Origin of the sequence: Psychrobacter sp. DM8, assembly GCF_051307025.1 — a bacterium.
Lineage (GTDB): Bacteria > Pseudomonadota > Gammaproteobacteria > Pseudomonadales > Moraxellaceae > Psychrobacter.
In genome coordinates this window covers 519042-634384 of the sequence record NZ_CP195538.1, presented here as the reverse complement: position 1 = coordinate 634384, position 115343 = coordinate 519042, and the positions used below count along the sequence as shown (strand labels likewise).

The window sequence follows — 115343 nt, the reverse complement described above, 5'->3', positions numbered from 1 at the left end:
GCCGTGCAAGTGGAGTGCGCGGTATCAAGAGGCGTTATTAATACCGTTATAACTGCGCTAAGAGCTGCGTCAAAGTCGCTAGAGGGCATTACTGACGAATTAGATTATATGCTGACCACAGCAAAGCAGGAGGTAGCAGACCATGAGTGATAATACTAGAACCAATCCAAAGCCCCAGCACGGGGCACAGGCTGGCAAGCGTGGCTTACTGCTAAGGTTTACTATCTTTATGGCATGGGTGGCTGGCATTGGCTTACTACTGTCATTGGTGACTTGCAAGCCAGCCAGCGCAAAACAGATTGCAACCGATGATAACAGCGGTTACTATATAGACCTCTCGAAACTTATTAGCGGTCATGCCAGCCGTAATCCTTTGGCTTTTTTTGTGCCTGATAACAGCGTAGATTCTCAAGTCTATTCTAATTATTCAAGCGCAGTCCTAAAAGTGCAGTTAAGCACAACAAGGGCGCAATCCCTCATAACTTTGGTAACTCAATTACCAATCAATTATGACGAGTTGACACTGCAAAATAAAAGAGCCGAAAGGCGAATATGCAGGGCGGTTTCTAATAAGACCGAGAGTAAGACTTGTCTTACCCCTTTTTTATCAAAGGGAAAGACGCAACCTCAAAACTTATTAGGAGCTATCCATCATGGGTAATTCAATCCGCACGACCTCAAACACTCAAAACACCCCTACACTAGCCACATTCAAAGCTGGTGACAGTGTTCTATGCCCATCATTAAGCTTTACCTCGTTTGTACTAACAGCCGACCCATACGGCAAGCGTGACCTATTGGCACTTACTCACGATGGCAGCAACATCTACTACGATGATAAAGGTTACTTTGTGCCGTCATGCGACAAAGAAACAGGCGATTATCAGCCGTCATTATTCCAAGACACGCCAGCCAACCGCCAAGCAATAGCCATGCTATACAGTGGCAACCAAACCAATCACCGTACAGTGATAGACACCACCGAAGCAGACGACAAAATAGTCATCACTATGTCATCACATGGTTTATCACATATCGCTAGTGATATTCATGGTGCAAGCAATGCCCTACATGATGTTGGTTATCTGCTAGGACTTATTTACTACGGCAAGATAGAGGGGGAAGCCGTTAAGTCTATGGCACGTTTGGCACATGATGCTACTAACACATGGGAGGACATACTCCGCACTCAACTGGATATTATTAACGAACCCCTAGCAATGACTGGTTACAGCAAATTAGGGGCAGATAATGAGTAATTTAATCCGTTCAAATCGACCCTTAAATGCTCATTGTGAGCCGTCAAAAATTATTCCCTATGTCCCGTTACAGCCGAAAATAAATGAGTTTTTAGCTGGTTATTTTCACCCTTTGAAAAGCGTGTTTTTTAGGCTGGCAGGTACTACAAAACTTGCCATTATTTGCAGCATGTGGAGGGTTCAATTATGAAGCTTTACCCACAGCCAAAACAAAGCCGTAAGTATGCCAAGCGTAAGAGCTACTACAAGAAGTATAGAGAGCAGCGCAAGCCGAACCAGTCGCAAGCAAGGGGGAACAGATGACCACCACACCACAAACAGCCACCCATGAAAAAGCCCGTGCATTTAGCACAGGCTTTACAGTGGTAATGAATAGTTTTGATGCAGTCACACGGCAAGGACTGGTAAACGATAAGCTATTACTTAAACTATTTGACCTACTACCGCCTAATAGCTTGCTCAACGTCACTGATAATCTTACTACAAATGAAGGTAAAGTAGAACTAACCGCTGGCACGATAGCCCTACGATTGACCGATAAACAAAGCAATATTGTAGGCGCGGTATTCTATACGCCAAACAGCAAAGCAAAGCCCATTGTCATTGACCCTACAGGGTATGGCGCTATCGTCATTGGTGACACTAACAAAGGCAGTGAGGTGATAGCGTTTGATGACTTAGAAAACGGCATAGATGCTTATGCGTGCCTGATGGCAAGTGATAAGACTATTATTGTTAGCCCTCAAAAGACAAACCAGCACCTTAAAAAGATGGTGCAGCATTGGAGCAGCACCGCGCCCGTTACCGTACCTATGACACTTGATAACAAGGGCTTAATAAACTCATTGGCAGGTGTGAAAGCTCAAGCACTGGTTACCGTAGCTGATATGGTCACGATGCTACAAGATGACAGTTATGAGGCAATACTGGCAGCTGATGACACCCAGCTAATCAATTTACAAGATACTGCCTACTATCCCGAATGGCGCGATGACCCACAGCTTAACGCGCCTATGATGCATGATGACGGACGTTTTGAGCTATACCATGACGGACTGTTTTTTGTGAAGTATAACGATGACGACCCAGCAAACATAACCTTTAAGTTTAAGGCGTTTGTTTGTTCACCGATTGAGATTATCGCTAAGACTAGGGACACAAGCAGCGGTACATGGGGGCGGTTATTGCAATGGCGTGATGATGATAGCGTGCTACATACGTGGTCAATGCCTTTATCACTACTACAAGGTGATGCCCGTGAGTATCGTAGAGAGCTAGCCAGTCAAGGATTGAGCATTACCACCAATGGCAAACAGCGCAGCTACTTAGACACCTATATTCAAGACTACCCCATTCACAAACGGGCATTATGTGTTGATAAGCTAGGCTGGCATGGTGAGCAATATATATTACCTGATGGTGCAATAGGCAGCGATGGTAGGCAGTTAATCGTCTATCAGTCTGCCCATGCAATCAACAGCACCATAGCCCAGCAAGGCACACTAGAACAATGGCGTGATGAGCTATGCAAACCATTAGCCGAACAGAGCCGTTTTGTTTTCTCTATTGCTTGCGCGTTTGCTGGTCAATTACTGGAATTACTCGATGATGACGGTGGTGGTTTTCATATCGTAGGTTCATCAACTATGGGTAAATCATTATCACTAAAAGTAGCAGCTAGTGTATGGGGCAAGCCTGACAGCTATACTAAAACATGGCGCAGCACTGATAACGCCTTAGAGGGCACAGCAAGCGAGCATAACGATAGCTTTTTACCACTTGATGAAATCAGTGAGGGCGACCCTAAAGTAGTTGGTAAAGTCGTTTACATGCTGGCTAATGGCCAAGGAAAAGGGAGGAGTACCACCACGGGGCACAATCGCATAGCCAAAAAGTGGCGCATTATCTTCCTATCTAATGGCGAAAAAACCATACAGCAAGAAATGGCAGTAACAGGACAGAAAACCAATGCAGGTATAGAGGTTCGGATAGCACATATTGATGCTGATGCTGGGGCTGGTAATGACTTAAGGACGTTTGATAGTTTGGTACTGGCAGAAACAGGCGCAGCACAAGCCGATAAAATCAAAGACCTATATTATAGATACTACGGTGTGGCTGGCATGGCATGGTTAGAACATATCACTACTGACAAAGCCGCGACCACAGCAACAGCCAAGCAGCTTGTAAATGACTTTATGAGCAACTACAGCGACCTTGCCCCACAAGCGCATAGAGTGGCTAAAAGGTTCGCTATTGTGGCTGCTGCTGGTGAGATGGCAACACTGGCAGGTATTACAGGCTGGCAAGCAGGACAAGCAACCACCGCCGTTATGACATGCTTAGATAATTGGCTTGATAACTATGGACGTGATGGTGAGCATGAGCAGCGCCAAACCATAGACCATATCAAGGCGTTTATTGAACAGCATGGCAGTAGTCGCTTTCAACCTTGTTATAGAAACACGCGCTTAGACTTTGAGGAAAGAACTCCCAACCGTGTAGGCTATCGCAATATGGAAACAGGGGACTATTATTTTTCTAAAGAAACTTTTGACAAAGTATGTGCGCCCTTTAGCAAAAAGAAAGTCTTACAAGTATTAGAGGAAGCCGACTTGTTATTACTTAATCAAGGTGACCGTAAAACCTATAAAACACCTGATACTTTATTTAGTGGCAAGCAACGCCCATCTGTTTACGCGGTTACTGCTGATATACTTTGTTGTGAACCTACTAAAACGACTGGGACAGACGGGACGGACGGGACAGGCTATATGCAGCAAGGGATTGCGCTGTCCCATTGCTAAAAACCATAACGGGACGAACGGGACAGGATTTTGCATTTTAGCTTTTCTGTCCCGTCTGTCCCATTGCTAAAAACGATAACGGGACGGCTAAAAGCCATGCTACATAAGGGCTGTCCCGTCTGTCCCGCTTGTCCCATGCAAAAAACTAAGGTACAGCAAAAATAATCAAAGGTAGGCGTTTATCGTCTGCCTTTTTTGTTTTGACTAACTCTATATATGTGCCACATACAATCGTAACTTGTTATCTATTATCCAAAAGTTTACAATCAATTATAAGTTTTCTAATAATTTACCCCCATGATTGATATTAACCAAACCGAACAATTTAGACGCTGGCTTCATAAGCTCAAAGACCCATTGGGTAAAGTTGGCATATTGGCACGTATCAAGCGAGCACAAGGTGGCAATTTTGGTGACTATAAGCCCTTAGCCAACACAAACGGTATCTATGAGATGCGAATATTTAAGGGCAACGGTTACCGCGTTTATTATGCCAAGCAAGGCGATACCCTCTATCTATTATTGATAGGAGGCAGCAAAGACAGCCAAGCAAGCGACATTGATAAGGCTTGTACACTATGGCAACAAGTAAAGAATGAAACAGAGGAGTACCCCCATGACCGATACTAAAATCAGTCGTTTTGATGTAGCAGAGTACCTAACAGATGAAACCCTTGTTAATGCTTACTTGAATGAAGCATTGAGCGATGGCGCATCTAGTGACTTTATCCAAGCATTAAACGATGTTGCACGCGCAAAAGGCATGAATGAGTTGGCAGAAAAGACAGGCATAAGACGCGAAAGTCTTTATAAAACCTTGCAGTCCGAAAAGCCCCGTTTTGACACTATGATGAAAATCATTGACGGCATGGGCTTACAAGTCACTTTAACCCCTAAAACCGAACCTTTTGTAGAGGCTTAAGTGGTTAGAGGATAGCCAATGACAAACTTCACCAAACTAGACGACTACCTAGCAGCCATGCCAGCCGATAGACAGCAAGTCATCAATGACAAAGCTAGATGCTTAAGCCAGTCTATTGAGTTAGGCAGACTACAGCCGAGAGATAACACTGGGCAATCCGAGCTTGATAGGACACCCTCACCCAATGGGTGAACCTAAGCCAATACCAAAAGGTGTACGTCTAGCGTATGCCTTTTTTTGTACCTGATTAAAAGACGAAAGGCGCACATTAATACCACTCTCAAGGTGCGAATATTACGCACCAAGAGCGTTTAGCAAAACAACCCCATGAAAGAAAGTTGCAAGTCGATTTTAGTATCAGCAAATTGCAGTAATATACTTAAGAGGCTGGCTTGAGATAAACCCAAAATTGGTTCTATCTAGTTTTGCGAGTAAGTGCGAGCTGATGCAGTGGCTTTTGGTGCCAATAATTGCACTACTGGAGCAGACAAGATGCGCTATAAGCTGGCATGATTGCCAATGGCGCGAATGAAATAAACACCAACTGTGGGAATTAGATAAGACCCCATACGCAATAAAACGCACAAAACACGCATCATAAACGCAGCTATAAATTGCCTATATTTAGACAATCACAACCAATGATGCACGATGTATGCAAAGAAAGTGCAAGAGATACGCTTAAGATAAGCGCGACCTTTGCATAAGCGTTTACTCAGTAAGTGACGAGATACGCCCAAGATTGAGCGCATCTATTTAGCACACTCGCCAATGGTGGTTATCCTCAAATTGAGGGTATCTAAATGTGAGGTGATGCAAAGAAAACGCAATACATATGCGCGATATTTGCACCTATTTTGCACGGCTTAAAATGCTATTAATCACGCGCGTGCAGTCATTAGCAATTTAACCCCATGCAAACAAAGTGCAAGTATAAAAAAGTACGCCTAAGTTGCTAGCATGTTGATAATAATGATGACCCTAATAACCATAACCTATCGTCTGTTATCTTTACTTTTTACAGCCAAATGAGGGCTAAAAGCTAAGTGACTTTTGCATAATGCGGTATATTTTGCGGTATATTTTATTTCCATAAAACATAAATCCTTTAGTACCAATGCTTACAGCCAATACTTTACTTCCTGCCGTTCCGACCAAATATAGTAGTTAGACAGAAAAGCCAATCATTGTTTTAAATGATTGGCTTTTTTTGTGGGCAAAATTTTATTAGTTTATGGTTTCATAAGAAAAAAATAGTTTAAACTTAGTCAAAGGTAAAACCAATTGATTAAAAGGAATAATCATGCAAAATATCATGATGATTCATGACCACAAAGCTATTATCAAATATAACCCTGAGCTAGGTTTATTTCGAGGTGAATTTGTCGGACTTAATGGCGGTGCTGACTTTTATGGTGACAGTGTTCAGGCACTAGAAAACGAAGGCGAACAGTCTTTACAAACCTTTTTGAACGTCTGTCAAGAAAACGGTATTGAGCCTAAATCAGTGGATTACTGATACATTTGAAGGTCATTAGTAACAAAAGAATGCCGTAAGGACTATGCAAGACTTGGATTAACGACATCTATTCATACCCTGTCGCCGTCATTGCCTTGCGTCTATTTTGATTTGATGGTGTAGGAGTGTAAGTTGTGAGCAATACCGATATAGCGTTAAGCTTTGATACTGCAGAATATTATAGTTTGCATGAAGCTTGTGACTATTTAAATAGAAAGTTTGAAACCGATAACATAACGCCAAAAAAATTACTTAAAAGAATTTATGAGTTTGATTTAGACGCTTATATTTATGGTAGAGGGTTTTATTTGATGGGAAGTCACTATCTTGATGAAGACAAGTTAGACTTTTTAGATGAATTAGACAAAAACAGTGAAGATTATCAAACCTATACAACACAAATAGATCTATATTTATTTTTTTGCGATGTAAAGCCTTCGTTAACTTGCAAGGAATTAGGCGTTTTTATTCAGCTAAGCCACAGAATGATTAGTAACTTACTTCTATTGGGACGAACTGAAATTAGTGACGAATGGGCAGATATTGAGGGCTTGTTACCACACAATAGACTAAACGCTAACCCAAAAGATGTAGAAGAGTTTCTTTTGCCTAGTGACAGACCTAGTACATATCGAGGTGAAGACTACCAATTTGATAAAATAAAAGTGAGAGAAAGTAGTTATCAGCCGATACTACCTAAAGAGAGCATCGAAGAGTACGGACTTGAAAAAGCACTATCAAGAATTAATATGAAGGTATTAGATTACTACCATCTAGAAGATTATCAGATAGATTATTACGAAGGGGTTAATAGTACCTTTAACAACAAAGAAACGTATGCACTCAACCTAGAAGCAACGTCTGATGATGTTTTGATTTTGCACAAAGATTTAGAGCTATTGGAAAGTCTCATTATTGAAAACAAACCTGCAGTAGAAAAAACAGAAATATTATTCAAGAAAAAGGGAGTTAGCCCAAGGCTATTGAAAGCTAGAATGATTGCTGATGCACATGCACAGTATTTGTGGTCAAAAGACCATGATAAAAAAATAAGAATTGGTGAAATGTGTGAACTTGTTTGGAGTTATCTAATTGATACGGGACACGGTGAAATGCTTCCTGAAAGAAAATCTACTTTGAAGAACTGGCTTAGCTCTATACCCCAATATGCTAGTGAGGCTGGCAGACCACAATCATAATTTAAATATATCTCAACCTAAGTTAATCTATATAAACATAGGTTAAGAGAATTTTCTTAGACTACCCCACCACATACCATAGAACCATGTTGAAAGCCGTAGCACACCGTTACGGCTGACATGGAGATGTAAAAATGACAAAGCAAAAAAACCCTGTTATCGCTTTTATTGATAACACAAACCATCCAACCTCACCAACTAAAAAACCATTCGACAAACCACCAAAATGGTCATTTACCATATTAAAGTTTTTGCTAGTGATTCTAGTACCTTTGCTATCGAATTCGCCTGATATTCAGCTTAACTTTTACGTGATTAATATCATATTCTAAGTATAGAGAACCTAATAAGAAAGTCAGCTATAGATATCAGTGGCTGACTATTATTATGCTACAGTGTGATATAACTAGTCTGAGATTATAAAATGAACACTAATAATCAAAATACTATCAATTTAGACAATATCGACATTATTACTCACAAATTTACTGGTGATGAGCTTGGTGATTTATTGCTAGCCAGTGTGCAGCAAATGAAGGAAGGTGACAGTATTAAAACTCACGAAGTCACTGTTAGCAAGGCAAACGTCAACCTTCATGCTCAACCATAACTTTATTAAGCCTAAGATAGTATTTTTCCTCAAACACAAAAAAAGCCAGCCCTTAAGTCTAAGAGTGAACTGACCCCCATAAGTTGGACACCACTTATGGGGGTTATTTTATGCGTTACGATCTAGACTTTAAGATCAAAGTCATTGCATACTACAAACAAGGACATAGTAGCAGTGCGACAGGTGAAAAGTTTTCTGTAAATCCAAGGTTTGTCAGCAAATGGACTGAACAATATCAACATGGCGGTATAGACGCCATTAAACCTAAGACCAGTAAAACTAAATACAATAGTGAGTTTAAGTATAAAGTGCTCGCTGTAATGTTAGCAGAAGGACTAAGTCAATCTGAAACTGCCCTTAGGTTTACTATCAGCTCACCTGCACTTATTAGCCACTGGCATAAAGCCTACCGCCTCTACGGTATGTCTGGACTCATATCCAAATATAAAGGTAGTACTATGGCATCTCCTATCACAGACAAACCTGATAATGAAAAGACCTTAGCAGAGCTCAAGCGTGAGAATGAGTATTTACGAGCGGAGAACGCCTATCTAAAAAAGCTCGATGCCTTGCTCAAGGAAAGGAAACAAGCCGCGATAAAGCAAGGCTCATCGAAGGACTAAGGCAGCAATATGCGTTATCTGACTTACTGACCATAGCAAAGCTTGCAAGGAGTAGTTTCTACTATCATAGAGCACAGCTTTGGAGTGAAGATAAATACGCCGATCTCAAACAGCGTATCAGTGATATCTATCATCACCATAAAGGTCGGTATGGCTACCGTCGAATCACCCAAGCACTCAAGAATGAGGGTTTAATTCATAACCATAAACTGATTGCCAGGCTCATGGGACAGCTTAAGCTGACTGCCAGAATCAGAAGGCAAAAGTATCGATCCTACAAAGGACAGTGCGGCGTCATAGCTAAGAATAGAGTCAAGCGCAAGTTCAGGGCGAGTGCGCCTAATCGCAGATGGTTTACTGACATTACTGAGTTTAAAGTGGGCGGTGATAAGTTGTATCTGTCTCCTATACTAGATTGCTATAACAATGAGATCATCAGTTATACGCTCTCAAGACGACCGGTATATGACTTAGTGAAACAGATGCTAGATGGTGCGCTTAAAGGTATACCTAAAAAACGCAAGGAGGAGTTGACACTGCATTCAGATCAAGGCTGGCATTATCAGATGAAGCCGTTTGCAAAGTCGCTTAAAGCGAATCATATTAAGCAAAGTATGAGCAGTAAGGGCAATTGCTTGGACAATGCATTGATGGAAGGCTTCTTCGGTACGCTTAAGTGTGAGACGATTTATATTGAGAAACCAGAAACTATTGAAGCGTTAGAGAAACAGATTCATGAGTATATTCACTATTACAATCATGAGCGTATTCAGCTAAAACTAAAAGGACTAAGCCCTGTACAGTACAGAACTCAGTCCTTGTTATAAACTTAAACCGTCCAAGTTTCGGGGGTCAGTTCAGAGCTGGCTTTACTTATATAAATTAACTATCAAACAGAAGCCTTAGTAATAGCGCTCAACTCCTTATTGATAATAAAAGTCTTAGCCCGAATACCAGTAATCCCAAACGACTCTAAGCGCTCGGTATGCTTGGTAAGGTATCTATTAGCGTCCTCTAAATTATCAAACACATATATTCCGCCCGCCTCCTGCGTGTCTGCGTTTTCTGTCCACAGCTTATAGACCAGACCACTCTCGGTCGCGATATCGCTAGCCAAGTCCTTCATTTGCGTATAAAACTCGTCACCAAAAGGACCACTGTACGGAAAATCCATTTGTAAAAGGTATTGCATAATTCGCTCCATTACTTGTTGATGCTCAAGCTTATTACTCTATCATAAAGCATGCTAAACCATATAAAAGGACGATAGCGTTATAGCACTCTATTTAAATACTTGCGCGTAGTTTGCGAGTGAAAAGTCTGTATCAGCTTTGAAGTCCGTATCGGCTGTTTGGGCATGTAGATCGGATGAGCTATCCGGTAAATCCACCCAGTAGCTTTGCGGATGGTTAGCTTGCAAATAATTATATAAATACTGTCTGGTACTATCGACAATCTCATTATCTTTTGGATAGCTTGAGTCAGGCTGCCACTGATTATATATCAGCGCATGTAGGGTCAATGAGCGGCTTTTTATGGACTCAATGCTGAGTAACGTATGGTTAATACTGCCAAGTCTACCCGAGCTAACTAAGACAACAGGATAACCCTGCTCGGCGATATAATCTAGGGTTAGTAACGTATCGGTAATAGGCACCATAAGCCCGCCAGCACCCTCTAACAGTACGATATCATAATCCTTTAGCAGTGCATTGGTCGATGCTGTGATAAGCTTAGGTTCAATCACCCTATGCTCAAGCGCGGATGATAAGTGCGGCGAGGCAGGCTTGCTAAAGACGTAAGGACAACTCGTTCCCTCCTTATCTACTGACTGTAGAGAGATACCCATCATATCTCTATGAGCGACGATATCCTCTGCAATATCAGAGCATCCTGTTTGCACAAGCTTTTGCGTGATGACCTTGTGCCCTTGCTGATGCAGAGCTTTGGCCAACTGCCCTGTCGCTACTGTTTTGCCAATATCGGTATCTATACCACCGATGAATAGTACCGTCATAGTTATTAATCCTTATTTTAAAGCGTATAAAATTTTAGCGTTTTATTGATGACAATATACCGTTAGAATGACTAGCGGCATCATTGTAGTAGCCAAAATCTAGTGACTACTGATGCTAATACTAAAAGCATCAAATAACCTTTAAATTAATGTAGGATTGCTGTTATGACAGGACCCACGCGCGCCCGCGTCAACGATCATTTAGATATGCTCCGTGCTAACGATCAATATCGACAACTTCCTAACATTAAGCATCAAGATCAGTGCATCATCGCTGATAATCAATCCCTGCTAAATATCTCTAGCAATGATTACTTAGGTTTAGGCAATGACACTAGCTTGCAGAGCGAGTTTTTGGCTCAGCTGCAAGCGCTTCCTGCTTCACAGCTACCCAAAATGGGCTCGACCTCCTCACGTTTGCTGACGGGTAATCACGAGCAGTTGCCACTACTAGAAGCAGATTTATTAAACTGGTATCACCTTGCTTTATCAGATGATGAGCGTCAAACCTCAACAAAATCAGTTTTGGTGCTTAACAGTGGCTATCACGCCAATATTGGGATTCTGCCTGCGCTTGCCAAACTGCCCCTTGAGACTTGTATACTATCAGACGACTTGATACACGCAAGTATGATAGATGGTATCCGTCTTATCCGTAGCAAGCAGTGCACTTATAAGCGCTATCGTCACAATGATTTAGCGCATCTGAAAGCTATTATTGACAGCTTAGATAAGTCTGTTGAACGCATTATCATCGTCACCGAAAGTGTCTTTAGTATGGATGGCGATCGCGCGGACTTAAAGGCCTTGGTCAAACTCAAAGCGGGCGATCCCCGAATTGAACTCTATGTCGATGAAGCGCATGCCGTCGGCGTCTTAGGTCAAAATGGACTGGGTTTGAGCGAAGAGACGCAAACCTTAGAGGACATAGATTATCTCGTCGGCACTTTTGGCAAGGCCTTTGCTTCAATAGGCGCTTATATTATATGTGATGAAAAGGTGAGAGAGTGGTTAATCAACCAAATGCGCTCCTTTATCTTTAGCACCGCACTGCCCCCCATTATGCATAGTTGGACCCGCTTTATCGTAGAGAAGATGCCTTCGCTTCACCATTTGCGTACGCACCTAGCGCAGTTATCGACGCAAGTGCGAGACGCTATTGAGTCTACAAGTAGTAGCTCGATTAGCAGCTATCAATCGCCTATTATCCCTTATGTGCTTGGGAGCAACGAGAGTGCGATAAATAAGGCCAAGCAGTTGCGGGACGCTGGGTTCTATGTACTGCCAATCCGCCCACCTACCGTCCCTGTAGGCACAGCGCGCATTCGACTGGTTATGAATGCTAATCTCACAACAGAGGACTGTGACCATTTAATATCGCTCTTATAAAATACTGAAGTTGTTTTTTGCTGTGAACAAAAGATCCTAGTCACTACTTATAGATAAGTACTGGTTAATCACGGCTTTTAATCGATCACATAGTGTGGTGACTTCTGCTTGGGTCATGATGATCGGCGGCATGATATAAATCAGTTTGCCAAAGGGTCTGACCCAAATTCGATTCGTAATGAGCAGTTTTTGAAAAGTAGGCATGTCCACATTGTTATTAAGTTCAATCACGCCTATAGCGCCTAGGGTACGTACATCGGCTACTTGAGGATAGTCTTTGATTGCAGCGAGCTGCGCTTGTAGATATTCCTCTATTTCTCTAGCTCGAGCAGGATAGTCGTTCTCAATGACTAAATTTAGTGAGGCAATAGCTACTGAGCACGCTAGCGGATTGCCCATAAAGGTCGGACCATGCATCAAGGCTGCATAAGGACTACCCGCAATGGTATCAGCGACATCACGCTGGCATAGGGTCGCTGCAAACGTCATATAACCGCCGGTTAGGGCTTTGCCTATGGTCATAATATCTGGTGAGATATGCGCATGCTCACAGGCAAACATTTTACCCGTACGCCCAAACCCTGTGGCGATCTCATCAGCTATCATCAGCACATCGTAGTGACTGCACAACTGACGTATCAGTTGTAAATACTGCGGACTATAAAAACGCATGCCGCCAGCACCTTGCACGATAGGCTCAACGATAAAAGCGGCCATATGAGTATGATTCGTCTCAAAGAACTCAGTCAGCTGCGCGCGCGCACTCTCTGGTATCTCACTGTTAAAGCCATCAATAGGCTTGTCTGTGAATAACTGTACCGGTAGTTGATTGCCATAGATGCTGTGCATGCCGCCAACAGGATCGCAGATGCTCATGGCATGCCAAGTATCACCATAGTATCCAGAACGGGTGGTAGCGATTTTATTTTTCTCGGGTTTGTCCTTAGCGAGCTGATATTGCATGGCCATTTTTAATGACACTTCAACGGCGATGCTACCGCTGTCTGCATAAAAAATAGCATCAAGACCATTAGGGACGATAGAGAGCAGTTTTTTACCTAAATCGATAGCGGGCTGATGGGTAAGACCACCGAACATGACATGAGACATCTTTTGCAATTGCTCGCTGATGGCCTGATTGAGTGCAGGATGATTATAGCCATGAGTACAGGCCCACCACGATGACATACCATCTATGAGGGGTTCGCCCGACTTTGTATACAGATAGACCGCATCACAGCGCTCGATGACCAGATTGGGATAAGCAGGTGGCAGCGAGGTATAGGGGTGCCAAAGATGATGATGATCAAACGCGTCCGTATCCTCAGCATAAGTTGGCGTTTCATCTATAGTATGTAAATTATCGCTCATAAATCCATCAATCGCTTGTAAAAGGGTTATCACAATATAGCGGTAACTGCTTATAAAAGCTATACGCAGCCCCTTACTAAAACAGGGAATTGCTCTATAGACTTTTAGCCCCCAAGCCGTTAGGGTAAATAGCTTATCCTCTATTCCATTATTAGTCTTACTATGCCCGAAATTACCTCTGAGCTTTCTTGTCATTCAAGCTATGCCCCATGGGAAGCTTATCACCGTCCTTACGTACGCGATCTAGCGTTTGTACTCGCCTGCCCTAATGTGCTGACTCAATGGCTTGATTTTGCACCGCATCAAAGCACTCATGAAGTCGAAGTCCATCCCAGTGAGTTTTGGCTGGCGCAATTTGACGCTTATCGTCAGCGTTTGGATGAGCTTGATAGTACTCACGCCTATCAAGATTTGACCCGTTATCTACTTAGTCGGCCAAGTCCCAATCGTTTGGGCTTTCACTTTGAGGGTTTGTTATCATTTTGGTTAGAAGACGGCTTTGCGCGTGGATTGCATCCGTATGAGACACTCGCCAATAACGTGCAGCTATATAATGGCAAGCAGACCGTTGGTGAACTGGATTTAATTCTATATAACCATGAGAAGGGGTTAACTGAGCATTGGGAGCTGGCGATTAAGTTTTTTATGGGTGCGTCGCCGTTTACCCCTGAGCACTGGGTCGGTATCAACTCCAATGATAATCTACAGCGTAAGATGACTTATATGCAGACCAAACAGTTTAGAGTGGTTTTGGTCGATACCGAGGCGCATGGTCGCGTCAAAATCGATAAGCGTTATGGGGTGATTAAGGGGCGCTTTTTTTTGCCAATGGGCACGACTGGTTTTGTCTATCCAGACTGGTTAGAGCCTACCTTTCCTATGCATGAGTGGTGTGATATAAACGATGAGACTAGTCTTGCTAAGCTTAATACTAGCCGTTTGCGGCAAGCGCACTATATCGAATGGTTCACTAAACGCGACTTTTATGATGCTCGTCAACCTCTAGCCACTTGCCTAGAGAACAAAAAACCTAAAGCTGGGTTATATTTTGCCCAAGATTGTCCATTAGTGATTTATCCGCCTGTCATTATTAGCTAAACTAAATTAAGAGCCGTTACCAAGCGTAGCGACCATATAAGCTGATTTCACTACGCTTAGCTTTTTCAGAATCTAAGTCATCAGTCAGCACTTTTATACCGCCGTACTGACTGTCTAACGCCAGTCCCATAGCTTGCGTCTGCGGCTCAATTAATGCGGTAAGTATAAAGGGGGAGCGATTATTATTGAGCAGATAACTCGCTGAGAGTTGATATAAGTCTTGCACCTCATTGGCTTGTCCATGTGCGCCAAGCTGCCAATTATTATCTAGTTGATGCATAAGACTACCCTCAACCCGCCAAGGTAGCGTCTGCGTGACATCCTTCGTCTCAAGCTGACCTTCCAGACTATATAGCGGTCGTCCATTAACATCATAATCAAGCGCATAGCGAGTGCTCGGCATCTCCTTCCAGCGCATACGTCCAAGGACATCATATCCGCGAATATTTAACTGCGTCTTATCTGAGAGCTTACCGGTTAGATTCAAATCAATTGAGTAACCGTAACCTGAAGGATTATCAGGATTCCAGCCTAGATTCTCCTCCCCTAGCGCTGGCTCGTCGTAGTAGTAATAAAGATAAGCATCCGCTTTATCAATAGTATCTCGAATATTATTGAGCTCACTATCTGCTAAAACCCGATTGCTCAAACTCCCGGTAACCTTACCATCTAAAGCATGTAATCCTTGCCAAATATTAGCTTGAGTCGTTAAGTGCCAATCAGAAGCTATAGACTGGGTAAAACCAATATTGGCCCCTACTCTTTCGTTATGCTTAGCCTCCAAAAATAGCGGATAAGATTTACTTGCGGTTGGGTTTTGCTTGTTCTCGTACTGCCAGTAGACTTCTGCCGTCTCCTCACTAAACTCCATCAGATAATCATAGCGCCAAGCTAACCCATAGCTAATAGCGCTGTTGGCAGGTTGTACATTAAGCCCCATCCGTCCTTGTACATAAGCATGCTCACCTGACTCTAAAGGCGCATCCCAATCATCGATAAAAGCGGCGATAGGCTGAGCAGGGCTATCTGCTGTTGCCATAACCTCAAACTCTACTTTGGGTGTTTGCGTTGGTATTTGGCTAGCAAAAATATTGGCGGACAGAAAAGTTGGCGCTCTACTCTCTGAAAGACTAGATTCTTGCGCGATAGCAGATATAGATAAGCTCGACCCTAAGCATATCAATGTCATAGAAGTAATAGAACTATCGAGTCGATAACGAGTTAATGGTTGCCAAGTTGTACGTACAGCTATAAGTAGTCTTGAGGAGATCATGGACGTTCCATAGATGACAAGCGATAGAATTTGGAGAGCAAAAAAAAGAGACAGGCCTTACTGTCTCTTTTTATATCTTCAATCATTTTATAGATTTCAAAACCCTTGAGGGATCATGTTGAATCTATAATCTTATAAAACAATTAAGCTGTTATCGGTAAACTTAGCCGTAATCTTACCGTCATTGTCCATCAGATCACCCAAGTCTTTACCATTAACGATGATATCACCAAGCTTACCATTACTATCGGTAATAAAATCACTATCCTCATCGACATTTAGAGTGATAGAGGCATTATTTTGCTTAATGATAAACTGAGTGCTGACGACGTCGTAGTCATTGTTCAAAGTCGATTTTCCAGTAACAAATAGAGTCTTACCCTTCACGCTGGCAGTTAGGCCTTTAAGCTCAACAGCATTGCGAGCCGTACGCTCAAGCTGGGCTTGGAAGTCAAGTGGAATCGTTAATTTATCATTTTTGGTGACATCGCCTTTGATAGCTAGTAATACTTTCATACCTACAAAATTGCTAGCACTCTCTACAATATTACCCGTACTATCCACAGTGATAAACTTCTTGATATCATCGGCATCAGCAAGAGCATTCAGGGTAAGCGTTACATTAGTTGCTGGATTTTCCTTAATCATCTGACCAGTTAAATCGATCTTGTAAGGTATAGTGCGTACTGCTAAGGTACCGTCGGCAAGCTCTTTGCTAATGTCCATGACTTCAATAGCAAAGTTTCTCGCTTCGATCACGCTATCATTGGCTTCTAATTTTAGCTTACCTAAAGTAATGACGCCTTTTTCGAGAGTGACGCCTGCTGCATTGGCTTCATCAAAATCAAACTCGTCATTGAAAGTGACTTTTTCGCTGAACTGGCCATTGACTGTGGCGCCTTTGGTCGTTGAACTCAATAGTATAGCTTCTTTGCCAGTACCAATTTTAATACTATTAAAACCAAGACTACCCTTAAAATTGTCAGTATTAGTGTTTGAGCTCAAGGCATTTTGATAATCATCGAAACTTAGGTCAAAAGTATCCACGATTATAACTATTTCATCAAACTGACCCGTTTGCGAGTTGTAGTCATACTCATACTCTTCGAGCTCTACCTCAGTGGTTCCGGTTAGAGCAAACTGACCATCTGCATTTAAGGTCGCTAAAAAACCTGCTTTTGGCTCAAGAGAAATATTACCTAAAGCGACTTCAAACTCTTCATCATTAGCTAAAGCCATAATGTTTGCAGCCGTTAGTCTTGAGAGATTGTTCTCTTGCATATAATAAGAAAGATTGTTCGGCACCTCTAAAGCATAGCCAAGCCGATCGTCCTGCTGGTCAGTGATGATGGCACTGGCACCCTCATAAGCTTCAGTGACTGCTTGATTATCACTAACAAACAGCTTAGCGGTACGTATCATCTCTTTAGCTTGCTCAAGATCAGACAGACTATTATCAACAGGAGGCTGAGTGGGAACACCTGGTGTGCCTGAGCCGTTATTAGAAGAAGTATTGCTATCATTATCATCGCCACAAGCGCTCAATGCTAAAGTAGTGGCTAAGGCTAGTACCGAAAGTTTAAAAAATTTCATTGCAATATCCTTAATGTCAGACGCCTTTATCAAAGACTATTCTGATTCAAATTATTTTATATTCCGTATTATAAGTAACCTTAAAGATTTTTATAGAAACGAAACAAAGAAACTAAAGTTCGCTCATTTGTTGCCAGAATATTACAACTAACGGTGAGATTAGTCTACAAGTTTTTGAGAAAATATAATTTTTCTTTGCAATAGTCATCGGCTCATTTCAATCTGATAGTTAGTAGTTCTCAATCACCTGCATAATCTCATATCTGAGCATATCAGCGCTCGGCATACGCTCGGCGTGAAAACGTACGATAGCGATACCTGCACTAGCCAGCGCTTTGTCTTTTTTGTCATCGGCTTTTTGCCGCGATTTGCTGCTATGCGTCCAGTCATCGAGCTCAATAGCCACAAGCGTCGTCTGCATATCGATATCTGTAATGACATAGTCCACACTCTGACGACAAATGCGATTAAACCAAAAGCTACGCTCGCTGGTCTCCTCGCTATTGGCTTCGATAAGACGCGATAATTGCACCTGTACAAAAATATGATACTCAGGCAAGGCGTTTTTGAGCTTATTAAAGAAGATAACTTCGGTATCTGTCATGATGGGAATAGGTGCAAAGGGCCATATAGCCAAATCGTCACCGCGGACCGGCTGCAGTTCTGGATCTACTCTTTTTGCGGTTGACTGCTGTCTAATGACTATGATCAGTCCTAAAAACCCTACTGCTGCGAGCAAAAATATAACACCAAATGACATGGTTGTGCCTTATGAATAAAAAAAGACTAGGCGACCTTTATAGGCCGATAAGTCGTACAAAAACAAATAAAAAGGTGCGAGTAGAATATAGCTCATCGTATATAAATCACTCAAAATCAGCAATTCACAAAACAAAAAACACGACAATGAATGTCGTGTCTTAATATATGATCTTATGCAGTTATGCTTACCAATACAAAACCCAAGCACCAGTGGTGTCGACTTTAGGGTCGCTGTTGACCTTGTCTTTGAGTGCTAACGCGGCAATCTTACCGCGCTCAGGACCAACGACGACGCGTACGCCGCGACTGGTTGCACTGGTTTTGACTTGATAGCCTGCCGACTTGAATTTTTTGGCGACTTCATCCGCCTTGGCTTGATTGCCAGCTAGCGCCACTTGTACCCCAAAGCTGCCTTTGGCGTCTGTCTCTTTGACAGTTTGGCGCGCAGCGCTTAGCTTTTGTTGTGCGTCGCGTTTGGCCTCAGTCGATTTTTTGGCGAGTGCTTCTTCTTTTTGACGTTTCTCTTCGCGTGAGCGTTCGGCAGCGGCGGCTTCACGCTCCAAGCGCTCGATTTGCTTACGCGAGGGAATAGTCAGGGTTTGGCCCAATCGTAGGTCAGTTGAAGGCGCGATGTCGTTCGCTTGTGCTAAAGCGGCAACGGGGACATTGTATTGACGAGCCAGCTTAATCAGACCATCGCCGCGCTTAACCTTATAATCTGTAGGCGATGTCGGTGGCTCACTTTTAGCCTTTTCGGCAGCGGCCCTATCTTCTATTTGCTTTTGACGAGCAGCAGCTTGTTCTTGCTCTTTTTGTTTAGCTTTGGCGTCTGTTTGCGCCTGTTGTTGTGCTTTAGCCTGTTGTTGTGCTTGAGCAAGTCTGGCGGCTTCTTGCGCCTCGGCACGCTTAGCAGCTTCTTGCGCTTGTCGTTCTTGTTGCTGTTGCGCGGCGATAGCGACTTGATTATCAGTTGAAGCTACCTCGCTCGTTGCAGCTATTGTCTGCGGTTGCACAGTAGGCGTTACTAGCGTGGTTTCTTGTACAGGCTCTTGTTCTGGCCCATCATTCTCTGATTCAGCGATATTGTCTCTGTAGCGCTCATTTTCTGCGCGAGCTTTTGCCAGCGCTTGGCTCTCAGCCGTTTCTTGCTCGGCTAAGAACTGCTCAGCGCGCCTCTCTTGCTCAGCGACGCGAGCGGCGCGCTCTTTTTGCTTTTGTGCCAAGAGTCGTTTTTCAGTATCGATATCTGTGGTCAATGGCGCTACTGCTACGGTATCAGGGCTTGCGGTATCAACGATAGCGGTCGTTTGCTCAGGGTTATTGTCGCCGCCTACTTGCTGCACCATAGCGTATAGCATGACGCTACCGCCTACAATCATTCCAATGCCCAATAAGGCTTGTCTCGAAAAGTTCATTCGTTTACGTCTCTTAGTAGGTTTAAGTCCGATTCGTTAGCGTCGCTATTTGTCTGGCTATTCGTTAGCACAAATTTCGGTCACTGTTGACCTCAATCGTCACTGTTTTAACAACGCATACATTATATTAGCTATTTTTTGATTATAGAGTATATTTTTGATGCTGTCTGCTACTAGGCTATGCCAAACAAGAACTACCAAGCAAACTATTTGATGATTATGACCACTTATTCACTATCAGCTATTTAGAACAGCGAGCGACTCCCCTATCGTATGAAAAGAGCCGCAAACAACAATTAGGTCCTGCTCAGTACTCGCCTCAATAACCGCTTGCACAGCCTGTGCTAGGTTTGCAAACTCCTTTATACTATCTGTATCAGCATAAGCTGTCAAAACGCCCTTTAATTGCTCAGTACTGGCAGCACGAGGATAGTCAATCTCGGCGATAAACCACTCACTAATAGGTAAATCAGCTTGCGTCAACTGCTGTACCACGCCTTCAATATCTTTGTCCCCAAGCATAGAAAACAGCATTTTTATCGTGCCGGTTTGAGCACTAGACGTTTTCTGTGCTTGCTCTTGTAGATGCTGTTGCCAAAGCGGTAATAATTGCGCGAGCAAAAACGCAACGCCTTGCTCGTTATGCGCCACATCAAATAACCAATGGCGATTGTCAAGCGTACGATAATCAAAACGTCCTGCTAACTTTACAGTTTGTAGCGCTTGCTTGATAGCAGCACTATCGACTTTTAATGGACTGGCTAACACAGCAGACAACGCATTAGCAGTATTGGTAAGTGATAGCGCTGAGCGCGGTAGCTCGAGCGTGACAGCGGCATTACTGTACTGCCATCTTTGGATATCCAGATTGCGATAGCCAAAATCTTGCTCGGCTTGATAGCAAGTAATATCCTGCTCATCAATGAGCTTCCTGACGCTATTTGGCATCTCATATGCACCATATATTAAAGGGATGCCTTGACGTAAAATGCCTGCTTTTTCGCGGCCAATGTCCTCAGTATTGTCCCCTAGCCAATCGATATGATCGATACTGATGTTGGTAATAACCGCTAAGTCTGGGTCTATGATATTAACCACATCTAAGCGCCCACCGAGTCCGACCTCTAATACCCAAACATCGCAGTCCGCGTTCGCAAATATCAATAAGGCAGCCAAGGTCGTCATCTCAAAAAACGATAACGTCAGCTCACAAGCCAAGCGGGCGCGCTCAACACTATTAAAAGCGTCAATCAAAGTCTCATCGCTGACCATCTCGCCATTAATACGGACGCGCTCATTAAATACGCTCAGATGCGGCGACTGGTACAGCGCGGTTTTGTACCCTGCTGCCTGAGTCATCGCCGCGATAACTGCTGTCGTTGAGCCTTTGCCATTGGTGCCAGCGACAGTAAACACATAAGCGTCGTCTTTCGCCGATTGTACAACGCCTAAATACTGTGCCACAGGCAGTACCCGTGATAGCCCCATGTCTATGGCTGAGACATGAATATGCTGCATATAATTCAGCCACTCGGTGAGACTGGCGGTGCTATCTGGCGTGGCTGGACTGGGCTGGGATGCGCTAGAGACGGACATAGTAGAACCTACATTAACCTTTATAAGGTGACACAAAATTAGACAGCCGTAAATGACTTACGGTGATTTACAGCAACTGGCTAGGCAGTGTATAACATGGATACCAAAAACCAAACCTAAAAAAATAGCACTCATCGCCTATGCACGATAAATGCTATCTCTATATAAGTATAACCCAGCTGATATTTTAGCTTAAGCATCTACATTAGGCTTGTGACACATCTTTGCCAGCAAACGATAGATAGTATCTATCATCTGATGACGGTGCACGACCTCATCGACCACGCCATGCTCAAGTAAGAACTCAGCACGCTGGAATGGCTCCTCTAGCGTCTCGCGCACCGTCTGCTCAATGACGCGCTTACCTGCAAAGCCAATCATCGCTTTGGGTTCAGCCAGATGAATATCGCCTAGCATAGCAAGAGATGCAGTTACCCCGCCATAGACTGGATTGGTCAATACTACAATATAAGGAATGCCCGCGATTCTCAAGCGCTCAATCGCGGCTGCCGTACGTGCCATCTGCATGAGCGATAGCAAGCCCTCTTGCATACGTGCGCCGCCAGATGCGGCAAAACATACTAAAGATTTACGCTCTGCCAATGATTTTTCAGCCGCCTGTACAAAGCGATCGCCGACCACAGAGCCCATCGAGCCGCCCATAAAACGAAAGTCAAAAGCACAAGCCACCAGATCGATATTACGCAGTTTGCCATACATGACGATTAATGCTTCACTCTCCCCAGTCTTAGCTTGCGCTTCATCCATACGCTTAGGATAAGGCTTGCTATCGACGAAGCGTAAGGGGTCTTTTGCAGTAAATTCCTGCCCAAGCTCACCGTCTACTTGCTCCAAAAACCACTGCAAGCGCTCGCGTGCAGTCATCGTCAAATGATGCTCACAGTGCGGACAGACGTAGCAGTTGAATATCAGCGCGGTATTAGTAATTTTGGAGTGACAATTGCTGCATTGAGTTGACGGCTCTGTCTCTACCGCAGAAAGCGTTGGCGTCAATTGATGCTTGACCCCAGGTACCGGCCTGTCAAACCACGTACTAGGCTTGGTCATACCATCATTGGTAGCATCTGGTTTTTCTATCGTATCAGTCATAGTATTGGCCCTTATCCTAGGCTATTTGACAAGTCTACTCATAAACTTGCCGCTAATCGTTAAGTGTCGTTGCAATAATCCCTCATGTAGCATCATAACTTTGATAGTTATAGGCTTGACAATCATATATGCACAGGCTTAGTTTACACACGTAAACTAAATTTAGCAAAGCCAATCGGGTTTGCTGTTCTTTAGCCAAAATAACGTCGATGAGTCCGATTTATTGTTAATACGATTTAGCCGTTCATGCACTTAGACTGTCGAGTGCGGCGCGCAATTCATCCATCTTGGTCATAATACGCTGCTGTGCTGCTGCCACTGCCGTACTGTCGTTAGCATCTATATCGGCAAAGTTCTGTACTAGCGCACTACCGACAATAATACCATCAGCATGAGCACCAATCGCTTTGGCGGAAACGCCGTCACGGATACCAAAACCAACGCAGACAGGTAGATCGGTCTCTGCTTTGATCGCTTGTACTTGAGTGGCAACATCATCGGTATCAAGTGTGGCAGAGCCTGTCACCCCTTTGAGCGAGACATAGTAAATATAGCCGCCACAATGGGTCAGTACTTGCTCACGGCGCTCAGGCAAAGTGGTGGGCGATAGTAAAAAAATCTCGTTAATTGCATTATCCGTTAGATGCTGAGTAAAGCTACCCGCCTCCGCTGGTGGCAAGTCGACCATCAAGATACCATCAACGCCTGATTGCTCACAAAGCGCGACAAATTTGTCATAACCGATAATCTCAACAGGATTGAGATACCCCATTAAGATAATCGGCGTTTGCGTGTTTGTCTTACGAAACTCACCTACCATCTGTAGCGCTTCGCGAGTACTCGTGCCTGCCGCTAGTGCCCGCTCACCTGCCAAGGCAACCGTTGGGCCATCTGCCATCGGATCAGAGAACGGCAAACCCACTTCTATCATATCTGCGCCATGCTTGACGAGATCATGAAGCAAGCTGACAAAGTTGCTCGGATTAGGATCGCCTGCCATTACATAAGGGATGAGGGCTTTTTTGTTTTGTGATTTTAGGGTGTCAAAGGTGCTTTCAATTCGGGTCATAGGGGTCTCTAAATATAATCAGTGCGGCTTTAATCAAAGGGCCGCTATTAACAGCCCTTTTCTGATAGTTACTTGCTAATAGTTATTGAAGTATGGGACTAAAACTCAATCCCTTCTGCGCTCATTACCGAATGCAAATCCTTATCACCACGACCTGACATATTGACGACGATGGTTTGATCTGGGGTCATGGTTTTAGCAAGCTCTAGTGCATAGTAGCAAGCATGAGCGGTCTCAAGTGCTGGGATGATACCTTCTTTGCGCGTCACTTCATGAAAGCCCTTTAATGCCTCTTTGTCCGTACAGCCGACATATTCTACGCGGTGCATATCTTTTAAGAAGCTGTGCTCAGGGCCAACGCCTGGGTAGTCGAGACCTGCTGAGATAGAATGCGTTTCTTGGATTTGTCCATCGTCATCTGCCATAAGATACGTGCGGTTGCCGTGCAATACCCCAATACGACCTGCCGCAAGTGGCGCAGAATGGCGACCTGATTCAATACCATCACCTGTGGCCTCGACGCCGTACATTTTGACGTCAGTATCGTTGAGAAAGTCAAAGAACAAACCGATAGCGTTTGAACCGCCACCAACGCAAGCGACTAGAGCATCAGGTAACTTGCCCGTTTGTTGCAAATGCTGAACGCGCGTCTCTTTACCGATGATCGCCTGAAAATCACGTACCAAGAGCGGATAAGGATGCGGACCTGCGACCGTGCCAATGATGTAATAAGTGGTATCGACGTTGGTGACCCAATCGCGCATCGCCTCGTTCATCGCGTCTTTGAGCGTACGTGAGCCTGAGGTAACAGGGACAACAGTGGTGCCCAATAAACGCATACGATAGACGTTCATCTTTTGACGCTCAACGTCGTCTGCACCCATATAGACGATACATTCTAGTCCCAAACGCGCGGCGATCGTCGCTGTCGCGACCCCATGCTGACCTGCGCCTGTCTCAGCGATAATACGTTTTTTACCGCTCATCTTGGCAAGGAGTGCTTGCCCGATAGTGTTGTTTACTTTGTGTGCGCCAGTGTGATTTAAGTCTTCACGCTTAAAATAAATTTGCGCGCCGCCGATCTCATCGCTTAGACGCTTGGCGTGGTATAGCGGCGTAGGACGACCAACGTAATTGACTAGGTCGTTATGATACTCCTCCCAAAATGCGGGATCGGCTTTGACTCTAGTATATAGCGTCTCAAGCTCTTCAAGCGCCGCCATTAGCGTCTCAGAGACAAAGCGGCCGCCATGTACACCAAAATGTCCGCGAGCATCAGGGTATTGGTTAAAATCTTGTACGCCTTCTGGATTGGCAATCGTTTCTGCTAAATTAGTTGCGAGCTGACTCATGATATTTCCTACTTAATATGGGAGGTTTTAAAATAGATAGTGTTGCTAATAACTTGAAGTTCGCTTACAGCGTCTCGTTTTGCCATCGATCACGCTTGACCGCTTTTATAAATCCGCGCATTTTTGCTGTATTTTTTTTGCCTTTTGCAGACTCTATACCACCGCTGACATCAACTGCATAGATAGGTAGCTTATGAGTTGCGGTGACGTTTTTTTCATCTAGTCCACCTGCCAAAATAATGGGCAAGGCACTCTTGGGCGGTATTAAGTCCCAGTCAAAATGATCACCAGTACCGCCGTATTTTTGCGGATGATAGGCATCGAGCAAAATACTACTTGCGCCAGCATCAGCAAAAGCGTCAATCTGAGATTTTACGCTATCTTGTGTCTCTTGCTCAGCATTAATGCGTAAAGCTTTTATCCAGCGCTTGCTTACGCTAGCAGCGAGCGCCTGACACTGCTCGGCAGACTCGTCACCGTGAAACTGGATAATATCAAAGGATACTTGCCCCGCTAACTGCATAAGCTCATCCTTTGACATATTAACAACTAACGCCACTACGCTCACAAAGGCGGGAATAGCGCGAGTCAAGGTTTGCGCTTGCTCTATCGTTACCGCGCGCGGGCTTGGTGGATAAAACACCAGACCCACAGCATCCACTCCCAACTCTATTGCAGCATGAATATCATCAAGACGAGTAAACCCACAAAACTTAACGTGCATGAGATGACCTTTAAACACCAAAAAGGGTTAATTAGGAGGCGAAAACTAAACACTTATTGTCGAAGAAATTATCATCAGAAATGATGATGATTTGTTACCTGTTGGGCAAATCAATTGCATCCAAAAACTTATCCTAGCATACTTTTATGCATCGTTTTGTTTATGATTAGGATAAGGAAAGCTAAATGGCAAATAATGACAATAAGGCTGAAAAAGACAAGGGGCGCACGCCGCACTATTTGATGTGGTTTCGCCGTGATTTGCGTATACATGATAACACTGCATTAGCCGCACTTTGTGAGCAGGCTGACGATAATGACGCGTCAGTAACAGCCGTTTATTTTTATACCCCTGAGCAGTGGCACACTCATGATATGTCACTAGCGCAAGTGGATCATATCGCCCGCACTCTGCCTATTTTGGTGCATGACTTGCGCAAAGATTTTAATATCACGCTACAAGTCTATGCCTGCGCGCATTTCGATGACAGTATCGCAGCGCTCCTTGAGTTTTGTGAAAAAGAAAAAATCAGTTGCCTCATGGCCAACCATGAATACGAAGGGCGCGAGATCGCTCGGGATGAAGCATTAGCCAAGCAGCTCGCTGAGCTAGACATTGAGTTTATACGTCATCATGACCAGTGTATATTGCCGCCGCAAAGCATCACTACCAATGATAGTGACACGATGTACAAAGTGTTTACGCCGTTTTACAAAAAGTGGCGTCATACCTTAGAAGTCAGTCAGCTTGAGAGTCACAACGCGGTGGTGGTAAAGAGTAATAATGAGACGACTGATGCACTCATTAATCTTACGTCAGTAGATAGCAGCGCAAGCACACTCAAAGACATCGAAGAGCTAAGTGCTCAGATCGTACAAGACTATCAAGCGGCATTAGATAAAAACGCCGCTTATCAACATATCGACTATAGCGCGCAGTTAGAGCAAGCACGCGAGCACTACCCTGCTGGCGAGGCCGCAGCACGCGCGCGATTAGAGCAATTTACAAGCGATGATATCAATAATTACAACGTCAGCCGTGACAAGCCTATTTTGCAAGGCACTAGCCACATGTCAGCCTATCTCACCATCGGCAGCATTAGTCCTAGAGAGTGCTACCTACAGGCGGTAAAAGCGCAAGACAAATTACATGGCAATGATGGCGACAATGAAGACATCAATCGCTGGATTAGTGAGCTGGCATGGCGCGATTTTTATCGTCATGTATTAACTGTCAAACCTGAACTGATCCGCCACAAAGCCTACAAAGAAGAGACCGACGCCAAGATTAACTGGTCATACAACGAAGAGGACTTTGAGGCATGGTGCATGGGCAAGACAGGCGTACCCTTCGTTGATGCCGCGATGCGTAGCTTAAATGCCAATGGCTTTATGCACAACCGCTTGCGTATGGTCACGGCAATGTTTTTGACCAAGGATTTATTAATTGATTGGCGCTGGGGTGAGCGCTACTTTATGAGTCAACTTGTCGATGGTGACTTTGCCTCTAATAACGGCGGCTGGCAATGGAGCGCTTCAACGGGTACTGACTCTGCTCCTTACTTTCGTATTATGAATCCCTTTAGCCAAGGCAAAAGCCATGATCCTAAAGCGCTATTTAGCAAGACTTGGCTACCTGAGCTCAAAGACGTTCCTGCCAGCATATTGCATGATGAGAATAAACTTCGTAAAGCACTGACCAAAGGCGGCGACTTTGCCGATATTGACTACCCGGCTCCTATGGTCGATCATAAAGAAGCGAGGCAGTTGGCTATCGCAGAGTTTAAAAAAGAGTAAGAAAATTGACCTATGTCCTCAAGATAGAACACTATGAATTATAAAGGTTGACTGATGTCACTCTTAGGCATGTCATTTTTAACAGAAGATTCTATGATACGTGTTTTAATAGTATACAGAGCGTAAGCGAAAAAGATAAAACTGATAATAACTAATATCCAGTTCGATATCGAAAGCGACCCTGTCCACTTAGGGCGCTTGCTGAACTTACGTTTTGGGTTTACAGAAGATCGGTCATCAGGATTTGTCATATGCGTCACCTTTGTATCGTCTCGTATACCATTATAACAGTGTTGATATTTATAAGCTTATCATGAATAACAAATAAGCCTTACTTTTTAATATAATATAAGCCATACCTAATAAAAAGTATGAGTTATAGACCGATATATCTCTTGTGGTGAACTGACTATAAAATAAGCTTACGAAGACAATTTTTTTGAATAACGGTATGTTCTTTAGGCTGTAGACGCTGGCAGACGACATGCGCCCGCGCCTTGTGTGGTAACCGTCACAGTAGCGCCCGTTAGAGCAAAGAGCTGCTGCAATTGAGATTGGGCGTTATCAAGAGCGATGGTCATAACATCACCGCGGCAAGCCTTCTCTAACACTTCTGTCTTGCCCATCTTTTGCGCTTGCTCAAAAATTCTAGGATCAACCTGCGTCATACCAAAGACGCCAGCTTGCCAGTCATAGATTTCGATATCGTCTAAATATACTGAGAATATCTCAGACTGCGGCAAGGTGATATCAATCTTTGGCATCAATACGGCAGGATTACTACCTAAGTTTGCGTCATCTTCAGTAGCACTCTCAAACGCTGCAATGTCCTCGGCGCTAGGCTGGGTCACTCGTACCATATCAGGTGTCAAATTAGCCAGATCGACGCCTGCCTCAACGCGGCCACGAACGATAAATAGCCCCTTTTGCTCATCAGTCCAAAGCTTCTGCCAGCTACCCTCGCGCTGACTGGTGATGACCGTATCTACGCTAAAGCCAACCGTTTGCAAGCGATTGAGCTGCTGGATCTGCGTTACCACCCCTTCGCGTGTGATGGTCTCGATAGGCTCGTCTTCTACTTGATTTTGCACCATATAAAAAGCGGCGAGTAAAGCAAGCAGACCTATTATTAACAAAAGCCACGAGGTTTTAGCTATCTTGGTTTTAGGCTTGGTCGAGAGTCGATTGTCAGACGCTGGCATGGCGATATCCTTTTAGGGGTCATGGGCTTAAAGACGATTGAATCATAGATGATCAGCGCATAAGCGAAGACTGCGTTTGTGAATAGGAGATGGGATATAAATGATACCGTCAGAGCCGCACTTCAAGTTATGGCTACCAATTGCTACACATAAGCCTTGCTCAAGACGCCTTTTAGTACGGTAATTTAAGCCATATTTCAACTATCATTAGCCTTTTTTATCTCTATATTGAGCAAAAGCTAAAAAGTCATTGCGTCTAGCTCAAACTTTACCTAACATAGTCTGATTGTGCTGGTGAATACTATCCTGGCCTCTACTCCTATTTTGCGCTTGTAGTCCTTTACCCTGCACCGCGCTACTTATTTATTCTTTATAAAAGATAAGGTTTCGCTTTATTTATGAAAGCCAGTCAGTTTTTATTTGCCACCCTAAAAGAAACGCCAAGCGATGCTGACATCGCCTCAAGCCAGTTAATGGTTCGCGCCGGTCTTATTCGCAAAATCGCCTCTGGACTCTATATTTGGTTACCTATGGGTCTGCGTATCTTGCAAAAGGTCGAAAAAATCGTGCGCGAAGAGATGCAAAGTATCGGCGCGCAAGAAGTGCTTATGCCGATGACTCAACCTGCTGAGCTCTGGCAGATCACTGGGCGTTTTGAAGACTATGGCCCTGAGCTACTGCGCTTCAAAGATCGCCACGATCGTGATTTTGTCTTAGGGCCAACGCACGAAGAGGTCATCACCAATCTAGCTCAAGGCGAACTGCGTAGTTATAAGCAGCTGCCTATTAGCTTCTTTCAGATTCAAAATAAGTTTCGTGATGAGATACGTCCGCGCTTTGGCGTGATGCGTGCGCGCGAATTTACTATGAAAGATGCTTACTCTTTTCATATCGATCAGGCCTCACTAGCAAAAACCTACCATGATATGTATGACGCTTATACTCGTATCTTTACCCGTTTGGGTTTGGACTTTCGCGCAGTGCAAGCGGACACTGGCTCTATCGGCGGTTTTGCCTCGCATGAATTTCATGTCTTAGCTGATAGTGGGGAGGATGATATTGCCTTCTCTGATTCTTCTGATTACGCAGCTAACGTGGAGCTGGCCGAATCAGTCAGTACTGCTGAGCGCCGGCCACCGACACAGGCGCGTGAAGACGTACTAACAGAGAATATGACGACTTGTAAAATGGTCGCAGAGCATTTAGATATTGAGCTTGCCACTACCGTCAAAACCTTGATCGTTCATGGTCATAAAGAAGACGATACCCCGCAACTTATCGCTATTATCTTGCGCGGCGATCATCAATTAAATACCGTAAAAGCGGAGAAGATAGAAGAAGCGAATGTACCACTAACTTTGGCCTCTGATGAAGAGTTAAAAGCGGCAGGCCTTCACAAAGGCTATATCGGCGTTGATTTAGATATGCCAGTATTTGTCGATCGCGCGGCAGCTACTTTGTCAGATTTTGTCTCTGGTGCTAACGAGATTAATAAGCATACTATCGGTATGAACTGGGCGCGTGACGCTAGTATCACCCGCATCGTTGATGTGCGTAATGTCAAGGAAGGCGATCCATCACCCGATGGTAAAGGAGTGCTCAAGATCAAACGTGGTATCGAAGTCGGCCATATCTTCCAGCTGGGTGATAAATACTCGCAAGCCATGGGCTGCACGGTCTCTGGCGAAGATGGTAAGCCTGTCACCTTAATGATGGGCTGCTATGGTATTGGTGTCAGCCGCATTATTGCTGCCGCTATTGAGCAAAATAATGATGAAAACGGTATTATGTGGCCACAAACCCCAAGCGTGACTGATTCAATTGCGCCATTTGAAGTCGCTATCGTACCGATGAAGTCCAAAGAAGATACGGTGATGCAAACCGCGACAGCGCTCTATGAAGAGCTTAAAGCGCAAGGCGTCAATGTATTACTCGACGATCGAAACGAACGCCCAGGCGTTAAGTTTGCGGATTTGGAGCTGATCGGTATCCCGCATCGTATCGTCGTCTCCGATCGCAACTTGGCAGAGAATAAATTTGAGTACGTCAATCGCCGCGATAGCGAAAAGCAGATGCTAAGTCGTGACGAGGTATTGGCTAAAGTGATCAGCAAATAGGTCAAGCTCTAAAATTAAGCTTCAATATCGGTCAATAAAAAAGCGCCTATCTTACATTTTTGAATGTGTAAGATAGGCGCTTTTTTGTGGGTCATTTAAATCACAGAGCACCAATTTATCAACAACTTGTCTAAATAGACCCTACTCTTTACTGCCGAATCAGACGACTCGGTTTAGGTAATAAACTCATATCACTAACGCGGCAAGGATTGATATCGATACCGCCGCGGCGCGTGTACCAAGCTCGAACCATAAGCTGGCTTGGCTGATAGACTTCACTTAAATCTGCAAATATCTGCTCCACGCACTGCTCATGAAAGCCGTTGTGTTGCCTAAAGCTTAAAATATAACGTAGCATAGCCGCGTCATCTACCGCTAGATCACTGCTTATCTCAACCGCCAATGTGCCCCAATCGGGCTGATTGGTCACTGGACAATTACTGCGCAGTAGGTTGGAATAAAAGCTAACAGGCGCGCTACTATCACTGCTTGCTCTTTGCGCGTCACCTCGCAATAACGAAGCGTCAGGATGCAAGGTTAAAGCAACTTTTTCTGTGCTATCAGCCAAAGCCTTATCGATACAAATGCCCTTAGGTTGGCTAATCATGAGTTCTGACGGCTCACCGTCTAGAGCGAACAGCTCAACTTGTACGTCCGCTTGTACGCAGGCGGATAAGTCTTTGGCAATCAAAGTTTGCACCGCTTGCCAGCTAGCAAACTCAGTAAAATTAATACTGTTTAAATACAGCTTAAGTGACTTTGACTCAATGATATACGGTGAGCTTGCAGGAACACTAAAGCGCGCTATCGCCACTTGCGAGACACCTTGCACATTGAGCCATGACATCTCAAACGCCTGCCACCAGTCAACACCGACAGCAAGCTTATCATCCTGCCAGCCAATTGCCGCGCGCCCCATACTACGGGCGATGGGATATAGCGTCTGTGGACTATACTCAGTGGGATAATCAGTGGTCTGCTCGCCTAAAATACCGTGGATACTCATAAATGACCTTTAGCGCTTAATATTAAAACTACAAACCAATAAAACTACAACCGAATCCGTGAACCATCACTTAGTAAGCGATAAGAGATCACATAGAACACCACACAAAAGGCAAAAATCGCCGCCATCGAATAGAACACATTGACATCAGAGTAACCTAAAATACCATAGCGAAATGAGTTTACCATATACACAATTGGGTTGAGTAAGGAGACATTTTGCCAAAATTCTGATAAGTCTTCCATCGAATAAAACACCCCGCCCAAAAAGGTCAACGGCGTGAGAACGAAACTTGGCACAATAGAGATGTCATCAAAAGAGCGTGCAAACACCGCATTAATAAAACCGCCAAGCGAGAACAATATCGAAGTACCAAGCACGGTGAATATAGTGACAAATAAGTGCTCAACGCCCAAGTCCGTAAAGAACAGCGCGACGATAGAGACCACAATTGCAATGACTAATCCGCGAAAGATACCGCCACTGACATAACCTGCCAATATCGCATGTTTGGAGACTGGCGAGACGAGTAGCTCCTCAATACTGGCAGTAAATTTGGCACTAAAAAAGCTAGAAACCACGTTTGAGTAGCTGTTAGTAATTACTGCCATCATGATAAGGCCAGGTACAATAAACTGCATATAAGGCACGCCGCCCATCTCACCCACTCTATCGCCAATCATACGACCAAAGATAATAAAGTACAGTGTCATAGTAATAACTGGTGGCAACAGCGTTTGCGGCCAGATACGCAAAATCCGGCGTATCTCTTTAAGTAAAATAGTGCGAAAAGCAATCCACTTTTTGCCCCATGACATGGTCTCATTTGGGTCTACCGTTATTTTTTTATTCACAACCCTGACTCCTTCATGCTGTCTTTGCTATCGATATTTTGATCTACTAGGCGCATGAACAGCTCCTCTAAGCGGTTAGACTTATTACGCATGCTGGCGATAGTGATGCCCTGATCAGAGAGTTGAGTAAAGACGCCGTTTAGCGACTCGCCTTCTGTCAGCGTCACCTCAAGGGTTAAGCTATCAGGCTGTGCAACTTCGGTGACATCAGTAAGCTTTATAGGGTGATCGACAGGTACTGACAAATCAAAAACGAAAGTCTCAACAGACAACTGCGCAAGCAAGTCCTTCATCTCGGTATTAATACGAATCTCACCATGATCTAAGATAGCGATGCGCTTACACAGCTGCTCTGCTTCCTCCAAATAATGCGTCGTCAGAATAATCGTAGTGTTTTCTTCGACATTAATCTGCTGCATAAACTCCCACATAGAGCGGCGCAGCTCGATATCGACGCCAGCGGTTGGCTCATCGAGGATCAAAAGCTTAGGCTTATGAATCAGCGCGCGTGCAATCATCAATCGGCGCTTCATACCGCCAGATAGCTCACGTGACTTGCTGTCGCGCTTGTCCCATAATCCAAGAGCGGTCAATAGGCGCTTGGCTCGCGGCTTAGCTTCTTTAGCTGATATACCAAAGTAACCTGCTTGAGTAATCAAGATATCTTCAACTTTTTCAAACATATTGAAGTTAAATTCTTGCGGCACGACCCCTAAATACTGCTTGGCAACGGATGGATTCTCTAGCAAATCTGTACCAAAAATATGCACGCTGCCAGTAGTTGGCTTAAATAACGAGCTGATAATACCAATCATGGTCGATTTACCAGCACCATTAGGCCCAAGCAACGCAAAAAATCCACCTTGTGGTACGGTCAAGTCGATACCTTTTAAAGCTGAAAATCCATTATCGTAAGTCTTAGATAAATCTCGAACGGTGAGTGCTGGTACCTCTGACATGACAACCTCTTTAATAAATAGTAAAATTTATTATTATAATAAATAATGTAGCTCTTAAAGTGAGGCTGCCTGCAGTGTATTTCAAGCGCACATTATAGCAAGGACGATATTGATAATATCAATCAGCAAATAAGGACTACAAAAAAGCGCCTACCTCATTAATGAAATAGACGCTTTTAATTCTAAGATTAACTTTATAACTAGTGCTACCTAAGTGCTCACTATGATGTTTAGGAAAAATAAAACTATCTTAGCTGGCCTCAGCAATCATATAGTCGACCGCGTTTTGAACCTCTTCATCAGGAATATCAGCACCACCTTTAGCTGGCATGGCATTAAAACCTTGAATCGCATGGGTATATAGCGTATCTGCACCTTTCGCGATACGTGGACCCCAAGCGCCCGCATCCCCTAGCATTGGCGAGCCAAGTAGGCCTGAAGCGTGACAAGTCTGGCATACCGCATTGTATACTGCAGCACCATCGCGTGGACCACCATCAGCAGAAGCGCTAGCAGCTCTGACGGTTACATCACAGATCTCGCCTTCTTCAAAACAGACGCGCCCTACAGGCTGAATACGAGCAACCAGATTGGGGTAAAGCGCAACCAGCTTTTGAACTTGCGGGGTATCTTCTGGAATAGGCTCTTCTTCAGCAGGTGCCGCTTGCGCGGTTACCGCCTCGCCTGCTTCTGCGTCTTCATCCGCTACTACTGCCGTCTCATCAACAGGCGCAGCATCCGTCGTATCAGCAGCAGCTTGTACGTCATCACCGAGCACCTGCGGCGCGTTTTCAACGACTTCTTGGGCCTCTACTACCTCAGAGACCGTCGTTGTATCTACAACTTCTTCAGCTTGGCTCACCGCGATACTAGCAATCCCTAGAATGGCAGCTGCCGATAACATCACTACTTTTCTCATTCGTCACGTTCTCTTATTACATATACAAATGGCAAATAGGCAAAAAAATTATTTGATAGCCAGCGTACTGGTATCAAAAATAAATAATCTTTGCATGCTTTGACACAATTGTAATCGGTGAATATGGATCAAATTCGTTGTCCCTAACATTATAAGGGAAAAGGATGGTAGATTGCCATGCCTGTTTGTTGACTTGACTGTTTTTTCGTAAATAATGAGGATAGCCTGCATCGCTTATTGGTTTTAGCCGCTTTATTTGCTAGACTAAGCGGTCTTAAATTTATGTCGCCGTACGTAAATACTAAGCGCTCGTAGCTCAGTTGGATAGAGTATCGGCCTCCGAAGCCGAGGGTCGTGGGTTCGATTCCCGCCGAGCGCACCATTTATTGCATTACTCTCTCTTGCTCTGTACTACCCTCTCTTTGCATTACCTGCTACTCAAACCCTATTATGTTTTTAATACAATTTAGTAGTACCTATAGAACACTGCTAACAGCACTCTATCGAACCACTTCAAGCTTACGCAAAACTACTACTGTGCATCCTGTAAGTTAGCAGCTAGCTGATCGCGGCTTGGGACGCGGTGATAGTTAATCACTGGCACCTCGCCCAAACGGCGTTGACCCATAGCGAGTTTTTTATCAATAGTAATCATGGCAATTTTTTTATCTTGCTTACTCACGAGCAAATGATTGGCTTTTTGCTTAACCACATAATCTGGGAAGTACTGCTTTAATAATAAGGCGGTTTTTTGCAAGCTATCATTAATAGGTATCTTTTGTTTTTTTGCTTGCCCGCGAGCCGATTTTTGATAAAGCCCCTCGCTCTTTTTTGCGCCGCGCGACTTGGCAAACAGCCACAGCCCAATGGCTACGCTTAGCAATATGACAAGCCACCATATTCCGTCTATCATAAACACAGTCATCCATTATTGAGGGTTAGGTTATGGTAGCAGAATTATCAACGCAGTTAGTAGCCCAACAACAGCACGCGGTTAAATTATTAACATCAGCTAAGCGCATCTGTATCTTAACGGGCGCAGGTATCTCAGCTGAAAGCGGTATCCCCACCTTTCGAGATAAGCAGACAGGCTTGTGGGAGAATTATCGCGCTGAGGATTTGGCTAGCCCTATTGCCTTTGATCGTGATCCAAAAATGGTTTGGTCATGGTATCAATGGCGTCGACAACTGGTACAGGATAAAGCGCCTAATCCTGCGCATTTAGCCTTGGCGCAGTGGCAGCAAAGCATTAAACAAAGTCATCAGCACATTACAATCATCACTCAAAATGTTGATGATTTGCATGAACAAGCAGGCGCTCAGGTGACGCATTTGCACGGGCATCTATGGCGCAATCGCTGTCATCAGTGTGATAAACCTTATAAGATAGAAGGTATAAATAAAGAGAATCAATATGCTAACGATGAGCTAATCACCTGCCCGCACTGCGCAGGTTACATCAGACCTGATATTGTTTGGTTTGGTGAAGCCTTACCTGTAGAGGCGTGGCAAATAGCAGAACAGGCAGCCGCAAGCTGTGAGGTATTTATGAGTATCGGCACCTCAAGCCTTGTCTATCCCGCTGCGGGACTAGCAAAGCTGGCCAAACAAAACGGCGCTAAACTCATAGAAATCAACCCAAACCCAACACCGAACACGGTAGTCGATATTACGCTTGCAGCAAAAGCGGGAGAGGTGTTGCCTATACTTTTAAAGGATTTTATCAAGCACTCTTAGACTTACTATATCAACGTTAAAAACTTTATTTTAAAAACACTACAGTGTCGGACAGCTCATTGCCTTCAGGATCGTCTTCGAGATGATAGTACTGACGTAATAGCTGTCCGATCTCATCTAATAGCTCAATCAAGCTCGCTTCCATCTTTTGATTGGCGATACCAGCTAGCGCCTTATCACACATAGCGCGCCACACGGTTGGACTGACATGGGCGCTGATGCCGCGATCGGCGACAATATCTAAGCTATGCTCGCATATATTGACATAGACTAAAACGCCTGTGTTCTCTTCGGTATCCCATACCCTATACTCGCTGAACAAATCAACAGCCCGCACGCGAGAATTGATACGGTAAGCCTCTTGGATAGGTAAATGATTTTCAACGACCAAGAACACCTCTCCGCGATGCCCAAGCTCCGCTTCGGTAACCTTAGCTGTTAAGCGCGCTTTGGCATCTGCTGTGAGCCATCTGCTATGGAGCATAGGAACAAAGACAGCTTGACGCCAAAGACGAGCAAGGCTTGGCTGCGGCGGGGTATGTTGTACCATTATAATATTTCCTCAAATAGGCAATTATCTAATATGCCCGATTATCTTTAAAGCCGCTAACTCTAAATGTGTCATTTTTGAGCATAACGACTTTTAAAGAAGTATTTTATTGTTTAAAGTCGCACTCACTCTACCATGAGCCGCCAGCACCGCCACCGCCGAAGCCGCCGCCACCACCGCCAAAGCCACCACTACCAAAACCGCCGCCACCGAAGCCACCGCCGCCGCCAAGTCCAGGTAAAAATATCAGGCCACCGCCGCCACCGCGCCCGCCTTTGCCGCCGCCTGAGCCGCGCGAGATGAGGAACATCCACAAAAACACTGCCATGATAAGGGTCATAAAGAACCCACCACCAAGCGCCAAAGAGCCTGCAAAGAAGCCGCCAGCGGTCAAGATAGAGCCAAAGACGCGTCCAAAAATACTAGTGATAAAGCTACCAAACACCATAGCCATCACAAACAAGAATACCGAGGACGGACTCTCCTCCGAGCTTTGTTGTGCGCTGCGAGATTCGGCTTGCGCATCAGCGCGTGCCAGCACCTCAGGATCGGCAGTTAGGCGAGTCTCAAGCGCACCGATACCTGCCAGCAGTCCGCCTGCATAATCATTTTGCTTAAATAGCGGCGCTATATCCTCGCGAATAATGCGATTGACCGCTGAATCTGGTAATACACCCTCTAACCCGTAACCTGTCAAGATATACATATCTCTATCATTGACCGCGACAACGATCAGTAAGCCGTCATCGATAGCCTCATTACCCAACTGCCATTTTTCAGCGACTTGCAGAGCATAGTCAAATATAGGCAGACCGTTAGTTGTCGGTACAATGACGACAGCGGCTTGCGCTAATCCTTGTTGATAGATATTACGCAGTTGCGCCTCTAGACGTAGCTTCTCTTGTGGGTTTAGGATATTAGCCTGGTCAACGACTGGATTGTTCAGTATTAACTTATCAGCATCGACACTTTGCGCATTTGATTGAATAGGCGTCGGCGCAGGCAGATTTGCGCCAGCATCGTTATTAGCACTGGGCGCGATCGCCTCGTTACCCAAAGCTTCATTACCTAAAACGGTGCCACTAATCGCATCATTACCCAGTACCGCATCATTAATGGCTTCGTTAGACTCGCCCGCCTTAGCGATGGCTACTAGCTCCTCAACACTACGGTTTTGCAGGTTTGCCGATGATTCTGTGGCCCCTGCCTGATTAGTAACCACATCATCTGCAAAACTTATTGGCGCATATAGGCTGCCCCACGCTAAGAGGATGGCAGTCAAGCATGGTTTTAGATTTTGCATAATGTATTTACCATCTATAGATTGAGTCAAACGATAAGTCTAGTTGCCATATTGCTATAAAGCACTACTCACCAAAATCAACATCGGGCGCAGTAGATATTGCGTCTTCGTTAGCAACCGTGAAGTTGGGCTTGGTATCCATACCAAACACTTTGGCAGTGATATTGGTTGGAAACTGGCGTACTGTGGTGTTGTAGCCTTGAACTTCTTGGATGTAGCGATTACGCGCAACCGCAATACGGTTTTCAGTGCCTTCTAACTGCGCTTGCAAGTCTTGAAACAAAGCATCAGATTTGAGCTCAGGATAACGCTCGGACACTGCCATCAAACGTGATAACGCGCCTGTCATCTGCGACTGCGCCTCAGCATAACGCTCCATCGCTTCAGGATCATTTAATAGCTCAGGCGTTACCGTAATGCCGCCTGCTTGTGAGCGCGCAGCCGCCACTTCTGTGAATACTTCTTGCTCTTGATCAGCGTATTGCTTCACCACTTTGACCAGATTTGGCACCAAATCATCACGGCGCTGATATTGGTTGACCACCTCAGACCAAGACGCGGTTACTTGCTCATCTTGCGATTGTAAGTTGTTATAACCACAGCCTGACAGACCGATAGTAGAGGTTGCTAGTACGGCTGAGAGCAGCATAGGTTTTATAAAAGAGTTGCGTGACATAAAGGTCGCTCCTGATTGTTAATCGTTAGTCATTATTTATATAGTAGTTGTTGAGCAAACTGGCATAGATTTCATAGCCTAAATCATAAGTTATCATCACCAGTAGCTTATGCTGGTAATGATGACGTCATCACTAGACTTTTACAATTCACCGTTACCAAAACACAACCGCGCCATCAGATAAGCTTTCGTACTAATTATTTATCTAAGAGCTTATTAGCGCTGCGTGGTAGAGGATAAGACTAGCTAAAAGAGTATTGATAAGTACAGTCACAAGCCCTAAAACTCCCGTTTAATCATACTTTACCAAAACTTAATAGACACCTGTCTATTTAATCACTTTTAACCTTTGTGATTCACAGAAAATTCTAGTAATTAAAGTAAAAATATGGCAAATTGCAGTTACGTTACTGTATGGTTTGCATACATTTGGTAGTTAATTTGTTATATAGCTGGCATTAGTAGTAAGCAAGTTTTTGATATGTATACTATTTTTAGTCAATTACTATTCAAAATAACTACTTTTATTAAATGCAAATGTAAGTATCCATTACAGTGTAAAATATATTAGATGCCTAGTAGCGATACTATGCATTTGCTTTCAACATTCCCTTTTTTATCTATTGATGTCTTGTTGCTCGTTTTGTCGTTAGCAACTTGGTGTCGATACCACTGAGTCTAATATCAATATTGATGTCATTATTTAATATCGATACTAATCTTGGTAGATAAATACAGACAACCATAGCCTACTCTCAATAGTACAAAAAACACTTAGGGACTTGCTTGAAGCTAACAGCAGGTTCACTGAGTCAAGGCTTATTGAGACAGCTTTAGGAATATATAATATGGAAAGTTTAGTCAATCTAGCAAACGGAATTATCTGGAGCCCGGCACTCATTTACTTATGCTTAGGTGCAGGTTTATTCTATTCTATCTTAACGCGCTTTGTTCAAGTTCGCCTGTTTGGGGAGATGATCAGACTACTATTTAAGGGCAAACCTGACAATGCAGGTATCTCATCATTTCAGGCTCTAGCCGTATCACTGGCAGGCCGCGTTGGTATGGGTAACATTGCAGGGGTCGCCGCTGCCATCGGTTTTGGTGGTCCTGGTGCGGTGTTCTGGATGTGGGTTGTGGCCTTTTTGGGCGCCTCAACCGCTTATGTTGAGTCAACCTTAGGTCAGATCTACAAAGAGCGCGACGTGGTCACTGGCGAGTACCGCGGTGGTCCTGCTTATTACTTTGAGCGTGCTCTGGGTCAAAAATGGTACGGTATCTTGTTTGCCATTGCTTCGATCATCGCTTGTGGTGTGTTCTTACCAGGCGTACAGGCCAACGGCGTTATCAACGCTGTGGCTCAGGTTGCAGGTGAAGGGTCAGCAATGAACTTCATGGGTATGGAAACAGGATCAACCCGCCTAATCGCTCTTGGTATTATCCTAGTGGTTTTAGGTTTTATCATCTTTGGTGGTATCAAGCGTATCGCAACCTTTACTGAGTATGCCGTTCCGTTTATGGCAGTCGGTTATATTATTCTTGCGCTACTGATCATGTTTGCAAACTTTAGCATGATTCCACAAGTATTCGGTGCTATCGTTGGTGATGCCTTTACCGCGCAAGCAGGTTTTGGTGCCGCTATTGGTTGGGGCGTCAAACGTGGTATTTACTCTAATGAAGCTGGTCAAGGTACAGGCCCTCACGCTGCATCAGCAGCAGCGGTCGATCACCCAGCGCAGCAGGGTTTAGTACAGGCATTCTCCGTCTACGTTGATACTCTGCTTGTTTGTTCTGCAACTGCCTTTATGATTCTATCTACTGGCATGTACAACATCCAAGGCGAGCTACCTGATGGTCAGTTCCTGGTTCAAAACGTCGCGGCGACTGTTGAGATTAACTCACCATCGTTTACACAAATGGCGATGGAATCAGTCTACGGCACCTTTGGTAACACGTTCATTGCGGTAGCGGTATTCTTCTTTGCCTTTACTACTATCTTGGCATACTACTACATCGCTGAAGTGAACATCTCCTACCTCACCCGCTCTATGGGTAAAGGCGCAAGTAAAGCCGGTCAGTTCATCGTTAAGCTTATCATCATGTTTATGGTGGCATACGGCGCGCTCAACAGCTCAGGCTACATCTGGGGTCTTGGTGATGTTGGTGTTGGCTTGATGGCTTGGCTCAATATCGTCGGTATCATTGTTATCTTCTTTGTGGCACGTCCTGCTATCGATATCCTACGCGATTACGAAGCACAGCTCAAAGCAGGCGGCGGTACAACTTCTAAAAGATTCGTCTTTGATCCTAAGAAATTTGGTATCAAAAACGCGACTTATTGGGAAGAGCGTCATCTAGCAGAGCAGCAAAGAGTTGCAGCTGATCCCTTGCGTAAAGATCTTAAGTAATCTCTACGTATTAACATAAAAAAAGCCCGAGATTAAGTTTCGGGCTTTTTTGTGGATGTTGTATAAACCATTCAAAGATGTAAAAGATAAGCTATAAAAAGATGGACAACAAAAAGCCCAACTACTAGAGCTGGGCTTTTTTCATATTAAATAGTAATCGTATAAAATAACGTTTATCTAAACCAATAGTTACTCTGGCATGAGTACCGCATCGATAGTATGCACTACGCCGTTGGTCGCCATAATATCAGTACCAGTAATATTAGCAGTGTTACCCGCTGCATCAGTAATAACGTTAGCATCGCTGATATTAATAGTAGCACCATTTACGGTAGTAACATCTGTACCGTATGGAATCTCAGCTGCCATAACGACCATAGGTAGGACGTGATAAGGCAGTACGCTATTTAGCAAATCAGTGTTTGCTAAAAGCTCTTCTTTAGTGACGCCAAGCTTTTCAAGTACTGGTGCAAACGCATCATCAGTAGGGGCAAATACCGTATAAGTACCTGCATCCATTAGCATAGTATCTAAGCCAGCTGACTGTAATGCTGCAGTCAAGATAGTTAGATTGTCATTACCTGCTGCAATTTCAGCAATACTTTGAGTTGCCATAGTGTCAGCCATAGGATCGGCTTCTACCATTGGTTCTGCCATAGGTTCAGTCTCAACCATCGGCTCAGTTTCAACCATTGGCTCTTCGACTGGCTCAACAACGGTTTCGGTATCGTTACAAGCAACTAAAGTTACTGCAGATGCCGCGATAGCTAGTGATAAAAATGTTTTCTTTAACATAAAAATTTCCTTTTAAAACAAAATTGAGTCATACCTCATTTATAGATAAGTAACCGTACAAATGATGGATTAGACTTTGTGTTGATGAATGGATGGATTAAACAAAACAAGCGGATGGTTTAATGAATCGCTGACATCTACCGAGACATCAGCTCTTTTACAGTAATGGCTTACAATCAATTTAATAGGCTATTGATCTGACTACGCTATCAACTTAGCTGCGCTATTAACTTAACCTAATACAGTAATTATTGTGGCATTAAAACTCTGTCAATAACGTGTACAACGCCGTTGCTCGCTGCGATATCTGTTTTGATAATGCTCGTCGTACGACCCATCTCATCCATCAATTTACCTTGTGGCGTGATGACAAGAGTGTCGTTGCTCAGCATAGTATAGTTACCTGGCTTCACATGCTTTTGATATACTGGGGTGTTACCCTTGATCACATGATAAGTCAGAATTTTGGTCAGTAATGGCTTGTTTGCAAAGAGTTGCGCCTTTGTCATGCCAGTCTCTTGTAGTGCTTGAGCGAAGGCAGCATTGGTTGGGGCTAATACGGTATAGCTTGCGCTCGTATCAGACAGTGCGCCAGCTAAACCTGCAGCTTGCACCGCTTCTACTAAGATAGAAAAATCAGCATTACTCTGCGCAATTTGAACGACATTCATATCTGACATGGTCTGATTTTGCATAGCTTGTTTTTGCGCTGGCGTTTTCATAGGCATGGAGTCAGCTGCCATCATATTATTACAGGCGCTCAATCCTAGTAACGATACTGCTAAGGTACTGATTGTAGCGATTTTAGTAAGTTTCATATTCGTATCCCTGATTATTTTATTAACGGTTATATGCTTAGTATGTCCTATATAAGGTAGTTATTCTCAAAGTTAAGAGAACCTGATTAAAAATTTTAATCATATTCAACAAACTTATAAGTAGTACTAATGAGAAGCAAATCCTTATAAACGTAAATTAACATATTGGTTCGAAGTGTCACTCTGTGTTTACGCTACTTTTTGTAATACCCCTGTAAGTTATGTCTGTTTTTTACCCTAATTAGCAGATTTTGTAGAAACTTGCTCTTTATTTGCTCACTCTCGTAAACCGCTTAAAATGCTTATAGAAGGGTATGGCTAGCAACGCCTGCTCGAATACGCCAATTTTCATGTTAAAATGCGCTAACTTTTAATTCTGCGCTTTTGCACTTATCCCTTTATAACATCAATAACATAAGCCTTACTCCTATGACATCGACAACGCCTCAAAACGATAGCAAGCAGCAAACCACTACTTCTAGCGATGATTTTGTATTAACGCCGCCTAGTGTATTCCCTTATAAAGAACAACAACTTACGGCACGCACCCGCATTGAAGCTGAAATGGCAAAACGTATTTTGATGCTCGATGGGGCGATGGGCACTCAGATTCAGACCTATAAATTAGAGGAAGAAGATTATCGCGGCGAACGCTTTGCTGGTATTGAGCAGGACGTACGTGGTAATAATGATTTGCTCGTGCTGACGCAGCCGCAGATGATCAGAGATATTCATAATGACCACCTCGCTGCTGGCGCTGATATTATCGAGACCAATAGCTTTAATGGTACGCGATTATCGATGGCGGACTATGATATGGAGTACCTCGTACCAGAGCTCAATATCACCGCTGCTCAGATAGCGCGCGAGGCCGCTGATGGGTTTACGGCAAAGAATCCTGATAAACCGCGCTTTGTCGCAGGCGTCATTGGTCCAACATCGCGCACGTGTTCGCTATCACCTGATGTCAATGATCCCGCTTATCGTAACGTGACCTTTGATCAGTTAGTGGACAACTACCGCGAAGCCACCCTTGCACTGATCGAAGGCGGTGTTGATATTATCTTGATTGAGACTGTGTTCGATACGCTAAATGCCAAAGCTGCGATATTCGCCGTCACTGGCGTCTTTGATGATATTGGGTTTGAGCTACCCATTATGATCTCAGGTACCATTACCGATGCGTCAGGTCGCACCCTATCAGGTCAAACGGCAGAAGCCTTTTATAATTCAGTACGTCACGCCAAGCCACTATCGGTAGGTTTTAACTGTGCACTCGGTGCCGATGCGCTGCGCCCGCATATTCAAACGCTCTCCAATATTGCTAATGTCCACGTCTCAGCCCATCCCAATGCCGGCTTGCCTAATGAGTTCGGTGAATATGATGAGACTCCTGAGCAAACGACAGCCTTGCTCGAAGGCTTTGCTAAAGCGGGTATTTTAAACATCGTTGGCGGCTGCTGTGGTACCACCCCTGAACATATTCGCCTAATCGCTGAGATGGTCGCCAATTATTCGCCGCGTGTTATTCCTGAGATTGCGCCTGCCTGCCGTTTGTCTGGTCTTGAGCCGTTTAACATCACCCCTGATAGCCTATTTGTCAACGTCGGCGAGCGTACTAATGTCACAGGCTCAAAGAAATTCTTGCGCTTGATCAAGACTGAAGCCTATACCGAGGCACTAGACGTCGCCCGCGATCAGGTCGAGGGCGGCGCGCAAATCGTCGATATCAACATGGATGAGGGTATGCTCGACTCCAAGCAGGCGATGATACATTTTGTCAACTTGGTCTCAGGTGAGCCAGATATCAGCCGCGTGCCATTGATGATTGACTCCTCGAAATGGGACATCATCGAAGAAGGACTTAAACGCACGCAAGGCAAATCGGTGGTCAACTCTATCTCACTCAAAGAAGGTCACGAAGAATTCGTTGAGCGCGCTAAGCTGTGTATGCGTTACGGCGCCGCGGTTATCGTCATGGCATTCGACGAGGACGGTCAGGCCGATACCTTTGAGCGCAAAACTGAGATTAGCCAGCGCAGCTATGACGTACTCGTTAACGAGGTCGGTTTCCCGTCTGAGGACATTATCTTTGACCCCAATATCTTTGCGGTCGCCACCGGTATCACCGAGCACAACAATTATGGCGCAGACTTCATTAACGCCACAAAATGGATCACGGACAACCTACCTAATGCGATGGTATCAGGCGGCGTCTCTAACGTCTCCTTTAGCTTCCGAGGTAACCCGATTCGCGAAGCCATCAACTCGGTATTTCTTTATCATGCGATTCAAAATGGCCTGACCATGGGTATCGTCAACCCCGCTATGCTTGAGCTATATGACGATATTCCGAAGGAAGCGCGCGACGCTATCGAAGATGTCATGCTCAATCGCAATCAAGGCGAAAGCGGTCAAGATGCGACCGAGCGCCTAATGAGCGTCGCCGAAAACTACCAAGACGGCGGCAAGAAAAAAGACAGCACTGTCGATATGAGCTGGCGTGAGGGATCAGTCGAGGAGCGTATCGCTCATGCCCTAGTCAAAGGTATTACCACCTTTATCGAAGCGGACACCAAGGAAGCGTGGGAGAAATACCCCAAACCGCTAGAGGTCATCGAAGGGCCACTCATGGACGGGATGAATATCGTCGGCGATCTATTTGGCGCGGGCAAAATGTTCTTACCGCAAGTGGTCAAATCAGCGCGCGTGATGAAGCAGTCCGTCGCTTGGCTCAACCCCTATATCGAAGCGGAAAAGGTCGAGGGTGAAGTCAAAGGCAAGATCCTGATGGCCACGGTCAAAGGCGACGTGCATGACATCGGCAAAAATATCGTCGGCGTGGTACTTGGCTGTAATGGCTATGACATCGTCGATATGGGCGTCATGGTACCGTGCGAGAAAATCCTCGATACCGCCATCAAAGAGAAAGTCGATATCATTGGTCTCTCAGGTCTGATCACCCCAAGTCTCGATGAGATGGTCTATGTCGCCAAGCAAATGCAAGAGCGCGGCATGACCCTGCCGTTGATGATTGGCGGTGCCACGACCTCTAAAGCGCATACCGCGGTCAAGGTGGAGCCGCAGTATCAAAACGATGGCGTCATCTATGTGGCTGATGCCTCGCGCGCGGTCGGTGTGGTCACCAAACTGCTCTCCAAAGAAAACCGTCAAGAGCTGCTCGATGAAACCCGCGAAGAGTACATCAAAGTACGCGAACGTCTGGCGAAGCGTCAACCCAAAGCCGCCAAGCTCTCTTATGTAGAATCGATAAAAGCGGGCTTTAATTATGATTGGGTCAACTATACCCCGCCTGTGCCGAACAAACTCGGTCAGGTGATATTGGACGACTACCCTATCACTGACTTGCTGCCCTATATCGACTGGACGCCGTTCTTTATCTCTTGGGGTCTGGCTGGCAAGTATCCCAAAATATTACAAGATGACGTGGTTGGTGAAGCGGCGCGTGATCTGTTCGATAATGCGAATGAGCTGATGCAAAAGATGATCGATGAAAAGCTCATCGTCGCCAAAGGCTTGTTTAAACTTATGCCTGCGCGTCGCACCAGTAGCGATACGATTACCGTGTACGACAGAGCGCTCGAAGATGGCGGACAAGCCACGCATACCTTTGAGCATCTGCGTCAGCAAAGCGATAAAGCCAGTGGCAAGCCTAACTTTAGCTTAGCGGACTTTATCTCACCTTTAGAATCCGCTAACGATCATATTGGCGGATTTACCGTCTCTATCGTTGGCACTGAAGACTTGGCTGATAAGTATAAGGAAGCTGGCGATGACTATAACGCGATCATGGTACAAGCGCTGTCTGATCGCCTCGCCGAAGCCTTTGCTGAGCATTTGCATGAGCTCATCCGCAAAGACTATTGGGGCTATCAGGCCGACGAGAGTTTAACCAATGATGAGATGATCAAAGAAAAATACGTCGGTATCCGCCCTGCCCCGGGCTATCCTGCCTGTCCTGAACATACGGAAAAAGGCAAGCTGTTTGATTGGCTGGGTACGGTTGAGGCTATCGGTACGACTTTGACGGAGAGCTACGCGATGTGGCCGGCGTCTTCGGTCAGTGGGTTTTATTACTCGCATCCTGATAGTGAATACTTCAACGTCGGTAAGATTAGCCGAGATCAGTTAGAGGATTATGCCAAAAGAAAAGATTGGGATATAAAGACAGCTGAGAAGTGGTTAAATCCGAATTTGTAGGGATGTTGTTGAATTTTTTTAGCGTGTTTTTGAGGCGGGATTGGTTTTTATAGCCGTTCCCGCTTTTTGCTTTTATCTGCCAGTCTAGGTGTGAGGATGGATTAAGCGAAGCACTGCTTCGCCCTGACGCAAGAGAAAATCTATGATTTTCTGTAGCACAGTTTGAGTCGTTCCTGTTGCCTCGAGACCACCTCAAAACCTAGCTACCGCAACTCGCCTAGCTCCTCAGGATATCCGCGATAATCGGGGCTAAAAAACCATGCTATGTCAGAGTTGTTCTATATTCTTATGATTAACTTAAACTTGTTAACTCAGAGACGTTTACACCCTCTAATCTAAACTATCTAAAAGTATCTTTAGTACGTGATAGGCATGTTCATAGACTTTTCTATGATCTTTATTTGGTACAATCTCACCATGGAAAAGGGCATTCCTAAGTCCATATATCACTTCTAACAGACACTTAAATATTTTTTCTTCATCTCTGATAAATTTATATGCCCCTATCTTAAAACAGTCATTTTCATTATCAGTTAACAAATTTTCAGGTTTAAATGGGTTTGCTGAATCAAATAAGTTAATGACTTTATTTTTTTGGTTACCTGAAAGTTGTAAATACTGACTGTTTAGAACAAAAGCATTTCTATCATAGACGCTTCCAGTATAGTTGAGAATTGTTGTTCTATCTGCTTTACTTACTGTAGCTTTAACCTCTTTAACAGCCGACCTCTCCATTTTAACTTCTAAATAATAACTAATCCCTCTAGCATGTGAGCGTTGTATTAAGTTGTTTCTATCAACCTCAATTACAAAATCATAAAAGCAAAGTCTTTTTCCGTCATTATGAACAGCTAGCTCCATTAAACTTTTATGAAGGGAAGCTAAAGATGCTTCAAATAGAGCACCTTGTTCACTTTGTGAACCCAGTAGACCTATAGCTTTGTTTTTAATAGTATTACTTTCGTTTTTTATTTTATTTATAGCTTCTCTGTCACTATTAATATTTGTATACTGGTTTTTATACCAAGCATTAAATGATATCCAAGCTTTGATAAAATAAGTAAAATAGTCAATATCTGTTAAAGTTTTCCATTTCTCAACATTTTCAACATATCCATTAGCCATACTTTATATTACCTTATTTGATCAAGTCCAATTCACAATCTCTCATCGCTTTATCTTCCCCATGTTCAATAGCGTATTCAACTAAACTCTTAGCATTTTCCAGTAGCTGCTCGCTTTTAGACTTAAGCTGAAAGCTTTGCTGAACTAGTTCGGCAATCTCATGCTGAATTTCAATATCTAATAGCGGAATAACCACTTCTTCGATTTCTGATGGTTTCCAATGCTGAATGATTGACCCACCAGCATCTCGTTCAGCTTGTAACTGCACTACAATAGAGTTTAAAACTAGAGTAAGGTAATCGGGTAAAATTCTAGTTTTATCCTTAATATTTAGATGCAACACTGCTCCTGAAGTAATACCTTTGATATTCTCAGTCACCTTATAAGCCACCCCAACTGTGCCATCTTTGGTTAAAAGAATGGTGTCTTTTTTAGGATTTATAATGTCACTATATTTGTGCTTATCAAGATGTATGTCAGGCTGCGTTAATCCAAATTTTGTCAAGTTTGAAACTCTATAAAATGGTATACCACTTTCTTGATAAGCATCTGAACCAGGTTCTATTGATTTTTGAATATCAACCAAATTACTCAATACTTCACATGGATATCTTTTAATCTTATTAATTAGCTCATCGTATTTCGGCTGGTAATACTCTGCATCTAATCGACCTGTAGATAAAAAACTTGATTTAAAAGATTTTATATTATTATTTTCTATACTTAAATCTAGGTTACCTAAACCTAAATTAGAAGTTAACAGACTCTCAGCCTTGTTATATAGTTCTTCAGATTTTAATAGTGAATCATGAGCTTTATCAAAGTTATCTGTCACTATACTTTGTAATCTCGAAGAAAACATAGGTATAGAAATTTCTTTGACTTCCTCAGGATTAACGTTGGTTTGATTTATAGATTGCCTAGCACGTCTTCTAACATCCTGCACTCCATATTTGCAACTTAAAAATGCTGCTAAATATTCAGGATTAATAAGTTCTTTCTTCGGAACAAAACGAACTAAATAAGATGCAAATATAAAGTCTTCAGTATTATTTTTTCTATAAACACCTGTTCTACCAACCCATTCAAAAGAATTAGTACGATTAAAAAGTACATCTTTATCATTCAAAATAAAAGGTTGAGCTTCTTCAATAGAAACGTCAGCATGTTTATCAACACTAAAGTCACAAAGCATGTTATGAATTTCATTCATTCTATATATGGGATAGCCTATTGCTTCTTCATTCATAGCTATTGATATTCCATACTGTGAAACGTCCAAGCATTCACCTATCTTTTTATATTGTATATTTGGGTTTAAAAGTGGTTCATCCGTATAAAATGAACTATCAAACCTAAAATCTTTATTCTCTTGAATAATAGTCAAGAATTTTTCGACTATAGAAAGCCCTTTTGACAAAGTTTCATATTTTTCTTTATCAAAAGGGCTTAAATCTTTCCCACAAAAGATAATTTTTCCCTTTTAGCAAATTCTATAAAAGCTTCAGCGATGCCGTCCTGAGTCAGTCCATCATGGTTAAATAGGTCATGTTTGACAATTAAATGTCCATGATTATCTAGCAAATATTCATCTAGGTTTTCTGCTCCACTGGTATAAGTATTGACAACTTCGGCTACTCTATCCTCACTAGCATCCTTGTCTACCGTTTCGGCTTGCGGATAGTCTGACTTTTTAACAAATATTTTCTCACCACTATTATCCTTACTAGGGTCTTGCATCGTAGCAAAGAAAATAGGATAGTCTTCTACCTTAGGACATAACGCCCCTTTGCTTTCATCGTCATTCCACTTTTGTATAAAAAGTACGCTAGTTTTAGTTCCTGTATGCGGTTTAAATACATTGCCATGCAAACCAACCACCCCTAAGATACGACAACGATCAGCAATTATTTCTCGAATATACTGATCACTTGAATTATTAAAACGTCCTTGAGGTAGGACAACTGCCATACGCCCACCTGGCTTTAAAAAATCAAGATTTCGCTCTATAAACAGTATATCTCGACCAACTTTAGACTGCTGTTTACCATCTTTTTTATGTCCCAGCTCATACTTTGATAGAACACGGCTTTCTTTAATATCTCCTGCAAAGGGAGGATTAGCCATTAAAACATCAAATTCAAAATCTCGGTTTTGATTTTTAGTCGCGCATAGCTTTCTTAAACGTTTCCAGCCTTCATAGTAGATATCCTTCCAGTCCTCATCTTCTGTTTTATCATTCCAGCGCTCATAGTCTAGAGTGTTTAAATGAAGAACATTGGTTTGACCATCGCCTGCGATTAAGTTCAAAGTACGAGCTACCCGCACTGCTTTTTCATCAAAGTCGATAGCAAATACTTTTTCTTTTACATAGTCTAACTGCTCAGGAAAACGTTCTTCGGCAGTAAATAAATGACTAGCTTCCAAGCCTCTCGCTTTAAGCTGCTTTTCCCAAACATGAAATATAGAATGTACAGGAAAACCGCAGCTACCAGCTGCAGTGTCAATAATTGTTTCTTCAGGCTTCGGATCGAGCATCTTTATACACATATCAATAACATAACGTGGTGTAAAATACTGTCCTTTTTCACCCTTACTAGACTTGTTAATGAGGTATTCAAACGCTTCATCAACAACATCTAGATTGGAGTTGAAAAGTTTAACTTGCTCAAGTGAAGAAACACAAATAGCCAAATGTGAAGGGGCTAATGTAATTTTAGCACTAGCACTGAATACGCCTTCCCACTTATCTTTTGCTTTATCAAATAGTTGTTGGATTTTCTCTTTGAGCTGAGTTTCAGTCTCACCATAGTTACGAAACTCTAGATGACGAATTTTATTACGAGTACTTTCCAGCTCATCGTATAACTTAGTAAAGATAAGTTGAAATAGCTCTTCAAATACATCTACACCTGCATTCGCTAATACTTCATCTTCTAACTCCAAGATAATATCTTTGAGTGATTTACGCTCATTTACTAACTTATCTTCTTTTATTAATGTATCGATAGTCCAACGTTCTGTCAGAACGTCTGGCAATGTCTCATGAGCTTGGGGAATACGAGGAATATCTTTAAAATAATTAGGATCACGACGATTATAAAATGAGATAGATTCGCCGTTAGTCCATACTCCAATTGGTGCGCCAGTGGCATGACAATATGACTTTAGCTGATCTTTACCATCTTTTAATTTCGGTTTTTTCATTTCGACCATGATATATACTGAGGTAGTATGGTCTTTATCAAAAATAACAATATCGGCTCGTTTGGTTTGTCGTCCAAAGGCTACAGGATACTCTACTTGCATTCGCTCATATGGATAACCAAAGTCTTCATTTAATGTCATCAGATACAACTGTCTTACGATTTCTTCTGGTGTTAGTCGTATATCCTTTTTACGAACTAAACATTCAACATGCGGTTTAGTACCGTTTTTTTGTGTTTTATCAAATACTCTACTATCAAGCTGGTCAATTTGTTCTTGCTTAAATTGGGTAAGGTTATATTGTGAATCTCTTAAAATAGTGGCTATATTGCTCATAATTTATCCAGCTTAAATGTATGTTATAAATTTTAGTTTTGCTATTTTAGCATGATAGTTTTGACTATAGTGATTCTAAGACAAACGTACTAGCTGCTTTATTTATCCTTAGTCCGCCGACACCGCTCAGAACAATAAATCACCTGCTCCCAATCTTTCTCCCACTTCTTACGCCACGTAAACGGGCGCTGGCAGACGGGACAGGTTTTTTGCGGTAAATTTACTTTTTTATGTGTTACAACTTTTCCCATAAGACATTAAAAGTACTTTAACCATTTGATATCATATGAACAGTCAAGTTATTTAAAATGGTGCGCGGGGCGCACCCTACTTCTTTTGTCTAAATTTCAGTCGCGTAGGGTGAGTTAGCGGAGCGTAACCCACCATTTAGATTTAGCACAATATATAATCGGTGGGTTACGCCTTGTCTGCATTCTCTATGAGAATTTGAAAAGTCTAACGCTACCCTACCCGAACTCTATCTGCATTGACTTCACTCAAGCGATAGAAGATGAATTTTGCTATTTGAATGGTACTGTAATCGATGGCAAGTCTGGATCCATCCCCTTATAAAATCCTGCTAAGGCACAAATGCTTTTTGCCATGTTTTCATCATTAGAGGCTATACCTTCATCATAGGCTTCTTCAGATAGCGATGATAAAAATTCAGATTTTTTCTCATTATTTTCGTTGTAACTACTGACTTTATACTTTCTAATAAACCCATCTTGGCAAAATACTCTATAAGTGGTCACAGTGTAGTTTTTGTTAGGACTGACTTCTTTAACATCACCGAATGCGACATTTTTGAGCTGTATAATACTATTCACATTCAAATAACTTTTGGTCGTCTCATTTCCTGGAATGAGGATATTATCGTATTCTCTAACCAGTAACCATCTGGGCTGATCGCTATCTACTTCAGGTAAAGCCTGCGCCTTTGCCAAAATATCATCACGCTCCTGTGCGGAGACTAGACTTTTACTAATGAGCTTTTGTTTGTATTGTTCTGAGCGTCCGTCGTACACTGAACAACTAGACAGAACAAGTATAGAGCTACATACAATTGCAGATAATGTTTTCATAAAACTCTCTTAATCAGTTATTTAAAAATGTGAAATAAAGTATTTTAACAATATTTTTTTAATTTTTGCCGAGGTTAATCGCGCACTTTACCCCGCCGACAACGCTCAGAACAATAAACCACATTGTCCCAATCCTTTTCCCACTTTTTACGCCAGGTAAAAGGTCGCTGGCAGACAGGGCAGATTTTTTGCGGTAGGTTTACCTTTTTATGTGCCATAACTTTTCCTTTTGTCATCTTGTAAATTGGTTTTAAGGTACGGGAGCTAGCAAGTTACAAAGTCGAAAGCGGTGGGTTACGCTTGAGCTAACCCACCCTACAAAGACTATAAATATTGAACCAAACCTCTAGTCCTTATTTCTTATGCTCTACATTCTCATAGGTCTTTACCCTGCGGCATTGGTCTGAGCAATACACCATACTCTCCCAGTTTTTATCGAGCTTTTTAGTCCAACTAAACTCGCGCTGGCACACTGGACATTCCTTTTTGCGAACGTTCTTCTTTTTATGCGCCATAATTTTCCCGTAATCTTATTTAGTTTTAACGATAATTATGAATAAATTTATAAGCTAGTTTTTGTTCATGGTGCGCGGGGCGCACCCTACGCGCCACAAACTTTTAAATAGAATTTTTCGTTGCAGAATATATAAAAACGGTGGGTTACGTCTTGTCTGCATTCTCTACGAGAATTCGACAAGCCTAACACCACCCTACCTCACTTTTTTAATGAGTTAACTACTCATAATTATCAAAGATTTTATTAAGACGGTTTAGGCTATTAACGATAAGCTTGCCCGATTGATCCGTACTGGTATCGAGAGCGATTTTCTCATCCATGCGCATAGTCAGTGGCTCTAGCGCTTGTTTGAGCGCATTGGCCATCAGCGCAGTTTGCTCAGTGAGATCAGTGCTCAAAGCTTGATTGTCAGTACTAGTCGATAGACTTTGAGCCATTTGCTGCGCCAGCTGTTCAACCGCGCTGACCAGTTGCGCCATTAGCGCTTTTTGCATGTCGTGATTTTGCTTGAGGTACTCGCTTTCTGTCTTTTCAGCATTGTGGTCGTGCTTATAGATTTGCGTGAGCTGATTGATGCTCTTCTCAAAGCCACTATCGATGCTCTCGCTGACGACTTTGGCGTTATCTACAAAACCTGTGATAACGCTATCGGCGAGCCGTTTTTGTGATTCAAGCTGCGCGTCTCGTTTGGCTTGCTCTGCTGACTCGTTTAAACGCGCCAGTTGCTCAGGGTCGTTTTGGCTAAGGTAAGTATCAAACTGGCTGCTGATAGCGTTAAAGCCACTGGCTAGATCGACGAGTTGCGCGACAATACGGGCACCGACGTCGCCATCTTCCCCGCCCATAGCTTTATTACGTAAGAAGTCAGCTTTAATTTGTGCCCAGCGCTCGGCCTCATCCGCAGTCAATTCGCCGCGCATCTCGGCAAGTTTGAGCAGATTGCTCTCTGCGCCTTGGGTCAGTAGTTGCGACTCGCCTAGATAGTGATCGTCGATAAGCTGGTTTAGCTCTTCTTTATTCATCACCGCCGATAGCTTTTCGGTCATTTTGTTCATGTTGCGGTAGCTGCCTTGCAGTTTAAATATTGGCTCGACGCGATATTTATCATCTTGTGAGGCGGAGGCAATGTAGGCTTGGTTGACGTCAAGGATGACCTCTTGCACCGTGAACATATGACGCAGGATAGCGATAATCTCGTTAATCTCCGAGGTGCTATACGGGTAGGTCAGCTCGCTGCTTTGCGCTTGTGCAAGATTGGCATTATCAGCCTTGGCCATCTTAATCAGACGATGGACGTCGCTCAAATCACGATTGGCAAGTGGTGCGAGGACTTTGTTTGAGGTCAGTGAGTTTTCGATATAACTGAGCGCAAAGACTTCCTCCATTCCGCTCATGATATCACCCAAATTATAGATGTCGGCACGGTTGGCGAGCATGTCAGGGACTTTAAAGGCCTCACCGCTTTCGGTGTACGGGTTACCCGCCATGACCACGCAGAACTTCTTGCCACGCATATCATAAGTTTTGCTTTTGCCTTGCCAGACGCCATCTATACGGCGTGTGCCATCGCCTAAAGAGATAAACTTCTGCAAAAACTCAGCATGAGTATGCTGGATATCGTCAAGATAGAGCATGACGTTATTGCCCATCTCAAAGGCCAAGTTGATTTTATTCAGCTCTTCACGCGCGGTGGCATTGGGCGCTTTTTCGGGGTCGAGGGAGGTGACATCATGACCGAGTGAAGGACAATTAATCTTCATAAAGATTAAGCCCAAACGATTCGCCACGTATTCCATCAAGGTGGTTTTACCGTACCCTGGTGGCGATATCATCATGAGGATGCCCATCAGATCGGTACGTTTGTCCTCGCCGACCGTTCCCATTTGCTTAGCAAGATTATCACCGATCAGAGGTAGATAGCTCTCGTTAATCAGGCGGTTACGCACAAAGGATGACAGTGGACGTGGCATAAATTCGTCCAGTCGCAATTCCTCTTTGGCGTCGTGCAAAATCTCTGAGCGCATGGCAAGATAGCGCTTGTAAGCAGGTATAACTTGGGTATCGTGATGGTGCAAACGGCTTAAGAAGTCATCGACGGCAAAGGTCAGTGTTTGGCTGTGAATGCGCTCGTGCTCGCCTAATAAGTTATCAACTTGTATCTCAAGTGAGACGTCACCGACACTACGCTCAAAGTTAGTCACTTGATTGAGCGGGTTATTAAGGCTGGTCAGCGAGGTTGCGGCTGAGAATGACAAGGTAGATGGCGTGCTAGTCGCCCCTTTGTTACCTGCGCCTTTATTCAAGCTCACGCCAGAATCAATCAGACGCTGTACCAAGGCTTCGCGCTGACTATCTGTTAATTGGGTGAGCAAAATCGCAATCGCTTCGGGCACGTAGTGGCGACCTATATCTAAATGCTGTTGGCGTAGCGCTTGTTCTTCGTCTAGCTTGGCACGCTGCTCTTCGCTGAGTTCTGCATCGTCGTTATCTGTACTGCTGGCATAAGTCTTATCCAGCAGGGCATGAAACCAAGTGGCTAGTAGCTCATAGGCGGACTTAGGTTGAAAACCCAGCTTGCCGATTGCGGATGTGAGGTGTTCAAAGCCAGCCTCTTTAGCATTTGATGCGCTATTGAGCGTTTGGGTCAGCTGCTCGCATAATTGCTGCGCTTGCTGACTGGTCTGCCAGTTTATTGCAACATCAGGGCTACCCGACTGCCCCATGACGCTGACCAAATACTCACAAGCCAATTGCACGTAGCTTTGTTTAAAGATATTGGCATTATGAATATTGCTAGCGCCTAGCTCCGAATGTGTCTCTAGGGTCGCCTCTACACTCTCTTGCTTACCGTCGTAAGTGGCGACAAACTCACGCATCACCGCCGTCATATCTTCTACTAGCAAGACTTTGGCAGTATCACTACCGAGGCTGCGGCGCAACTGCTCAGCAATCACAGCTCTATCCGTCCAGTTGCGCGCGCGCGTAAGCACTGACTCATTCAACCAGTTGTCATAACCAAATTGGCGCAGACCCTCTAACCCTAACGCCTGCACAAGACCCAACTGCCAATAAAACAGCTGCGCCAATCCCCGTACTTGCGGGGTATAAATGAGCAATCCCGCCTCGCGTAGGGTCGGTAGTATCTGTAGCAATAACAGCGTGGCATCGTGATCATGAATGCCCTTGTCATAGCCGAGCTGATAACGCGGCGTAGCATAAGCTTTGACTAGTTTGGCAAGGGGGCTGTTGTCAATGCTATCCATAGCACTCGCAGTGTCCGTTTCATCAAGAGCCTGATATAGACGCGCCTCAGTGAGGCCGTCTTGGTTATTTTTTGCGCTCTCGATAATGCTATAAGCCAGATACTCAGCACGGTAAACGGTATCAGATTCTGAGGCAATACTGATGTCCCAATACGGACGCAAAGCGTTTAATTCGGCATTGTCCAATACTTCATAATAATCTGTGCCGGTGAGATGCAAATTTAGCACCCGTTTGCCATCGTTCTGCTGACGACTGAGCAAGGTCAAATCGAGCGGCTGGGTATTTACCGAAAAGCGGTGTTTGCCGAGCTTGATAATCTGACCACCCTCTTCAAACAAGTCGGACTTGTCTTTGAGGCTTTTGTAGCTCTCAATCTGAATCGCTTTGAGTCGTGCATCGATGTCATCGGCTTTGACACTAAAGCCCATCTCTTGCAAGCTCTTGGCGATGCCGCGTACCTTTTGTACTAGGCCATCAGCGGCAAAGTAAGTATTGAGCGACTCTTCGTCTTTAAAGCCTGTAACACCAGTGCTCTGCGTACGCTTTTTGATGCTATCTAACATGCGCAGCGCACCATCGCCTAAGTTTTGTGCCTTGCGATTACGGGCATCAAGCAATTGCTGTTTGTGATTCTCAAAGGTATCGTAAATCTCTTCACGCTTACTAATGATATCGGCTAAGAACTGATCGCCGCCACCGATCTCAGGGTCAGCAAACTGACTCTCCAGCTCCTCTAATTGCACCAGCAGCTTTGCCATTTGCTCATCGGACTTCTCAGGCGTATTGGCAATCGACAAGGCATTGGCGATGGATTGACCGAACAGCTTGAACTGCGCGCCGAACTGCGCGACCGCTTCGGCGGAACCCAAATTTTTGCGTTTATGATTGAGCTTAGCTTTGCTTTGATTAAGGCTTGAGTAAATGGTCGAGATGTCATCTATAATCTGCGTGCGCACCGTGGCATCAGCGACATCTAGGGTACCGAGTAATTCAGTGAGCAAATCAAGCCCTTGCGCAGTCTCGTCAATTTTATCTAATACTGGCTTTAGCTCGGCATTGGTTTCTGCGGAATTTAAGCGCTCGCTGACATCCGCCAATATGCCCTCATAACTCGCTAGCGCCTCATCAGCGCTTAAAAATACGACTGTCTGTTCGGCAAGCTCGCTCTCGGCCGTCTCTAACTGGGTTTTTAGTGACTCCAGCTTGTCACTGTCTAAATAACGCAGCTCCTCTAAGCTGACCAAATGACCTTTTTGCCGTCTAATATTGGATAACTGATCGACATAATCGCTGGCAGACTCAAAGGTAGTGATCTTTATCTGGCGCAGGATTTCATCTTGCTTGGCTTGGGCGTCCGCTAATGCCTTTTGGGTTTGCTTTTGGATACTTTGGACTTTGGCGAACTCATCAATGACTAGCTCAGCGGTCTCGGTGACCTCGCGGATGCTACCTGCAATCTCGGTCAGATCAGGCTCAGATAACCAGTAATAGTTGTCAAATAGGCGGCTGGTATTATCCGCTAATTCCTCATAGAGCTTTTGTGAGACGCTTTGATTATCGATCAAGCGGGTAATGCTGTACAGATCAGAGATGCCGCGCACCAGTTCTTTATTGCCGATTTTGCCATAGAAGCTGGTGCTCTCAGGCAGCTCACTGATGTACTCGGCTGACGCATAGGGCGTATGCCATATCTGCATGGGGTGAATACGTGACGGCTCACTTTGAGCCGTGAACAGCACCAAACGGCCATTCTCTGCCAGTGCCATGCCGTTACAATAAATGGGATTGGCCAACTGCTTTTTGATAAGGTTGTAGGCAAATAGCCCAGTGACGCCCAAGTCTCTGTCATAAAACAAAAACAGCACATCCTCACCGTTTGGGGAGACAATGCGGCGCTTAAACTTTAGGTTTTTGTTATTACCGCTGCTGGTATTGCCATCGCCGTTATTGCTCTCAAACAGCTTATACTCGCCCGTTTGCAGGTAATAGCCCCCTGGGAAGATAATGCCGTGATCCTCGGGCAATTGCACACAGGACTGTCCGATAGCGTCCAAGCGTAGCACCGCTTCGGTCAGGGTGTTATAGACAAAGTAGCGGTAATTATCTTCGCGATAAGGTAGAATTTTGAGAAGTATTAAACTGCCAACTTTGGCATAATGAATCTGCGCATCGGTCAGCGATTGAGTACTATCACTGACAGGCTCATTATAGATACCTTGACCTGACTGCGTATTGTTCTCAATCTTAATGGTCAGATTACCACCGACCGTCTCCACAAATATCGTATCTAAGATATTCATGTGCGGGTATTTACCATTGATCATCTGCTCACGCGTGGTCTCTATCCACTCAAAATCATAAGCGGGCGGCAGTTCGATATCGCGCTCACCGCGGTTATCGACATAGGCCACCTGCGCCGGTTCTGGCGTACCCTCGCTAAAGTCTAAGGCAAAGCGAAACACCCGAATATCAGTGATACGCTCACCGATCTGAAACGCTAATAGCAGTTTGCTGTCTTTTACGGTGATTTGGATCAGGCGGGTTTGCTTATAGTAGCGATACAGCTCATTGAAATCTTGGACGAAGTTATCTTGATCCAAAAACGTACCCGTTAAATCGACCTCCTCTAACTGATACTTTTGCTCAGTGCTCGATGCTAAATCGTCATTTTCAGGCTCTATAAGACGATAAAGCGATAGCACGTCTTTGATATTGCTGGCACGTTTGAGCCCCATAAAGACGTTGTAGCCAAATAGTAGATAGTCGCCGACTTGCACCATATCCTGCGCCACGCAGTTGTATTCGGTACGAATACGCGTGCGTGCGATGACTTGCATCTGCGTGCTACCAAACTCTTCTAGGCGGGCATTATTAAGGGTCGCCGTCTGGGATTGTAGACGGCTGCCCTGCTCGGTTAAGCGACGTTTGATCAGCTCATAGGCATTGCCTGAGGCGACGGCTTGATCCGTTTGCTGGGCTGAATGAGGCGTGCTGTCTGAAGGGTTTGGGTTTTGCGTATCCGCCATCGTGAGTCGTCCATTTCTGTTTTTAGACAATAAGAGAGTTTTGGGCAATAAAGAAAATAAGAAGGCTTTGGCTCGTCTAAAAAAACGTAAAACATTCTTTTAGACGAGCCAACTCACTATTTTGAGTTGGCAAAATCTGCTACCTAAGTAGCAGATTTTTTAGAGTATAAAATAATTACTCGCTATGCTGAGTGGGCTGATTATTAGGCTGATTGGTGTTTTTCATAACCTGATTGGCCATCACCCCATTGATGATACCGCTTAGCGTGTCTGACTTACCTGCGAGGCCATCGATCGCTTTGCCGATAGACAGAGATTTGGCGAAGTTGTCAAAGAAGTGTGCTTCGCCGCCGACGATATCGATTTTGGCTTTTTGGAGCGCCACTGCCAGTACTTCTGCATTTTCTTTGGCGATCTCTTTACCCGCATCGATAGACGCCATCGCTTCTTGCAATGCGGTCTCAAGGCTCATGCGGAACTCTTCGTGCTCGCGTGCTTCCTTACTCATGCTACCCATGGCATTGAACTTCTCGACCAGACCATCGGCCTCAGCTTGGAAGTGCGCGCGAGTGACTTCGGCTTTTGCCAGACCCACTTCACGCTCGGCTTTAGCATTGGATTCACCGCGAGCCGCAATAACGGCGGCGTCCGCCATTCCGATATCACGATCAGACTTGGCATTGGACTCACCACGTGCGGCGATGACCTCAGCATTTGCCATGCCTTTTTCGCGCTCTGATTGCGCTTCAGCTTGCCCTGTGGCTCTGATGATATTGGCTTTGGCGAGACCTTCTTTTTCTAAGGAGCCTGCTTTGGCTTCTTGAATAGCCGCCTCGGCAAAACCATGCGCGGACTCTTCAGCCTTGATACCTTCTGCCATTTTGACTTTAGCTTCGGCGTCTTTGGCTGAGGCTTCTAGATTGGCATTAGCCAGAGTCATGATTTCAACCGCTTTGTGCTTAGCAGATAGCTCTTCGGCTTCGGCCTTTTTGACTTGACGGACTTTGATCTCTTCGGCGTCCGCTTCAGCGGCGAGGACGCGGGTTTGCTTATCACGATCCGCTTCACTGACTTCGCGGACTTCTTTGATGCGCTCTTCTTCTTGCGCCACTGACTTATCGACAACGATACGCTCACGGATGACGTTAGCGATTTCTTTTTTCTCAAGCTCAATCGCTTTTTCAGCTTCAATACGCTGCAGATCCACTTCACGCTCGCGCGAGACAATCTCTAAGTCTTGAGCGCGGGTGACTTTTTCTTGCTCAATGATCACCGCGCGCATTCGGTTTTGCTCAGCGACTTCGATTTCACGTTGCTGGTTTTCACGTTGTACCGCTAAGTCTTGCTCCACCATAATGACCGCAGTTTCAGACTTTTTGCGCTCTTCTTCTTCAATTTTGCGCGTTTCAGCCGTCTCGCGAGCAATCACTGAAGAGATTTCACGATTTTGCTTGGCTTCGGCGTCCGCTTGTTGACGCTCAAGCTCAAGCATCGCCTCAACGGTTTCGACGTTTTTCTTTTTCACCGCCAGCTCTTCGTCACGTTCAAGCTCGTTGGTAATGATGTTTTGCGTCGCTGTCAGCTGCGTGATCTTTTTGATACCCTCAGCGTCCAAGATATTGCTGGAGTCAAGCGAGGCTTTTGGCGTTTGCTCTAAGTAATCAATCGCCACATCTTCTAGGACATAACCGTTAAGATCGTTGCCGATCTCTTGCACGATACTGTCACGAAACTCGCTACGATTTTCAAACAGCTTAACGAAATCAATTTGCTTACCGACCGTTTTGAGCGCTTCTGAGAACTTAGCATTAAATAGCTCATTGACCGCCACTTTGTCTGAGGCGCGCTCAACACCAACCGATTTGGCAACTTTAAGTACGTCCTCTTCGGTCTCGTTGACTCGCAAATAAAACGCCACGGTGATATCAGCACGCATATTGTCCGCGCAAATCAGTCCCTCTTTACCGCGGCGATCAACCTCTAGAGTGATTAATGAGATTCGCATCAGCTCTTTTTTATTGATAATAGGCCAAACAAAGCCACCATCAAAACGCACGGCGATTTTATTCACGCCGTTAATAATAAGCGCCTTGCCTTGCTCAACCTTAAAATAAAAGGCTTTGAGCATGAGCAGCGCTGCCATAACGAAAACAAATGCCAGCACCACAACCACGCCGACGATAATGAGTATGTCCATATTTTTTCCTATAATTAAAACAAGCTATGCCACTATAAATGGCGATTATCAGTAACTTCTAATCTTTAACGCGTTCTACTCGGTAGGTATTGGCTTCTGCTAAATACTCAACCAACACGACTTTATCGCCTTGTTTAAGCGAGTACTCTTGCTCACTGCTATCAGGGCGAATCTTGAGTATTAGTCCGGCGCCGCCATCACTTAATTGCGCCTCGCCGTGCTTGTCTGTGACGCTAAGCGTGCGCACGATGGCTGTTTTTCCAATATTGCTAATAGCGTTGCGCTTAGGAATTTTGGCGATGTTTTTGCGAATAGGGGCGATGATCAGGCCTGTCAGCCACATAGATACGACGAGTACCAATAACAAAGCGCCTGTACCAAACACCCAATACAAAATACCTGAGCTAATATAATCATGTAGCAAGCTGGTATAGACGTAGCTAAGCAGCCAACCGATGAGGCTAATTAGCGTTAAAATAATAATGAGCGGCACGCCGTATAACCCAAATTTAAGTAGCAATCCTGAAAAAAACCCTGCCGATGATACCTCAGAGATATCGGCGCTATCACCAACATCTACGCTATCCATATCCACCATGCCGAGCAAAGAGACGATCCAATACAAGGTGACAAACATGACTAGACCGGTAAAGACAAGCGTCGGATACAAACTGATCTTGGTGATGAATAACAAAAAAGCGTCTTGCATGAGGTGCTCCTACGTTTTGCACTTGCTCAATGGATCTCTACTTATGTACCACTTGACTGTTAATCATTAATTCCGCCAAACCTAACCTATACAAAAAACCTATCAGGCTTGAGCAATCGGGCTCAACTTATGTTTCTTTGTTAGTTATTATATAGGCAAAAATCAGTCTTTAGAGAAAATTTATGACCGATAAATGAGCGCTTACGCATGTTCACTGGCGACCCCAAACGGGCGCGCGCACAACCGTATCTGCTTGACTGCTAATCGTATAACTATTGCCGCCCGTCAATGAGGCAATCACTAAACTACTTCGAGTTGGATAAACAGCGTACTGCCCAGAGGGAGACAGGCGCGCCGGCTCATCAAGTCCGGTTTCAGCAAGATCGATCACCTGCCCTGTCGCCAAGGTCATGACTGCCGCTTTGCGCCCATTGAGATACGCCATGCGTTGACCATCACCGCTCAGCTGCGGGCTTGCCGCGTAGCCGCCAGTCGCTATAGGAGAGGCGCTACTACTAGCAAAATCATAACGATAGATACGCGGACGCCCTGCTCGGACTTTGTCACTGACATAAACGAAGCTTGCGCCGTCTGGGGCATAGCTTGGCTGCACTTCTGTACTCTTTAGGGTGGTCAGCTGACGCGTACTACCATCAGTTAACGACAGCTCATAGATATCAGCGTTGCCGCCGACCGTTGAGCTATAAAGCATTTTTTGACTATCAGGTGAGAAGGAGGCGGATAGATTGCTGCCATTACTATTGACGATAAGATTGCGCGTTTGACGGCTTAGATCATAGATATAAATCTTGGGCGGCTCGCGCATAGCTTGCTTACTGTAGGCCAGCAGCTGACCATCGGTTGACCATGCGGGCGCGTAGATATAGCCATTGAGCTGCTCAATAAGCTTTCGATCGCTGCCATCAGGACGGATAGTATAAAGCGTCGATATCTTACTTGCGCCCGCGCCTTGCTCCTCGACATAAGCGATACGGCCTGTGCGATCGATTATAGGCATAGCGGCGGTCAGTGGACTGCTGATGCTGGTATCGATAGTTGCTTTTGGGGCAGAAAGGGTTTGGCAACCGCTAACAAGGGTGATAGTCAGTAGCACAAATAGTACCTGACTATTAAAAGAGAAAGCTTTTGGCATAACTGCAATCCAGTAGAGGGCTGTGAGTTACTCTAGTGTAACGCAATTGTTGCAAAAAAAATGCCCCACTATAGCGTGAGGCATCATTATAAAGTAGCTTTATGAGTCATCTATTGTCGCTAACTATTTAGCAACCGCTTTAAAATAAGCGACTTGATTGTTGTTACGAATAGTCAAAATAGGCACGTTATTGGCATTTTTATTAATATCATATTTGCCTTGTACAGTAGCCATCGTCGCAGTATCAAAGCTGGCTTGTGGCTCAGGACATTGCATAAGCGTGCTCATCATATTACCAAACTCAACGTTACTGTTAACGACTCTATATTCAGCGCCCATATTATTACAGGTATTCATAAAGGTAACGCGATTGGTACCCTCAGCCTCAAAGAAGTTCAGTGTTAAAGGTTTGGCAGGGTTATAAAATAGCTGAGATATCTGCTCGCCGTTGGCACGTTTAGCGTCAACGAGCTGCCAGTTGTAAGCTTGCAAAGCGCTAGTCGTTACAGGCTGCGCCGTAGGAGCGTTGACGGTAGGCGTCGTCTGACACCCTGCTAAAACGCCAACTGCAAGTGTACTTGTCATCAAGATTTTAGTCATGGTTTTCATAATATCTCCTAAATATCAGTAGTATTTAATTATTGTCTTATTTGTAGTGCTTAACTTGTAGTGCTAAACAATCTAGCTATTGTGCCTGACTAAACCATACCTGTCATGAGCTATCCTGTATACGACGCGCCCCTACTTTGTACTTTGTTATATGTGTTTTGCTAATAAGGCTTGTCAGATGAGCTAATAGCTGCTAACTGCTCGCTTTAAATTCAGGCATAAAAAAACCCCACTAGTTTGTGAGGTCGTTAAACAAGTATTACTGATAATTAGATGACATCTGTACCTGTAATATCAGGCTGGTCGGTTGGCTGTGCCATCATCGACTGGCAACCTGCTAACATAGTCATCATTACGATACCGGTCATTAGTGCTTTGGTCAGGTTTTTCATTGAAGCTCCCTAAATGTTGTTATAAGTTGGTTTATGGGTACTCATATAAAAGTCGTTGTTGAATGTTAAACTAAAGCTACTCTTATATCAAAATACGAGGCTGCTACTTTAACTTCATGCAAGATGCATAAAAGTAACGAGCTTGTATTTCCATTAGCAACCGTAACTTATCTAAGTCTCAATCACAACTGTCTTTTATCTGACTAAAAGTTATTTAATGTTATTGAGAGGTCTCCTGTTTAAGAGCGGCATAACCCGTTAAGCGTTTACGTTCAGTCTCGCTAAAGAGTTGCTGCTCGAGTTGATTGATTTGAGTTTGTACGTTATCTGGATTTTGCGTTAATAGTTGCTGTTTTTGCACTTGATACTGGGTAAAGCGCTGATCAAAGTCAGCATCCTCGGCATCAAGCTTGGCAAGCCTTGTCGCCGCAGGTGCGCCAACGAGCTCACGGCGCATGTTATATAGCTCCTCAGGCGTGGCGCCGCGCGCTTTCATCTGCTCAGTGCGCTGCATTAGCTTTGCCATATTGACTTGCTGTTCAATATTGGTTTTGATCGCGCCATCAGGTAGCCGGCTAACGTAATCCTCTTGCGCTGCTTGCTTTTGCGCTGTGCTCAGTTGCGAGTTTTGCTCAATTCTCATCATCTCAATATTATAGTCATCATACTCATCTTCACTCCCAAAAAACGCTTGTATAGTCTGGTCATCAAAGTATTGCTGACGCAAACGAGCGACGTCTTGTTTTTGCTGCATGACCATGTTTAGATCGAGCTCGCCATTTTGGGTGGCCTGCAATTGCAGCGTGCCATAGCGTTTTTGAATCTCAGGGATGGCTTTGAGATAAGCAACATACTGATGGTATAGCCCGATAGCTTGAGACGCCGCAGGTTCAGGGGTTACACTACGAATATAGCTCTCAACGCGGGCATGTATGGTCGCCTCATCCTCCTCTCCTAGCGCTGATAAAAAATAATCAAACAGTCGGCGCAGCCCTTCGGTCACCACTAGCTGACGATTTTCATCGATGATTATTTCGCCATCGACGTCCGTACCTTGTAGTGAGCGCGGTAGATTCTCAAGTCCTGTAACAAACCGAGTATTGCCGTTATCAGCTACATTCTCTGCGACAACAGCGCTTGAGGAGTCATTTAATATCTCACTATCGGTTGTCGTCGTTTGCATATTTTCGCTTTGTCTGTCACTTGATGTCGGTTTAAACCATAGGACAACAGCAATCAGCGCTGCGATGACAAGACCGATGACGACAAGTAATAAATAAGGGCGACGAGCGTGTGACATAGTAGCGTTATCTTGTTATACGAACCAATGTTGATAAGTATTGATTAAGCTCTAACCAAAATATTTTGAATGAAATGCCTTTTGGCTAGCTATTATAGGTTTGCTTTTTTGAGACGATTGACCTGACTGCGATAGATAGTCGCAGGATTGGTCTCGCGCCATGATACTAGGCCCAATAACTGATTGGCTGAATCTAAGTGATTCATTCTATAGTCATCACGAATGACGTAACCCAATCGGCTTGAGCAGACCGATACTAAGCCATCATTTTGATCCGCGCCAAAGGGGACACTAGTTGCTAGCAAAATAGGATCAGTGACATCAGTGAGATTGGTCAGTTGACCTTTGCCGCTGAACGAGTAGTAATTGATACCATTGACTTGCGTGCTCGTTGGCTGACCACAGTAGCGCGTTGGCATAGCGGCTGGGAATTTGGCGTTGAATTTAGCGGCGCCCTCAGTAGACAAAGCGACCAAAGCGTTCCAGGCGTCTTGTTCTTGGAGTTCAGTAACACTTACGCCTGAGCCAATATCAGTTGCTATGCCTAATAGCTTAAAGAGTCCAGCAGCAGCTTCTGTGACTACGCTATCCTCTGAGAGCTGCGACATAATAGCGTCAGCGGTCTTTGAGCCTTGTTCTGGGCTCGCCACGGCGGTCACTGATGACACGTACTCTGGTGCCACGCCAGCCACGTAACGAATATCGATACCGCCTTGGCTATGGCCTATCAGATTGACTTTTGGTTTACCTGAGATGGCGGAGATAAGCTTGACCTGCTGAAGCAGCTGCTCGCCGCGTACTTCACTATTATTAGCCGCTGAGGTTTTGGTTGCATATACATCGGTGCCGCCGCGCATTAATGTCTGCGGAATACCATAAAAGTAATCTAACGCCCCAAATAATTTATTAAAACCGCCAAGACCGTGAGCTAACACCACAGGGCTCTTGGTATCGGTATAGCTTGAGGTAAATAACCTAGCGCCTGCCAACTGACAGCCGCTAGGTGCTGAACAAGTATAGTAAGTCGCAGCTTGTACCGAGGTTGATGACAAGGTCATCATGAGTAGGCCAGTACCTAGGCTACCAAGTACGGGTACAATTTTGCGCGGCGTGATAATAGCTTGAAAGGAGTGCTTGGTTTTTTGCGTGGTTGACGTCATGACTACATCCTTGTTGTCGATAAATAACTTGCTGTCGATAAATAATGAATGACAAGGTATGAGCATTACTCACTTATATTGAGTAGGGCCGATACCATTGAAATTAGTGCAAATCGAAATTAGTGCAAATCCGTTGCATGCTCAATTTACAGAGTACTTATATTTAGTAATAGTAACTATTTAGTAACAATAGGCTTATTATTTTAATTATTCATTATTTTTGCGTGACCTTACAGTCAAAGCTAAACATATAATCGGTAAAGACTTTTAGCAGACAAACCCTTATATGATTTTGGCAAAACCGCAAATAATCCATTCATGGTATAATTAGCATACTTCAACCCCCTAACGATAAGCATAATTATGATAACTAAAAAATCACTTATTCAGTCTCCTGAAGCGATAGAAAAAATGCGTGTTGCCGGCAAGCTTGCCAGCGACGTCCTCGTCATGCTCGATGAGCACGTCAGAGTCGGTATCAGTACCGAAGCGCTCAATCAAATCGCTCACGATTACATTGTCAATGAGCAAGGCGCTATTCCAGCTCCGCTCAATTACAACGGCTTTCCTAAATCAATCTGTACCTCAGTCAATCATGTGGTCTGTCATGGTATTCCTACCGATAGTAAGCTGCTTAAAGACGGCGATATTATCAATATTGATGTCACGGTCATAAAAGACGGCTATTATGGCGATACCTCAAAGATGTGGATCGTCGGCAAAGGCTCTATCATGGCTAAGCGCATTTGCGATGTCGCTCAAAAAGCGCTGTACGCTGGTATGAGCGTTGTCAAAGACGGCGCGCGTCTGGGTGATGTTGGCGCGGCCATTCAAGAAGTGGTCGAGCCTGAGCGTTTTAGTATCGTACGCGAGTTCTGTGGTCATGGTATTAGCGATACCTTTCATCATGAGCCGCAGGTGATGCACTACGGCAAAAAGGGCACAGGCTTTGAGCTCAAAACGGGTATGACCTTTACCATTGAGCCGATGATTAACCAAGGCACTTGGCAGACTAAGATACTACCTGATGAGTGGACGGCGATTACTAAAGATCGTAAACTCTCAGCACAGTGGGAGCATACCATGGTCGTGACCGATAATGGCTGTGAGGTCTTTACGACTCGACCTGAAGAAGATTTGAGCTTTTTGACGCAGTAATAAAGAATAGACCGCTTAGGCGGTCTTTTTTTTGCTTTTAAAGTGCGTTTTTATTTATTATTTACCTCTATAATTATCTTGCACCCCAACAAGTTTAACCCAAAGATCAAACGGGATACCCTTATGTTTAATTGCGATGTCGCTGCTGTCTACATTACTCCGCTGCCCGCCTTACAGCCGCCTGATATGACTACCGATACGCCTTTATTGGTCGTAAGCGACCCAAGCAGAAAGTCGTTACTGGGCATTCCTGAGTGGCTTGCACAAATCAACGAGGACATCAGTAGCGGCGTTGTACGCGGTATTGACATACGCCAACTGGTCATCGCTCGCGCCTGTGCGATTGATGAGTTGCTCAGAGCCTTATTTTTATGGTTTGAGCTGGACAAAACCGACCTTGCGCTCTTTGCCACGGGGGGTTATGGTCGCGGCGAGCTATCCCTATACTCAGATATCGATATTTTACTACTAGCACCCAAAGAGATCAGCAAAGACGTCAGTAGTCGTATAGATCGCTTGGTGGCACTGCTTTGGGATGTCGGTCTTGAACCTGCGCTCTCGGTGCGCACTACGTATGAATGCTTTGAGGCCGCAACAGATCACACGATTGCTACTGCTTTATTAGAGGCAAGACTATTAATCGGTAATGATGATCTCAAAGCCATACCCAAACGCGTGGTCAATAAGCAGTGGTCACAGCGTGCTTTTTTTGAGGCAAAGATAGGTGAGGCCAAATCGCGCTATCTGCGTCACAATGCTACCGAATACAACCTTGAACCCAATATCAAAACCGCACCGGGCGGCTTGCGTGATATCCACATCGTCGGCTGGGTAACTAAGCGCTATTTTCGGGTTGGTAAGCTTTATGATCTAGTACAGCAGAACTTTTTGACCGAAAAAGAGTTCGATGAGCTAAATTTTGCCGAGGACTTTTTATGGCAGATACGCCATCATTTACATGAGCTAACGGGGCGCAACGAGAACAAGCTATTATTTGATTATCAGCGTGATATTGCACAGCGCATGGGCTATGAGATGCAGCCAAGTGATGAGCCTAACGCCGCCGTCGAGCGCTTTATGCGGGATTATTATCGCTGCGCCATGCAGATATCAACGCTCTCTGAGATGCTTACCAACCACTATTTTGAGACCATTATCGAGCCTGAGCTTTCTGATGAAGAGCGTCCGCGCAAGCGTCCTTTAAATGCTCATTTCAATCAGGTTGGCGATCAGATCGCGATGGCGCATCATCGTGTTTTTGCCCAGCACCCTGAGACGATTCTTGAGATGTTTTTGCTCATGGGACAACACGGCATCAAAACTGTACGCACCCGTACCCTGCGAGCGCTTAAGATTGCGGCACGCGGTATTGATGAAACTTACCGTGATAACATTGATCATCAGGCGCTGTTTTTGGCGAATCTAAAGGAGCAAAACTATCTGTTCCATCGCCTGCGCATTATGAACCGCTACGGCATTTTAGGTAATTATATTCCCGCCTTTGGTCAAGTAACAGGTCTTATGCAATATGATCTATTTCACCGTTATACGGTTGATGCGCATACGCTATTTTTGATTCGTATTTTGCACCGTTTTACCGATCCTGCCTACAATCAAGACTTTCCGCTGGTCAGTGCTATTTATCAACGGATTGAGCGTAAAGAGATCTTGGTATTAGCCGCGATGTTCCATGATATCGCCAAAGGTCGTGGCGGCAATCACAGTCAATTGGGGGAGACTGAATCCGTTGAGTTTTGCCTCAAGCACGGTATGAGTCTGGCAGATGCCAATCTCGTTGGCTGGCTAACTCGCTATCATCTACTGATGTCGATGACGGCACAAAAAAAGGATATCTCAGACCCTGAAGTCGTCACCATCTTTGCCAATCTGGTCGGTAATGTCACGCATCTGAATCATCTATACGTGCTGACGGTCGCTGATATGAACGCGACCAACCCTGAGCTATGGAATAGCTGGCGCGCCACTCTCATGAAGCAGTTGTACTCGCAAACGCGGCGCATATTGCGCGCGGATATCGATGCGCCAAATAACCGTAAAGATATGATCGATGCCACTTACAAGCAAGCACTGACGATGTTAGATAATGTCGACAACCAGCATATGAACCGCGATGAAGTACTCAGCCTATGGGATGATTTGGGCGATGAGTATTTTTTGCGTGAGATTGCAGAAGACATTCTTTGGCACACCGAGGCGATACTCAACCATCCCCCGATTGGACGCGCCTCAGATAGCGATAGCGCGCCATTAGTAGTGCTGCGTGAGCACCGCGAATTAGCACTTGATGCAGTGCAGGTCTTTGTTTATACCCAAGATCAAGCCAATCTGTTTGCAGTAACGATGGCGGTGTTCGATCAGATGAATCTAGACGTCTTAGATGCGCGTATTATTACTGCAACGCGAGATTTTGCTCTGGACTCTTATGTGTTGTTAGATCGCAGTGGCACGCTACTCGCTGATGAGGACAGTCAGCAAGAGCTTAAGCAGCGCTTGATTAATGCATTCAAAAATCCAACTATGCCCAAGCTTGCACATAAACGCTTGCCGCGTCAGCTTCGACATTTTGAGGTGCCAACGACTATAGATTTTGAATTTAATGAAGCCTCAAGCCAGCATATTATGAGCTTGCAGACCTTGGATCAGCCAGGCTTGCTTGCGCGCGTGGGACAAGAGTTTTTAGAGCAAAAAATAGAGGTGCATGCCGCGCGTATCACCACTTTAGGCGAGCGCGCAGAAGATATGTTTTATATCAGTGATCAAGATGACAAGCGGTTATCTAACGAAAGGCTTGCTTCGCTAAAAGCGGCTCTGATAGAGAGCTTGAATACTCGCCATAATGATACTTTAGAGTATTATTGTCCCGTCCTAAAATAGGTTGAGGGTTTATAAGGAGTCAGATACTGCAAGTATCTGGCTTTTTTTTGGAATATCACTTCTTATATTTTTATGAGCTTGGTTCGGTGTGAGCATATTCAAACTTAAATGCGGTCTCCTCTCATTATAGATATGTATAGACTCGTCTATCATTACTTTCAACTCATCAAAAGTATTACACTCGTATAGTAAGAACTCATATTTTAAAATACCATTGATTCTCTCAGCCAAGGCATTTTGGTAACAATCATAGCCATCCGTCATTGACGGCGTTATCTGATAAGCTTTTAGTGCCTCTTGGTATAGCTCGGAGCAGTACTGTAGTCCTCTGTCTGAATGATGAATCATAGCATGATCATAGTAGCGGTTAGACTGCGCCATCTTTAACGCTTTGACCACATTGCACGCTCTCATATCGTTACTCAAGTGATAGCCCATAATCTGTCTTGAACAAGCATCTGTCACCAGCGATAGATAATGAATGCCCTCACTAGACTTTACGTAGGTGATGTCCGCCACGAGTACTTGCTCTGGTATCAGCGGTTGGTTTTGGTTGTCTTTTAACAAATTAGGATATTTCTTGAGCCAGTGCTTACTGTCAGTCGTCTTAGTATAGCTACGTTTGGGTTTCACCAGTAAGTCATGTGCCCGCAAGTAATCAAAGAAACCATCTCGACCTAGTTTGATACCTGCTTTTATAAGCTTAGGTTTGAGCAAGTAGTACAGTTTACGTCCGCCAAGCTTTGGCATAAACTGGCGATAAAATACAACCCATTCAGACAGTATGGCTAACTCGTCTACTCGCTTGAGGTGTCGCGCTCTATGTTGGTAAACGGCTTGAGTACTGATTCCTAATAAGCGACAGCCCCTAGCTAAACTCACTTGTCCGTTTTGTTTAAGGTGCCAGAGACTGTCGTGACAGACTTTTTTCTTAAGTTTACTCCATGGTCTTTGTCATATATATCAATCATGGTATTTAAAATAAGATTACGATCTCTTTCGTCTGCAAGCTCTCGTTCTAGACGCTTTATCTGCTGAGCAGGGGTTTCTACACTAGGGTTATGGGCTGACATAGGACATCGCCTCCGCTGATTAGAACCTGTCCAGTCCAATTTACCATGCTTTCGTAGCCATACCAAAACGGTACTGCGTCCTTGTATGCCATAAATACTCTGGGCTTGTTTATAGGTCATGTCGCCTTTTTCAACACTATGTACAATGCTTAATTTAAAGCCTAAGGTGTAATCTTTTTGACTGCGTTTCGCTCTCTTACTCTCTACGTTTGACATATTATCGCCTAAAAAGTGTCAACTCATTCTAGGACGGGACATATCTATAAACCAAAAAAGCCTTGTCACTGACAAGGCTTTATTTTGTATTGCTAGGTCTATTTAAGCGATGTTTATCTAAGTGCACTTATACCCTATAAAGTACTTTTATATATAATTTCACTAGCGTGCTCAGTTAGGTTCTCATCAGCCAAGTCTATGGGCAAGACATCAGCGTCGACTCGCTTTTGCTTGATGATCATCCTGCCCGCCTCCACCTCTTTTTGTAGTAAGCAGCGTAGAGTAATAAGATGCAACTGTGCCTCACAGCGCTCATAAATACATTTCAAAGATAGTGGCGAGTTGGCGTGAACATCAGGGAACACGCTATCTTTGGCTAAAACATCCATCTCATTGAACGCCTGCTTACACGTCATTTCAGTCTTGGTCAAAATAGTCTGAATACGGTTGGCTAAGCGTCCTTTTTTATGTAGTAGAACAAAGAAAAGGATCGTTTGTAAACCAAATACCAGTGGATAGACCCATACAGACAAGCTAAAACCAAGTAGTCTTGTCGATAGCATTAGTATAATTGCTGCAACCACATAAGCGACCAGTTGCCAGAGTAACCACATTATGGAGCTATTGTCGCCGTACCAAAACATCTGACGCTCTTGCAGGGTAGATATGCGCTTGCGTGCATGACACCACTGTTGTTCACGTGCGCGTAACTGATCACAAATGATAGGACGAGGTTCGACTCTAGGGCTTTGATCAGTATCAAAGGTATTGTCGAGTTTTTTTGGATCATAAACGAGTGTCATATCAATTGTCCTAAGCTTATTAGGCAGCCACCTAAAAGCGGCGTCCTTATTGTTCTATTATTTATAAGCTATGGGTAATAAGGCGAACTATAATGATAGAGTGCAGCTGCTCATTATAAGACGGTTTACTACAAAATGACTGGATACGTCCTTGAGTCATCTTAAACTAAATCACCATAAACTTTATATCTTTGAACTTGAGTCATTCAACCTTTAGGTATTGGGATAATGACAATAAGCATTGGAAGAAAAAGACATCAAACAGCAGAAGTGCTACACTACTAAACTGTAATTTTTCTTTATAACTTTATTATTTATTGTCTATTATAGCCAGCGATCTTATGAATAACAACTTAACGCACCTGCATCCCTACCCCTTTGCAAAAATGGCAACTTTGCTAGAGAATAGCTCGCCTGCCCTCGACTACACTGAGATCAAGCTAGGTATTGGTGAGCCAAAACACGCACCGCCCGCCTTTGTGCTGGACGTACTACAAGAAAACTTGGACACCTTAGCGCGCTATCCGACGACGAGCGGTATGTTTGAGCTGCGTCAAACCATCGCGCACTGGTTAGAAAAGCGGTTTTTTTTGCAGCATGTCAATCCAAACTCACAAGTATTACCCGTTATGGGCTCGCGTGAAGCGATATTTAGTTTCGTTCAAGCGGTTATCAACCATGATGGCAATAACGATGAGCCTACCGTCGTCATGCCCAATCCTTTTTATCAAATCTATGAAGGGGCGGCGATACTTGCAGAGGCCACGCCGCATTTTGTACCTTGTACCCCTGCTAACAACTTTAAGGGCAGCTACCGTTCGGTACCCAAAGAGGTCTGGACGCGTACTCAGCTATTATTCGTCTGTAACCCGAATAATCCTACTGGCTCTGTGATGACTATGGATGATTGGGAATACCTGATTCGCTTATCAGATCAGCACGACTTTATTATCGCAAGCGATGAGTGCTACAGCGAGTTATATTTCGATGAGGCACCCATAGGGTTACTACAAGCGTGCGCCGCTCTTGGACGTGATAATTTCAAAAACTGTGTGGTCTTTCACTCCCTATCAAAACGCTCAAACTTGCCAGGACTGCGCTCAGGGTTTATCGCAGGCGATGGCGATATCCTACAAAGTTACCTGCAATATCGTACTTATCAAGGCTGCGCTATGCCTATCGCCCATCAACTCGCATCGATTGCCGCTTGGCAAGATGAGAAGCACGTGGCGCATAATCGCACGCTTTATAGAGAAAAATTTGCTTTGTGGATGCAAGAGTTAGGCGAGCTACTAGATCTACGTATGCCAGACGCTGGGTTTTACTTTTGGATAAAAGCGCCTGAGCAGTTCGATTGTGATGATGAAGCTTTTGTCAAAGCGCTTTATGAGCAGGCCAATATTCACGCGCTTGCAGGACGTTATCTCTCAAGGGAGGCCGATGGCTTTAACCCAGGTCAAGGCTATGTGCGTATCGCCCTAGTTGCCAGCGTTGAGGAGAGTCGTGAAGCCATTCGCCGTATCCGTACAATGCTGACCGATTAACATGACAGACTCTCTTCTCTTTGATCGTAACATGATATTTTGATAACAATGATGTTATTGTGGATTTGTGCGGGGATAGTGCTATAGTAAGACTAAATAGCACTAAAAGGAAGATGTCATGCCTCAGCTTGATTTTACCCAGCCGCCTTTTGATGTGTTAAGCGCTGATGAGCGTCTAAGCGTCAAAAAACATACCCAAGTGCGCTATCTTGCTAAAGATGACTCCTTGGCTGTCGATGATTTACAGTATTTTTTTGTGGTTTTAAAAGGTCAAATTGAGCAGCGCTTGGGTGATGAATTCGTCGCCACTTACCTAGGTAACAACCATACCAAGCATTTAAACAGTAATGACTGGTTTGATAGCCGCCGTACTCCTGAGCGCACCGACAAAAACGGTGAGACGGGTCACTTGCCTGAGTATTACCAGTTTTGTGCGGTAGAGGACTCATTATTACTTCAAGTTGATGGCAGCGCTATCGACAAGATTGGCGCGCAAAATCACCTGGTGCGTCAGTTGTTATCCGACAAGCTCTCCGAGCGTCTAAAAGCGCTCGAGCTTAGACGTAGCAATCAGGCTGCGGGCACTAGTAGCTACTCCGCCCAGCAAGAGGTACAACAAATCCTTTTGCAACCTGTCACCGATGTCACTTTATTACCCGTCCATATCGTTGCTGCAAGTAGCAGCTTATATCAAGCCACGCGTATCATGATGGACGCCGGTCTCAAGCATGTACTGGTGCGCTCACCTAAGCAAGCTGAGCAGAAACAGAGCGAGGTATCACAATCGGTAGTACCGCCTAAATCAGATCATACTTTAGGACTCTTGAGTGATCACGATATTTGCCGCGCAGTCAGTGAGCAAAAAGACCCTGCTACTACCCCTTGTTTAGATTATGCTAGCTTTAATCTGCATACCATCAAAGATAAACGTGAGATTGGTGATGCGCTATTGATGATGACGCGCTACCGTATCCATCGCCTGCCCGTTTTAGACGATAGCGACACGGTTATAGGCGTATTAGCGCAGAGTGATTTGATCGCCTACGTCGGTCAACACTCGCAGCTCATCAGTATGGAGATTGAGCAGGCGCAGGATATGCGCAGTTTAGATAAAGCAGTGGAGCTGATCGGTCGCTACATCCGCGCGCAGCAGCAAAACGGGGTGAAAGTCAGCGTGGTTAGCCGCATGGTACAGCAGCTTAACGCTCAAGTATTCACAAAGCTGTGGCAGCTAATCGCCCCCAAAGAAGTGATTGAGAACACTTGTGTCATCGTTATGGGTTCAGAGGGCCGCGGTGAGCAGATTATGCGTACTGACCAAGACAATGCACTGATCATTCGTGATGGGTTTACTCATCCTGACTTAGAAAAGTTTGCCGATACCTTTAATCAGCAGCTGTCCGTCTTAGGTTATCCCTTATGCGATGGCCATATTATGATGAATAATCCCATATGGCGACAATCTATTAGCGATTTTAAAGCGCAGATTAGCCTGTGGTTCAAAAATACCGATCCTATGCATGGTATTTATTTATCCTCAATACTCGACGGCGAGTACGTCTGCGGCGATAGAGAGCTGTTAGCGCAAATACGCGCCCATCTACAAGTCGCGCACATGCGCGCAGATCCTATGTTCGTCCGTCATTTTGCACGCGCCGCCTTGCAGTTTGGTGATGTTAGTCAATGGTGGCAAAAGTTTGTCCCCTTAATCGGTAAACCGACGCGCCGCGATGTGGATCTCAAAAAGTCAGGTCTATTTCCGCTGGTACACGGTATTCGTGCGTTAGCTCTTGAGCACAATATATTTGAGGTCACCAGTACCAAAGAGCGCCTCAAAGCTTTGGTCAATGCTGGTATGTTCAATAAGGAGCGCGCCGAGACGCTAGGTGAAGCGCTAGAGTTCTTTATGGCGCAGCGCTTGGCAGTTGCGCTTGCAACTGATGACAAGTATGCCCGCCAAGTCGATCCAATAACCCTGTCAGCGCTAGAACGTGACGCGCTAAAAGAGTGCTTAGCAGTCGTCAAAAGCTTTAAGTACGAGCTTACGCAGCACTATCAGTTAGAAATCGGATAAATGGGAGCCGACTATGAGCTGGCTTAAGCAACTCACTACGTCATGGCACAAAGCCAAGCTACAACGTCCTGAGCTTGAGAGGATGTTTGAGCCGCCGCTATCAGGGCAGTGGGTCGCCATCGACTGCGAGATGACCGGGCTAAATCCGCGTAAACATCACCTGATCTCGGTTGCCGCCATTCATGTCAATGACAATATGATCGATACGGGCAATGGTCTGCATCTGGTCTGTCGCCCGCCTGTTATGCCAGATGCCGATACTATTGTCATTCACGGACTACGCGCCGCTGAGGTCGAAAACGGTATGAGTTATGACGAGATGCTGGCACTACTCCTGCCCTTTATCGCTAATCGTCCTATTGTAGGATTTTGTCCGCAGATTGATACCGCCTTTTTAAATCCTCTAATAAAAAGTTACATGGGCGTGCCCCTTCCCAATCAGGTGATTGATGTACGTAAGCTATACGCCAGACAAATGGGCAGCTCAGCGGGGGCGGCTCCTGATCAATCCCATCACCTGAGCAACATTATGGCTCACTATGATATTCCCGAATTAGGCGCGCATGATGCTTACAACGACGCCATTATGACGGCTATGGCCTTTGTGCATTTGCGCTAATGATCATTGCTACTCTATTAAAAACCTGCTGGTACCAAAAGCCTGATTTTATGGACGCAAAGCTAGCGTTGATGGTACGTAAAACCGCTAACTCATGATACTATAGCTGGTTTTTGAGCTTTTAAAGTAGTGTCTGTCATGCCTATCACCCAAACTTCTCGTCGCTTATCTTCTATATCTATTGCTCTAGTTATGCTGGCGCCGATAAGTGCGCAAGCGGTATTGCCAGCGCCTATCTTAGAGGCACTGACAAAGGCGGAACTTGCGCCTGCAGATATCAGTATTATGGTTATACCTATCGGTCAAAAAGATAGCAGTCGATTACCGCCGATAGTACAAGTAGTGACGCTTGACGAGGCTAGCACTGACAAAGCTAGCACTGATAAAGATGGCAGTGTTGAAGCCAGTACTGATAAAAACAGTACTGGCAACGATAGCACGCTTACCTCTACGCAAAAGACATCAACGAAAAATCAGCAACTCATCGCTCAACAAGACATCAACGAGCAAGAGCGTCAACTCAATAGCTATACTGATGACCCTTATACGCATCTAAGTCTTGATCCTTTTGATGATACTATTAGCAATGACAAGCTTATTCACGATACTGATGGAAGTAGCAATGCAGAGACGCCAACCCTACCCGCGCCGTCTTCATCTCCTCATCGTCAGCCGTTACTGACTCATCAAGCAGATATAGCGCGCACGCCTGCTAGCACTATGAAGCTTATTCCTAGCTTTATTGCCCTTGATACTTTGGGCGCTGATTTTGTTTGGCATACTCGGGTATATCATACGGGACTGATTGTCGGTAATCGTCTGCAAGGCGATCTGATTATTCAAGGTAGCGGCGACCCCAAAATGACTCATGAGCGTTTGCGTCAGCTGCTTTATCAGGTAACAAAAGCAGGCATACGTCATGTCGATGGCGATATTATCGTCGATAGTACGATCTTTGCAAATGTCACCAAAGACCCTGCCGCCTTTGATAACGCGCCACTACGACCTTATAATGCTAGCCCTGATGGATTCTTAATTAACTTTAATACCGTCGGTATTCGCAGCTACCTTGTCGACAATAATAGCGCCAAACTAACCTATAAGCCTACTCTTGCAAACTATCAGCTGCCCTCGTCTATAGGCACACGGCAAGCAGCTTGCGCGCAGGCGAGCAGTAGTCTTGCCCCTGACTGGCAAGCTGATAAGCTGGTACTCAATGCCAGTCTACCAGTCAGCTGCGCTGAGCACGTATTTTATGTCGCCTACCCTGACGCCAAAGACTTTGGCGCGCGTGTGGTCGCCTCAAAGTGGCAACAACTGGGTAATACGCTTGACGGTCGAGTGATTGCTCAAGACATGCCTTATCAAGCGATTAGTAGACGCCATAAAAGTTACGCAAACGCGGTATCACCCTTACCTATTGCCAGTTATCCTTCGCTGAATTTGACTCAGCAGATCTACGATATCAACCATTTTTCAAACAACGTGATGACCGAGCAAGTTGCCTTATCTTTGGGGGCCTATAGCTCTGGTAATGCTCAAAAAAACACTAGCACAGTAAATAGTCTATATTACTATGGCGCGCCAAAGATGACCGATTATCCGCAGGCCTTGGCGCGCATTGATGACTGGTGGCGCACGCATTTAAGCACGTCGCCGCCGTATCTAACCAATGGTTCAGGTCTATGTAGAGAGTGCACTTTGAGCGCGGCCAATTTAGGTGAGTTATTGAGCTACGCTTATACGCATCCCAGTTTTGATGTTTATGTCAGCTCGCTGGGCGTGGCGGGCGTTAGCGGTACTATATCCTCTCACAGTCAGCGTTTTCCTGAGTCAGCAGCCATAGGGCGCGCCTGGATAAAGACAGGTACATTAAATAATGTAACCTCAATGGCAGGCTACGTCAAAGGGCTATCAGGGCAAGACTACGCTGTCGTTGGCATTATTAATACTGAGCAGGCGCTCAATGCTTATAGGGCAAGGCCCGTACTTGATGCTTTTCTTGATTGGAGCGCTCAGCGCTAAGTGATGATAATTTTTATTTTATAGCTTAGGGCGTGTTGAACATTCAACCATGGCACTGCTGATCGCTGCCAGTTTATCAAAGCTATGTTCCAGACACGGCGCAAGTTGAAGATAATGTCTAGACCTTAGCTTGACTTGCAACACACTGCTTATATAGAGCTGGGGGGCAATTTTAGCATCAGCCTGAAAGGACAGGACTCTTTTTTGCCGCTCCTTTAATAAAAATAGACGCTTAGAATGACTAAACTTACTATTTTTATCTTGCTTCTAATTTAAGAGCAGCGACTAAAAAATAGTCTCTGTCAGTGCGTATTTGTGAATTATCAAACACGCCCTAATTTTGTAATAGGTAGCCTCATGACTGATCAACGCCCCAGCTTACAAAAGCCTGCGCCCCTTGCGTATCAAAACGCTATTAACTCAAACGCCAACATGACAGAGTACGTGGGGTTTTTTGCAGTTGGTTATATTCTTGCCAGCGTCGTATTTATCGTTGTGCAAACGCAGCTGGTGATGAACCCGCACTTGGTAACGGTGCTATCGGTTATCGCGGCGGCTTATATTGCAGTGTACAAGTTTATCAAGCATCATAAGCGCGCTTTACAAAAAAGTGAGATGAATCGATTGACTCTAGCTGGCACCGCAACCGTCTGGCTACTGAGTACGCTGTATTTTTTGGGAATATGGTTTGCGCTATTTGACGTCGTCAGCCGCGAAGTATTCACAGAGATGGCTATTGAGAATCCTATGCCTTTAGTCAGCGCAGTTATCATGATTATGCTGCTGACCCTCGCTTGCGCCCGTATTAGTATTTTGATATTTAATCGCCTGCTGACCCCAAAATGATTTTTTATCATCAAAAAGATTGGCGTATAGTAGTTCTATGAGCTTTAGATAAAGATAGTAAATTTTTGATACCTAGTGGTCACAAGGAAATAGCGGTATGGATATGTTAATGTTCGATGATCTCGAAAAGTTAGGCCGTATTCTCTTAACGACAGTTATGGTGTATGTCTTGATCGTCACAACCACCAAAGTTTCAGGCAAACGCTCAACGTCTCAATTAAACAATTTTGACTGGATAGTGACGGTCATGATCGGCTCGATAGGTGCAAGTACGATTTTACTTGAGTCTATACCCTTTGTTGAGGGCGGCTCTTCTATTATTTTGTTATATGTCCTTCAGTACCTAGTAACCAAATACGCTTCTATCTCGCCGCCATTTAGTCAGTTTATTTTGTCTGACCCGCGTATTGTTTTTTATCAAGGACAATTTTTGCCCGAAGCTCTGCGTGCTGAGCGTCTAACTCAGCAAGAGGTAGAATGTGCGATGCGTTCAGAGGGCGCTAATGACTTTGATGAGATCGAAGCGGTAGTGTTTGAATCTGATGCCAAGCTGACTATCCTCAAAAAACCAGACGCTAAAGACAGTAACCGCGTATCCCAAACGCTAAAGCCGTTAATCCGTTAGTCCGTTAATCCGTTAGTTAAATTTTTAAACGAGTATAATTTAGTATGAAAGTACGCATTCTGACTGTAGGTAATAAAATGCCTGATTGGGTACAAACGGGCTTTAATGAGTATCATAAACGTATTCAGCCTATGCTGAGCACTGAGGTAGTCGAGATTGCTGCCGCGAAACGTGCCAAAAACCCCTCTGATGCCAATTTGGCGCAGTATCGCGAGATGGAGGGTCAAGCGATTCTCGCCGCGCATAACACCTCAGGGCGCGAGCAACTTTGGGTACTCGATGTAAAAGGTAAAATGCTCTCCACTGAAGGCTTAGCAGATAAGCTGGCAGACGCAATGCAGCAAGGTGATGATATTGCCCTCGTCATTGGCGGCGCTGACGGCGTGTCGCCTGAGGTACTTGCAAAAGCCGATGTCAAATGGTCACTATCAGCACTGACCATGCCGCACCCTTTGGTTCGAGTAGTGCTCATGGAGCAACTGTATCGCGCGATGAGTATTAATCACAATCACCCTTATCACCGTGGCAACTGATAGTGAGCACATGAGTTAAATTATCTAAAAATATCGTCCCCTCTAGCGATTGAAAAACCCACTTGCGCCCTAATAAATGCAAGATGACTCAATCAAGATTTGCGACACCTCCTAACTATCAAGCGCACGCAGACCGCCAAGCGCGCACGAATATCGCTCCCATTACAGGATCGGTTACATGGGCAGATTCGTCTGCGCGCTTAAGCAGCGGCGCAACTTTGCCAGCTTTGTTTATCTCGCATGGCGCGCCAACGCTCGCAACCGAGCAATCAGCGACGACCAATGCACTAGCTCGCATGGGCCACAACCTGCCCAAGCCGCGGGCGATTATCATCATGTCCGCACATTGGCAATCGAGTAAGCTTGAGATTAGTAGCAACCCAAAACCTAAGACTTGGCATGACTTTTCAGGGTTTGATGATGCGCTATATGAGCTAGACTATCCAGCATTAGGTCAACCATCGCTTGCAGAGTCACTTGCGCAGCAACTAAGCGCGCGTGGTATCACATGCCGCGTCAATCCCGTGCGAGTTTGGGATCACGGTGTTTGGGTACCGCTTCATCATTTATACCCAGATGCTGATGTGCCCATCGTGCAGATCTCTTTGCCGCGTCATTATGATAGCGTAGCCTGTTATCAATTAGGCGCGCAGCTAGCAAACCTACGTCATCAGCAAATCCTTGTGATCGGTTCAGGCAACATCACCCATAATCTACAAGCTATGAAATGGCAAGCTGATAGTATTGATGAGACCGCCAAAGACTTTAAGCTATGGTTGCTTAAAAAGCTTAAAACTGATATACCAACGGCGCTAGATTGGCAGCAATATCCTGACTACCGCAATATTCACCCAAGCGACGAGCATTTATTACCGCTATTTTTTGCTTTAGGTGCAGGACAACGTGTCTCTGTGGTTCATCAAAGCATGGCGCATCATAGCTTAGGTATGGATATTTATCGTTTTGATTAAAGCGTGTTTGCGATAACTAATACCAAATAAATCTACTTCTCAAACGCTGGCTTAGTAAACCAGCCAGCACGCTCTATCTCTGCTGCTAGGCTCAGTATCGTTGACTCATCATTCATGCGTCCAATCAGCTGCATACCGATCGGTAGACCCTTTTTGCTCATACCCATTGGTATCGACATCGCTGGCAGGCCTGTGACATTACCCAATATCGTAAAGGCCATTTTGCTCAGCACGGGATGACTGAGTTTTTCTATCATGCCGGAGCTAAAAGTATACTTACCCATATTGATACCTTTGCTTAGAAGCCCTGAGGTGTTCATCAGCATCTCATCGACTCGGCTTGGCGGCAGCACACCATGCTTAACCGCCGTTGTCGGCACTGTGGGCGACAAAATCATATCGTAGGTTTCAAGCAGCAGTCCTGTCTGATGCTGACTATTGTGCCAACCGTGCTTGGCATGGACTAAGTCGGCGGCAGATAGCGAACGCCCAAGCATCGCCATATTGTAGGTTTGAGGTTCTAGTTTTTTGATATGTTCAGCGCCAAAGTTACGCTCAACATTATCGATGGTAAAAGCTGTATGCGCGCAAACGACGACTATAAAATCATGCCAAAACTGCTCGATATTGATATTAGGCTCAGCAGGAACGACGCGATGACCCATAGACTCTAGCTGTTTGGCGGTACGCTCAAGTACAGCCAGCACTTCTTTATCCACAGTCGTATTAGCGATAAGCGGCTGCTGATGCAAAGCGATCGTTAACTGCTTAGGCGCGCGCATAGCTGCTTGCAAAAACGACCCCTCAGGCGCAGCAATAACATAAGGCGCACCGATCTCGCGGCCACTAGTCGCATCGAGCATAGCTGCGGTATCACGAACCGTGCGGGTAATGACGTGATCGGCAGCAGCGCCATCCCAGCCTTCGCCAAAATCAGGACCGAATGGATTGCGCCCGCGACTCGGTTTGAGCCCCACTGCCCCGCACCACGCCGCAGGAAACCGTATAGAGCCGCCACCATCGCCTGCGCCTGCCATCGGTACGATGCCACTAGCAACGGCTGCCGCACTACCACCTGATGAGCCGCCAGAGCTGTAGCCTTTTTTGAAGGGATTGTGCGTTGGACCGTGTGCTTTGGGTTCTGTGGTGATAATCAGCCCAAACTCAGGCGTATTGGTCTTGCCAAAGGTATTGACTCCTGAGGCTTTCATACGTTTAACGATTTCGCTGTCGTGTTTATTGACGACGTTGATACTACGGCTACCCATAGTGATCGGCTCACCTTCAAAATAAAAAGACAAATCTTTTAATAAAAAAGGCACACCTGTGAACGCGCCATCTGGCAAACCTTGCTGCGCGGCGTTGTAAGCGCGCGCGTCGAATCGATGAATAATGGCATTCATTTTGGGATTGAGTGTATTAGCGCGCGCAATCGCTGACTCTAATAGCTCTTTGGCACTCACCTCGCCTGATTTGACGAGCTCTGCCAATCCTATTGCATCGTATTGGGTATATTCTTTAAACATGTTGGCATCCTTGCTGAAGTGTAGAATAAAACAGCCATTTATAGTCGTTTATTCAAACAAAAAAACGAGACTCGTTTGTTCTTTTATTTATTATAACCATACAGTGCTACATAAGCAGCTCACGCTTACCACTTTTGCCCATCGAGCTAACGAGTCCCGCCTCCTCCATAGAGTCAACAATGCGTGCGGCGCGGTTATAGCCGATACTAAACTTACGCTGAATGCTTGAGGCCGAGACTTTGCGCGTCTCCATAATAAAGGCAACCGCGTCATTGTACAGATCATCATCTTCACCGGAAGCATTAGCAGTACTGCCGCCGCTTGGACTCGACAATTCAAAGTTGCCCGCCATGTTATCAATATAATCTGGTGCGCCGCGCTCGCGCCACGCATCGCAGACACGGTTGACCTCTTCATCACTGACATACGCGCCATGAACGCGATCAGGCTCAATTTGACCTGGCCCCAAGAACAACATATCACCGTTACCGAGCATATCCTCAGCGCCTCCGCTATCGAGTATCGTGCGCGAATCGACTTTTGAGTTGACTCGTAGCGCGGCTCTCACTGGAATATTGGCTTTGATCAGACCTGTAATGACATCGACCGAAGGACGCTGAGTGGCGAGCATAAGGTGAATGCCTGCTGCCCGTGATTTTTGTGCCAAGCGCGTGATTAGCTCTTCAGCTTGCTTACCTACTTGCATGATCATATCAGCAAACTCGTCAGCGACAATGACAATCATCGGCAGGGTCTTAAGCTTAGGCGCTTGGCTAATGCTGACGCTATCATTCGGTCGCCACAAGGGATCGAGCATTGGCTTACCTGCTTTTTCAGCGGCGCGGACTTTTTTATTAAACTCATCGAGCTTACGTACTTTGAGCAAACTCATCAGCTGATAACGGCGCTCCATCTCAGCCACGCACCACGATAAACTACTCGCCGCCTCGGTCATATCGGTCACCACAGGCGTGAGCAAATGCGGAATATCATTGTAGTTGGCAAGCTCTAACTGCTTGGGATCAATGAGAATGAGACGTAGCTCATCGGGCTTGTATTTAAGTAGTATCGATAGCAGCATAGAATTAACCAGTACCGACTTACCAGAGCCTGTGGTACCCGCAACGAGCATATGCGGCGCGCGCGCAAGGTCTGTGATAATAGCATTGCCACCGATATCTTTGCCCATCGCCATGCTGATTTGCGCTTTGGGGTCTTTGAATTTGTCCGTATTAAGCAGCTCAATAAGGCGTACCATTTCGCGCTTTTTGTTAGGTACTTCGATACCGATATAGGGTTTGCCTGGTATGACTTCGACTACGCGCAGGGACGCCATAGATAACGAGCGCGCCAAATCACGGGAGATACCTGTGACCTTGCTTGCTTTTACGCCAGCTGCCAACTCCACCTCAAAACGCGTCACCACTGGCCCTGGTATCGCATTGACCACCTCGGCCTTTACATTGAACTCTTGTAATTTAATCTCAAGCAGTTCTGATAATTTTTCAAGCTCGGCGACGGTATAGCTTGGTTTGCGATCAGGATCGGGCTTATCTAGGATAGACATCTCAGGAATAGGCGTGAGATTACCACGATACTCAGCCGTTTGCATGGCTCGAGATTTTTGACTAAAAGCGGCATCATCACTGATATCTGGCATTACTGGCGCGTCGGTATTATCTGGCATCATGTCAGTAATATGGTTGCTGCTATCCCCCTCTGGCACAGCAAAGCTGACACTTGGCTCATCTAGCTTTGCGACTACTGGCTCGGCTGCGGCTGGCGTGACAGCTGTTGGTGGTAGCGTCGGGTTAGCAGGAGGCGTATTGGTCGGTGTCATATCAGTGACTGGCGCGCTTGATACGTCTTGAGTGTCAGACTGCGGCTCAATGACGGGTGCGACCGTTTCAGTATGCATTGGCGCACTTACCGTTTCGGTTGAGTCATTATCAAAGGATACTGCATCCCTCTCATTCGCTATAACAGGTGAGCTATCAGGCTTGATATTGAGATTAGTATTGAGCTCATTATTAGGCATAATGTTGAGCCTAGTATCAGGAGTAGTATCATGCTCTGCGATCCAAGCATCAGCCAGCTGGCTTGCGCTAATTTCATCACCGTTTTTGCTATCGGACAGTGCATCATCTTGTTGTAGTACTAGTGGTGCTGATGGTGCTGATGACGCTGAAGGCTCTAATGACGCTAATGGCTCTACGAAATTTGCATTATGAGTAGGAGCAAGCTCTGATACCGTTTCATCAGAGCTTGGGGCGTACTGCTCGTCATATTGCTCACCATAGTTAGCGACAAAAGCATCTGTTGCTAATAGATCATCAACGGTACTGGCATCATTCCAAGCAAAGCTTGGCTCTACCTTACGTAAAGTCGTGACAGGCTCTTTTAATGACTCATCGTTAGCATAAGAGCTAGCAGTTGCCATTACCGCTTGCGGTTTAGAACCCATAGCCGCCGCTTCTGTTGCCGCTATCGCCATAGACGCTTTTACGCTGTCTTTTAGGCCTGACTTCGTCAAAAAGTCCGTCAACACATTACCAAAGCGACCACTGTCCGCTGTGTCATTGTCTTGTTTCTCTGGTAGCTCAAGTGGCAATTGACCTGATTTTTCTTGTTGATCGGCGTCTGTTTTTTGAGCGGTCGCAAACTCGTTATCAAGCTCATCGCTATCCTCTTGAGATTCACTATCGTTTTGTTTTGCGCTTTGAGCCTCACTACGTTGAGCCTTGTCACTGACTCCAGAGCCAAGCCACCCAAGATCAGTGAGCTTATGGTATACCGTTTGCCAGTGAATGTTGAAGGCAAAAGTCGCGGTAATAATCACAAACAATGTCAAAAACGCCACGCTGCCCCACTGCGTTAACAGTTGCGCTAAACGTACTTGTAGTTCAAGACCGATGATCCCGCCTGCCACTCCTTTTAGAGCGGTTGCGCTAGGGTCAGTAACTTGCTGAATAATAGCCACTACTTGAGCGAATAAGGCGCTAGCACTGAGTAATAAAAACACATAAGCCATCAAGCGCAAAGGCCAGAATGTCGGCTTACTCTCCCACCAAATCAGAATAGACTCATACACCAAAAACGCTAGCAACCACCAAGCGCTAAAGCCAAAAAAACTGTAGAGCAGATCGGATAACCAAGCGCCCATAGCGCCGCCCATATTATTGATCGTATTCATATCACTACTGATATGTGACCAGCTGGGATCATTACCGGTATAAGTCAGCAAAATCACAAACAAATACACGGCCACTATCAATCCAAGGACCGTAAATATGCCTTTTTTTAAATAATCAATAACTGATGCTGATATCACGTAGGATCTGCCTTTATCAATACGATTCATACAAAGGGTGCCAGATTATGACGAGTGTTCGTCATAATGGCGTCAAATATTACTATATAAGTAAGCGATGCTTATAGTGTAAATGAGCGCTGCTAACCATAAAGCCTATAGTAAAACAGATTATGTCTTAAGCTGTATATAACCTCCTATAATAACAAATAGATAGGTAAATTGGCGACTGAGTTATCTACAAATCTGGCTTTAATGCTTTGTTTATGGTTTTATTCTAATGATAATGATGTTTGTTTTAGCAAACTTGCACTTTTTGCTTATCACCCTTATGTTAGTATCACGCCAGCATGTTGACAACACCACAAATAACGATACCGTTCGTCATTTTTAAAGACGACGTTTTTACCTTTTTGATGCTACCTTTGTAGCATAATTTTTATCTCACTTTAATTAATAAAACTTAATACTACCGTAAGGAACCAATATGGCAACTGACAACACTCGCCACGAAAAACTCATTATCTTAGGCTCAGGTCCAGCAGGGTATGCCGCTGCTGTCTATGCGGCGCGCGCTAACCTAAAGCCTGTCATGGTCACAGGTTTAGAGGTCGGCGGACAGCTTACAACAACGTCAGAGGTCGATAACTGGCCAGGCGACCCGTATGATCTGACAGGGCCTGCGCTAATGGAGCGTATGAAATCTCATGCTGAGCGTTTTGGTACTGAGCTGATTTATGATCATATCAACGCGGTGGATTTGAGCGAGCGTCCTTTTAAGCTAACTGGCGACAACGGCAATTTTACTTGTGACGCCCTCATTATCTCGACGGGTGCCTCCGCTCAGTATTTAGGATTAGAATCAGAAACCAAATTTAGAGGCCTTGGCGTCTCCGCTTGTGCGACTTGTGATGGATTCTTTTATAAAGATCAAAAAGTCGCGGTTATTGGCGGTGGTAATACCGCAGTTGAAGAAGCGCTATATCTATCCAACATCGCATCCGAGGTGACCTTAGTGCATCGCCGTGACAAGCTGCGCTCTGAGAAAATACTGCAAGACAAGCTGTTTGAAAAAGCCAAAAACGGTAATGTCAAAATCGAGTGGGATCATAAAGTCCGCGAGGTGGTCGGCGATGATATGGGCGTCAACGGTGTGGTCATCGAGTCGATGTTAGATGGTAGCACTAAAGAGCTGGACGTGTTTGGCATGTTCGTCGCTATTGGTCACAAGCCTAATACCGATCTGTTCAAAGGTCAGCTAGACATGAAAGATGGCTATCTTGTGGTCAACAGTGGCCTTAATGGTAATGCAACCCAGACCAGTGTTGAGGGCGTTTTTGCCGCAGGTGATGTCGCAGATCACGTCTATCGTCAAGCGATCACCTCAGCGGGCACTGGCTGTATGGCAGCACTCGATGCTGAAAAGTATCTTGATGCTATCGGTGAAGCGGTTGCCACTGACCACACTTACGCCTCAACTTTGACTGCGGACAAAGAGGCGTAAGTGAGCGCCTCTGCCAACAGTCATTCAAGTCAAAAACCCCTGGTTAGTGCCAGCACCATCACGCCTGAGAGGCTAAAAAGTCTTGGGCGTTATAACTTTCCAAGTCCAATAGAGGTCGATCCTGATGGTATAGGTATTGTCGCAGTAGGCGGAGACTTGGCAGCAGAGACTCTAATATCCGCTTATGCGCGCGGTCTGTTTCCTTGGTTCAACGAGGATGAGCCGATTGCTTGGTGGTGCCCCCAGCCGCGCTGCGTGATCGCGCCAAAGAGCTATCAGCCCAGTAAATCACTACGCAAACAAGCAAACCGCATGCGTTGGCAATTGACCCTCAATCAGGCTTTTGATGAGGTCATTCATGCCTGTAGCTTACCGCGTAGTGATGGCCTGCCCGAGGGCGAACATACTTGGATTCATGAAGAGATGATTGAAGCTTATACCGAGCTTCATGCTCATGGTTTTGCTCATAGTATCGAGGTTTGGGATGAGGTGGGACAGCTAGTAGGCGGATTATATGGTCTAAAAATAGGCAGTATTTATTTTGGGGAATCCATGTTTCATACTGCCTCTAACGCGTCCAAACTTGCGTTTTGGGGTCTTATGCGTCTATGTGAGCAAAGTGGTGTGGCGCTAGTAGATTGCCAACTGCCAAACGAGCACTTGATGAGTTTGGGCGCGGCCACAGTGCCGCGTACTGAGTTTTTGGCGCAGCTAGATAGCCTTATTGGTGCGCGTTCTGTCCAATGGCAAACCGGTTCGCACAAACCTCTATCTGCTGCCAAGTTAGGGTCTGCGCTACCTTGGAAAGTACAACCGTAACCATAAAGAGGCGCAAACGATTACACGTATAGACACAGCCAGATATCTACCCACACAAGGACGGCTATATGTCATCTGATGACTCGTTTTTATTAATAGGTCAATTGGCACAAACTGCCAATACGACCAAAGATACGGTGCGTCATTACGATGATTTAGGATTACTAAAATCTCGTAAACGTCAAGCAGGATCACGGCTATACACTGAGTTCCATCCTGAATGCGTGGATCGTATCGCACTGATCAAAAGCGCGCAAGCGATTGGCTTTACCTTGACTGAAATTCAAAACAGTCTAAATGACTATTACGATGGTCAGCTTGATTTGGATGAACAACTCGATATCGTCAAACAAAAACTAGCGCAAATCCTTGAACAACAAGCCACTATCAATCTGATGGTGGAGATGCTAACTCAGCGTATTACTCTGCTGACGCGTATGCAAGAAGATGAGAGTTATGTACCTTCTATAGAGGACTGCAAGAATAACAGCTCTAAGCTGCCTTATCATCGATAACCTTATCCACTCCTATCTGCTTTGTTTTTATAATTAAGCTGCATAATCAACGCATCGACAGCAGGCTTGTGTGCCGTTTTATAATAGCCTTTACGCCTATAGATCACCTCAAACCCTTGCTGCTCATACAACGCAACCGCCGCAACATTATCTGCTCTCACCTCTAACATAAGCTGCTGGACGTCTTTGCTAATCAATTCATTGTTTAATGCGGTGAAGATCTGGGAAGCAATACCTTGGCGCTGATAATCAGGATGCGTGCCGATACGTAAAATCTCTGCTTGCTCAAAAAGATGTTGATATAAGCAATAACCAACGACTTCATCGCTTTTACGAACTACCAGTAAATCAATACTATCCTGTGCGAGCAAACCTACTATGCTCTGATAATCCCAAGCATCTCGCGATTGAACCAAGCTTTCAATGTTAGCAACGGCTTGGATAGTGATTTGAAGGTTAGATGATTCTTTGTTTAGCAAATCTATGGTTAGCATTATCTTATCTCTACAAGTTACATCTATAAGGTTGAAGGGCGCGTAGGGTGGGTTAGTTTTTTCAAGCTCTCGTAAAGAGTGAAGAAGAAACGTAACCCGCCATCAGATTTTGAATTATAGATTTTGCAGGTTACGCTTGTTGTTACATGTCAGAGTATAGCTCTTAAACTCTCTTATCAATTAACTTCCTAATACAATTTGAAAGGTCAGCCTTTGTAGGGTGCGCCTAGCGCACCATTGATAAGAAAGTGTATCGATTAAAGCCAAAGACTAGAGAATTTTTAAAATAACTGAAGAAGCTCTATATTAACCATTTATGATACGCGAAGCACATCCTACAGCCCAACCCTTTGTTATTACGTATAAACAAAACTTTCACCCACAAAAAAGCCACCCTAGCGGATGGCTTTTCTTCATCTAGCAGTTAGACGCTAAGTCTAACAAGTAAAAGCTAATCTAATGATTAGTCCTTAACTGAAGCAACAACACCAGCGCCTACCGTACGGCCGCCTTCACGAATAGCGAAGCGTAGACCTTTGTCCATAGCGATTGGATGGATAAGCTCTACGCCCATCTCAACGTTGTCGCCAGGCATAACCATCTCAGTACCGTCTTGTAATTGGATTGCGCCAGTCACGTCAGTAGTACGGAAGTAGAACTGTGGACGATAGCCGTTTAGGAATGGTGTGTGACGACCACCCTCTTCTTTTGACAGTACGTATACTTCGGCGTCAAACTTGGTATGCGGGGTGATTGAACCTGGCTTGGCTAGTACTTGGCCACGTTGTACGTCTTCACGCTTGGTACCACGTAGTAGTACGCCACAGTTCTCACCAGCACGACCTTCGTCAAGCAGTTTACGGAACATCTCTACACCAGTACAGGTGGTTTTTTGGGTGTCACGGATACCGACGATTTCGATCTCGTCGCCTACGCGGACGATACCAGACTCAACACGGCCGGTAACTACAGTACCACGACCTGAGATTGAGAAGACGTCTTCGATTGGCATTAGGAATGCTTTGTCGACGTCACGCTCAGGCTCTGGGATGTAGGTGTCTAGAATCTCTAGTAGTTCGACAACAGCTGGTTCGCCGTATTTGTCTTCTGAGCCTTTTAGGGCTTCTGTGGCACTACCTTTTACGATTGGGGTGTCGTCGCCTGGGAAGTCGTAGTCAGAAAGGAGTTCACGTACTTCCATTTCGACGAGCTCTAGTAGTTCTTCGTCGTCAACCATGTCACATTTGTTCATGAAGACGATGATGTAGGGTACGCCTACCTGACGAGAGAGCAAGATGTGCTCACGCGTTTGTGGCATTGGGCCGTCTGTGGCTGAGACGACTAGGATGGCGCCGTCCATTTGGGCGGCACCTGTGATCATGTTTTTAACATAATCGGCGTGACCTGGGCAATCAACGTGGGCGTAATGACGAGCTTCGGTGTCATATTCAATGTGTGAGGTGTTGATGGTAATGCCACGTGCTTTTTCTTCAGGTGCTGAGTCAATAGACGCATAGTCTTTGGCTTCGCCGCCTGAGGTTTTGGCCGCTACGGTTGCGATAGCTGCAGTTAGGGTGGTTTTACCATGGTCAACGTGTCCGATGGTGCCGACGTTAACGTGGGGCTTTACGCGTTCAAACTTGGCCTTTGCCATGAGGTTTTCCTTTTTTGGTTAAACAATGAGTTGAGCATCCATCTTTAATATAATTTGTCTCATAGAGTCTGAATACAAATAAAGACGATACTATTAATCTGTTTTACTTTAAATACAGCAACTACAATAATTAATTATAACATTAGCTTTTAGCTTGTGAGCTTACTGTATCATAAGCTAAATCATAAGCAAACTGACAGCACTAAAAGGCAACACCTCAGTGTTACCCTGTCATTATCGCTTGCTATATGATAGTTATATCGATGCAAAACTTTATACAGTTATCACATATTATTTTTTATAATGCAAGCTGGATATACCAATAGGGCAAAACAGGCGTAAAAAATGAATATAAGTGGAGCTCATATCGAGAATTGAACTCGAGACCTCTCCCTTACCAAGGGAGTGCTCTACCGCTGAGCTATATGAGCATAGTTTAAATAACTACTAAAGAAATCTACAAGCTGTACTTAAAAAAATATCACGAAACAGCTAATGGTAATAACTGATTATCGTGATGAAAATTTTACGGTAAGCTGCGGTCAATGCCACGTATATGGAGCGGGTGGCGGGAATCGAACCCGCGTCATTAGCTTGGAAGGCTAAGGTGTTACCATTATACCACACCCGCAATAGCTCTTATTCAAAGTGACTCTTTACTTAACTGATATCAGTATTCAAAGAGGTTTGGCTATAGAGCATGCTTGGCGCTGCTACGATAAAACTTAGAAAATATGGTGGTGGGGGAAGGATTCGAACCTTCGAAGCTTTCGCGACAGATTTACAGTCTGTTGGGTTTGACCGCTCCCCAACCCCACCTAAGAGTGCTTTAAACAAAAATAACTTAAAAAAGTAAATTTGTAAAAAGCGGCATTATTTACTAATGCTTAAAAATGACTTTGAAAAATGGTGCCGACTGCCGGGATCGAACTGGCGACCTACGCATTACAAGTGCGTTGCTCTACCAACTGAGCTAAGTCGGCTTGTTCCTTCAAAGTGGGGAGTATTCTATCAAATATATCTTAGAATACAAGCCCTATTTGCACTTTTAGATGGTTTTTTTATAAAAAATCTTACGCAGTTGATTATATTGTGATTTTTTAAGGCTTAAAATATACTTTCAACGTTTATTGAAGGTTCTAGTTTAATGGGGCCTTACTGAATACGCAAACCATCACATGCCATTTTTACAGCCTTAACTAATGCTAAGGCTTTTTTGTTGGTTTCATCCCACTCCGCCTCTGGTACTGAATCGGCAACCACACCTGCCCCAGCTTGAATATGTATCTTACCGCGGCGCATAACCGCAGTGCGAATAGCGATAGCGGTGTCCATATTGCCATGCCAGCCTAGATAGCCAACCGAGCCACCGAACACGGTGCGACGTACCGGCTCAACCTCGTCGATAATCTGCATCGCGCGAATCTTTGGCGCGCCTGAGAGCGTTCCTGCTGGGAAAGTGGCACAAAAGACATCAAGCGCGTCTTTATCTGGTAGTACGGTGCCTTCGACGTTAGAGGCAATATGCATGACCTGTGAGTAGCGCTCAATAAACATTTTTTCGGTGACTTTGACACTACCATACTCACAAACGCGGCCAATGTCATTACGCCCTAAATCTATTAGCATTAAGTGCTCGGCAATCTCTTTTTGATCAGATAACAACTCACGCTCTAGTGCTAAGTCCTCAGCTTCATCACGGCCGCGCTTACGGGTGCCTGCTAGCGGACGGACGGTCACTTGCCCGTTCTCAATACGCGATAAAATCTCAGGGGAAGCTCCAATAATATCAAAGCGTTTGTGATCATCCAAAGTATAACCATGTACCAAAAACAGATAAGGCGACGGGTTTAAAAAACGTAGTGCGCGATAAACCGCTAGGGAGTCGCCAGTGTAATCTGCGCTCAAACGCTGCGCGGGCACCACTTGCATGACATCTCCTGCAAAGATATAATCTTTAATCTTATTGACATCCGTGCAATATTTCTCTTCTCCAGTTTGTGATTCAAACTTGGGCGTTGGCATGGTCGGCGTGCTCAAATCTGCCATCTCAGCCAATTTATCTTCTATCTTCTCAAGCTCGCGAATCGCAGCGCTATAACCCTCATCGCTTGTACAATCAGCATAGACAATAATAGATAGAGTATTCTCAAGATTATCAAAGACAATCACACTCATCGACAGCATAAGCCACAGATCAGGCAGACTCATCGGGTTTGGTGCATCAGACTGACCGACAGACGGCTCAATGACACGTACCATGTCATAACCAAAATAGCCTATAAGACCGCCGCTAAAGCTCGGTAGCGTAGATATATCATCAGCAGTTGGCATCTTATACTGCGCCATCAGCTTACGAATGTAGTCAAAGGGATCAGCCACTGCGTTGACGCTAATGTCATTGTCTCGCTTGACCGTCATCTCGCCGTTGGCATACTGCAGCAGCAAGTCACTACCTAAGCCAATCATCGAATAACGCGCCCAGCGCTCCCCGCCTACCACCGACTCAAACAAATAGGCCGAACCACTTAGATCACGTACTTTGGAGAATACAGAAACGGGCGTCTGCGCGTCCATCAAGCGCTTTTTTATCAGCGGCGCATGACTAAAGCCTTGTGCTTTAAAAGCGGTATATTCTTCAAAATTCATCATAGCAAAGGGTCTCTTAGCACAGTAGTAGCAAAAGATAGTCGTCAATAATAGCGAATCAGTATAACAAAACTGACCGATATTATGAGTGCTTAAAACAAAATGTTTGCAAGCACAAGGAGTAAAAGCAAATGGCAGTAACCATTAATTTAAGCATAAAAATAAGCTGCCAGACTTTATAACGATTTTATCGTTGTAAAGTCTGGCAGCTTGATAGCTTACCTAATTACTTATAAAACCTTAAATAAGCATTTAAAAAGACTAGACGTTTGGGGCGAGCTTACACGCCGCCCATATTAAATAACCATAGCGCAATACCGATAATTAGGATAATAATAAACACCCAAATAAACCAGCCGCCACTTGGTTTTTTGTCAGTGCTAGCGGCATTAGCTGGATTATCGATCGCCTGATCCATCGCATTATTACCCGTCGTGCCCAAATCGCGTGACCCGCCTAGATTAGCTGTTCCTGAGAACTGAGCAGTAGCTGCTTGCTTGGCGCGCAGTACTTCTGGATCGGCTTCTTCTTGTAGCTCAGTCGTTGTCGTTTTATCGTGTTCAGGAGCTACCGTATCATCGTGATAAGGAGCGCGCTTGGTTGAGTGCTCGTCGGTGGTTGTACTGTCGGTATTTGTATTGTGGGCGGTATCTTTTGCAGGCTCAGTGGACATCACTGTCTCCTCGTGAGTGGGGGCATTGGCTGTAGGTGTCGGGGCTGATGTCTCATCTAACGCTGATGAATCGCGGCTTATCGGCGCATCAGTACTATTCATATTTGTTATTTTAGTACTATTCGCGTCAGCGCTATTTATATCAGTACTGTCTGCGGCAGCGAGCACCTCAGTCACGATCGTATCTTTGACAATAGGCTCATCAGTTTGAGCTTTATGATCTGTATGCGCTACACTATTAGAGATAGGCTGCGCACTATCGCTCGCTGCTAGGACTTCAGTCACCATGGTTTGTTTGACTACTGGCTCAGCTGAGCTTGGAAGCTTCTTACTCGAAAGAGTGGTATCAGTAGTACTCGCTGTACTGTTAATATCAGCGGCATCATTAATATTAATTGTGCCATCAGACGCTTTGCTTTTATAACCTGTAGAGATTGTAGATTTTGTCGCAGCAGCGCCAGTTGCCAAACTAATGGCTTGGGCAGTTGCACCAGTATCAAGGCTCGTATCAGAGCTAACGGCATTGTCATGATGAGTATCGACAGCCGTAGTATCGTCATTGATAGTAGAAGTATTGTTGACAGTGTCATTATTAACAGGACTTATATCAGCAGTATTCATGCTATCTGTGCCTGTAATAGGCAGCTGTTTTGCTGTATCAGCAACCGCGAATACTTGAAAGCTAAAGCTGGCAAACCCAACAATGTCGGCACTCTTTAAAGCTCTTGATTGATTGCCATCGATGCGCTCATCATTGATAAAGGTACCATTAGATGAATCTAAATCTTTGATATACAGCTGATCCTCAGCCACGCTAAGCAGTGCGTGATTGCGCGAGACTTCTTTGCTACCGAGCACTAAATCATTATCACTGCCGCGCCCGACCGACAAGCTATCAGTAATCGGCAACGTCAGATCACCCAAGGCTTCACTCAAGGCATCTAATTGCCAAGTTTTGGCGGCCAAATTATCTGATAACGTAGGATTGGTTGCACTTGCATTTGCTGTTTTACTGTCGTCCATATCGCTTGTCATGTTACTACTCCTTTTTATTGATTGCCTTTATTCTACCGCAACCTTTATCCTCTAGTGTTGAAACACTGTTTACGTTTTTAGAGCTTGTTTTGCAAAAAGCTCTAACCGCTCAACATGTTTACCCAATAAAAAAGACACGATATACGTGTCCTTTTTATAATCATAAATAGCTTAGTGTTCGCGCGTACTGCTAAAGGTAATCTCTGGATAACGCTCTTGCATGAGTTGCAGATTGACCCGAGATGGCGCTAAATAAGTTAAATAACCGCCACCATCGATCGAGAGTTGATCGTGAGCTTTTTTCTTAAATTTGGTCAGTGCCACCTCATCATCACAGTGAATCCAGCGCACTGTCGCGATGGAGACCGGCTCAAAGGTGCACTGAACTTTGTACTCTTCTTTGAGGCGATGGGCGACCACTTCGAACTGCAGCACGCCGACTGCACCTAGGATCAAATCGTTATTAATCTGCGGCATAAAGACCTGCGTTGCGCCCTCCTCGGAGAGCTGCTGAAGGCCTTTTTGCAAGGCTTTGGATTTAAGCGGATCACGCAGTACTACGCGGCGAAATAGCTCTGGGGCAAAATGCGGAATCCCCGTGAAATTTAGCTCCTCGCCTTCGGTGAAACTGTCACCGATAGAGATGGTACCGTGGTTATGTAGTCCGATGATATCTCCAGGATAGGCCTCCTCTAGCGCTTCGCGATCCCCTGCCAAAAACGTCAAGGCATCAGCGATACGTACGTCTTTACCTAGACGGACATGCTTCATCTTCATGCCCTTCTCGTACTTGCCTGAGCACACGCGCATAAAGGCTATACGGTCACGGTGACGTGGATCCATATTGGCCTGAATCTTGAACACAAAACCACTAAAGTCAGTCTCGGTAGCGGATACTTCACGCTCTTCAGTGGGATGCGCTTTTGGCGGCGGCGAATACTTTACTAGGGTATCGAGCACCATATTGACACCAAAATTACCCAAAGCGGTACCAAATAACACAGGCGTCATCTCACCCGTCAAGAACTCATCGACATCGAAATCCTCAAGCGCCATTTGTACCAGCTCAAGCGATTCCTCAAAGGCATCGAACATCAGCTTGCCCAAACGCTCACGTATATCTGGATAATCATAGCCTTCGCGAGTCTCAGAGACCGCCATATCGCCGCCGTGACCTTTTTCATAAAAATAGGTTTTGTTTTCGGTCAGATGATACACCCCAACGAAATCCTGCCCCATACCGATAGGCCAAGTAATAGGAATGCACTTAATCTTGAGTACCGACTCAATCTCGCTAAGCAGATCAAGCGGCTCACGGATTTGGCGATCGAGCTTATTGACGAAGGAGATAATCGGCGTATCGCGCATGCGGCACACCTCCATCAGCTTGATGGTACGCTCCTCGACGCCTTTGGCACCATCGACCATCATTAGCGCGCTGTCAACCGCAGTCAAAGTACGATAAGTATCTTCACTAAAATCAGCATGACCTGGGGTGTCAAGCAAGTTAACGATATGGTCTTGATACGGGAACTGCATAACGGAGGTGGTGATAGAGATACCGCGCTCTTGCTCCATGCTCATCCAATCTGAGGTGGCATGGCGGTCAGTCTTGCGGCCTTTAACTTCGCCCACCACCTGAATGGCTTGACCCCATAATAGAAGCTTTTCGGTCATAGTAGTCTTGCCCGCATCGGGATGCGAGATAATGGCAAAGGTACGGCGTTTGGCAACTTCGCGAGCCAATTTAGTTGGCGTCAGCTTGGTCGCTGATGATTTGGTATCTGCGCTCATAGTAGGTAACTTATCGTTGAATACAGCTGGGATTTTGGTGCGCGTATTGTAGCGGATTTATGATTGAGATGCTATTTTTGCACAAAGGCAAGCAGGCACTGAAACAATATACCTACTGATAATATATAAGATAATACGATAAAAAATAATTGGCTTTGCTACGCTTATTTTATTGGGGCGTGACTTTTGAGTTAGGGCATTCCTTATAAACAAACTTGCTCAGTATTACCTGCACCCTTGCTTCAAAAAACAATTGATATAAAAAGGATATCTTTATGTTATTAGAAAAAATCAAAACCCCTGGACTCTCGCATTTATCCTATCTGATAGGCTCAGGTACCAAAGCTGCGGTCATCGATCCGCGCCGCGACTGCGAGATTTATGTCGAAAAAGCACGCGCCGCAGGACTTGAGATCATCCATATCTTTGAGACGCATCGCAATGAGGATCTGGTCTCTGGCGCGCCAATATTAGCAGAGCTAACAGGGGCTAAAGTATGGCACGGGCCAAATCCTGAGCGAGAGGTTGTCTATGCTGACACCGCTCGCGAGGGTGATAGCTTCACTATTGATCAGCTTGAGATTCGAGTGCTTGAGACGCCTGGTCATACTGATGACCATTTGGCTTTTGCCCTATTTGATAGTGCGTACCCTGACAAGGCCGTTGGCGTATTTACAGGGGATGCCCTATTTGTCGGTGACGTTGGTCGTACTGACTTTTATCCCAAGCGTCGCCGCGAAGTGGCTGGTCTACTCTACGACTCACTACAAAAGATATTGACCCTCGGTGATCAGGCGATGATTTATCCTGCTCATGGCGCAGGATCTGTCTGCGGCTCAGGTATGGCTGATCGTGAGTTCTCCTCTGTCGGTCATGAGCGCCTTAATAATCCACGCTTACAAATCGAGAGTCGCGATAAGTTCATCGATGCTAAAGTGGCCGAAAACCATTATCAGCCGCCCTATTTTAGACTCATGGAGCGCTTAAACATGGAGGGTGGTAAATCCGCGCCGCGCGTGATGCGTCCTCGCATACTGTCACTCGATGAGCTAAAAGATCTAAACGTAGATCATCTAATTGATATTCGTGAGCCGATGTCTTATGCGTCAGGTCACCTGCCAGGTTCCATGAGTCTACCAGTCGGTATGATCTCAGCGTTTGCAGGCTGGTTCATTGGGGAAGGCCAAAGCGTGGCGCTAATTGCCTCTGATGAAGCTCAAATGGCTACCGCAACCGAGCATCTGGTGCGCATTGCTCTTGATAATATCGTTGGTGGTTACGTCGGTGTGGTAGCAGCAGCTAAGCAAAGCGAGACTATAGAGCAGACGCCTATGATTAATACCGCTTTAGTCAAAGAGCGTCTTGATAATGACCATCAAAAAGCGGGCTGGACGCTGCTTGATGTTCGTGACGCGGATGAGCGCGCATCTGCCGCTATTGAGTCATCAACGCATATCTATGTCGGTCATCTCAATGAGCAGTGGCAAGATCTCGATAAAGATCAGCACTACACGCTAATGTGCGCCAGTGGTCAGCGCGCGACAGTAGCGGCAGGATGGCTCGCAAGCCAAGGCTTTGCGCACATTGACATCTATCTTGGTGGTATGCAAGCATGGCAGGCGGCGCAGAAATAGAGTAATCCTTATCTTTTGAACCAAACCTTTAAACCAAACCTTTGAACTAAGCAAGGGGCTCAAGATAAGGCGCACTTACAAATTATAAGTATAGTTTTACCTGTGCTATATAAACTAACCTCGATATTTTGCTACTCTGAATAGGTTATTTTGTGATAACACCTATCAATAATAAATAAGGACAATTATGAAAACTTTATACTCTACCAAAGCCACAGTCACAGGCGGCCGTACTGGTGATGCTTCACTTAGTGATAGCGATCTAAAAGTAAAAATGGCCCCTCCGGGTGGCAATATGGAAGGCAATAATCCAGAGCAATTACTCGCGATGGGCTATGCTGCTTGCTTTGATAGCGCTTTGGGCGTGGTCAAAAAGATGGAAAGCGCAAGTTTTGGCTCAACGACCGAAACGACGGTTGATCTCATTCAAGGCGGCGATCATGACTATAAATTAGCGGTCAAGATTCATGTGATTGGCGACAGTACTGAAGTCTCAAGCGATGAGTTCCAAAAGCTGGTTGAAAAAGCCCATACCGTTTGCCCTTATTCAAAAGCTACCCAAGGCAATATCGATATCGAAGTGACATCAGAAGTCAAATAAGGCTTTTATCTCTCGATAGACATAGTATACTAAAGATGGGAACCCAGTCAGCACTGGGTTCTTTTTTTATGTCTGGCGCAAACATTTACCCTCTCAGGCGACGTACACTTATTAACGCTTAAGCCATTCGGCACGCGCTGATTTTATCGTTATAATAGGTCATCTTTTTTATTTTATATATAATAAGTGGCCTTTATGACTGACAATAATCACAACTCACACTCCCCGATTGATCCTGATTTGCGACCTAATTTTGAGACGATGCCCAAAGTGGCGACCATGGATACCGCTCATGTGGACAAGGACCAGCCGCCTTTTATTTTAGTCGATGGCTCCTACTATCTGTTTCGCACCTATCACGCGCTGCCCAAAACGATGGAAAACACCCAAGGGCTGATGACTAATGCCATACGCGGCACGCTAAACGCTCTGCTTAAATTAATGCGCCGCTACCATCCGACCCATATGGCGGTCTGTTTTGATACCAAATCGCCAACCTTTCGCCATGCGATGTCCGAGGAATACAAAGCCAATCGTCCCAAGATGGATATTGAGTTGGCAGAGCAGATACCTTATATCCATCGCTTAGTCGCCGCTTTAGGGATTCCGCTACTGCGTATCGAAGGCGCGGAGGCTGATGACATCATAGGTACACTCGCTTATCGCGCTGTCGCTGAGGGTCATCATGTGGTCATCTCGACCGGTGACAAGGATATGATGCAGCTGATTAACGACTGCGTTATATTAGAAGACAGCTTTACAGGTAAAATTACTGATAGCGCAGGCGTCGTTGAAAAGTTTGGCATTGAGCCGCACCAAATGATCGATTTTTTGACCTTGATGGGTGACTCATCCGACGGTATTAAAGGCGTGCCGGGTATTGGTAAAAAAACGGCAAAAGATTTGCTCAACCAGTACGGCGATATCGCTACCATGTTAGATAATGTCGCCGATATAAAAGGTCGTGCAGGCAAAAACCTAGTCGAGCATGCAGCAGATATTCCGATGAATGCTGAGCTTGCCACTATCGTAACGGACTTAGATATCGGCCAAGACTGGACAGATCTAAAAATAAATACTGACCCCTGCGCTCATATTGACGAGCTACGCGCCCTCTATAGCGAGCTTGAATTTAAAAATGAGCTGGCCTCTCTTGATCACCCCAATCACCCAGCAAACGGCACTCAAAGTGTGGCAGATAGCCAAGCAAACGCCGAATCACAAGCCCAAGTCGCCAAGTCACTTCAGTCCACCAAAATCGATAATATCAAAGACAGTAAAAGCCATGACAAGGCTTGGCATACCGTACTTGACATGCCAGCGTTTGAGAGTTTGGTCGCGCAGTTAGAGCGCGCACCCTACTTCGTTGTTGATACCGAGACAACCAGTATTCATTGGCGACAAGCTGAAATCGTCGGTCTGTCTTTTGCTCTGCAAGCGCATGAAGCCTATTACGTACCGCTCACGCACAAGCTTGAGGGTGATGAATTGCTAGACAAACAGCTCGACCGCGATACGGTACTAGCTAGATTAAAACCGCTACTAGAAAACCCTAACATCGGCAAAATCGGGCAGCATTTAAAATACGATGCTCATATTCTGAGTCACTACGATATTAACCTGCTCGGTGCTATTCATAGCAGCCCCAATAACTGGGCGATGGATACGATGCTAGCAAGCTATGTTATCAACGCCGCCGCGACTCGCCATGGCATGGACGATTTGGCGCGTCACTATTTGCATACCCAAACTATCAGCTATGAGGACGTTGCAGGTAAAGGAGCTAAGCAAGTCAGCTTTGATCAAGTCGCTATCGATATTGCCAGTGACTATGCTTGTGAAGACGCAGACATCACTTATCAGTTGTTTGAATTGTTTAGTGAAACCCTTGCCGATGATGAGAACAATACGCGTCTGCTCACCCAGCTTGAAATCCCCGTCGCGCAGATACTGTGTCAGATGGAAGCTCAAGGCATTTTGATCAAACGCTCGTTTTTAAATGAGCTATCTAAGCGCTTTGATGAAGAGATCATCGCGCTTGAGGCACAAGCTTATGAGGTCGCAGGTGAGGAATTCAATTTAGGCTCGCCCAAACAGCTTGGCGAGATGCTCTTTGAAAAGCTTGGCGTCCCTGGTGGCAAAAAGACCAAATCAGGACAGTACTCTACGGGCGAAGCGGTACTATCTAAAGTCGATCATCCACTGGTCGATATTACCTTAGAGTATCGCGGACTCTCCAAGCTCAAAAGCACCTATACTGACTCGCTCGATGCAGTCGCCGATAGCGAGACTGACCGTGTCCATACCAGCTATCATCAGGCGCTGACCAGTACGGGGCGCTTGTCTTCAACGGATCCTAACTTACAGAACATTCCTATCCGTACCGCGACCGGTCGCCTGATCCGCCAAGCTTTTATCGCCCCAAAGGGCCGCGTCATCTTAGCGGCGGATTATTCGCAAATTGAGCTGCGTCTCATGGCGCATTTCTCAGGCGATGCCAACTTAACCCGCGCCTTTAACGAAGGTCTTGATATTCATACGGCGACTGCAGCTGAGGTCTTAGGAAAAGCGGTCGACGAGGTCAGTGCCACTGAGCGCCGTAATGCCAAAGCCATCAACTTTGGTCTGCTCTATGGTATGAGCGCCTTTGGTCTAGCTAAGCAGCTGCAGATGAGCCGCAATGAGGCACAGGAGTACATCGATATGTACTTTGATCGCTATCCTAGCGTCAAGCAATATATGGTCGATACGCGAGCTAGTGCCATGCAGCGTGGTTATATCGAAACCATACTTGGGCGCAAACTCTACACCCCCGATATCAATCATAGTAACCGTATGGTCAAACAAGGCGCAGAACGTGCGGCGATTAACGCGCCATTGCAAGGCTCTGCTGCCGATTTGATCAAGCTTGCGATGATAGCCGTGGATAAGGTACTGCCAAAAGAGCAAGCCAAAATGCTCCTGCAAGTGCATGATGAACTGGTCTTTGAAGTCGATAGCGACAAGGTCGATGAGATAAGCCAGCTCATTACCGACGCTATGCAAAATGTGCTCACTGATACGGCAAAAAGCATGGGCTGGGACGTTGACTTTGCCGTACCGTTATTGGTTGAGACAGACAGCGGCGAGAATTGGGATAAGGCGCATTAAGTACTGATTTAGATTGGATTTCGGCGTGGGGTGGGTTAGCTTTTTCAAGCTTTAAGAGAGCGAAGCTAAAGCGTAACCCACCGATTTAATATTTAAAACGACATACTTGATAACACTAATACTAGATTGTCGCCATAAAATGCGGTTGAGCCGTGACTGCTTTGCTCAAGCCTGCAAATACCAGCACAAGGCGTCACCAGCGCCCTTTTTAATAGACTAATCTGACAGTATATAAATTTGATATTCAAAAAACCTTAACCTTATCAATGAATTAATTAGTCAATATTTACAATAGCATGGCATTATATTTGGCGATATAATGCGTCTTTTAAACTTAACCTCTAAAGTAATAGTAGACCTAAGCATTGTATTGTCTTTGCCTTATCGTTTAGGAGACGTCCCATTTTTACCGAAAATGGCATTATTGAAATCGCAGGCTCTATCCTATTAATAGCCTGTCTACTACGCTGCGTGCAATACGCTATCAAAAGCGATATCAAACAAGGTCGCTACTTTTGGCTGGCGTCTGTTTTGGTGTTTTTTACGGTGATACGCCGCGAGCTCAATCATCTGCCAGAACTTGTGATACCGAGCAACCTGCTGCTGTTTAATCATAGCTATGAGTGGTGGGAGGATATGGTATTACTAGTCATCTATGTCGTAGCTTTAGGACTGCTTATATATTCTTGGCGTTACCTGTGGTCAATGCTAAAGCGCGTGCCTGTGTCTTTGTATCTCATTGTTGCCCTGCTGGCGATACTGCAATATATGGGCGAGAATACGATTATCTTTTCAGAGAGTATCGGTGTGGCGGTGGAAGAGCTGACTGAGGGCGTGGTGTATGCTATAGCACTCTGGTATCTATGGACGTTTACACTGCGTGAGTTTGAGATGCAATTGGCAAGTCGTTCAGACTTTACCTTGGTTAGTGAATGACTTGGTTAGTCAATATCACAGTTAGTCAATAATATAAACAAAAGTAAATATACAGTACTTGTAAAAGCCCTGCGCGGCCCTGTAAAAAGTAGTAGAGTGACTAAATAGATAACTGTAGCTTATCACCCTACTCTCGATTAAAACATGGTTACCCTCACGATAAAAAGGAGATACACATGAATATATTAATCACAGGTGCATCACGTGGTATTGGTTTGGCAACAGCTAAGCGCCTAGCGGACAAAGGTCACAGTGTTGGGCTGTTCGCGACCAATACTGCCACTCTACAAGACGCTATCGAAGATAAAACCTTTAAAAAAGCTACTAAACAAAATCGCGTCATTATAGGTGAGCTTGATGTGGTGCAGCCTGATGCTTGGGATATGGCTATTGATCAGATGATCACTCATTTTGGTAGTATAGATGTGCTCATCAATAACGCAGGCTTACTTGTCAGTGGCGCTCTGCCATCAACAGATCTGGCAGATCAGCTCTCGCTCATAGACGTCAATTGTAAGGGCGTGCTTATCGGCTGTCATAAGCTTGCACCGCATTTAGCCAATAGCGAACATAGCAAAATTATCAATGTATCCTCAGCATCTGCGATCTATGGTCAACCCGAAGTTGCCAATTACTCAGCCAGCAAGTTCTTTGTTCGCGGCCTGACTGAGGGCTTAAATATTGAATACGCCAAACTCGGTATTAAGGTCATAGACGTGATGCCGTTATGGGTCAAATCCGATATGACTAAAGATCTAGAAGTGACGAGTATTGATCGCTTAGGTATCAATCTGAGCGTCGATGATGTTGCCAAAACCATATGTAGCCTGAGCTGTCGCACTAACGATAGAATATCAGAGGTCCATTATTCTGTTGGCATGCCAGCCAAGGTCATTCAAAAACTCTCGCAAGTCGCGCCAGACTCCTTAATACGTTTTGTCAGTAGTAAAGTGAGTGCTAAATAATGATTTAGACAAAAAATAAAATGCATTTGCGACTACTTACTATTTTTACCTACGCGCTATTTATGACGGCTGTTTATAGTTTATGACTACTTTTAAAGGTAGTCATTTTTTATAGGTCATCCTTACATATTTTGAACACACTATGACACCTTACTACTAGCGCAGCCATCCGCAAAGTTGCACACTGTCAGTCATAATTTTTTATAATATAAGGATTTTTATGGACAACTCAAAATCACCATTACCCGAAGAGATGGACGGTATCGATAGTAACAAGAGCATGGATATGGAGACTGATGATCAGCTGGTTGATTTAGACAATCCTATGCTGCATACGATAAATAATGATGATGTCATTGATAATAGTGCTGGGTTTGATAATTCAGAAGTTGGTACAGATGCTACGCAAGGCTTAACCCCTATGCATAGGCAAAATATTGATGAAGCCAATATCGATAACGTCTTAGTGCAAGACAATTTAGATGATAGCGATTACCCTGATATCGTCGATATTGCTGATTCAGATGCAGCCGAAAACAGCAACGACGATGATTTTTAGACGTAATATTTAATGTCAAAAAAGCCCGCTCGATAACGTCGAGAGGGCTTTTTTTGTGTTACTATTTTTTATACTCAAAAACGAATTACACCCAGCCCTCAAGCGTACCTGCCCAGCCTTTAACGAGTGGCGCGCTCATAGCTTCTAATAGATCGATATGCGCGTCATCCATATTGAGCGCAGGGATATAATGATACTCCTGCCCGCCTGCCTCAATGAAGTTTTCACGGTTCTCAATCGCTAACTCCTCTAATGTCTCAAGACAATCTGCTGAAAATGCAGGACTGATAATCTGCACGGATTTGACCCCAGATTTGGCCCAGTCATCAAGGATAACATCGGTATAAGGCTTGACCCACTCTTGCTTACCAAAGCGCGATTGGAAGCTAATAATCCACTCATCCTCGCCTAGACCTAATGCATGTGCCACTTGCGCTGCAGTACATTTACAGCGCTTGGGGTACGGATCGCCCTTGTCAGCATAAGGCTGCGGTATACCATGAAAGCTAAACATGAGCTTATCAGGTTTGCCATGCTTGGCTTGAAAACGGCGAATACTATCGGCTAGTGCTTTGATGTAAAGCGGATGGGCGAAGTAATCTTTGACGATGGTGTAATTGGGCAAATTACGCTGTTTTAGTGCCCATTTATTGATCGCGTCATAGACAGCGCCGCTTGAGGTCGCTGAGTACTGCGGAAATACAGGCAGCAATACAAAGTGATCAACGCCCTCGCCTCGCAGTTCATCCATAACATCAGGCAACCCAGGATTGCCGTAGCTCATCGCTGCATGAACGGACACGCGAAAGGGTGCATTGGCAGCTGCTAGCCGAGGTTCTAATTTTTCAACCTGACCATTTAAGATGTTACGCATCGGTGAGTCGCCATCCCAAATACTCGCGTAAGCTTCAGCGACGCGTTTGGGACGCCGCGGCAAGACAAATAAATTGAGAATAATCGCCCACAGAAACTGCGGAATCTCAATCACACGTGGATCGGACAAAAACTGACGCAAATAGCGGCGTACCGCAGGCGCGGTCGGCTCATCTGGCGTGCCTAAGTTAATCAGTAAAACAGCAATACGTGGGGGCAATTTGGGTTTCATAGCAGCACACTTTATAACAGAGATTTGGGTAGCTTGGAGTCAAAACAGTCACTGGGCCTGCTTTAATCGTTAAGCTTTATTTAATCGCTTTGACTTTGGACAGGTTATAAATTAACAATAGCAGTCAAATTATACGGTCACAAGCTGCCGTTAGTGTAGCATGAGTGTAGTCTTTTATAGGAGGTAAACGCCGCTTTATAGCGTGTGAAGGTTGTACTCCTAAGCGCATCGCCATACAATAGATGCCTATAGCGATAGTGATCGCCTTTTTACTGTCTTTTTATCGCCTGTCATCTTGTGAGGTAGTTTTGAGCGCACGCCCTGATACGAACAATAACGCTATGACTCGCGGGCATTCCGACCCTAAACGGCAGCCCTCAGGTGCTTCAGCCAGTTTAGTCGGCTCAGTCGGAATGGTCACGCCGCAAACCTATCACTTCGATGAGCCATTCACTTTAGAGTGCAATCGTACATTGCCAGCGTTCGATTTAGTATTTGAGACTTATGGTACGCTAAACGCAGATAAATCAAACGCTATCCTTATCTGTCATGCCCTCTCAGGCAGTCATCACGCCGCAGGTTATCACGAAGGAGATAAAAAAGCAGGCTGGTGGGACAATATGATCGGCCCTAGTAAGGCAATTGATACCGACGAGTTTTTTGTCGTTTGTGTCAACAATATCGGCAGCTGCTTTGGCTCGACAGGCCCAACGTCCATCAATCCTGACAGTATAGACAAGGGTGAGGCGCAGCCCTATGGTCCTGACTTTCCGCTCGTCACCATCAAAGACTGGGTCGGCACGCAAGCGCTGCTCTCAGATCGATTAGGGATAGAGGTTTGGCATGCTATCGTTGGCGGCTCAATGGGCGGTATGCAAGCGCTGCAATGGTCGCTTGATTATCCAAATCGTCTTAAGCGCTGCGTGGTTATCGCCAGTACTCCTAAGCTGTCGGCACAAAATATCGCCTTTAACGAAGTGGCGCGTCAGTCGATACTATCAGATCCTGACTTTAAAGAAGGGCGCTACTTACAAGCGGGCACTTATCCGCGCCGTGGCCTAATACTCGCGCGCATGGTTGGGCATATCACTTATTTGACTGATGATGCGATGAAAGCTAAGTTCGGCCGTGACCTAAAGTCTGGCAAATTTATGTATGGCTATGATGTTGAATTCCAAGTGGAGAGCTACCTGCGCTATCAAGGTGAGCGCTTTAGTGAGAACTTCGATGCTAATACTTATTTGCTAATGACCAAAGCCTTAGATTATTTCGACCCAACTCGCGGTCATATAGAGGATAGCGAGACTAGCGTAGAGGCAGATACAGAGATACAAAACAGTCAAAGCCAAAACGATCAACGTGAGCTTAGCGCGCTAAAAGCTGCCTTTGCCCATAGTGAGTGTCAGTACTTGGTGGTGTCGTTCACAACCGACTGGCGCTTTGCACCCGAGCGCTCACAAGAGATCGTTGATGCGCTGATGGCAACAGGCAAACCGGTCAGTTATCTCAATGTCGACGCCCCGCACGGTCATGATTCGTTTTTGTTCGATATTCCGCGTTATATGGGTGCGATAAAGGGATTTTTGACTGCGCCCTTTATCACTGCCAACCGTACAGGAGCACGCTTGTGAGAATGGACTATCAATTAGCCGAGCGCTGGATTGCCCCAGGCTCTCATGTGCTGGATTTAGGTTGCGGCAATGGCGAGCTACTTGCGCACTTGCACACACAGCTTGGCGTCACAGGATACGGGCTTGAAATTGATGAGGACAAAATCAACGATGCCATAGCCAAGGGCCTATCTATCGTCGAGCAGGACTTGAACGATGGTCTTGCGCGTTTTGCGGATAATAGTTTTGATACGGTGGTAATGGCGCGCGCCTTACAAGCGGTCAAATCGCCCGATCTATTACTATTAGATATGTTGCGCGTGGCAAGAGAAGCCGTCATTACCTTTCCCAACTTTGCGCATTGGCAAAACCGCATTCACCTTGGGCTCAAAGGACTCATGCCAGTTTCAGAAGCGCTACCGTATGAGTGGTACAACACGCCCAATATCCACTTGTGTACCTTTAAGGACTTTGAGGCTTTGTGTGCTGAGCATGATATTGATATTATCAATCGTTTTGCTGTTAGTGATTCTGATAAGCCTCATAGCGCCCTGATGACGACGCTGATCAGGCAAGCGCCAAACTTACTCGCCGATGTCGCCATCTATAGAGTCACTAAGCGCTCATCAAACGCTTAACGAGAATATCCATTTAAAAATATTGCGCTACTGTTATAAGCCTCCTTACTTACTGCGTAGTTTTGTCACTTTAGAGACTGCGCAAAATCTTTCCTAGTAACGGGCTAAGTATCTTTTAACGACAACGATAATTAGAAAACTCTGAACAAGGTTAAGCTATACTTATACTTATACTTATACCAGTAATAATAATTACCTTTGTTGTGCCAAATACGAATCTGTATAACTCTGTTACCAAATACAAATAAAAAACCAGTGTTAAAACAAGTAATTAGTATTTGAGTTTTGTAACCTTGGATGGTAAGCTAATCAAATATTGTCAATTACGACCTTTATCCGCCGCTTTACTATTACTTATGGATCTAAAATCACTTAATAGTTCAATGAGTTGCTGTCACTATAGGTCATATAGCTACTAATGCTATTTAAAATTCTAAGCTAAATGTATCCCATTAATTAACCGCCCTATTTTGGAGCCGCTATGAAACTATTAAAAGCTGCCTTGTTTACTGCCCTTTTCTCTTGCGCAGGTTTAGCTAATGCTGAACTGATTGCTAATATTCCATTAGATACCTCACGCTTTGAGCTGATGCCTGTTAGTGAGCTATCTGCTCGCGCCGCACAAGGTAATGATCACGCGCAGTTCTACCTAGCCAAGCGCTTGCAAAAAGGTCAAGACGTCGCTCAAAATACTCAAAAAGCAATCGAGTGGTACACGCGCGCAGCAGAGCAAGGCGTTGCCCCCGCCCAGCTTAACCTCGCTATCATGTACTTGCGCGGTGAAGGCGTACAGCCAAACGTTCAGCAAGCCCGCAGATGGTTAGAGAAAGCCGCTATGCGCGGTGATAACCGTGCCAGCTATACGCTAGCGCTACTCGATGAAAAGCAGAAAAACCTAGTTGATGCCTATAAGTGGTATGACTTGGCTGCTCGTGACGGCATGCTCGATGAAAAGGTACGTAGTAAAGCACGCGGCAAAATCGGTCAATTGGCATTGAACCTATCTAGCTCAGATATCGCTAGCGCCCGTAGCAAAGCCGACACTTGGTTTCAGAGCAAATAATACTCTAAGAATTTAAATCAAAAAAATCCAGCTTGTATGCTGGATTTTTTGTGTTTGAGGATATATAAACCTCTTACTTTCTCGGCTCGCGCGCCATAGTATAAAACTCTGGATTGGACTGCATATTCATCACAATCGCCATTCTATTAGAGAGTCCAAAAAAGCCTGTGATACCCGTGATATCGAGAATATCTTCGTCATCGTAGCCATGCGCCTTAAGCGCTTCATAATCCGCATCTTGTACCAGCTCGGGCGTACGACATAGCTTGAGCGAGAACGCTAACATCTGTTTTTGCTTAGGAGTAATAGGCGCATGCAAGTAGTTGACCGCTATTTGATCTGCTAGCAGTGGCTCTTTGGAAAATACCCGCAGTAGCGCACCGTGAGCAACGACGCAATACTGGCAGCCGTTAGCGGCGCTGGTAGCGACGACGATCATCTCCTTTTCAGCGGGACTGAGCGTGCTGCCCTCTCGCTCCATAATCGCATCGTGATAAGCGAAGAACGCTCTAAACTCTGCTGGACGATGCGCAAGTGCTAAAAATACATTGGGTATGAATTTGGCTTTTTCTTGCACGGCCAAAATGCGCTTAAGAATATCCGCTGGCATATCGTCCAATGACGGGACAGGGTAGCGGCTAATCGGCGTGCCGGCAGTAGACTCCATTGCGGTGTCACTCATAGGTCATCTCCTTTGACGATGGGTTTGTTTATTCTAGCTGTATGGATAAGTAATAAGTAGTCCAAAACTCATCTTTTATAAACAGTTACATTAACTGGCTTCGATAATGGCAATCTCATCATCGGTCAAATCGTAGAGTTTATAGACCATTTGATCGATCTCGTCATCAGTACTTTCTATCTGTAGCATGAGCTGTTGGGCTTTGGCTTGCTCGGCTAAAAAGTACTCTTCCCACTCGGCTTCTTCGCTTAGGCTCATTTTGACTTTCTTTTTTGCCAGCTCTTTGATAAATTCTGCATAGGTGAGCTCATGCCAGTTTTCGAGCTTTTTACTAAGCTTTTCTATCTCAAATTTGCGTTGTAAGGTGCGGATAAATTTACCCGTTGTGTCTTGCAACTGCTCGTTTAGCGATAGCATAAGATCGGCTTTTTGGGCTAAGTTTTTATCTTCCGGTATTATTGGTAAAGACCTCAAATCTTTTACCAGAATTTTTGGAATCGATGTTTCTGCATTCGCTTTAGAGTGTGCCTTAGTATGATACCAAGACATTAGTCTTGAGTTTATAATGGCCAATAACGTATTTAAACTACCTGCATGTTCTTGCTTCTTTATAATATTTATCAAAGAAGGGGTATTGAAATACTCTTTTTTGAGTAGTGTGGCTTTCAATCTGTAAATATCGCCTCTAGTAACTTCCATTATTGAAATTCTGTGTTCAGTAAAAAATCTTTCCTCCACATAACCAGCTAAGTGTTTTCCATATTTTATATACTGGAAACTTTCACTATTTTTATATCTTGAAATATCCTTACCCTGTATTTCTTGACGCCAGCTCTCAGAGATTTTGATATCTGAATGCCAAAGGCGTTCATCAACTATTTTATTTCCTTCTTCTTTACCATATTTTTTTACTAAGTCGCTTCTTCGGTAAGGGATATAGCCTTGCGATACATCAAAATAACTATCTAAAGTAGATTTGTTTTCAATTTTTTCGACTATGTCTAAATCTTCCTCTAGTAAATACAGATTTATCAGTAGGTCATTATTCTTCTTAACATTTTCAATATTAATGAATTTCTCGTCAGACAAAATAATATTGCCATTAGAATAAGATAGTTTTATTTTTGTATTTGGCTGCTTGTCGTTAACAAACAATATTACTGTATCTAGGTCTGCATCTGAAAAAACTTTATTAGGTAAATTGACAATTTCACTAATTTCGAATTCAAACAAAAATTTTCTTAATTTTGAATGTTGTGAAATCGTGAGCCAAGTATAAGGAACAATCAATCCTACACTCCCCTGCTTCTTAACTATACTCATAGATGCTTCAATAAATATAGCGTAAGTATCCAGTTTGTAAGCTGGTGTCGTATAAGATTTAAGATAATAAGCTTGTTGTTCTTTACTAATTTCAGCTCCATAAGGCGGATTACCAATCACCACATCGAAGCCGCCCTTTGCAAACACTTGTGGGAAGGCCGTTTGCCAATTAAACGCTTTATCGCCTGCCACATCAACATCATCAATCAGCGAATTACCGCATTGGATATTATCGTTTAGATTATTGAGCTTACGTCTTGGCTGTGCGGTACGCAGCCACAGTGACAGCTTGGCAATCTCGACGCTCTCTTCATTGATATCCACTCCAAATAGATTATTCTCAAGGATACTGTTTTCGATATCAGGATAGATAATGCTATCGCCATAGAGCTTGGCGTGTAGCTCATCGATATAACTGTGTTCAGCAATCAAAAAATTCAGCGCTTCATTTAAGAATGCGCCACTACCACAAGCGGGATCACATATCGTGATTTGTAGTAGCCAGTCTCGATAAATCTCAAGCGCCGCAGATTGCAACTTGAGTATTCCTTTAGCTTTTGCCGTGAGTTTATTAGGCTTTACAAAATCTTCATCAACGATAGCCAGCTCATCTTTTTTGTCTTTGCACAATTTACCGACCGTGTTTTCGACGATATATTTGGTGATATATTTGGGCGTATAAAACACCCCATCTTTTTTGCGCTTGGTTTGCGATTTGTCTATTGCCTCACCTGCTAGCTGCGCCTTTACCTCATCGAGTTCCGTAAGTGAGTTTTCAAAGATATGACCTAGAATATTGACATCGACTTCACTAGCAAAGTCATACTCTGACAGCGTTTTGATATGTGAGCCTAGCACCTTATCACTTATGATGACGCTATCTAGTAGCGCATCAAAGCTGAACAGACCACCGTTATAGGCAAATATCTCGCTATGCTCATCCTTATGACCTTGATCCAAATAACCAAAATAGGCTTTGATTCTATCGTATAAGGGCACAGTCATCTTCAGCGCTTTTAGCTGCTGCCACTCGTTGATGATACCTTTTGCAAAGTTGGCAGGTAGCAGATGACTGTCTTCTGCGAAGAAGATAAACAGAAATCGATCGAGTAGCTTTTGCGACTTTTGGAACAATACCAAAGCGTCAATATCAGGGTTATTAGTGGTTAAATCTGCGAACAGCTCACGTTTAAAGACAGAATAATCCTTGTATAGCTGCTTGGTAATTGCCTCCTCTTGCGATAGCGAGGCCGATTTGATAGTGGCAGGTAGGTCGCGCATGACGCTGTCATGATTGAGTAGCAGATACAGCTGCGCAAAATCATCTTGGGTTAAGCCAAATAGATCAAACTCGATGAACTCAACCGCATTGTCAATGTACAAACGTAGTTTTTGAAAGTTCGAGGTAATAACATAGCGACATTTAGGCTGATTGTTTTTGTACCCAAAAGCCTGCTGCTCAATCTTACTTAGATCTGTGGTGTTCATACCTTTTAATTCAATCACGCCAATAGCATGACCGTCTTTGAGTATCGCGCCATCTGCTTTTTTGCTGCCTGTTTGGTTTTTGAACTCAGTCGTCAGGTCATAGTCTGGATTGGGATTGAGCGTATAGCCAAAGACATCGACGAATAAATCACGCAAAAACCCTTCTTGATATTGCTCTTCTTTACTCACTCTTATATTGTCTTGCTTTAGCGGGTTCAAAAAGCATTGAGTATAGCGCTGCCACGCCGCCTCTAGCTGCTGACTATCTAATTGATTGACATATCTGGCGACAACAACAGACTGAAATAGAGACATACAAGCGCCTTAGAATAAAAGATAAAGGATTAACAAACGCCTACTATAGCAAGCTCTAGGGTTAGGATAAATAACTTTGCTAACCAAAAAAACTATGGGCGAGTAATAAATGTCTGTTATTGATACATATTCAAAAACCAACCTAAATTTGCTACACTACCCGCGCATTTATACATTCCACAATTGAATAAATGTTATTCGTTTTTAAATCACTAATTGCACTAGGTTTACGTCCTAGCCAGCAGGAGACAGTATGAGCACAACTTTAGACAATACAACCTCAAAACAAGCGCCAACCTACGATAGCGAAATTAACAATATCGTCGTCGCCGCTTTGTATAAATTTACTCGCTTTAATGACTTTGAAACCTATCGTCAGCCTATCCTTGATAAGATGACGGACAACGATGTCAAAGGTACACTACTTATCGCTGCTGAGGGCATCAACGGCACGATATCTGGTACACGCCCGTGCATCGATAATGTCTTAGAGTATTTGCGTAGTATTGACGCGATCGGTAGCTTTACGTTTAAAGAGTCTTATACCAACGAGCAGCCGTTTTATCGCACCAAGGTGAAGCTCAAAAAAGAAATCGTCACTATGGGCGTCGAAGACATCGACCCGCTACAGTCCGTTGGGCGCTACGTAAAGCCTGCCGATTGGAACGCGCTAATCTCAGATCCAGAAGTGACGCTAATCGATACGCGTAATGATTATGAAGTGCAAATCGGCAGCTTTCAAAATGCTATCAATCCTAATACTGATACCT

Annotated in this window: 91 protein-coding genes and 5 tRNA genes (2 of these 96 cut by a window edge); 42 read left to right on the top strand and 54 right to left on the bottom strand. The window is 44.8% G+C overall.

The window, feature by feature from the left end; all coding sequences use genetic code 11:
• The 11 genes from ACR64J_RS02755 to ACR64J_RS02705 form a co-directional block, all read left to right on the top strand.
• Positions 1-150, top strand: the 3' portion of a protein-coding gene (locus ACR64J_RS02755) for a hypothetical protein (RefSeq protein ID WP_435950358.1). It extends 102 nt beyond the left edge of the window; only the last 150 of its 252 coding nucleotides appear in the window; its start codon lies beyond the left edge, outside the window; its stop codon occupies positions 148-150.
• On the top strand, positions 143-661 hold the full coding sequence (locus ACR64J_RS02750; protein ID WP_435950357.1) for a hypothetical protein: 519 nt from the start codon (positions 143-145) through the stop codon (positions 659-661). The genes ACR64J_RS02755 and ACR64J_RS02750 overlap by 8 nt, the downstream gene beginning before the upstream one ends.
• Entirely contained in the window at positions 654-1259 is a 606-nt protein-coding gene (locus ACR64J_RS02745; protein ID WP_435950356.1) for a hypothetical protein, read from the top strand. The genes ACR64J_RS02750 and ACR64J_RS02745 overlap by 8 nt, the downstream gene beginning before the upstream one ends.
• Before the next feature lie 299 nt (positions 1260-1558).
• Positions 1559-4066, top strand: a complete 2508-nt coding sequence (locus tag ACR64J_RS02740; RefSeq protein WP_435950355.1) for a DUF927 domain-containing protein — start codon at positions 1559-1561, stop codon at positions 4064-4066.
• A gap of 297 nt (positions 4067-4363) precedes the next feature.
• Positions 4364-4696 (top strand): type II toxin-antitoxin system RelE/ParE family toxin, encoded by a 333-nt coding sequence (locus ACR64J_RS02735; protein WP_435950354.1) that lies wholly within the window; start codon positions 4364-4366, stop codon positions 4694-4696.
• Positions 4683-4988 carry an addiction module antidote protein gene (locus ACR64J_RS02730; protein WP_435950353.1) on the top strand — a complete coding sequence of 102 codons (306 nt, stop codon included), beginning with the start codon at positions 4683-4685 and terminating at the stop codon, positions 4986-4988. The genes ACR64J_RS02735 and ACR64J_RS02730 overlap by 14 nt, the downstream gene beginning before the upstream one ends.
• A 1303-nt stretch (positions 4989-6291) precedes the next feature.
• Positions 6292-6507, top strand: coding sequence for a hypothetical protein (locus tag ACR64J_RS02725; RefSeq protein ID WP_435950352.1), 216 nt, complete (start codon positions 6292-6294; stop codon positions 6505-6507).
• A gap of 134 nt (positions 6508-6641) precedes the next feature.
• Positions 6642-7706, top strand: a complete 1065-nt coding sequence (locus tag ACR64J_RS02720; RefSeq protein ID WP_435950351.1) for a hypothetical protein — start codon at positions 6642-6644, stop codon at positions 7704-7706.
• Between the two features lie 424 nt (positions 7707-8130).
• Positions 8131-8316 (top strand): hypothetical protein, encoded by a 186-nt coding sequence (locus ACR64J_RS02715; RefSeq protein ID WP_435950350.1) that lies wholly within the window; start codon positions 8131-8133, stop codon positions 8314-8316.
• A gap of 110 nt (positions 8317-8426) precedes the next feature.
• Positions 8427-8939, top strand: a complete 513-nt coding sequence (locus ACR64J_RS02710) for a helix-turn-helix domain-containing protein (RefSeq protein ID WP_435949055.1) — start codon at positions 8427-8429, stop codon at positions 8937-8939.
• Positions 8927-9766 carry an IS3 family transposase gene (locus tag ACR64J_RS02705; protein WP_435951011.1) on the top strand — a complete coding sequence of 280 codons (840 nt, stop codon included), beginning with the start codon at positions 8927-8929 and terminating at the stop codon, positions 9764-9766. The genes ACR64J_RS02710 and ACR64J_RS02705 overlap by 13 nt, the downstream gene beginning before the upstream one ends.
• A gap of 62 nt (positions 9767-9828) precedes the next feature.
• On the opposite strand, the gene ACR64J_RS02700 is transcribed toward ACR64J_RS02705, so the two are convergent.
• Complete coding sequence (locus ACR64J_RS02700; RefSeq protein ID WP_435950349.1) at positions 9829-10131, bottom strand: monooxygenase; 303 nt, start codon at positions 10129-10131, stop codon at positions 9829-9831.
• Positions 10132-10221: 90 nt separating this feature from the next.
• Positions 10222-10956, bottom strand: coding sequence for a dethiobiotin synthase (bioD, locus tag ACR64J_RS02695; RefSeq protein WP_435950348.1), 735 nt, complete (start codon positions 10954-10956; stop codon positions 10222-10224).
• A gap of 165 nt (positions 10957-11121) precedes the next feature.
• On the opposite strand from bioD, the gene ACR64J_RS02690 reads away from it, so the two are divergent.
• The gene (locus ACR64J_RS02690; protein WP_435950347.1) at positions 11122-12345 is read left to right on the top strand and encodes an 8-amino-7-oxononanoate synthase; all 1224 of its coding nucleotides are present in this window, start codon (positions 11122-11124) and stop codon (positions 12343-12345) included.
• A gap of 36 nt (positions 12346-12381) precedes the next feature.
• Here the strand turns inward: ACR64J_RS02690 and bioA are convergent, their stop codons facing one another.
• Positions 12382-13716 (bottom strand): adenosylmethionine--8-amino-7-oxononanoate transaminase, encoded by a 1335-nt coding sequence (gene bioA / locus ACR64J_RS02685; protein ID WP_435950346.1) that lies wholly within the window; start codon positions 13714-13716, stop codon positions 12382-12384.
• 162 nt (positions 13717-13878) lie between these two features.
• Here bioA and ACR64J_RS02680 point away from each other — a divergent pair, with 162 nt between their 5' ends.
• Complete coding sequence (locus ACR64J_RS02680; protein WP_435950345.1) at positions 13879-14814, top strand: DUF1853 family protein; 936 nt, start codon at positions 13879-13881, stop codon at positions 14812-14814.
• Between the two features lie 16 nt (positions 14815-14830).
• On the opposite strand, the gene ACR64J_RS02675 is transcribed toward ACR64J_RS02680, so the two are convergent.
• From ACR64J_RS02675 to ACR64J_RS02635, 9 genes are all read right to left on the bottom strand, one after another.
• The gene (locus ACR64J_RS02675) at positions 14831-16087 is read right to left on the bottom strand and encodes a hypothetical protein (RefSeq protein WP_435950344.1); all 1257 of its coding nucleotides are present in this window, start codon (positions 16085-16087) and stop codon (positions 14831-14833) included.
• Between the two features lie 132 nt (positions 16088-16219).
• Positions 16220-17680 carry a hypothetical protein gene (locus tag ACR64J_RS02670; protein ID WP_435950343.1) on the bottom strand — a complete coding sequence of 487 codons (1461 nt, stop codon included), beginning with the start codon at positions 17678-17680 and terminating at the stop codon, positions 16220-16222.
• Positions 17681-17909: 229 nt separating this feature from the next.
• Complete coding sequence (locus tag ACR64J_RS02665; RefSeq protein ID WP_435950342.1) at positions 17910-18440, bottom strand: DUF2726 domain-containing protein; 531 nt, start codon at positions 18438-18440, stop codon at positions 17910-17912.
• A gap of 187 nt (positions 18441-18627) precedes the next feature.
• The gene (locus tag ACR64J_RS02660; protein WP_435950341.1) at positions 18628-19857 is read right to left on the bottom strand and encodes an SPOR and LysM peptidoglycan-binding domain-containing protein; all 1230 of its coding nucleotides are present in this window, start codon (positions 19855-19857) and stop codon (positions 18628-18630) included.
• A gap of 237 nt (positions 19858-20094) precedes the next feature.
• Positions 20095-21453 carry a bifunctional tetrahydrofolate synthase/dihydrofolate synthase gene (gene folC / locus ACR64J_RS02655; protein WP_435950340.1) on the bottom strand — a complete coding sequence of 453 codons (1359 nt, stop codon included), beginning with the start codon at positions 21451-21453 and terminating at the stop codon, positions 20095-20097.
• Positions 21454-21645: 192 nt separating this feature from the next.
• A complete protein-coding gene (gene accD / locus ACR64J_RS02650) occupies positions 21646-22521 on the bottom strand; it encodes an acetyl-CoA carboxylase, carboxyltransferase subunit beta (protein ID WP_435951010.1) in 876 nt (291 codons plus the stop codon).
• A gap of 286 nt (positions 22522-22807) precedes the next feature.
• On the bottom strand, positions 22808-23632 hold the full coding sequence (trpA, locus tag ACR64J_RS02645; RefSeq protein ID WP_435950339.1) for a tryptophan synthase subunit alpha: 825 nt from the start codon (positions 23630-23632) through the stop codon (positions 22808-22810).
• Positions 23633-23730: 98 nt separating this feature from the next.
• Positions 23731-24984, bottom strand: a complete 1254-nt coding sequence (trpB, locus tag ACR64J_RS02640; RefSeq protein ID WP_435950338.1) for a tryptophan synthase subunit beta — start codon at positions 24982-24984, stop codon at positions 23731-23733.
• Positions 24985-25048: 64 nt separating this feature from the next.
• Positions 25049-25708, bottom strand: coding sequence for a phosphoribosylanthranilate isomerase (locus tag ACR64J_RS02635; RefSeq protein WP_435950337.1), 660 nt, complete (start codon positions 25706-25708; stop codon positions 25049-25051).
• Between the two features lie 185 nt (positions 25709-25893).
• On the opposite strand from ACR64J_RS02635, the gene ACR64J_RS02630 reads away from it, so the two are divergent.
• Complete coding sequence (locus ACR64J_RS02630; protein ID WP_435950336.1) at positions 25894-27504, top strand: cryptochrome/photolyase family protein; 1611 nt, start codon at positions 25894-25896, stop codon at positions 27502-27504.
• A gap of 458 nt (positions 27505-27962) precedes the next feature.
• On the opposite strand, the gene ACR64J_RS02625 is transcribed toward ACR64J_RS02630, so the two are convergent.
• Positions 27963-28706 (bottom strand): DUF4230 domain-containing protein, encoded by a 744-nt coding sequence (locus ACR64J_RS02625; RefSeq protein ID WP_435950335.1) that lies wholly within the window; start codon positions 28704-28706, stop codon positions 27963-27965.
• 398 nt (positions 28707-29104) lie between these two features.
• Here ACR64J_RS02625 and ACR64J_RS02620 point away from each other — a divergent pair, with 398 nt between their 5' ends.
• A complete protein-coding gene (locus tag ACR64J_RS02620; protein ID WP_317200847.1) occupies positions 29105-30823 on the top strand; it encodes a proline--tRNA ligase in 1719 nt (572 codons plus the stop codon).
• A gap of 148 nt (positions 30824-30971) precedes the next feature.
• Here the strand turns inward: ACR64J_RS02620 and queF are convergent, their stop codons facing one another.
• The 4 genes from queF to ACR64J_RS02600 all read right to left on the bottom strand — a co-directional run bounded on the left by queF (position 30972) and on the right by ACR64J_RS02600 (position 34561).
• Positions 30972-31829: an NADPH-dependent 7-cyano-7-deazaguanine reductase QueF gene (gene queF / locus ACR64J_RS02615; protein WP_435950334.1), complete on the bottom strand. Its 858-nt coding sequence runs from the start codon at positions 31827-31829 to the stop codon at positions 30972-30974.
• A 44-nt stretch (positions 31830-31873) separates the two neighbouring features.
• Positions 31874-32647, bottom strand: coding sequence for an ABC transporter permease (locus tag ACR64J_RS02610; RefSeq protein WP_317200862.1), 774 nt, complete (start codon positions 32645-32647; stop codon positions 31874-31876).
• 32 nt (positions 32648-32679) lie between these two features.
• Positions 32680-33642: an ABC transporter ATP-binding protein gene (locus ACR64J_RS02605; RefSeq protein WP_317200845.1), complete on the bottom strand. Its 963-nt coding sequence runs from the start codon at positions 33640-33642 to the stop codon at positions 32680-32682.
• A gap of 250 nt (positions 33643-33892) precedes the next feature.
• Positions 33893-34561 carry a c-type cytochrome gene (locus ACR64J_RS02600; RefSeq protein ID WP_435950333.1) on the bottom strand — a complete coding sequence of 223 codons (669 nt, stop codon included), beginning with the start codon at positions 34559-34561 and terminating at the stop codon, positions 33893-33895.
• 305 nt (positions 34562-34866) lie between these two features.
• On the opposite strand from ACR64J_RS02600, the gene ACR64J_RS02595 reads away from it, so the two are divergent.
• Positions 34867-34943 (top strand) — tRNA-Arg (locus tag ACR64J_RS02595).
• Positions 34944-35093: 150 nt separating this feature from the next.
• Here ACR64J_RS02595 and ACR64J_RS02590 read toward each other — a convergent pair.
• Positions 35094-35474, bottom strand: a complete 381-nt coding sequence (locus ACR64J_RS02590; protein ID WP_435950332.1) for a hypothetical protein — start codon at positions 35472-35474, stop codon at positions 35094-35096.
• A gap of 32 nt (positions 35475-35506) precedes the next feature.
• On the opposite strand from ACR64J_RS02590, the gene ACR64J_RS02585 reads away from it, so the two are divergent.
• Positions 35507-36298 carry an SIR2 family NAD-dependent protein deacylase gene (locus ACR64J_RS02585; protein WP_435950331.1) on the top strand — a complete coding sequence of 264 codons (792 nt, stop codon included), beginning with the start codon at positions 35507-35509 and terminating at the stop codon, positions 36296-36298.
• Between the two features lie 25 nt (positions 36299-36323).
• On the opposite strand, the gene ACR64J_RS02580 is transcribed toward ACR64J_RS02585, so the two are convergent.
• From ACR64J_RS02580 to ACR64J_RS02570, 3 genes are all read right to left on the bottom strand, one after another.
• Positions 36324-36848 (bottom strand): TPM domain-containing protein, encoded by a 525-nt coding sequence (locus ACR64J_RS02580; protein WP_435950330.1) that lies wholly within the window; start codon positions 36846-36848, stop codon positions 36324-36326.
• Between the two features lie 130 nt (positions 36849-36978).
• Positions 36979-38151 (bottom strand): TPM domain-containing protein, encoded by a 1173-nt coding sequence (locus ACR64J_RS02575; RefSeq protein WP_435950329.1) that lies wholly within the window; start codon positions 38149-38151, stop codon positions 36979-36981.
• Positions 38152-38215: 64 nt separating this feature from the next.
• Positions 38216-38827, bottom strand: coding sequence for a LemA family protein (locus ACR64J_RS02570; protein WP_317200839.1), 612 nt, complete (start codon positions 38825-38827; stop codon positions 38216-38218).
• 848 nt (positions 38828-39675) lie between these two features.
• On the opposite strand from ACR64J_RS02570, the gene ACR64J_RS02565 reads away from it, so the two are divergent.
• Positions 39676-41235, top strand: coding sequence for an alanine/glycine:cation symporter family protein (locus ACR64J_RS02565; RefSeq protein WP_435950328.1), 1560 nt, complete (start codon positions 39676-39678; stop codon positions 41233-41235).
• A gap of 189 nt (positions 41236-41424) precedes the next feature.
• Here ACR64J_RS02565 and ACR64J_RS02560 read toward each other — a convergent pair whose 3' ends face one another.
• On the bottom strand, positions 41425-42030 hold the full coding sequence (locus tag ACR64J_RS02560; RefSeq protein WP_435950327.1) for a fasciclin domain-containing protein: 606 nt from the start codon (positions 42028-42030) through the stop codon (positions 41425-41427).
• A gap of 248 nt (positions 42031-42278) precedes the next feature.
• Positions 42279-42848: a fasciclin domain-containing protein gene (locus ACR64J_RS02555; protein ID WP_317200836.1), complete on the bottom strand. Its 570-nt coding sequence runs from the start codon at positions 42846-42848 to the stop codon at positions 42279-42281.
• Between the two features lie 429 nt (positions 42849-43277).
• On the opposite strand from ACR64J_RS02555, the gene metH reads away from it, so the two are divergent.
• Positions 43278-47069, top strand: a complete 3792-nt coding sequence (metH, locus tag ACR64J_RS02550) for a methionine synthase (protein WP_435950326.1) — start codon at positions 43278-43280, stop codon at positions 47067-47069.
• A gap of 330 nt (positions 47070-47399) precedes the next feature.
• On the opposite strand, the gene ACR64J_RS02545 is transcribed toward metH, so the two are convergent.
• The 15 genes from ACR64J_RS02545 to ACR64J_RS02475 form a co-directional block, all read right to left on the bottom strand.
• Positions 47400-48194: a hypothetical protein gene (locus ACR64J_RS02545; RefSeq protein ID WP_435950325.1), complete on the bottom strand. Its 795-nt coding sequence runs from the start codon at positions 48192-48194 to the stop codon at positions 47400-47402.
• 13 nt (positions 48195-48207) lie between these two features.
• Entirely contained in the window at positions 48208-49581 is a 1374-nt protein-coding gene (locus ACR64J_RS02540; RefSeq protein ID WP_435950324.1) for a restriction endonuclease subunit S, read from the bottom strand.
• A gap of 62 nt (positions 49582-49643) precedes the next feature.
• Complete coding sequence (locus ACR64J_RS02535; protein WP_435950323.1) at positions 49644-51737, bottom strand: N-6 DNA methylase; 2094 nt, start codon at positions 51735-51737, stop codon at positions 49644-49646.
• 98 nt (positions 51738-51835) lie between these two features.
• Positions 51836-51988 (bottom strand): DUF2256 domain-containing protein, encoded by a 153-nt coding sequence (locus ACR64J_RS02530; RefSeq protein WP_435950322.1) that lies wholly within the window; start codon positions 51986-51988, stop codon positions 51836-51838.
• Positions 51989-52258: 270 nt separating this feature from the next.
• Complete coding sequence (locus tag ACR64J_RS02525) at positions 52259-52822, bottom strand: hypothetical protein (RefSeq protein ID WP_435950321.1); 564 nt, start codon at positions 52820-52822, stop codon at positions 52259-52261.
• A gap of 74 nt (positions 52823-52896) precedes the next feature.
• Positions 52897-53040, bottom strand: a complete 144-nt coding sequence (locus ACR64J_RS02520) for a DUF2256 domain-containing protein (protein ID WP_435950320.1) — start codon at positions 53038-53040, stop codon at positions 52897-52899.
• Positions 53041-53175: 135 nt separating this feature from the next.
• On the bottom strand, positions 53176-53337 hold the full coding sequence (locus ACR64J_RS02515) for a DUF2256 domain-containing protein (protein ID WP_435950319.1): 162 nt from the start codon (positions 53335-53337) through the stop codon (positions 53176-53178).
• A 220-nt stretch (positions 53338-53557) separates the two neighbouring features.
• A complete protein-coding gene (locus ACR64J_RS02510; RefSeq protein WP_435950318.1) occupies positions 53558-59629 on the bottom strand; it encodes a DNA repair ATPase in 6072 nt (2023 codons plus the stop codon).
• Positions 59630-59804: 175 nt separating this feature from the next.
• Entirely contained in the window at positions 59805-61826 is a 2022-nt protein-coding gene (locus ACR64J_RS02505; protein WP_435950317.1) for a hypothetical protein, read from the bottom strand.
• Positions 61827-61884: 58 nt separating this feature from the next.
• Positions 61885-62535 (bottom strand): OB-fold-containig protein, encoded by a 651-nt coding sequence (locus tag ACR64J_RS02500; RefSeq protein WP_317200810.1) that lies wholly within the window; start codon positions 62533-62535, stop codon positions 61885-61887.
• A gap of 211 nt (positions 62536-62746) precedes the next feature.
• Positions 62747-63688, bottom strand: coding sequence for a Xaa-Pro aminopeptidase (locus tag ACR64J_RS02495; protein WP_435950316.1), 942 nt, complete (start codon positions 63686-63688; stop codon positions 62747-62749).
• A gap of 123 nt (positions 63689-63811) precedes the next feature.
• The gene (locus ACR64J_RS02490; RefSeq protein WP_435950315.1) at positions 63812-64297 is read right to left on the bottom strand and encodes an META domain-containing protein; all 486 of its coding nucleotides are present in this window, start codon (positions 64295-64297) and stop codon (positions 63812-63814) included.
• Positions 64298-64566: 269 nt separating this feature from the next.
• Positions 64567-64689 carry a hypothetical protein gene (locus tag ACR64J_RS02485; RefSeq protein ID WP_317200813.1) on the bottom strand — a complete coding sequence of 41 codons (123 nt, stop codon included), beginning with the start codon at positions 64687-64689 and terminating at the stop codon, positions 64567-64569.
• Between the two features lie 220 nt (positions 64690-64909).
• Positions 64910-65989, bottom strand: a complete 1080-nt coding sequence (locus ACR64J_RS02480; protein ID WP_435950314.1) for a lipase secretion chaperone — start codon at positions 65987-65989, stop codon at positions 64910-64912.
• 92 nt (positions 65990-66081) lie between these two features.
• Entirely contained in the window at positions 66082-67149 is a 1068-nt protein-coding gene (locus tag ACR64J_RS02475) for an esterase/lipase family protein (RefSeq protein ID WP_435950313.1), read from the bottom strand.
• Positions 67150-67512: 363 nt separating this feature from the next.
• Here ACR64J_RS02475 and map point away from each other — a divergent pair, with 363 nt between their 5' ends.
• Positions 67513-68307, top strand: coding sequence for a type I methionyl aminopeptidase (gene map / locus ACR64J_RS02470; RefSeq protein ID WP_435950312.1), 795 nt, complete (start codon positions 67513-67515; stop codon positions 68305-68307).
• 123 nt (positions 68308-68430) lie between these two features.
• On the top strand, positions 68431-71202 hold the full coding sequence (glnD, locus tag ACR64J_RS02465) for a [protein-PII] uridylyltransferase (protein WP_435950311.1): 2772 nt from the start codon (positions 68431-68433) through the stop codon (positions 71200-71202).
• Between the two features lie 9 nt (positions 71203-71211).
• On the opposite strand, the gene ACR64J_RS02460 is transcribed toward glnD, so the two are convergent.
• A protein-coding gene (locus ACR64J_RS02460; RefSeq protein WP_435949542.1) for an IS3 family transposase occupies positions 71212-72491 on the bottom strand; the annotation gives its coding sequence in 2 pieces (ribosomal slippage) (positions 71212-72113 and positions 72113-72491; 1281 coding nt in all).
• Between the two features lie 134 nt (positions 72492-72625).
• Positions 72626-73294 (bottom strand): hypothetical protein, encoded by a 669-nt coding sequence (locus ACR64J_RS02455; protein WP_435950310.1) that lies wholly within the window; start codon positions 73292-73294, stop codon positions 72626-72628.
• Positions 73295-73635: 341 nt separating this feature from the next.
• Between ACR64J_RS02455 and dapC the strand changes: the two genes are divergently transcribed.
• The 8 genes from dapC (at position 73636) to ACR64J_RS02415 (ending at position 82531) form a co-directional block, all read left to right on the top strand.
• Entirely contained in the window at positions 73636-74838 is a 1203-nt protein-coding gene (dapC, locus tag ACR64J_RS02450) for a succinyldiaminopimelate transaminase (RefSeq protein WP_435950309.1), read from the top strand.
• 118 nt (positions 74839-74956) lie between these two features.
• Entirely contained in the window at positions 74957-76912 is a 1956-nt protein-coding gene (locus ACR64J_RS02445) for a DUF294 nucleotidyltransferase-like domain-containing protein (protein WP_435950308.1), read from the top strand.
• Between the two features lie 13 nt (positions 76913-76925).
• The gene (locus ACR64J_RS02440; protein ID WP_435950307.1) at positions 76926-77531 is read left to right on the top strand and encodes a 3'-5' exonuclease; all 606 of its coding nucleotides are present in this window, start codon (positions 76926-76928) and stop codon (positions 77529-77531) included.
• A 138-nt stretch (positions 77532-77669) separates the two neighbouring features.
• A complete protein-coding gene (dacB, locus tag ACR64J_RS02435) occupies positions 77670-79556 on the top strand; it encodes a D-alanyl-D-alanine carboxypeptidase/D-alanyl-D-alanine endopeptidase (protein WP_435950306.1) in 1887 nt (628 codons plus the stop codon).
• A 357-nt stretch (positions 79557-79913) separates the two neighbouring features.
• Positions 79914-80402, top strand: coding sequence for an ABZJ_00895 family protein (locus tag ACR64J_RS02430; protein ID WP_317200823.1), 489 nt, complete (start codon positions 79914-79916; stop codon positions 80400-80402).
• A gap of 97 nt (positions 80403-80499) precedes the next feature.
• Positions 80500-81027 (top strand): DUF421 domain-containing protein, encoded by a 528-nt coding sequence (locus ACR64J_RS02425; RefSeq protein ID WP_435950305.1) that lies wholly within the window; start codon positions 80500-80502, stop codon positions 81025-81027.
• A 44-nt stretch (positions 81028-81071) separates the two neighbouring features.
• Positions 81072-81560, top strand: a complete 489-nt coding sequence (gene rlmH, locus ACR64J_RS02420; protein ID WP_435950304.1) for a 23S rRNA (pseudouridine(1915)-N(3))-methyltransferase RlmH — start codon at positions 81072-81074, stop codon at positions 81558-81560.
• Between the two features lie 83 nt (positions 81561-81643).
• Positions 81644-82531: a DODA-type extradiol aromatic ring-opening family dioxygenase gene (locus ACR64J_RS02415; RefSeq protein WP_435950303.1), complete on the top strand. Its 888-nt coding sequence runs from the start codon at positions 81644-81646 to the stop codon at positions 82529-82531.
• Positions 82532-82563: 32 nt separating this feature from the next.
• On the opposite strand, the gene ACR64J_RS02410 is transcribed toward ACR64J_RS02415, so the two are convergent.
• Both ACR64J_RS02410 and ACR64J_RS02405 read right to left on the bottom strand, forming a co-directional pair.
• Positions 82564-84057 (bottom strand): amidase, encoded by a 1494-nt coding sequence (locus ACR64J_RS02410; RefSeq protein WP_317200827.1) that lies wholly within the window; start codon positions 84055-84057, stop codon positions 82564-82566.
• Between the two features lie 106 nt (positions 84058-84163).
• On the bottom strand, positions 84164-87418 hold the full coding sequence (locus ACR64J_RS02405) for a DNA translocase FtsK 4TM domain-containing protein (RefSeq protein WP_435950302.1): 3255 nt from the start codon (positions 87416-87418) through the stop codon (positions 84164-84166).
• A 436-nt stretch (positions 87419-87854) separates the two neighbouring features.
• On the opposite strand from ACR64J_RS02405, the gene trxB reads away from it, so the two are divergent.
• The 3 genes from trxB (at position 87855) to ACR64J_RS02390 (ending at position 90205) form a co-directional block, all read left to right on the top strand.
• Positions 87855-88871 carry a thioredoxin-disulfide reductase gene (trxB, locus tag ACR64J_RS02400; RefSeq protein ID WP_435950301.1) on the top strand — a complete coding sequence of 339 codons (1017 nt, stop codon included), beginning with the start codon at positions 87855-87857 and terminating at the stop codon, positions 88869-88871.
• Between the two features lie 39 nt (positions 88872-88910).
• Positions 88911-89690 (top strand): leucyl/phenylalanyl-tRNA--protein transferase, encoded by a 780-nt coding sequence (aat, locus tag ACR64J_RS02395; protein ID WP_435951009.1) that lies wholly within the window; start codon positions 88911-88913, stop codon positions 89688-89690.
• Between the two features lie 68 nt (positions 89691-89758).
• Positions 89759-90205 (top strand): MerR family transcriptional regulator, encoded by a 447-nt coding sequence (locus ACR64J_RS02390; protein WP_435950300.1) that lies wholly within the window; start codon positions 89759-89761, stop codon positions 90203-90205.
• A gap of 2 nt (positions 90206-90207) precedes the next feature.
• On the opposite strand, the gene rimI is transcribed toward ACR64J_RS02390, so the two are convergent.
• From rimI to ACR64J_RS02345, 9 genes are all read right to left on the bottom strand, one after another.
• On the bottom strand, positions 90208-90699 hold the full coding sequence (gene rimI / locus ACR64J_RS02385; RefSeq protein WP_435950299.1) for a ribosomal protein S18-alanine N-acetyltransferase: 492 nt from the start codon (positions 90697-90699) through the stop codon (positions 90208-90210).
• A gap of 463 nt (positions 90700-91162) precedes the next feature.
• Entirely contained in the window at positions 91163-92353 is a 1191-nt protein-coding gene (gene tuf, locus ACR64J_RS02380; protein WP_435949696.1) for an elongation factor Tu, read from the bottom strand.
• Positions 92354-92709: 356 nt separating this feature from the next.
• A tRNA-Thr gene (locus tag ACR64J_RS02375) sits at positions 92710-92784 on the bottom strand.
• Positions 92785-92910: 126 nt separating this feature from the next.
• Positions 92911-92984 (bottom strand) — tRNA-Gly (locus ACR64J_RS02370).
• Between the two features lie 104 nt (positions 92985-93088).
• Positions 93089-93172, bottom strand: a tRNA-Tyr gene (locus tag ACR64J_RS02365).
• A gap of 88 nt (positions 93173-93260) precedes the next feature.
• Positions 93261-93336: transfer RNA gene (locus ACR64J_RS02360), tRNA-Thr, on the bottom strand.
• A gap of 172 nt (positions 93337-93508) precedes the next feature.
• Positions 93509-95005 carry an anthranilate synthase component I gene (trpE, locus tag ACR64J_RS02355; RefSeq protein WP_317200118.1) on the bottom strand — a complete coding sequence of 499 codons (1497 nt, stop codon included), beginning with the start codon at positions 95003-95005 and terminating at the stop codon, positions 93509-93511.
• 277 nt (positions 95006-95282) lie between these two features.
• On the bottom strand, positions 95283-96710 hold the full coding sequence (locus ACR64J_RS02350) for an FHA domain-containing protein (protein ID WP_435950298.1): 1428 nt from the start codon (positions 96708-96710) through the stop codon (positions 95283-95285).
• Between the two features lie 171 nt (positions 96711-96881).
• Positions 96882-98504 carry a peptide chain release factor 3 gene (locus ACR64J_RS02345; RefSeq protein ID WP_435950297.1) on the bottom strand — a complete coding sequence of 541 codons (1623 nt, stop codon included), beginning with the start codon at positions 98502-98504 and terminating at the stop codon, positions 96882-96884.
• 275 nt (positions 98505-98779) lie between these two features.
• On the opposite strand from ACR64J_RS02345, the gene ACR64J_RS02340 reads away from it, so the two are divergent.
• The 6 genes from ACR64J_RS02340 (at position 98780) to ACR64J_RS02315 (ending at position 106349) form a co-directional block, all read left to right on the top strand.
• On the top strand, positions 98780-100138 hold the full coding sequence (locus ACR64J_RS02340) for an MBL fold metallo-hydrolase (protein ID WP_435950296.1): 1359 nt from the start codon (positions 98780-98782) through the stop codon (positions 100136-100138).
• A 187-nt stretch (positions 100139-100325) separates the two neighbouring features.
• Complete coding sequence (locus tag ACR64J_RS02335; RefSeq protein WP_317200122.1) at positions 100326-100739, top strand: Ohr family peroxiredoxin; 414 nt, start codon at positions 100326-100328, stop codon at positions 100737-100739.
• Between the two features lie 195 nt (positions 100740-100934).
• Entirely contained in the window at positions 100935-103889 is a 2955-nt protein-coding gene (gene polA / locus ACR64J_RS02330) for a DNA polymerase I (RefSeq protein WP_435950295.1), read from the top strand.
• A 471-nt stretch (positions 103890-104360) separates the two neighbouring features.
• Positions 104361-104825 carry a hypothetical protein gene (locus ACR64J_RS02325; RefSeq protein ID WP_317200123.1) on the top strand — a complete coding sequence of 155 codons (465 nt, stop codon included), beginning with the start codon at positions 104361-104363 and terminating at the stop codon, positions 104823-104825.
• A gap of 176 nt (positions 104826-105001) precedes the next feature.
• A complete protein-coding gene (locus ACR64J_RS02320) occupies positions 105002-105790 on the top strand; it encodes an SDR family NAD(P)-dependent oxidoreductase (protein ID WP_435950294.1) in 789 nt (262 codons plus the stop codon).
• A 220-nt stretch (positions 105791-106010) separates the two neighbouring features.
• Positions 106011-106349, top strand: a complete 339-nt coding sequence (locus ACR64J_RS02315; protein ID WP_435950293.1) for a hypothetical protein — start codon at positions 106011-106013, stop codon at positions 106347-106349.
• A gap of 85 nt (positions 106350-106434) precedes the next feature.
• Here ACR64J_RS02315 and hemH read toward each other — a convergent pair whose 3' ends face one another.
• Positions 106435-107454: a ferrochelatase gene (gene hemH, locus ACR64J_RS02310; protein WP_435950292.1), complete on the bottom strand. Its 1020-nt coding sequence runs from the start codon at positions 107452-107454 to the stop codon at positions 106435-106437.
• Positions 107455-107867: 413 nt separating this feature from the next.
• Here hemH and metX point away from each other — a divergent pair, with 413 nt between their 5' ends.
• The 3 genes from metX to ACR64J_RS02295 all read left to right on the top strand — a co-directional run bounded on the left by metX (position 107868) and on the right by ACR64J_RS02295 (position 110765).
• Positions 107868-109085 carry a homoserine O-acetyltransferase MetX gene (metX, locus tag ACR64J_RS02305; RefSeq protein ID WP_435951008.1) on the top strand — a complete coding sequence of 406 codons (1218 nt, stop codon included), beginning with the start codon at positions 107868-107870 and terminating at the stop codon, positions 109083-109085.
• The gene (gene metW, locus ACR64J_RS02300) at positions 109082-109702 is read left to right on the top strand and encodes a methionine biosynthesis protein MetW (RefSeq protein ID WP_435950291.1); all 621 of its coding nucleotides are present in this window, start codon (positions 109082-109084) and stop codon (positions 109700-109702) included. The genes metX and metW overlap by 4 nt, the downstream gene beginning before the upstream one ends.
• Positions 109703-110183: 481 nt before the next feature.
• Positions 110184-110765, top strand: coding sequence for a tetratricopeptide repeat protein (locus ACR64J_RS02295; protein ID WP_435950290.1), 582 nt, complete (start codon positions 110184-110186; stop codon positions 110763-110765).
• Positions 110766-110838: 73 nt separating this feature from the next.
• Here the strand turns inward: ACR64J_RS02295 and ACR64J_RS02290 are convergent, their stop codons facing one another.
• Positions 110839-111447, bottom strand: coding sequence for a peroxidase-related enzyme (locus tag ACR64J_RS02290; RefSeq protein WP_435950289.1), 609 nt, complete (start codon positions 111445-111447; stop codon positions 110839-110841).
• Positions 111448-111537: 90 nt separating this feature from the next.
• Positions 111538-114573, bottom strand: coding sequence for an Eco57I restriction-modification methylase domain-containing protein (locus ACR64J_RS02285; protein WP_435950288.1), 3036 nt, complete (start codon positions 114571-114573; stop codon positions 111538-111540).
• A gap of 253 nt (positions 114574-114826) precedes the next feature.
• Between ACR64J_RS02285 and trhO the strand changes: the two genes are divergently transcribed.
• Positions 114827-115343, top strand: the beginning of a protein-coding gene (gene trhO, locus ACR64J_RS02280) for an oxygen-dependent tRNA uridine(34) hydroxylase TrhO (RefSeq protein ID WP_435950287.1). Its footprint extends 530 nt past the window's final position; only the first 517 of its 1047 coding nucleotides appear in the window; it begins with the start codon at positions 114827-114829; its stop codon lies off the right edge, out of view.

Excerpts from the sequence above, each read along its gene's own strand:
- ACR64J_RS02750 (WP_435950357.1), top strand. The coding sequence starts at position 143 with ATGAGTGATAATACTAGAACCAATCCAAAGCCCCAGCACGGGGCACAG.
- ACR64J_RS02745 (WP_435950356.1), top strand. The coding sequence starts at position 654 with ATGGGTAATTCAATCCGCACGACCTCAAACACTCAAAACACCCCTACA.
- ACR64J_RS02740 (WP_435950355.1), top strand. The coding sequence starts at position 1,559 with ATGACCACCACACCACAAACAGCCACCCATGAAAAAGCCCGTGCATTT.
- ACR64J_RS02735 (WP_435950354.1), top strand. The coding sequence starts at position 4,364 with ATGATTGATATTAACCAAACCGAACAATTTAGACGCTGGCTTCATAAG.
- ACR64J_RS02730 (WP_435950353.1), top strand. The coding sequence starts at position 4,683 with ATGACCGATACTAAAATCAGTCGTTTTGATGTAGCAGAGTACCTAACA.
- ACR64J_RS02725 (WP_435950352.1), top strand. The coding sequence starts at position 6,292 with ATGCAAAATATCATGATGATTCATGACCACAAAGCTATTATCAAATAT.
- ACR64J_RS02715 (WP_435950350.1), top strand. The coding sequence starts at position 8,131 with ATGAACACTAATAATCAAAATACTATCAATTTAGACAATATCGACATT.
- ACR64J_RS02710 (WP_435949055.1), top strand. The coding sequence starts at position 8,427 with ATGCGTTACGATCTAGACTTTAAGATCAAAGTCATTGCATACTACAAA.
- ACR64J_RS02700 (WP_435950349.1), bottom strand. The coding sequence starts at position 10,131 with ATGCAATACCTTTTACAAATGGATTTTCCGTACAGTGGTCCTTTTGGT.
- bioD (WP_435950348.1), bottom strand. The coding sequence starts at position 10,956 with ATGACGGTACTATTCATCGGTGGTATAGATACCGATATTGGCAAAACA.
- ACR64J_RS02690 (WP_435950347.1), top strand. The coding sequence starts at position 11,122 with ATGACAGGACCCACGCGCGCCCGCGTCAACGATCATTTAGATATGCTC.
- bioA (WP_435950346.1), bottom strand. The coding sequence starts at position 13,716 with ATGAGCGATAATTTACATACTATAGATGAAACGCCAACTTATGCTGAG.
- ACR64J_RS02680 (WP_435950345.1), top strand. The coding sequence starts at position 13,879 with ATGCCCGAAATTACCTCTGAGCTTTCTTGTCATTCAAGCTATGCCCCA.
- ACR64J_RS02675 (WP_435950344.1), bottom strand. The coding sequence starts at position 16,087 with ATGATCTCCTCAAGACTACTTATAGCTGTACGTACAACTTGGCAACCA.
- ACR64J_RS02670 (WP_435950343.1), bottom strand. The coding sequence starts at position 17,680 with ATGAAATTTTTTAAACTTTCGGTACTAGCCTTAGCCACTACTTTAGCA.
- ACR64J_RS02665 (WP_435950342.1), bottom strand. The coding sequence starts at position 18,440 with ATGTCATTTGGTGTTATATTTTTGCTCGCAGCAGTAGGGTTTTTAGGA.
- ACR64J_RS02660 (WP_435950341.1), bottom strand. The coding sequence starts at position 19,857 with ATGAACTTTTCGAGACAAGCCTTATTGGGCATTGGAATGATTGTAGGC.
- folC (WP_435950340.1), bottom strand. The coding sequence starts at position 21,453 with ATGTCCGTCTCTAGCGCATCCCAGCCCAGTCCAGCCACGCCAGATAGC.
- accD (WP_435951010.1), bottom strand. The coding sequence starts at position 22,521 with ATGACCAAGCCTAGTACGTGGTTTGACAGGCCGGTACCTGGGGTCAAG.
- trpA (WP_435950339.1), bottom strand. The coding sequence starts at position 23,632 with ATGACCCGAATTGAAAGCACCTTTGACACCCTAAAATCACAAAACAAA.
- trpB (WP_435950338.1), bottom strand. The coding sequence starts at position 24,984 with ATGAGTCAGCTCGCAACTAATTTAGCAGAAACGATTGCCAATCCAGAA.
- ACR64J_RS02635 (WP_435950337.1), bottom strand. The coding sequence starts at position 25,708 with ATGCACGTTAAGTTTTGTGGGTTTACTCGTCTTGATGATATTCATGCT.
- ACR64J_RS02630 (WP_435950336.1), top strand. The coding sequence starts at position 25,894 with ATGGCAAATAATGACAATAAGGCTGAAAAAGACAAGGGGCGCACGCCG.
- ACR64J_RS02625 (WP_435950335.1), bottom strand. The coding sequence starts at position 28,706 with ATGCCAGCGTCTGACAATCGACTCTCGACCAAGCCTAAAACCAAGATA.
- ACR64J_RS02620 (WP_317200847.1), top strand. The coding sequence starts at position 29,105 with ATGAAAGCCAGTCAGTTTTTATTTGCCACCCTAAAAGAAACGCCAAGC.
- queF (WP_435950334.1), bottom strand. The coding sequence starts at position 31,829 with ATGAGTATCCACGGTATTTTAGGCGAGCAGACCACTGATTATCCCACT.
- ACR64J_RS02610 (WP_317200862.1), bottom strand. The coding sequence starts at position 32,647 with ATGTCATGGGGCAAAAAGTGGATTGCTTTTCGCACTATTTTACTTAAA.
- ACR64J_RS02605 (WP_317200845.1), bottom strand. The coding sequence starts at position 33,642 with ATGTCAGAGGTACCAGCACTCACCGTTCGAGATTTATCTAAGACTTAC.
- ACR64J_RS02600 (WP_435950333.1), bottom strand. The coding sequence starts at position 34,561 with ATGAGAAAAGTAGTGATGTTATCGGCAGCTGCCATTCTAGGGATTGCT.
- ACR64J_RS02590 (WP_435950332.1), bottom strand. The coding sequence starts at position 35,474 with ATGATAGACGGAATATGGTGGCTTGTCATATTGCTAAGCGTAGCCATT.
- ACR64J_RS02585 (WP_435950331.1), top strand. The coding sequence starts at position 35,507 with ATGGTAGCAGAATTATCAACGCAGTTAGTAGCCCAACAACAGCACGCG.
- ACR64J_RS02580 (WP_435950330.1), bottom strand. The coding sequence starts at position 36,848 with ATGGTACAACATACCCCGCCGCAGCCAAGCCTTGCTCGTCTTTGGCGT.
- ACR64J_RS02575 (WP_435950329.1), bottom strand. The coding sequence starts at position 38,151 with ATGCAAAATCTAAAACCATGCTTGACTGCCATCCTCTTAGCGTGGGGC.
- ACR64J_RS02570 (WP_317200839.1), bottom strand. The coding sequence starts at position 38,827 with ATGTCACGCAACTCTTTTATAAAACCTATGCTGCTCTCAGCCGTACTA.
- ACR64J_RS02565 (WP_435950328.1), top strand. The coding sequence starts at position 39,676 with ATGGAAAGTTTAGTCAATCTAGCAAACGGAATTATCTGGAGCCCGGCA.
- ACR64J_RS02560 (WP_435950327.1), bottom strand. The coding sequence starts at position 42,030 with ATGTTAAAGAAAACATTTTTATCACTAGCTATCGCGGCATCTGCAGTA.
- ACR64J_RS02555 (WP_317200836.1), bottom strand. The coding sequence starts at position 42,848 with ATGAAACTTACTAAAATCGCTACAATCAGTACCTTAGCAGTATCGTTA.
- metH (WP_435950326.1), top strand. The coding sequence starts at position 43,278 with ATGACATCGACAACGCCTCAAAACGATAGCAAGCAGCAAACCACTACT.
- ACR64J_RS02545 (WP_435950325.1), bottom strand. The coding sequence starts at position 48,194 with ATGGCTAATGGATATGTTGAAAATGTTGAGAAATGGAAAACTTTAACA.
- ACR64J_RS02535 (WP_435950323.1), bottom strand. The coding sequence starts at position 51,737 with ATGAGCAATATAGCCACTATTTTAAGAGATTCACAATATAACCTTACC.
- ACR64J_RS02530 (WP_435950322.1), bottom strand. The coding sequence starts at position 51,988 with ATGGGAAAAGTTGTAACACATAAAAAAGTAAATTTACCGCAAAAAACC.
- ACR64J_RS02525 (WP_435950321.1), bottom strand. The coding sequence starts at position 52,822 with ATGAAAACATTATCTGCAATTGTATGTAGCTCTATACTTGTTCTGTCT.
- ACR64J_RS02520 (WP_435950320.1), bottom strand. The coding sequence starts at position 53,040 with ATGGCACATAAAAAGGTAAACCTACCGCAAAAAATCTGCCCTGTCTGC.
- ACR64J_RS02515 (WP_435950319.1), bottom strand. The coding sequence starts at position 53,337 with ATGGCGCATAAAAAGAAGAACGTTCGCAAAAAGGAATGTCCAGTGTGC.
- ACR64J_RS02510 (WP_435950318.1), bottom strand. The coding sequence starts at position 59,629 with ATGGCGGATACGCAAAACCCAAACCCTTCAGACAGCACGCCTCATTCA.
- ACR64J_RS02505 (WP_435950317.1), bottom strand. The coding sequence starts at position 61,826 with ATGGACATACTCATTATCGTCGGCGTGGTTGTGGTGCTGGCATTTGTT.
- ACR64J_RS02500 (WP_317200810.1), bottom strand. The coding sequence starts at position 62,535 with ATGCAAGACGCTTTTTTGTTATTCATCACCAAGATCAGTTTGTATCCG.
- ACR64J_RS02495 (WP_435950316.1), bottom strand. The coding sequence starts at position 63,688 with ATGCCAAAAGCTTTCTCTTTTAATAGTCAGGTACTATTTGTGCTACTG.
- ACR64J_RS02490 (WP_435950315.1), bottom strand. The coding sequence starts at position 64,297 with ATGAAAACCATGACTAAAATCTTGATGACAAGTACACTTGCAGTTGGC.
- ACR64J_RS02485 (WP_317200813.1), bottom strand. The coding sequence starts at position 64,689 with ATGAAAAACCTGACCAAAGCACTAATGACCGGTATCGTAATGATGACT.
- ACR64J_RS02480 (WP_435950314.1), bottom strand. The coding sequence starts at position 65,989 with ATGTCACACGCTCGTCGCCCTTATTTATTACTTGTCGTCATCGGTCTT.
- ACR64J_RS02475 (WP_435950313.1), bottom strand. The coding sequence starts at position 67,149 with ATGACGTCAACCACGCAAAAAACCAAGCACTCCTTTCAAGCTATTATC.
- map (WP_435950312.1), top strand. The coding sequence starts at position 67,513 with ATGATAACTAAAAAATCACTTATTCAGTCTCCTGAAGCGATAGAAAAA.
- glnD (WP_435950311.1), top strand. The coding sequence starts at position 68,431 with ATGTTTAATTGCGATGTCGCTGCTGTCTACATTACTCCGCTGCCCGCC.
- ACR64J_RS02455 (WP_435950310.1), bottom strand. The coding sequence starts at position 73,294 with ATGACACTCGTTTATGATCCAAAAAAACTCGACAATACCTTTGATACT.
- dapC (WP_435950309.1), top strand. The coding sequence starts at position 73,636 with ATGAATAACAACTTAACGCACCTGCATCCCTACCCCTTTGCAAAAATG.
- ACR64J_RS02445 (WP_435950308.1), top strand. The coding sequence starts at position 74,957 with ATGCCTCAGCTTGATTTTACCCAGCCGCCTTTTGATGTGTTAAGCGCT.
- ACR64J_RS02440 (WP_435950307.1), top strand. The coding sequence starts at position 76,926 with ATGAGCTGGCTTAAGCAACTCACTACGTCATGGCACAAAGCCAAGCTA.
- dacB (WP_435950306.1), top strand. The coding sequence starts at position 77,670 with ATGCCTATCACCCAAACTTCTCGTCGCTTATCTTCTATATCTATTGCT.
- ACR64J_RS02430 (WP_317200823.1), top strand. The coding sequence starts at position 79,914 with ATGACTGATCAACGCCCCAGCTTACAAAAGCCTGCGCCCCTTGCGTAT.
- ACR64J_RS02425 (WP_435950305.1), top strand. The coding sequence starts at position 80,500 with ATGGATATGTTAATGTTCGATGATCTCGAAAAGTTAGGCCGTATTCTC.
- rlmH (WP_435950304.1), top strand. The coding sequence starts at position 81,072 with ATGAAAGTACGCATTCTGACTGTAGGTAATAAAATGCCTGATTGGGTA.
- ACR64J_RS02415 (WP_435950303.1), top strand. The coding sequence starts at position 81,644 with ATGACTCAATCAAGATTTGCGACACCTCCTAACTATCAAGCGCACGCA.
- ACR64J_RS02410 (WP_317200827.1), bottom strand. The coding sequence starts at position 84,057 with ATGTTTAAAGAATATACCCAATACGATGCAATAGGATTGGCAGAGCTC.
- ACR64J_RS02405 (WP_435950302.1), bottom strand. The coding sequence starts at position 87,418 with ATGAATCGTATTGATAAAGGCAGATCCTACGTGATATCAGCATCAGTT.
- trxB (WP_435950301.1), top strand. The coding sequence starts at position 87,855 with ATGGCAACTGACAACACTCGCCACGAAAAACTCATTATCTTAGGCTCA.
- ACR64J_RS02390 (WP_435950300.1), top strand. The coding sequence starts at position 89,759 with ATGTCATCTGATGACTCGTTTTTATTAATAGGTCAATTGGCACAAACT.
- rimI (WP_435950299.1), bottom strand. The coding sequence starts at position 90,699 with ATGCTAACCATAGATTTGCTAAACAAAGAATCATCTAACCTTCAAATC.
- tuf (WP_435949696.1), bottom strand. The coding sequence starts at position 92,353 with ATGGCAAAGGCCAAGTTTGAACGCGTAAAGCCCCACGTTAACGTCGGC.
- trpE (WP_317200118.1), bottom strand. The coding sequence starts at position 95,005 with ATGATGAATTTTGAAGAATATACCGCTTTTAAAGCACAAGGCTTTAGT.
- ACR64J_RS02350 (WP_435950298.1), bottom strand. The coding sequence starts at position 96,710 with ATGACAAGCGATATGGACGACAGTAAAACAGCAAATGCAAGTGCAACC.
- ACR64J_RS02345 (WP_435950297.1), bottom strand. The coding sequence starts at position 98,504 with ATGAGCGCAGATACCAAATCATCAGCGACCAAGCTGACGCCAACTAAA.
- ACR64J_RS02340 (WP_435950296.1), top strand. The coding sequence starts at position 98,780 with ATGTTATTAGAAAAAATCAAAACCCCTGGACTCTCGCATTTATCCTAT.
- ACR64J_RS02335 (WP_317200122.1), top strand. The coding sequence starts at position 100,326 with ATGAAAACTTTATACTCTACCAAAGCCACAGTCACAGGCGGCCGTACT.
- polA (WP_435950295.1), top strand. The coding sequence starts at position 100,935 with ATGACTGACAATAATCACAACTCACACTCCCCGATTGATCCTGATTTG.
- ACR64J_RS02320 (WP_435950294.1), top strand. The coding sequence starts at position 105,002 with ATGAATATATTAATCACAGGTGCATCACGTGGTATTGGTTTGGCAACA.
- ACR64J_RS02315 (WP_435950293.1), top strand. The coding sequence starts at position 106,011 with ATGGACAACTCAAAATCACCATTACCCGAAGAGATGGACGGTATCGAT.
- hemH (WP_435950292.1), bottom strand. The coding sequence starts at position 107,454 with ATGAAACCCAAATTGCCCCCACGTATTGCTGTTTTACTGATTAACTTA.
- metX (WP_435951008.1), top strand. The coding sequence starts at position 107,868 with ATGGTCACGCCGCAAACCTATCACTTCGATGAGCCATTCACTTTAGAG.
- ACR64J_RS02295 (WP_435950290.1), top strand. The coding sequence starts at position 110,184 with ATGAAACTATTAAAAGCTGCCTTGTTTACTGCCCTTTTCTCTTGCGCA.
- ACR64J_RS02290 (WP_435950289.1), bottom strand. The coding sequence starts at position 111,447 with ATGAGTGACACCGCAATGGAGTCTACTGCCGGCACGCCGATTAGCCGC.
- ACR64J_RS02285 (WP_435950288.1), bottom strand. The coding sequence starts at position 114,573 with ATGTCTCTATTTCAGTCTGTTGTTGTCGCCAGATATGTCAATCAATTA.